This is a genomic window from Nocardioides sp. Root190, assembly GCF_001428565.1.
Taxonomy (GTDB): Bacteria; Actinomycetota; Actinomycetes; order Propionibacteriales; family Nocardioidaceae; genus Nocardioides.
The window spans coordinates 685,199-800,541 of sequence record NZ_LMIA01000010.1 but is presented as its reverse complement, the minus strand read 5'-3'; the positions used below and the strand labels follow the sequence as shown (position 1 = coordinate 800,541).

General features: G+C 71.2%; 105 protein-coding genes and 3 tRNA genes (2 of these 108 running past the window's edge). 70 read left to right on the top strand and 38 right to left on the bottom strand.

What is annotated here, in order from left to right; all coding sequences use genetic code 11:
• From recF to egtD, 15 genes are all read left to right on the top strand, one after another.
• Nucleotides 1–33, top strand: partial view of a DNA replication/repair protein RecF gene (recF, locus tag ASE01_RS16580; RefSeq protein ID WP_056754366.1) — the 3' end only. Its footprint begins 1,209 nt before the window's first position; only the last 33 of its 1,242 coding nucleotides appear in the window; the start codon falls outside the window, past its left edge; it ends in the stop codon at nt 31–33.
• Nucleotides 26–610, top strand: a complete 585-nt coding sequence (locus ASE01_RS16575; RefSeq protein WP_056754362.1) for a DUF721 domain-containing protein — start codon at nt 26–28, stop codon at nt 608–610. The genes recF and ASE01_RS16575 overlap by 8 nt, the downstream gene beginning before the upstream one ends.
• Before the next feature lie 188 nt (nt 611–798).
• A complete protein-coding gene (locus tag ASE01_RS16570) occupies nt 799–1,689 on the top strand; it encodes a hypothetical protein (RefSeq protein WP_056754358.1) in 891 nt (296 codons plus the stop codon).
• Between the two features lie 313 nt (nt 1,690–2,002).
• Nucleotides 2,003–4,069 carry a DNA topoisomerase (ATP-hydrolyzing) subunit B gene (gyrB, locus tag ASE01_RS16565; RefSeq protein WP_056754356.1) on the top strand — a complete coding sequence of 689 codons (2,067 nt, stop codon included), beginning with the start codon at nt 2,003–2,005 and terminating at the stop codon, nt 4,067–4,069.
• A gap of 51 nt (nt 4,070–4,120) precedes the next feature.
• Nucleotides 4,121–6,811 carry a DNA gyrase subunit A gene (gene gyrA, locus ASE01_RS16560; protein ID WP_082606118.1) on the top strand — a complete coding sequence of 897 codons (2,691 nt, stop codon included), beginning with the start codon at nt 4,121–4,123 and terminating at the stop codon, nt 6,809–6,811.
• Nucleotides 6,811–7,320, top strand: a complete 510-nt coding sequence (locus ASE01_RS16555; RefSeq protein WP_082606117.1) for a DUF3566 domain-containing protein — start codon at nt 6,811–6,813, stop codon at nt 7,318–7,320. The genes gyrA and ASE01_RS16555 overlap by 1 nt, the downstream gene beginning before the upstream one ends.
• 191 nt (nt 7,321–7,511) lie before the next feature.
• Nucleotides 7,512–7,585: transfer RNA gene (locus ASE01_RS16550), tRNA-Ile, on the top strand.
• A 59-nt stretch (nt 7,586–7,644) separates the two neighbouring features.
• A complete protein-coding gene (locus ASE01_RS25290) occupies nt 7,645–7,770 on the top strand; it encodes a DLW-39 family protein (protein ID WP_235536053.1) in 126 nt (41 codons plus the stop codon).
• Between the two features lie 17 nt (nt 7,771–7,787).
• Nucleotides 7,788–7,863, top strand: a tRNA-Ala gene (locus tag ASE01_RS16545).
• Between the two features lie 83 nt (nt 7,864–7,946).
• Nucleotides 7,947–9,431 carry an alpha/beta fold hydrolase gene (locus ASE01_RS16540; RefSeq protein WP_235536052.1) on the top strand — a complete coding sequence of 495 codons (1,485 nt, stop codon included), beginning with the start codon at nt 7,947–7,949 and terminating at the stop codon, nt 9,429–9,431.
• Between the two features lie 77 nt (nt 9,432–9,508).
• Complete coding sequence (locus tag ASE01_RS24050) at nt 9,509–9,952, top strand: helix-turn-helix domain-containing protein (protein WP_082606116.1); 444 nt, start codon at nt 9,509–9,511, stop codon at nt 9,950–9,952.
• Entirely contained in the window at nt 9,949–10,302 is a 354-nt protein-coding gene (locus ASE01_RS16530; RefSeq protein WP_056754354.1) for a DUF86 domain-containing protein, read from the top strand. The genes ASE01_RS24050 and ASE01_RS16530 overlap by 4 nt, the downstream gene beginning before the upstream one ends.
• Before the next feature lie 489 nt (nt 10,303–10,791).
• Nucleotides 10,792–11,574, top strand: coding sequence for a cutinase family protein (locus ASE01_RS16525; protein WP_162260303.1), 783 nt, complete (start codon nt 10,792–10,794; stop codon nt 11,572–11,574).
• Nucleotides 11,575–11,664: 90 nt separating this feature from the next.
• Entirely contained in the window at nt 11,665–12,981 is a 1,317-nt protein-coding gene (gene egtB / locus ASE01_RS16520; protein WP_056754346.1) for an ergothioneine biosynthesis protein EgtB, read from the top strand.
• Entirely contained in the window at nt 12,978–13,958 is a 981-nt protein-coding gene (gene egtD, locus ASE01_RS16515; RefSeq protein WP_056754344.1) for an L-histidine N(alpha)-methyltransferase, read from the top strand. Before egtB ends, egtD begins: the two co-directional genes overlap by 4 nt.
• 70 nt (nt 13,959–14,028) lie before the next feature.
• On the opposite strand, the gene ASE01_RS16510 is transcribed toward egtD, so the two are convergent.
• Nucleotides 14,029–14,487: a hypothetical protein gene (locus ASE01_RS16510; RefSeq protein ID WP_157537414.1), complete on the bottom strand. Its 459-nt coding sequence runs from the start codon at nt 14,485–14,487 to the stop codon at nt 14,029–14,031.
• Between the two features lie 207 nt (nt 14,488–14,694).
• On the opposite strand from ASE01_RS16510, the gene ASE01_RS16505 reads away from it, so the two are divergent.
• A complete protein-coding gene (locus ASE01_RS16505; protein WP_157537412.1) occupies nt 14,695–15,672 on the top strand; it encodes a hypothetical protein in 978 nt (325 codons plus the stop codon).
• Between the two features lie 20 nt (nt 15,673–15,692).
• On the opposite strand, the gene ASE01_RS16500 is transcribed toward ASE01_RS16505, so the two are convergent.
• Genes ASE01_RS16500 through ASE01_RS16490 form a run of 3 tightly spaced genes read right to left on the bottom strand, consistent with a single transcriptional unit; the run spans nt 15,693 to nt 17,978 of the window.
• Nucleotides 15,693–16,466: an MBL fold metallo-hydrolase gene (locus ASE01_RS16500; RefSeq protein ID WP_056754335.1), complete on the bottom strand. Its 774-nt coding sequence runs from the start codon at nt 16,464–16,466 to the stop codon at nt 15,693–15,695.
• Between the two features lie 13 nt (nt 16,467–16,479).
• Complete coding sequence (locus tag ASE01_RS16495) at nt 16,480–17,259, bottom strand: sterol desaturase family protein (protein WP_082606114.1); 780 nt, start codon at nt 17,257–17,259, stop codon at nt 16,480–16,482.
• Nucleotides 17,256–17,978 carry a FadR/GntR family transcriptional regulator gene (locus ASE01_RS16490; RefSeq protein ID WP_056754332.1) on the bottom strand — a complete coding sequence of 241 codons (723 nt, stop codon included), beginning with the start codon at nt 17,976–17,978 and terminating at the stop codon, nt 17,256–17,258. The genes ASE01_RS16495 and ASE01_RS16490 overlap by 4 nt, the downstream gene beginning before the upstream one ends.
• Nucleotides 17,979–18,190: 212 nt before the next feature.
• On the opposite strand from ASE01_RS16490, the gene ASE01_RS16485 reads away from it, so the two are divergent.
• Both ASE01_RS16485 and ASE01_RS16480 read left to right on the top strand, forming a co-directional pair.
• Entirely contained in the window at nt 18,191–18,988 is a 798-nt protein-coding gene (locus tag ASE01_RS16485) for an SURF1 family protein (protein ID WP_157537410.1), read from the top strand.
• A complete protein-coding gene (locus tag ASE01_RS16480) occupies nt 18,985–19,320 on the top strand; it encodes a DUF3817 domain-containing protein (protein ID WP_056754326.1) in 336 nt (111 codons plus the stop codon). Before ASE01_RS16485 ends, ASE01_RS16480 begins: the two co-directional genes overlap by 4 nt.
• Nucleotides 19,321–19,326: 6 nt before the next feature.
• On the opposite strand, the gene ASE01_RS25435 is transcribed toward ASE01_RS16480, so the two are convergent.
• Nucleotides 19,327–19,449, bottom strand: a complete 123-nt coding sequence (locus ASE01_RS25435) for a hypothetical protein (RefSeq protein WP_268789077.1) — start codon at nt 19,447–19,449, stop codon at nt 19,327–19,329.
• A gap of 151 nt (nt 19,450–19,600) precedes the next feature.
• Between ASE01_RS25435 and ASE01_RS16475 the strand changes: the two genes are divergently transcribed.
• Both ASE01_RS16475 and ASE01_RS16470 read left to right on the top strand, forming a co-directional pair.
• Nucleotides 19,601–20,110 (top strand): peptidylprolyl isomerase, encoded by a 510-nt coding sequence (locus ASE01_RS16475; RefSeq protein WP_056754324.1) that lies wholly within the window; start codon nt 19,601–19,603, stop codon nt 20,108–20,110.
• 9 nt (nt 20,111–20,119) lie between these two features.
• Complete coding sequence (locus ASE01_RS16470) at nt 20,120–21,034, top strand: rhomboid family intramembrane serine protease (protein ID WP_056754322.1); 915 nt, start codon at nt 20,120–20,122, stop codon at nt 21,032–21,034.
• A 279-nt stretch (nt 21,035–21,313) separates the two neighbouring features.
• Here the strand turns inward: ASE01_RS16470 and ASE01_RS16465 are convergent, their stop codons facing one another.
• Nucleotides 21,314–21,820 carry a cell division protein CrgA gene (locus tag ASE01_RS16465; protein ID WP_056754320.1) on the bottom strand — a complete coding sequence of 169 codons (507 nt, stop codon included), beginning with the start codon at nt 21,818–21,820 and terminating at the stop codon, nt 21,314–21,316.
• Between the two features lie 45 nt (nt 21,821–21,865).
• Here ASE01_RS16465 and ASE01_RS16460 point away from each other — a divergent pair, with 45 nt between their 5' ends.
• Complete coding sequence (locus ASE01_RS16460; protein ID WP_082606113.1) at nt 21,866–22,663, top strand: DUF881 domain-containing protein; 798 nt, start codon at nt 21,866–21,868, stop codon at nt 22,661–22,663.
• Here the strand turns inward: ASE01_RS16460 and pknB are convergent, their stop codons facing one another.
• The 7 genes from pknB to ASE01_RS16425 all read right to left on the bottom strand — a co-directional run bounded on the left by pknB (nt 22,664) and on the right by ASE01_RS16425 (nt 31,899).
• Nucleotides 22,664–24,595, bottom strand: a complete 1,932-nt coding sequence (gene pknB / locus ASE01_RS16455) for a Stk1 family PASTA domain-containing Ser/Thr kinase (RefSeq protein ID WP_056754317.1) — start codon at nt 24,593–24,595, stop codon at nt 22,664–22,666. It lies immediately after the preceding gene.
• Complete coding sequence (locus ASE01_RS16450) at nt 24,592–26,103, bottom strand: serine/threonine-protein kinase (protein ID WP_157537408.1); 1,512 nt, start codon at nt 26,101–26,103, stop codon at nt 24,592–24,594. Before ASE01_RS16450 ends, pknB begins: the two co-directional genes overlap by 4 nt.
• Complete coding sequence (locus ASE01_RS16445; RefSeq protein ID WP_056754314.1) at nt 26,100–27,608, bottom strand: peptidoglycan D,D-transpeptidase FtsI family protein; 1,509 nt, start codon at nt 27,606–27,608, stop codon at nt 26,100–26,102. The genes ASE01_RS16450 and ASE01_RS16445 overlap by 4 nt, the downstream gene beginning before the upstream one ends.
• Before the next feature lie 79 nt (nt 27,609–27,687).
• Nucleotides 27,688–29,073: an FtsW/RodA/SpoVE family cell cycle protein gene (locus ASE01_RS16440; protein WP_056754311.1), complete on the bottom strand. Its 1,386-nt coding sequence runs from the start codon at nt 29,071–29,073 to the stop codon at nt 27,688–27,690.
• 30 nt (nt 29,074–29,103) lie between these two features.
• Nucleotides 29,104–30,645 carry a PP2C family protein-serine/threonine phosphatase gene (locus ASE01_RS16435; RefSeq protein ID WP_082606112.1) on the bottom strand — a complete coding sequence of 514 codons (1,542 nt, stop codon included), beginning with the start codon at nt 30,643–30,645 and terminating at the stop codon, nt 29,104–29,106.
• Nucleotides 30,646–30,647: 2 nt separating this feature from the next.
• Nucleotides 30,648–31,112 carry an FHA domain-containing protein gene (locus ASE01_RS16430; RefSeq protein ID WP_056754308.1) on the bottom strand — a complete coding sequence of 155 codons (465 nt, stop codon included), beginning with the start codon at nt 31,110–31,112 and terminating at the stop codon, nt 30,648–30,650.
• Entirely contained in the window at nt 31,105–31,899 is a 795-nt protein-coding gene (locus tag ASE01_RS16425; RefSeq protein ID WP_157537406.1) for an FhaA domain-containing protein, read from the bottom strand. Before ASE01_RS16425 ends, ASE01_RS16430 begins: the two co-directional genes overlap by 8 nt.
• A gap of 114 nt (nt 31,900–32,013) precedes the next feature.
• Between ASE01_RS16425 and ASE01_RS16420 the strand changes: the two genes are divergently transcribed.
• From ASE01_RS16420 to ASE01_RS24825, 3 genes are all read left to right on the top strand, one after another.
• Nucleotides 32,014–32,096: transfer RNA gene (locus ASE01_RS16420), tRNA-Leu, on the top strand.
• A gap of 158 nt (nt 32,097–32,254) precedes the next feature.
• Nucleotides 32,255–33,784 (top strand): hypothetical protein, encoded by a 1,530-nt coding sequence (locus ASE01_RS24830; protein WP_162260302.1) that lies wholly within the window; start codon nt 32,255–32,257, stop codon nt 33,782–33,784.
• Between the two features lie 62 nt (nt 33,785–33,846).
• Nucleotides 33,847–34,668 (top strand): SDR family NAD(P)-dependent oxidoreductase, encoded by an 822-nt coding sequence (locus ASE01_RS24825; RefSeq protein ID WP_056754303.1) that lies wholly within the window; start codon nt 33,847–33,849, stop codon nt 34,666–34,668.
• Here ASE01_RS24825 and ASE01_RS16405 read toward each other — a convergent pair.
• The 12 genes from ASE01_RS16405 to ASE01_RS16350 are packed head-to-tail and all read right to left on the bottom strand — an operon-like array spanning nt 34,627 to nt 48,571.
• Complete coding sequence (locus ASE01_RS16405; protein WP_056754300.1) at nt 34,627–35,838, bottom strand: amidohydrolase family protein; 1,212 nt, start codon at nt 35,836–35,838, stop codon at nt 34,627–34,629. The genes ASE01_RS24825 and ASE01_RS16405 overlap by 42 nt on opposite strands.
• A complete protein-coding gene (locus tag ASE01_RS16400) occupies nt 35,835–36,965 on the bottom strand; it encodes a CoA transferase (protein WP_056754297.1) in 1,131 nt (376 codons plus the stop codon). Before ASE01_RS16400 ends, ASE01_RS16405 begins: the two co-directional genes overlap by 4 nt.
• A complete protein-coding gene (locus ASE01_RS16395) occupies nt 36,952–37,893 on the bottom strand; it encodes an enoyl-CoA hydratase/isomerase family protein (protein WP_235536051.1) in 942 nt (313 codons plus the stop codon). Before ASE01_RS16395 ends, ASE01_RS16400 begins: the two co-directional genes overlap by 14 nt.
• Nucleotides 37,894–37,939: 46 nt before the next feature.
• Nucleotides 37,940–39,025, bottom strand: a complete 1,086-nt coding sequence (locus ASE01_RS16390) for an acyl-CoA dehydrogenase family protein (RefSeq protein WP_056754295.1) — start codon at nt 39,023–39,025, stop codon at nt 37,940–37,942.
• Entirely contained in the window at nt 39,022–40,512 is a 1,491-nt protein-coding gene (locus ASE01_RS16385; protein WP_056754292.1) for a class I adenylate-forming enzyme family protein, read from the bottom strand. Before ASE01_RS16385 ends, ASE01_RS16390 begins: the two co-directional genes overlap by 4 nt.
• 17 nt (nt 40,513–40,529) lie before the next feature.
• Entirely contained in the window at nt 40,530–40,835 is a 306-nt protein-coding gene (locus ASE01_RS16380) for a hypothetical protein (RefSeq protein WP_056754287.1), read from the bottom strand.
• 35 nt (nt 40,836–40,870) lie between these two features.
• Nucleotides 40,871–41,968: a phosphotransferase family protein gene (locus ASE01_RS16375; RefSeq protein ID WP_056754285.1), complete on the bottom strand. Its 1,098-nt coding sequence runs from the start codon at nt 41,966–41,968 to the stop codon at nt 40,871–40,873.
• On the bottom strand, nt 41,965–43,260 hold the full coding sequence (locus tag ASE01_RS16370; protein ID WP_056754282.1) for an acyl-CoA dehydrogenase family protein: 1,296 nt from the start codon (nt 43,258–43,260) through the stop codon (nt 41,965–41,967). The genes ASE01_RS16375 and ASE01_RS16370 overlap by 4 nt, the downstream gene beginning before the upstream one ends.
• 46 nt (nt 43,261–43,306) lie before the next feature.
• Nucleotides 43,307–44,461, bottom strand: coding sequence for a thiolase family protein (locus ASE01_RS16365; protein WP_056754278.1), 1,155 nt, complete (start codon nt 44,459–44,461; stop codon nt 43,307–43,309).
• Nucleotides 44,461–44,880, bottom strand: a complete 420-nt coding sequence (locus ASE01_RS16360) for a Zn-ribbon domain-containing OB-fold protein (protein ID WP_056754905.1) — start codon at nt 44,878–44,880, stop codon at nt 44,461–44,463. The genes ASE01_RS16365 and ASE01_RS16360 overlap by 1 nt, the downstream gene beginning before the upstream one ends.
• Nucleotides 44,877–46,115: an acyl-CoA dehydrogenase family protein gene (locus tag ASE01_RS16355; RefSeq protein WP_082606109.1), complete on the bottom strand. Its 1,239-nt coding sequence runs from the start codon at nt 46,113–46,115 to the stop codon at nt 44,877–44,879. Before ASE01_RS16355 ends, ASE01_RS16360 begins: the two co-directional genes overlap by 4 nt.
• Nucleotides 46,112–48,571: a CoA transferase gene (locus ASE01_RS16350; protein WP_056754275.1), complete on the bottom strand. Its 2,460-nt coding sequence runs from the start codon at nt 48,569–48,571 to the stop codon at nt 46,112–46,114. Before ASE01_RS16350 ends, ASE01_RS16355 begins: the two co-directional genes overlap by 4 nt.
• Nucleotides 48,572–48,746: 175 nt before the next feature.
• Between ASE01_RS16350 and ASE01_RS16345 the strand changes: the two genes are divergently transcribed.
• The 18 genes from ASE01_RS16345 to ASE01_RS16260 all read left to right on the top strand — a co-directional run bounded on the left by ASE01_RS16345 (nt 48,747) and on the right by ASE01_RS16260 (nt 66,228).
• Nucleotides 48,747–49,535 (top strand): SDR family NAD(P)-dependent oxidoreductase, encoded by a 789-nt coding sequence (locus ASE01_RS16345; protein ID WP_056754272.1) that lies wholly within the window; start codon nt 48,747–48,749, stop codon nt 49,533–49,535.
• Nucleotides 49,532–50,167 carry a TetR/AcrR family transcriptional regulator gene (locus ASE01_RS16340; RefSeq protein WP_200958867.1) on the top strand — a complete coding sequence of 212 codons (636 nt, stop codon included), beginning with the start codon at nt 49,532–49,534 and terminating at the stop codon, nt 50,165–50,167. The genes ASE01_RS16345 and ASE01_RS16340 overlap by 4 nt, the downstream gene beginning before the upstream one ends.
• A gap of 58 nt (nt 50,168–50,225) precedes the next feature.
• Nucleotides 50,226–51,422, top strand: a complete 1,197-nt coding sequence (locus ASE01_RS16335) for a thiolase C-terminal domain-containing protein (RefSeq protein ID WP_056754271.1) — start codon at nt 50,226–50,228, stop codon at nt 51,420–51,422.
• Entirely contained in the window at nt 51,419–51,877 is a 459-nt protein-coding gene (locus ASE01_RS16330; RefSeq protein WP_056754269.1) for a Zn-ribbon domain-containing OB-fold protein, read from the top strand. Before ASE01_RS16335 ends, ASE01_RS16330 begins: the two co-directional genes overlap by 4 nt.
• The gene (locus ASE01_RS16325) at nt 51,874–52,749 is read left to right on the top strand and encodes a TIGR03619 family F420-dependent LLM class oxidoreductase (protein WP_082606108.1); all 876 of its coding nucleotides are present in this window, start codon (nt 51,874–51,876) and stop codon (nt 52,747–52,749) included. Before ASE01_RS16330 ends, ASE01_RS16325 begins: the two co-directional genes overlap by 4 nt.
• Before the next feature lie 12 nt (nt 52,750–52,761).
• Complete coding sequence (locus ASE01_RS16320; protein WP_056754267.1) at nt 52,762–53,781, top strand: ABC transporter substrate-binding protein; 1,020 nt, start codon at nt 52,762–52,764, stop codon at nt 53,779–53,781.
• 37 nt (nt 53,782–53,818) lie between these two features.
• Nucleotides 53,819–54,955, top strand: a complete 1,137-nt coding sequence (locus ASE01_RS16315) for an ABC transporter ATP-binding protein (RefSeq protein WP_056754263.1) — start codon at nt 53,819–53,821, stop codon at nt 54,953–54,955.
• On the top strand, nt 54,952–56,679 hold the full coding sequence (locus tag ASE01_RS16310) for an ABC transporter permease (RefSeq protein ID WP_082606107.1): 1,728 nt from the start codon (nt 54,952–54,954) through the stop codon (nt 56,677–56,679). The genes ASE01_RS16315 and ASE01_RS16310 overlap by 4 nt, the downstream gene beginning before the upstream one ends.
• Nucleotides 56,680–56,725: 46 nt before the next feature.
• The gene (locus ASE01_RS16305; protein WP_056754260.1) at nt 56,726–57,478 is read left to right on the top strand and encodes an SDR family NAD(P)-dependent oxidoreductase; all 753 of its coding nucleotides are present in this window, start codon (nt 56,726–56,728) and stop codon (nt 57,476–57,478) included.
• Between the two features lie 18 nt (nt 57,479–57,496).
• Complete coding sequence (locus ASE01_RS16300) at nt 57,497–58,255, top strand: SDR family NAD(P)-dependent oxidoreductase (RefSeq protein WP_056754257.1); 759 nt, start codon at nt 57,497–57,499, stop codon at nt 58,253–58,255.
• The gene (locus tag ASE01_RS16295) at nt 58,252–59,337 is read left to right on the top strand and encodes an alcohol dehydrogenase catalytic domain-containing protein (protein WP_235536050.1); all 1,086 of its coding nucleotides are present in this window, start codon (nt 58,252–58,254) and stop codon (nt 59,335–59,337) included. The genes ASE01_RS16300 and ASE01_RS16295 overlap by 4 nt, the downstream gene beginning before the upstream one ends.
• A 1-nt stretch (nt 59,338) precedes the next feature.
• Nucleotides 59,339–60,136: a FadR/GntR family transcriptional regulator gene (locus tag ASE01_RS16290; protein WP_056754254.1), complete on the top strand. Its 798-nt coding sequence runs from the start codon at nt 59,339–59,341 to the stop codon at nt 60,134–60,136.
• A gap of 150 nt (nt 60,137–60,286) precedes the next feature.
• On the top strand, nt 60,287–61,594 hold the full coding sequence (locus ASE01_RS16285; protein ID WP_056754251.1) for a CaiB/BaiF CoA transferase family protein: 1,308 nt from the start codon (nt 60,287–60,289) through the stop codon (nt 61,592–61,594).
• Nucleotides 61,594–62,778, top strand: coding sequence for a CaiB/BaiF CoA transferase family protein (locus ASE01_RS16280; protein ID WP_056754248.1), 1,185 nt, complete (start codon nt 61,594–61,596; stop codon nt 62,776–62,778). The genes ASE01_RS16285 and ASE01_RS16280 overlap by 1 nt, the downstream gene beginning before the upstream one ends.
• The gene (locus tag ASE01_RS16275) at nt 62,775–63,494 is read left to right on the top strand and encodes a phosphotransferase family protein (RefSeq protein ID WP_056754245.1); all 720 of its coding nucleotides are present in this window, start codon (nt 62,775–62,777) and stop codon (nt 63,492–63,494) included. Before ASE01_RS16280 ends, ASE01_RS16275 begins: the two co-directional genes overlap by 4 nt.
• Before the next feature lie 45 nt (nt 63,495–63,539).
• Entirely contained in the window at nt 63,540–64,715 is a 1,176-nt protein-coding gene (locus ASE01_RS16270) for an amidohydrolase family protein (protein ID WP_056754240.1), read from the top strand.
• Nucleotide 64,716: 1 nt separating this feature from the next.
• A complete protein-coding gene (locus ASE01_RS16265; RefSeq protein ID WP_056754238.1) occupies nt 64,717–65,751 on the top strand; it encodes an NADP-dependent oxidoreductase in 1,035 nt (344 codons plus the stop codon).
• Between the two features lie 24 nt (nt 65,752–65,775).
• Nucleotides 65,776–66,228 (top strand): MaoC family dehydratase, encoded by a 453-nt coding sequence (locus ASE01_RS16260; RefSeq protein ID WP_056754235.1) that lies wholly within the window; start codon nt 65,776–65,778, stop codon nt 66,226–66,228.
• Nucleotides 66,229–66,802: 574 nt separating this feature from the next.
• On the opposite strand, the gene ASE01_RS24455 is transcribed toward ASE01_RS16260, so the two are convergent.
• Together ASE01_RS24455 and ASE01_RS16255 are read right to left on the bottom strand one after the other, a co-directional pair.
• On the bottom strand, nt 66,803–66,958 hold the full coding sequence (locus tag ASE01_RS24455) for a hypothetical protein (RefSeq protein WP_157537402.1): 156 nt from the start codon (nt 66,956–66,958) through the stop codon (nt 66,803–66,805).
• Between the two features lie 45 nt (nt 66,959–67,003).
• On the bottom strand, nt 67,004–68,551 hold the full coding sequence (locus tag ASE01_RS16255; RefSeq protein WP_056754232.1) for an MFS transporter: 1,548 nt from the start codon (nt 68,549–68,551) through the stop codon (nt 67,004–67,006).
• A gap of 95 nt (nt 68,552–68,646) precedes the next feature.
• On the opposite strand from ASE01_RS16255, the gene ASE01_RS16250 reads away from it, so the two are divergent.
• From ASE01_RS16250 to ASE01_RS16240, 3 genes are all read left to right on the top strand, one after another.
• Nucleotides 68,647–69,297: a TetR/AcrR family transcriptional regulator gene (locus tag ASE01_RS16250; RefSeq protein WP_056754229.1), complete on the top strand. Its 651-nt coding sequence runs from the start codon at nt 68,647–68,649 to the stop codon at nt 69,295–69,297.
• A 48-nt stretch (nt 69,298–69,345) separates the two neighbouring features.
• The gene (locus tag ASE01_RS16245; protein ID WP_056754226.1) at nt 69,346–69,819 is read left to right on the top strand and encodes a hypothetical protein; all 474 of its coding nucleotides are present in this window, start codon (nt 69,346–69,348) and stop codon (nt 69,817–69,819) included.
• Between the two features lie 166 nt (nt 69,820–69,985).
• Nucleotides 69,986–74,785, top strand: a complete 4,800-nt coding sequence (locus tag ASE01_RS16240; protein ID WP_157537400.1) for a family 78 glycoside hydrolase catalytic domain — start codon at nt 69,986–69,988, stop codon at nt 74,783–74,785.
• A gap of 57 nt (nt 74,786–74,842) precedes the next feature.
• Here ASE01_RS16240 and ASE01_RS16235 read toward each other — a convergent pair whose 3' ends face one another.
• On the bottom strand, nt 74,843–75,898 hold the full coding sequence (locus tag ASE01_RS16235) for an NAD-dependent epimerase/dehydratase family protein (protein WP_056754886.1): 1,056 nt from the start codon (nt 75,896–75,898) through the stop codon (nt 74,843–74,845).
• 21 nt (nt 75,899–75,919) lie between these two features.
• Nucleotides 75,920–76,483 (bottom strand): type 1 glutamine amidotransferase domain-containing protein, encoded by a 564-nt coding sequence (locus ASE01_RS16230; RefSeq protein WP_200958866.1) that lies wholly within the window; start codon nt 76,481–76,483, stop codon nt 75,920–75,922.
• Nucleotides 76,484–76,649: 166 nt separating this feature from the next.
• On the opposite strand from ASE01_RS16230, the gene ASE01_RS16225 reads away from it, so the two are divergent.
• Genes ASE01_RS16225 through ASE01_RS16210 form a run of 4 tightly spaced genes read left to right on the top strand, consistent with a single transcriptional unit; the run spans nt 76,650 to nt 81,401 of the window.
• Nucleotides 76,650–78,935 (top strand): catalase, encoded by a 2,286-nt coding sequence (locus ASE01_RS16225; RefSeq protein WP_321164134.1) that lies wholly within the window; start codon nt 76,650–76,652, stop codon nt 78,933–78,935.
• Entirely contained in the window at nt 78,935–80,398 is a 1,464-nt protein-coding gene (locus tag ASE01_RS16220; protein WP_056754221.1) for an FAD-dependent oxidoreductase, read from the top strand. The genes ASE01_RS16225 and ASE01_RS16220 overlap by 1 nt, the downstream gene beginning before the upstream one ends.
• A 14-nt stretch (nt 80,399–80,412) precedes the next feature.
• Nucleotides 80,413–80,724: a hypothetical protein gene (locus ASE01_RS16215; protein WP_056754218.1), complete on the top strand. Its 312-nt coding sequence runs from the start codon at nt 80,413–80,415 to the stop codon at nt 80,722–80,724.
• Nucleotides 80,721–81,401, top strand: a complete 681-nt coding sequence (locus tag ASE01_RS16210; protein ID WP_056754215.1) for an alpha/beta hydrolase — start codon at nt 80,721–80,723, stop codon at nt 81,399–81,401. Before ASE01_RS16215 ends, ASE01_RS16210 begins: the two co-directional genes overlap by 4 nt.
• A 17-nt stretch (nt 81,402–81,418) precedes the next feature.
• On the opposite strand, the gene ASE01_RS16205 is transcribed toward ASE01_RS16210, so the two are convergent.
• Entirely contained in the window at nt 81,419–86,992 is a 5,574-nt protein-coding gene (locus ASE01_RS16205) for a carboxyl transferase domain-containing protein (RefSeq protein ID WP_235536049.1), read from the bottom strand.
• A gap of 173 nt (nt 86,993–87,165) precedes the next feature.
• On the opposite strand from ASE01_RS16205, the gene ASE01_RS16200 reads away from it, so the two are divergent.
• Nucleotides 87,166–88,722: a hypothetical protein gene (locus ASE01_RS16200; protein WP_056754213.1), complete on the top strand. Its 1,557-nt coding sequence runs from the start codon at nt 87,166–87,168 to the stop codon at nt 88,720–88,722.
• Nucleotides 88,723–88,786: 64 nt separating this feature from the next.
• Nucleotides 88,787–89,374: a hypothetical protein gene (locus ASE01_RS16195; protein ID WP_056754210.1), complete on the top strand. Its 588-nt coding sequence runs from the start codon at nt 88,787–88,789 to the stop codon at nt 89,372–89,374.
• Between the two features lie 6 nt (nt 89,375–89,380).
• Here ASE01_RS16195 and ASE01_RS16190 read toward each other — a convergent pair whose 3' ends face one another.
• Nucleotides 89,381–90,142, bottom strand: a complete 762-nt coding sequence (locus ASE01_RS16190) for an IclR family transcriptional regulator (RefSeq protein WP_056754207.1) — start codon at nt 90,140–90,142, stop codon at nt 89,381–89,383.
• 125 nt (nt 90,143–90,267) lie between these two features.
• On the opposite strand from ASE01_RS16190, the gene ASE01_RS16185 reads away from it, so the two are divergent.
• Together ASE01_RS16185 and ASE01_RS16180 are read left to right on the top strand one after the other, a co-directional pair.
• The gene (locus tag ASE01_RS16185; RefSeq protein ID WP_056754202.1) at nt 90,268–91,032 is read left to right on the top strand and encodes a CoA transferase subunit A; all 765 of its coding nucleotides are present in this window, start codon (nt 90,268–90,270) and stop codon (nt 91,030–91,032) included.
• 1 nt (nt 91,033) lies between these two features.
• Complete coding sequence (locus tag ASE01_RS16180; RefSeq protein WP_056754201.1) at nt 91,034–91,663, top strand: CoA transferase subunit B; 630 nt, start codon at nt 91,034–91,036, stop codon at nt 91,661–91,663.
• Nucleotides 91,664–91,671: 8 nt separating this feature from the next.
• Here the strand turns inward: ASE01_RS16180 and ASE01_RS16175 are convergent, their stop codons facing one another.
• Together ASE01_RS16175 and ASE01_RS16170 are read right to left on the bottom strand one after the other, a co-directional pair.
• Nucleotides 91,672–92,358 carry a hypothetical protein gene (locus tag ASE01_RS16175; protein ID WP_056754198.1) on the bottom strand — a complete coding sequence of 229 codons (687 nt, stop codon included), beginning with the start codon at nt 92,356–92,358 and terminating at the stop codon, nt 91,672–91,674.
• Between the two features lie 34 nt (nt 92,359–92,392).
• Entirely contained in the window at nt 92,393–94,570 is a 2,178-nt protein-coding gene (locus ASE01_RS16170) for an MMPL family transporter (protein ID WP_056754194.1), read from the bottom strand.
• 157 nt (nt 94,571–94,727) lie between these two features.
• Between ASE01_RS16170 and ASE01_RS16165 the strand changes: the two genes are divergently transcribed.
• From ASE01_RS16165 to ASE01_RS16135, 7 genes are all read left to right on the top strand, one after another.
• Nucleotides 94,728–95,855 (top strand): sensor histidine kinase, encoded by a 1,128-nt coding sequence (locus ASE01_RS16165; RefSeq protein WP_056754193.1) that lies wholly within the window; start codon nt 94,728–94,730, stop codon nt 95,853–95,855.
• Nucleotides 95,837–96,487: a response regulator gene (locus ASE01_RS16160; RefSeq protein WP_200958865.1), complete on the top strand. Its 651-nt coding sequence runs from the start codon at nt 95,837–95,839 to the stop codon at nt 96,485–96,487. The genes ASE01_RS16165 and ASE01_RS16160 overlap by 19 nt, the downstream gene beginning before the upstream one ends.
• A gap of 81 nt (nt 96,488–96,568) precedes the next feature.
• Nucleotides 96,569–96,835 (top strand): excalibur calcium-binding domain-containing protein, encoded by a 267-nt coding sequence (locus ASE01_RS16155; protein ID WP_056754190.1) that lies wholly within the window; start codon nt 96,569–96,571, stop codon nt 96,833–96,835.
• A 34-nt stretch (nt 96,836–96,869) separates the two neighbouring features.
• Nucleotides 96,870–97,505, top strand: a complete 636-nt coding sequence (locus tag ASE01_RS16150; protein ID WP_056754188.1) for a nitroreductase family protein — start codon at nt 96,870–96,872, stop codon at nt 97,503–97,505.
• Entirely contained in the window at nt 97,502–97,963 is a 462-nt protein-coding gene (locus ASE01_RS16145) for a hypothetical protein (RefSeq protein ID WP_157537398.1), read from the top strand. The genes ASE01_RS16150 and ASE01_RS16145 overlap by 4 nt, the downstream gene beginning before the upstream one ends.
• A 39-nt stretch (nt 97,964–98,002) precedes the next feature.
• Complete coding sequence (locus ASE01_RS16140; protein ID WP_056754180.1) at nt 98,003–98,407, top strand: hypothetical protein; 405 nt, start codon at nt 98,003–98,005, stop codon at nt 98,405–98,407.
• A 12-nt stretch (nt 98,408–98,419) separates the two neighbouring features.
• A complete protein-coding gene (locus ASE01_RS16135) occupies nt 98,420–98,899 on the top strand; it encodes a glutathione peroxidase (protein ID WP_056754178.1) in 480 nt (159 codons plus the stop codon).
• Nucleotides 98,900–98,972: 73 nt separating this feature from the next.
• Here the strand turns inward: ASE01_RS16135 and ASE01_RS16130 are convergent, their stop codons facing one another.
• A complete protein-coding gene (locus tag ASE01_RS16130; RefSeq protein ID WP_056754176.1) occupies nt 98,973–101,309 on the bottom strand; it encodes an MMPL family transporter in 2,337 nt (778 codons plus the stop codon).
• A gap of 98 nt (nt 101,310–101,407) precedes the next feature.
• Complete coding sequence (locus ASE01_RS16125) at nt 101,408–101,998, bottom strand: TetR/AcrR family transcriptional regulator (protein ID WP_056754173.1); 591 nt, start codon at nt 101,996–101,998, stop codon at nt 101,408–101,410.
• Nucleotides 101,999–102,141: 143 nt separating this feature from the next.
• Here ASE01_RS16125 and ASE01_RS16120 point away from each other — a divergent pair, with 143 nt between their 5' ends.
• Together ASE01_RS16120 and ASE01_RS16115 are read left to right on the top strand one after the other, a co-directional pair.
• The gene (locus tag ASE01_RS16120; RefSeq protein WP_157537397.1) at nt 102,142–102,648 is read left to right on the top strand and encodes an NfeD family protein; all 507 of its coding nucleotides are present in this window, start codon (nt 102,142–102,144) and stop codon (nt 102,646–102,648) included.
• A gap of 11 nt (nt 102,649–102,659) precedes the next feature.
• The gene (locus tag ASE01_RS16115) at nt 102,660–104,180 is read left to right on the top strand and encodes a flotillin family protein (protein WP_056754168.1); all 1,521 of its coding nucleotides are present in this window, start codon (nt 102,660–102,662) and stop codon (nt 104,178–104,180) included.
• Nucleotides 104,181–104,332: 152 nt separating this feature from the next.
• Here the strand turns inward: ASE01_RS16115 and ASE01_RS16110 are convergent, their stop codons facing one another.
• Together ASE01_RS16110 and ASE01_RS16105 are read right to left on the bottom strand one after the other, a co-directional pair.
• A complete protein-coding gene (locus ASE01_RS16110) occupies nt 104,333–105,010 on the bottom strand; it encodes a response regulator transcription factor (RefSeq protein WP_056754167.1) in 678 nt (225 codons plus the stop codon).
• Nucleotides 105,000–106,277 (bottom strand): sensor histidine kinase, encoded by a 1,278-nt coding sequence (locus ASE01_RS16105; RefSeq protein WP_056754164.1) that lies wholly within the window; start codon nt 106,275–106,277, stop codon nt 105,000–105,002. The genes ASE01_RS16110 and ASE01_RS16105 overlap by 11 nt, the downstream gene beginning before the upstream one ends.
• Nucleotides 106,278–106,432: 155 nt before the next feature.
• Between ASE01_RS16105 and ASE01_RS16100 the strand changes: the two genes are divergently transcribed.
• From ASE01_RS16100 to ASE01_RS16065, 8 genes are all read left to right on the top strand, one after another.
• A complete protein-coding gene (locus ASE01_RS16100) occupies nt 106,433–106,747 on the top strand; it encodes a hypothetical protein (RefSeq protein WP_056754161.1) in 315 nt (104 codons plus the stop codon).
• A gap of 1 nt (nt 106,748) precedes the next feature.
• Complete coding sequence (locus ASE01_RS16095) at nt 106,749–108,068, top strand: cytochrome P450 (protein WP_056754159.1); 1,320 nt, start codon at nt 106,749–106,751, stop codon at nt 108,066–108,068.
• A 120-nt stretch (nt 108,069–108,188) separates the two neighbouring features.
• Nucleotides 108,189–109,688: a fatty acid desaturase gene (locus tag ASE01_RS16090; protein ID WP_056754157.1), complete on the top strand. Its 1,500-nt coding sequence runs from the start codon at nt 108,189–108,191 to the stop codon at nt 109,686–109,688.
• A 4-nt stretch (nt 109,689–109,692) separates the two neighbouring features.
• Nucleotides 109,693–109,887 (top strand): ferredoxin, encoded by a 195-nt coding sequence (locus ASE01_RS16085; RefSeq protein ID WP_056754156.1) that lies wholly within the window; start codon nt 109,693–109,695, stop codon nt 109,885–109,887.
• A gap of 9 nt (nt 109,888–109,896) precedes the next feature.
• Nucleotides 109,897–110,517 (top strand): TetR/AcrR family transcriptional regulator, encoded by a 621-nt coding sequence (locus ASE01_RS16080; RefSeq protein ID WP_157537395.1) that lies wholly within the window; start codon nt 109,897–109,899, stop codon nt 110,515–110,517.
• 64 nt (nt 110,518–110,581) lie between these two features.
• Nucleotides 110,582–111,814 carry a M15 family metallopeptidase gene (locus ASE01_RS16075; RefSeq protein ID WP_082606104.1) on the top strand — a complete coding sequence of 411 codons (1,233 nt, stop codon included), beginning with the start codon at nt 110,582–110,584 and terminating at the stop codon, nt 111,812–111,814.
• 233 nt (nt 111,815–112,047) lie between these two features.
• On the top strand, nt 112,048–113,211 hold the full coding sequence (locus ASE01_RS16070; protein WP_056754150.1) for a CaiB/BaiF CoA transferase family protein: 1,164 nt from the start codon (nt 112,048–112,050) through the stop codon (nt 113,209–113,211).
• 266 nt (nt 113,212–113,477) lie between these two features.
• Nucleotides 113,478–115,004 carry a DEAD/DEAH box helicase gene (locus tag ASE01_RS16065; RefSeq protein ID WP_056754147.1) on the top strand — a complete coding sequence of 509 codons (1,527 nt, stop codon included), beginning with the start codon at nt 113,478–113,480 and terminating at the stop codon, nt 115,002–115,004.
• 92 nt (nt 115,005–115,096) lie between these two features.
• On the opposite strand, the gene ASE01_RS16060 is transcribed toward ASE01_RS16065, so the two are convergent.
• Nucleotides 115,097–115,343, bottom strand: partial view of a MerR family transcriptional regulator gene (locus ASE01_RS16060; RefSeq protein ID WP_056754145.1) — the end only. 491 nt of this gene lie beyond the right edge of the window; only the last 247 of its 738 coding nucleotides appear in the window; its start codon lies beyond the right edge, outside the window; it ends in the stop codon at nt 115,097–115,099.

The window sequence follows — 115,343 nt, the reverse complement described above, 5'->3', positions numbered from 1 at the left end:
CACGTTGCCGGGGGCGAGGTGACCCGTGCCTGACGAGACCACCCCCGAGGGCGAGGAGCAGGAGCAGGAGGAGCACCGCTCCGACGGCCTCGACCTGGCCCGCGCGCAGGCACTCGGAGCTGCCGGTTCGGGTACGACGCCGGCCCGGCGCCGGCCCCCGCGGTCAGGCGACGGCTCGGCGTTCCCGACCAGGTTCGGCGGATCGCGCGGCCGTCGTGGCGACGCGCAGTTCAGCGGCGCCCGACCCGACGGACGCGATCCGCAGGGCCTGGCGTCCGAGGTCGGTCGGCTGGTCAACGACCGCGGTTGGGCGCTGGACCTGCAGGTCAGGGGCGTGTTCGGTCGCTGGACGGAGATCGTGGGCGAGGAGATCGGCGCCCACTCGACGCCGGAATCCCTCACCGACGGGACGCTGGTCGTCCGCACCGACTCGACCGCGTGGGCCACCCAGCTGCGCCTGCTGGCCAGCACCGTGGTGGCCCGTCTCAACGAGGAGCTCGGCCGGGGGACGGTCACGGTCGTGGAGGTCCTCGGCCCGCTGGCCCCGACCTGGAAGCACGGCCGACGCGGTCTGCGGGACGGTCGCGGACCGCGCGACACCTACGGCTGAGTGCACCTGATTTCCCAAGGAATTCACAAGAGGACACCAAGGACCGGGCCCGAGGGTGGCACGGTGCCGATGGTGCCTGACATTTCCCTTCCCGCACGGGGTTTCGATCTCGCTACTATGCAGCACTGTTTCAGGAGCATCCATCCCGTTCCACGGCCGTGTCCACGGCCTGATGAGGAGACCGCAACATGAGCAACTACGAGCCCCCAGCAGCGCCGCCGCCCCCGGGCGGTGGCTACGGCGGTCCGCCGCCGGCCGGTCCTCCGGGTGGCGGCTTCGGCGGTCCCCCGCCGGGCGGTCCTCCCGGTGGCGGGTACGGCGGTCCTCCGGGTGGCGGCTTCGGTGGCCCTCCCGGCGGTGGCTACGGCCAGCCGCAGCAGTGGGACGTCGGCGCGGCGGTCAGCTACGGCTGGTCGAAGTTCCAGGCCAACATGGGCCAGATGATCCTGGCGGCGCTGGCGATCTTCGCCGGCATCGTGGTGATCTACGGCATCGCGCTGGTCGCGATCATCCTGCCGGCCGGCGACTCCGACTACGCGTGCCGGTTCAACGACGCGGGCGAGTACGTCTGCAGCGGTGACACCGGTGGCCTCGGGTTCCTGAGCCTCATCGTGCTCGCCCTGCTCTACGTCGTGTTCTTCATCTACGCGCAGGTCATCGGCGCGGGCCTCATCCGTGAGTCGCTCGCCGTCACCGAGGGTCGGTCCTTCTCGACCGCCGGTGTGTTCAAGTTCCAGAACATCGGCAACGTCATCGTCACCAGCCTGCTGGTCGGGGTCGGTACCTTCATCGGCACGATCCTGTGCGTGATCCCCGGCATCATCTTCGGATTCATGACGATGTTCTCGCTGTTCTTCGTGGTCGACAAGAACCTCGCCCCGGTCGACGCCATCAAGGCGAGCATCGACCTGGTCAAGAACAACGTCGGGTCGACGATCATCTGGTACCTCGTCGCCTACGTGATCGCCCTCGTCGGCGCGATCCTGTGCGGCGTCGGCCTGCTGGCCGCGATCCCGGTGATCCTGCTGGGCTCGGCCTTCACCTACAAGAAGCTCACCGGGCAGCCCGTCGCCCCCTGAGCCCTCCGAGCCATCGCGCTCCGTCTGACGTGCCGGGTCGGCCCCCTCTGGGGCCGGCCCGGTCGGTTTTTGCAGCTTTGGCCGTACTGGGACCCACCCGGACCCCTGCCAGAGCCTCCGATCGGGCTTTCTGTGCCGCTGAGGGCCCCATTTTGTCCACAGACATCCCCTGCCTCGGGTCCGTCACGTGCTCTGAGGCCCTCAGGGGGCTAGAATGGGTTCTTGGCCGGGAACGCGTCTCCGGGACGCCAGACTCGGCCTTCGCCATGCCTTCTCCGGATGGCGGTCCCCTGATGCAGAAGAGGTCTCCCGCGTGTCCACTGATGAGCAGACGCCCGAGTACGACGCCTCCGCGATCCAGGTCCTCGAGGGCCTCGAAGCGGTCCGGAAGCGTCCCGGCATGTACATCGGCTCCACCGGTGAGCGCGGCCTGCACCACCTGATCTGGGAGATCGTCGACAACGCGGTCGACGAGGCCCTCGCCGGCTACTGCGACACCATCCGGGTGACGCTGAACGCCGACGGCTCGGTGAGCGTGGTCGACAACGGTCGCGGCATCCCGACCGACACGGCGCCCGGCCAGGAGATCCCCGCGGCCACCCTTGCGCTGACCGTGCTCCACGCGGGCGGCAAGTTCGGCGGCGGCGGCTACAAGGTCTCCGGTGGTCTGCACGGCGTCGGCTCCTCGGTCGTCAACGCGCTGTCCACGCGCCTGCACCTGCAGGTGAAGAACCGCGGTTACCTGTGGGAGCAGGAGTTCTCCCACGGCGTCCCGGACTACGACCTGCGCCAGGTGCGCCCCCTCGAGGAGGGCGAGCGCTCCGGCACCACCGTCACCTGGTGGGCCTCCCCGGACACCTTCGAGACCGTGGACTACACCCTGGAGACCATCTCCACCCGGTTCCGCGAGATGGCCTTCCTCAACAAGGGCCTGCGCATCGAGCTGCTCGACGCGCGGCCCAAGGCCGAGGAGCTGGCCGAGGCCGTCGAGGACGGCACCGGCGTCGTGGAGGGCGTGGCGGACGCCGCGACCGAGATCCACGCCGCCGACGTCGACGGGCACAAGGCGCTGGAGCAGGTCTTCCAGTACGAGCGCGGCCTGGTCGACTACGTCGAGTTCCTCAACCGCCGCAAGCAGCACGTCGGCGGGGTCATCTCCTTCGACGCCGAGACGGCCGTCGACTCGAACAACCCGATGAGCCTCGAGCTGGCCATGCAGTGGCAGGTCACGTCGTACAACGAGTCGGTGCACACCTTCGCCAACACCATCAACACTCCCGAGGGTGGCACCCACGAGGAGGGCTTCCGCGCGGCCCTGACCTCGCTGGTCAACCGCTGGGGCGAGGAGTGGGGCCTGATCAAGAAGAAGGAGGACAGGCTCACCGGCGACGACATCCGCGAGGGCCTGACCGCCATCATCAGCCTCAAGATCTCCGAGCCGCAGTTCGAGGGCCAGACCAAGTCCAAGCTGGGCAACACCGAGGCCAAGGGCTTCGTGCAGTCGATCGTCAACGACCAGCTCGGTGCCTGGCTGGAGCAGAACCCCGCCGAGGGCAAGGACATCATCCGCAAGGCGATGGCAGCGGCCACGGCGCGGATCGCGGCCCGCAAGGCGCGCGACCTGGCCCGCAACCGGAAGGGCCTGCTCGGTGGCGGTGGTCTTCCGGGCAAGCTGCGCGACTGCAGCTCGCGGGATCCCGAGGAGTGCGAGGTCTTCATCGTCGAGGGTGACTCGGCCGGCGGCTCGGCGGTCATGGGCCGCGAGAACCGGATCCAGGCGATCCTCCCGATCCGCGGAAAGATCCTCAACGTCGAGAAGGCGCGCATCGACAAGGTGCTCGCCAACACCGAGGTCCAGGCGATCATCTCGGCGCTCGGCACCGGCGTGCACGAGGAGTTCGACCTCGCCAAGCTGCGCTACCACAAGATCGTGCTGATGGCCGACGCCGATGTCGACGGCCACCACATCAACACGCTGCTGCTGACGCTGCTCTTCCGGTTCATGCGGCCGCTGATCGACGCGGGTCACGTCTACCTCGCCCAGCCGCCGCTCTACCGGATCAAGTGGAACAAGCCGGCCGTGCACGAGTTCGTCTACTCCGACGCCGAGCGTGATGCCGTGATGCGCGACGGTCTCGAGCAGGGCAAGAAGCTGCCCAAGGACGCGCCGATCCAGCGGTACAAGGGTCTCGGCGAGATGAACGCCGACGAACTGTGGGACACCACGCTCGACCCCGACCAGCGCGTGTTGCTGCAGGTGACGCTGGAGGACGCGGCCCAGGCCGACGAGATCTTCTCGATCCTGATGGGCGAGGACGTCGAGCAGCGACGCTCGTTCATCCAGCGCAACGCCAAGGACGTCCGATTCCTCGATATCTAGGTCTATAGCAACTTTCCTAGATGTCGATAGAACAAGCCAGAGAGAGCAATCGTGACTGAGACTCCCACGGACACCTCGTACGACAACGGTGACGGCGGCGGCCGGATCCAGCCCATCGACCTGCAGGAGTCGATGAAGCGCTCCTACATCGACTACGCCATGGCCGTCATCGTCGGCCGGGCGCTCCCCGACGTACGCGACGGCCTCAAGCCCGTGCACCGCCGCGTGCTCTACGCGATGTACGACGGCGGCTACCGCCCCGACCGCGGCTTCAACAAGTGCGCCCGCGTCGTCGGCGACGTGATGGGTAACTACCACCCGCACGGCGACTCGGCCATCTACGACACCCTCGTGCGCCTCGCGCAGCCGTGGGCCATGCGCAACCCGCTGGTCAACGGCCAGGGCAACTTCGGCTCGCCGGGCAACGACCCGGCCGCGGCCATGCGGTACACCGAGTGCCGGATGGCGCCGCTGGCCATGGAGATGGTTCGGGACATCGACGAGGACACCGTCGACATGACCCCGAACTACGACGGCAAGACCGTGGAGCCGACGATCCTCCCGGCCCGGTTCCCCAACCTGCTGGTGAACGGCTCGGCCGGCATCGCGGTCGGCATGGCGACCAACATCCCGCCGCACAACCTCCGCGAGGTCGCCTCCGGCGCCACCTGGGCGCTGGAGCACCCGGACGCCACCCGTGAGGAGCTGCAGGAAGCCCTCCTCGAGCGGATCAAGGGCCCGGACTTCCCCAACGGCGCGCTGATCGTGGGCCGCGAGGGCATCGAGCAGGCCTACCGCACCGGTCGCGGCTCGGTCACCCAGCGCGCGATCATCGAGGTCGACGAGGAGAAGTCGGGCCGTACGGTCCTGGTCATCACCGACCTGCCCTACATGGTCAACCCGGACAGCCTGTTGATGAAGATCGCCGAGCTCGCCGACGCGGGCAAGGTCCAGGGCATCAGCGACGTGCGCAACGAGACGTCCTCGCGGGTGGGCCAGCGCATCGTCGTCGTGCTCAAGCGTGACGCCGTGGCCCGCGTGGTGCTGAACAACCTGCTCAAGCACACCGAGCTGCAGACCAACTTCAGCGCCAACATGCTGGCGCTGGTCGACGGCGTCCCGCGCACCCTGACGATCGACCAGTTCATCAGCAACTGGGTCGAGCACCAGGTCAACGTGATCCGCCGGCGCACGGAGTTCCGTCTGCGCAAGGCCGAGGCCGACGCCCACATCTGGCGCGGTCTGGTCAAGGCGCTCGACATGCTCGACGACGTCATCGCGCTCATCCGGCGCTCGCCCGAGGTCGACGACGCACGCCAGGGCCTGATCGCGCTGCTCGACATCGACGAGCTCCAGGCCAACGCGATCCTGGACATGCAGCTGCGTCGACTGGCCGCCCTCGAGCGCCAGAAGATCATCGACCGCCTGGCCGAGCTCGAGATCGTCATCGCCGACCTCAAGGACATCCTCGCCAACATCACCCGCCAGCGGCAGATCGTGATCGACGAGCTCGCCGAGATCGTCGACAAGTACGGCGACGACCGTCGTACCCAGATCATCGCGGCCGCCGGCGACATGTCGATGGAGGACCTGATCCCGGACGAGGACCAGGTCGTCTCGATCACCCGCGGTGGCTACGCCAAGCGCACCCGCGCCGACCAGTACCGCACCCAGAAGCGTGGCGGCAAGGGAGTGCGCGGCGCCTCGCTGCGCGGCGACGACGTGGTGGACCACTTCATCTCCACCACCAGCCACCACTGGCTGCTGTTCTTCACCACCGCCGGCCGGGTCTACCGGATCAAGGCCTACAACCTGCCCGAGGCACAGCGTGACGCCAAGGGCGGCCACGTCGCCGGACTGCTGTCCTTCCAGCCGGACGAGTCCATCGCCCAGGTGCTGGCGATCCGCGACTACGAGCAGGCGCCGTACCTCGTCCTCGCGACGAAGAAGGGCCTGGTCAAGAAGACCCGCCTCGGCGACTACAACAGCCCGCGCCAGGCCGGCGTCATCGCGATCAACTTCCGCGACGACGACGACGAGCTGATCGGTGCCGAGCTGGTCAGCAGCGAGGACCACATCCTGCTCGTGTCCCGCAAGGGACAGTCGATCCGCTTCCCCGCGACCGACGACCAGCTCCGCCCGATGGGCCGTGCGACGTCCGGTGTCACCGGCATGAAGTTCCGCGACGGTGACGCGCTGCTCTCGATGGCCGTCATCCGCGCCGAGGACGTCGCCAACGAGGAAGCAGGCGAGGAGGGGGAGACGGCGATCCAGTACGTCTTCACCATCACCGATGCCGGCAAGGCCAAGCGCACCCGGATCTCGGAGTACCGCGTCCAGTCCCGTGGCGGCATCGGCATCAAGGCGATGAAGCTCGAGAACGAGGACCGTGGCTCGCTCGTGGGCGCGTTCATCGTCGTCGACGGCGACGAGATCCTCTCGATCACCGCGACCGGACAGGTCGTCCGTTCGCCGATCAACGAGGACTTCCGTCCGACCGGCCGCTCCACCCAGGGCGTGAACTTCGTGACACCGAAGCGAGGGGACACGGTCGCCGTCGTCGCCCGCTCGGTCGAGGCGAAGGACCCCGACGAGGAGGGTGCTGCCGAGGGCGGCACCGAGGACGGTGCCGAGGGTTCGCAGCAGGTAGCCGCCACCTCGACGGAATCGCCCGATCAGGCCCCGGATGCCACAATCGGAGGATCCGAGGACATTGGGGATCCCGGGGAGAGTGAGAGCTGATGAGTGAGCGCGTCGAGGAGACCGTGATCCGTCCCGCTGGGGACGGCGCACCGGGCTCCGGTCCGGGTGCCCCGGCGCAGCCACCGTCAGCGCCCGTCCGTCCCGGCCTCCCGGTCGACACGGCACCGCGTCCGCGCTCGCCGCGTCGGGCGCGGCTGCGGCTGACCAGGATCGACCCCTGGTCGGTCATGAAGACCGCCTTCCTGCTCTCGATCGCCTTCGCCGTCGTCACCGTCGTCTCGGTGGCGATGGTGTGGCAGGTGCTCGGCGCTGCCGGTGTCTGGGACTCGATCAACTCGACCATCCAGGAGAGCATCGGCGGCGACGACGTCGCCGGCTTCCAGATCGAGGACTACGTCGGCACCAGCCGGGTGCTCGGTTTCACGATGCTGGTCGCGGCCATCGACGTCGTACTCATCACGGCGGCCGCGACCCTGATCGCGTTCCTCTACAACATGTCCGCAGCACTCCTCGGTGGCGTCGAGATCACCCTCGCCGAGGACAACTGACCCTCCCGAACGCCGCTGGTCGAGTAGCCCGAACTCGGCGACCACGCCGTTGGTCGAGTAGCCCGAGCCCCTGCGCGAGGGCGTATCGAGACCCCTCGCCCGCCCCGTTTTGTCCGTCGCTCCATCGCTCCGGTATCGTCTGCTCTCGGCCTGCTGCCGAGGGGCTTCCACCCAGAATCGGCAGGCCACCCGGGCCTATAGCTCAGACGGTTAGAGCACCACACTGATAATGTGGGGGTCAGAGGTTCAAGTCCTCTTAGGCCCACGTAGAGCCCCGGCCGCGCACTCCGCGGACCGGGGCTTCTTCGAAGAAGGGAACCAAGCGTGAAGAAGCTGATCCTCGCGGCCCTGGCCGCGGCAGGCGCGATCGTCGCCGGCAAGAAGCTCCAGCAGAGCAAGGCCGAGCAGGCCCTCTGGGCCGAGGCCACCGACAAGCTTCCGAAGGCCTGATTCCACCGCACCACCGCGGGGCCTTGGCGCAATTGGTAGCGCACCTGCTTTGCAAGCAGGGGGTTGGGGGTTCGAGTCCCCCAGGCTCCACCAGGTGATCTCTCACGAGATCACCGTCGGACGCCACGTCGAGCGCGTCGTCGTAACGACGTCCTCGCACACCTCGTTGTTCGACCATGACTCGCTCCCACCGGCTCCGGACCGTCGTGCTGATGCTCACCACGGCAGCCCTCCTCCTCACCGGGATGCCGGCGGCCACCGCCGAGGACGACCCGAAGCCGGGGTCGGCGGCGTACCTCCTGCGCGACCTGCGCAACGTCACCGACGCCTACGGCCGCATCACGGGGCCGGGTGGCCAGCTCGCCAACCCGAACTACCTGCCGGCGCTGGTGCGCGAGACGACGCTGCTGACCGCAACCCAGCTGTTGGCCCAGGCGGCCACGCCGACCCGGCTGGCGCTCTCCGCCGGCCTGCTGGTGCCGGGATGGAACGTGGGCAACCCGCTGCGCGCGGGCTGGAACGGCACCCGCGGGCTGTCGAAGAAGGTCAGCTTCGTCAACCGGTACGGCGCACTCCTGCGTGGCACGGTGTACGCACCGAAGCCCGGCGCGAAGGACCCGTACACAGGAGCCACCCTGCAGGGGCCGTTCCCGGGGGTCGTGATCACGCCGGGGTCGGTGCAGGGGTCCGAGGGCATGTACGTGTGGCTCGCGCAGGACCTCGCGGAGCGCGGGTACGTCGTCCTCACCTACGACGTGCAGGGCCAGGGGACGAGCGAGACGCTGCCGCACACCACCGGCTCGGAGCTGCCGTTCTGCAACCCGTTCGCCGCTCCGGTCGACGGCAACCTGCTCGGCTGCCCGGGGGTGCCGTTCCAGCAGCTCGCGAACTTCACCACCGGCACCCTGGACGCCCTGGACTTCTTCCTGTCGGAGGCCAATCCCTACCTCCCCTCCGTCGACCGCAGCCCCGACCCCGACAGCGTCACCTCGGGTCGGACCGGCCGCGTCGCGATCATCGGCCACTCGCTGGGTGCCGCCGCGGTCTCCCACGTGCAGGGCAGCGACGAGCGGGTGTCCGCCGTGGTCGCCCTCGACAAGCTCCAGGGCCCGAGCGACACGAGCGCGCTGAACGCGCTCAGCCCCGCCGACGACATCACGCCCGTCGTTCCGGCGTTGGCGGTGCAGTCGGAGTACGGCTTCACCGTGTCGCCGGCCCAGCTCAGCGGCGGCAACACGCTGCTGCCGGCGCCGGGCCTGCCGGTGCCGACCCGCGAGCGCGCCACCGGGTACGACGACTGGCTGGCCGCCGGCAAGGACGCGATGCTGGTCGTGCCGCGCGCCTCCACCCACCTCGAGTACACCGACATCCCCTACGTCCTGCCCGCGAGCCGCTACGGCCAGGCCCTCACCAGCGTCTACGTGCAGGCCTTCCTCGATCGCTACCTCAAGCACCGGGGCACCGACGCCTCGCTCGTCGGGAGCACGCTGCGCTACCTGGAGCCGCGCGGCAAGGGCGTGTGGACACCGCTCACCCTGGACCGCGACGCGAACCTGAGCTTCTACTACTGCTCGGCGTACTCGATCCACAGCGGGACCTCGGCCGACGGTCCCGTCCTCGCGGACGCGGACGTCGCGGGCGTCGGCGGCTGCGACGACTGAGCCCGGCGAGGGCAGTGCGCGGTGGCCGGCCTCCCGACTCATATCGACCTCGATAACCCCCGGGATATCCTGTTGTCGTGGACATTCGTGCGGAGCGCCTCGCAGCCGGCTTCAGCCAGGCTCAGCTGGCGCGCCTCGCCGACGTACCCCAGCCGAACCTGTCGGCGTACGAGAACGGGCGCCGGGGTCCCACCCCAGAGGTCGTCGAGCGGATTCGGCGCGCACTGGCGGTGCTCCCGTCGGTGCGGTTGGAGCGCCACCGCGAGGAGATCCGGGCCATCGTGGCCGCCCACCACGGCATGTCGCCGAAGGTCGTCGGCTCGGTTGCCCGTGGACAGGACGCAGCCGATTCCGACATCGACGTGATGGTGGAGTTCACCGACGAGGCGAGCCTGCTCGACGAGATCGGTCTGCGGCTGGCACTGAGTGATCTGCTCAAGGTGTCCGTCGACGTGATCGCCGCCGACACGCTGCGCGAACCACTTCGAAGCAGACTGTTGGCCGATGCGGTGCCGGTGTGAGCGACGCGTCCGACGCCAAGGCTCGGGATGCGGCTGAGCGCGTGGTCGCCGTGTGTGACGTCCTCGCCCAACTGGCCCAGACGGACCTGACCTCATTCGTCGACGACATCCGCACGCAGTGGGCGGTCGAGATGGGGCTGATCCGCATCGGCGAGGCCGTCAACCGGATCCCCGCCGACGTCCTCCAGCGGTTCCCGGACCAGCCGTGGCCGCTCATGGTGGCGATGCGCAACTTCGCAGCCCACCAGTACGACGACCTCGACCCGCGACGTGTGTGGCGGACGTTGACCTCCGACGTGCCGGCGCTGCGCACCTACTTGGTCGAGACCGTCCTGCCCGGGTTGGCGTAGACCAACCTGCAACGAGTGCTCACCGAGCCCGTCGAGGAACCCAGGCCCTCAGGGGCGGACTCATCCCTTTCGGCGCGTGGACCGCGGTGGGTCCGCAACCATCCGAACAGACCATTGCCCGCGCCGGAGCGCCGGGAGTAACGTCCCGCTCGCAATCATGCGGCCCGGGACGCGTTTGGCTCTCCTTCGAAAATGGGGTCTCGAAGTGGTCCGCTCCTCCTTCTTCGCGCGCGCTCTCGCGTGCCTACTCGCCGCCATCGTCGTCGCGTTCGCGTCGCTGTCCGTCGTCTCGTCGCCTGCGCGCGCCGACGACTGACACCGCGGCCGAGCACCGCGGCGGACGATGATTCCGGCTGCGGTGCGCAATGGCTCCCGACATGATGGTTGTGCACGCCCCTGTTCGTCTCTTCCCGATGAGGTCCGATGCCTGCTCCGCTCCCTGCTCCGACGACTCGACGTCCGCCCACTGACCGACGAGGCCGGGGCGCCGTGAGGACCTGTCAGGTGCTCGTGGTCGCGCTCGTTGCGGCCGTCGCGGTGTCGATGGCTCCGTCGCCGCCCGCCTTCGCGGGCCTGACCAAGGCATCGAAGGCCTGCACCTCGCTGATCGTGGTGGGGGTCCGTGGCTCGGGCGAGACCGCGAACAGTGGGTCGATTCCCTACTTCGGCAAGCCCGCCTCGCTGGCGGCCAAGAACATGGTCTCCCGCATCAAGCGCAGCGGCACCTACCGCTATGCAGGTCTGCCCTACGACGCCAAGCGGGTCAACCCCTTCACCTACAACAACAGCGTCGCCGACGGCGTCAAGCTCCTGACCGGCGTCCTTCGTTCGATCAAGAAGAACTGCGGAACCGGCACCAGGTTCGCGATCATCGGGTACAGCCAGGGAGCCCAGGTCATCAGGGAGTCGGTGGCCAAACTCGAACACGCCGTGCGGGCACAGATCATCACGGTCGGACTGATCGGAGACCCGAGGCGGCGGGGTTACAACAAGAGTCCGGCTGAGATCGGCTACAACGAGGACTTCGACAGAGGAATGCTCAAGGGAAGCGGCAAGCTGGGTGCGGGCAAGACCTTCGATGGTCTGCTCAATGCCAGCAAGGTGGCCAGTTTCTGCGTCAAGGGCGACTACGTCTGCAACGACACGATCGGGACCACCTGGGGTCAGGGATGGAACGCGATCTGGCACACCGACTTCTACAACTGGACCTCGTCCGCGAAGACGATCGGACTGGGCCTCTACACCCGTCTGGTCAACAACGGGTTCCGCTGAGGCCCGGCCAGACCCACCGAGCGCGTGAACATCCGCTGACGCCTCCCGCCGACTCTGGCCGTTGTCGGTGCGCCCGCCTAGGCTCGAAGCATGACTGCGACGCAGTGGACGGCCACCAGCCTGCTCGGGCGCTACGACGAGGTCCGGGGTCACACGGAGCGCCTCGCGGCGCCGTTGTCCCCGGAGGACCAGACGGTGCAGTCGATGCCGGACGTGTCCCCGACCAAGTGGCACCGCGCGCACGTGACGTGGTTCTTCGAGACCTTCCTGCTGGCCGACAACGAGGCGGGCTTCTCGCCGTACCAGGACACCTACTGGTTCCTCTTCAACAGCTACTACGAGGCGGTCGGACCGCGCTACGCCCGCGCCGAGCGCGGCGTGATCAGCCGCCCCGGCGCGCACGACGTGGGTGTCTACCGCGGCAACGTCGACGAGCGGGTGCGGAGCCTGATCGACGGTCTCGACCAGGGCAGCCTCGACAAGCTCGCGGACACCATCGAGCTCGGCTTCCACCACGAGCAGCAGCACCAGGAGCTGTTGCTGATGGACATCAAGCACGTGCTGTCCCTCAATCCCCTGCAGCCCGTGTACGCCGGCACGCCGGCCGCGCCCACCGCGCCGGACCAGCTCGGCTGGGTCGAGGTCGAGGGCGGCCTGGTCGAGATCGGGCACCGCGACGCGAGCTTCTCCTTCGACAACGAGCTGCCGCTGCACCAGGCCTGGCTGGAGCCGTACCGGCTCGCCGACCGGCTGGTCACCAACGGTGAGTGGCTGGAGTTCATGGCCGACGGCGGCTACCGGCGGGCCGATCTCTGGCTCTCGGACGGCTGGGGTCGGGTCAACAACGAGGGCTGGGCGGCGCCGTTCTACTGGGCCGAGCACGACGGGGTGTGGTTCGAGCACACCCTCAACGGCACCTGGCCGGTCGATCCGGGGCTGCCGGTCAGCCACGTCAGCCACTACGAGGCCGACGCCTACGCCACGTGGGCCGGCAAGCGCCTGCCGACCGAGGCGGAGTGGGAGCACGGCGTGCGCGCGGACAGCGAGCGCGCGGGTGCCGCGTCCGGCGCCGGCAACCTGGCCGACACCGAGACCTGGCACCCCCGGTCTGCGGGGCCGGCAAATGGGCACCTCCGGCAGGTGAGTGGCGACTGTTGGGAGTGGACCTCCTCGGCGTACCTGCCCTATCCGGGCTTCCAGACGGCCGGCGGCGCGATCGGCGAGTACAACGGCAAGTTCATGTCGGGCCAGATGGTCCTGCGTGGCGGCTGCGCCCTGACCTCGCCGGGTCACGCCCGCACGAGTTACCGCAACTTCTTCCCCGCCGGAGCCCGCTGGGCGATGTCCGGGGTCCGGCTGGCCGACGGCGGAGCGCCGCGGCTCTCGACGACGGGGACGGGCGCATGAGCCACGACAGCGAGCCCGAGATGACGGTGCTCCTCGAGTCCGACTGGGCGAGCGGCAGCCTGGTGGACGACGTACGCCGCGGCCTCACCCGGCACCCCCGCACGCTCCCGCCCCGGTGGTTGTACGACGACCGCGGGTCCGGGCTGTTCGACGAGATCACCCGCCTGCCGGAGTACTACCCCTTCAGTGCCGAGCGTTCGATCCTGCAGGCGCAGGCCGACGAGATCGTGGTCGCGAGTGGGGCGACCACGCTGGTCGAGCTCGGCAGCGGCACGAGCGAGAAGACCCGCCTGCTCCTCGACGCGTTCACCCGCAACGGGCAGCTGACCCGGTTCGTGCCGATCGACGTCTCCGAGGGCACCCTGCGCGACGCGGCCACCCAGATCGCGTCGGCCTACCCCGGCGTCGAGGTTGCGGGCGTGGTCGGCGACTTCACCCTCCATCTCGCGCACCTTCCGCGGGGCGGGCGCCGGATGGTGGCCTTCCTCGGCGGCACCATCGGCAACCTCTACCTCGAGGAGCGCACGGCCTTCCTCGGTGCCCTGGCCGACGTCCTCGAGCCCGGCGACTCCGTGCTGCTCGGCACCGACCTGGTCAAGAGTGCCGACCGGCTGATCGCGGCCTACAACGACTCCGCCGGCGTGACCGAGCAGTTCATCCGCAACACCCTCACCGTGGTCAACCGCGAGCTCGGCGCCGACTTCGACCAGGCCGGCTTCTCCTACGTCCCCTTCTGGGACGCCCACATGGAGCGGATGGACCTGCGCCTGCGCTCCGAGGTGCCGCAGCGCGTCACCGTCCCCGGTGCGGACCTCGTCGTCGACCTCGCCGTCGGCGAGGAGATCCGGATCGAGATCTCCACCAAGTTCCGGGTCAGCCGCATCGCCGCCGAGCTCGAGGCCGCCGGTCTCGGTGTCACGCGGGTGTGGACCGACGAGCCGGGCGACTTCGCGCTCACCCTCGCCACCAAGCCCTGATCCCTCGGGCAGGATCGCTAGGGCGTGTCTCTCAAGTCAGCGCAGCAGGCGGGGACTTGGGAGACACACCCTAGAGCTCCGCGCTCCAGCTGCGCACGTACCCGGTGTGCACGACCGCCCACACACCGGTGTCGAGATCGAGCATCACGGCGACGGAGCGATCCGAGGAACCCCGACCGGCCGCCTCACAGTCGGACCAGTCGCACGTGTGGGACAGGGCGACCTCGTCCCCGCTCGGCAGCGTGACGCGCAACCGCAGCTCCCCTTCCGTGCTCGCGTCCTCGTGGGCGACCTGACGCCAGTCGATCGCCCGTGCCGGTGCCTGCGTCCCCGTCCGGGCGAGTGCTTGCGTCGCGGCGAGCTTGCGACCCGCCGCCCTCGGCAGGGTCACGCCCAGGCCCAGGCAGCCGATGATCGGGAGCACCAGCACGGCGAGCATGAACAGGGCGGGAATCTTCTCGCCACCCAGGGCCAGACCGAGCGGGACCGCGAGCAGCACGAGGCCGAGGCCGACGACGACGGGGGCCATCCGGCGATCGTGCCGGGCCATGGCAGGGGTCTGCCACGGGATCTCGGACTCCTGCGAGGGCGGGCGCACGGGCGGGTCAGATCCGCTGCGTGGGAAGCATCATCGAGACCCCGAGACCAGCAGTGAGGGTGACCCCGGCAGGTTTGCCCGGGTTCGCGGGATCGTACCTGACCCGCGACGGGCCGGACACGCCCTAGACTCCCGCTCGTGAGGGGAGCACGAACCGGCCGGTCCGGGCTGGGTGCACTGGTGGCGTGCCTGCTGCTGGTCAGCGCCTGCAGCAGTGATCCGGAACCCGTCTACCAGGATTCGCCCGAGCCGCAGGCGGTCGCGACCGAGTACGACGCGTCGCTCGAGCCCTCGGCCGCCGTCCTCTCCCTCGTTCCGGAGGCCGCGACCACGCTGGAGGTCACCGACTTCGACCAGCTGCGCCTGGTCCTCGGCTTCGGCTCGCTCGACGGCACCAGCAGCCCTGCCGATCTCGCGAAGTTCTGGCGGGGCGCGCCACGCACGGCCACCCTCACCCTCGGCCTGTTGCGCCCCTTCGACGAGCGCCTGCGTGGTGACTTCGGCATCGGCCAGGACGACGTCGCGTGGGAGGCCAGCTATGCCGGTGGCGCCACCGGTTGGGTGCTGAAGTTCCACGACACGGCCTCGATGGCCGCCCTGCAGCGCGCCGTCCGTGCCGGTGTCGGACCGCTCCGCGGAGCCGTCGTCGATGCCGACCGACACCTGGTGACCTCGGCCGAGCCACCGGCCGTCGACGGGTCCTGGGGAGCCGTCGACGGGATGCTCAGCCTCGTCGGACGAGAGGCCATCTCGACGTACGTCGAGCGGTCCTGCCTGGCCTTCGACACCGTCTTCGGTGACGGGATGGAGGACCAGCTCGCCGACGCGCCGGCCTCGGCGCTGCGTGCGCTCGACGAGCTCGACGCCTACTCGGTGGCCCTCGGAGCGGAGCTGGCCACCGTCCAGCTCGGCCCGAAGCGTTCCGACGCGTTCGACCGGATCCGGCTGGCCGAGGTGATGCCGCCGACCGTCCCCGACTTCGGCGTCGTGATGAGTCGAGGTGTCGCGGACCCCTCGACCGGCCGGCTCGGCTACGTGCTGACCGACCCCGTGGGTGCGGCCGAGCTCACCCGCGCGCGGTTGCTGCCCTTCGCGGTGTGCCGCGGCGGTTTCTGAGCGCCTCGCCGCTGCCGGGATCAGCCCCGCAGTGCGTCGTACTGCGCCTTGTCGTGGGCGCAGAACACCGTGACCTCGTCACCGTGGGTGCCCGCGAGCTCCTGCAGGCGCTCGAGATTGCTCACCCGGGCCCTGTTGTCGACCGCCATCAGGCGCTGGAAGGCGACGAGCGAGGCCGGGCAGGTCGGGGGCTGGTCGACCTGACCGCCGCCGAAGAACGCGTCCCCGGCGTGGAGGAGCCAGCCGCCGTCGGCACGTCGTACGGCGACGCCCGAGTGGCCGCGGGTGTGACCGTGCAACGGCACGATGACGACGTCGTCGCCGATCGCCTTGGCCGAAGCGAAGCCGAACCAGTCGTCGCCACCCTCGCGGTGCTGCTCCCAGCGCGGGCCGTGCGCCCACTGGCCCTGGACGTAGCGCGCCTTCTCCCGCATCGACGGGTGCAGCGCGGCGTCGTACTCAGTGGCGTGCACGTGGATCCGAGCGTTCGGAAAGTCGCCGATCCCGCCTGCGTGGTCGAGGTCGAGGTGGGTCAGCGCGATGTCGGTGACGTCGGCAGGATCCAGGCCGAGCGCCCTCACCTGCGCCAGCGCGGTCTCGGCCGGGTCGAGGACCGGGCGGACCGCGGCGAGGAACGGACGGCCGAGCCGCTTCTTCTCGGCCAGGTCGCCGGTGCCGAATCCGGTGTCGACCAGGACCAGCCCGTCGGCACGTTCGAGGAGCAGGACGTGGGCGACCATCGGCGGGGACAGGGGCGGCCGCATGGTCGCGCAGTTCAGGTGGTGGATGCGCACGGGGTCGATGGTCTCAGAGATCGAGGTCGTGCAGGCGTCGTACGGTCGGGGACGTCGGCACGCTGGCCGGGTCCGGCGCGGTGCCGAACACCCGGTCCGCCGTACCCGCCGAGGTGACCGTGAACCAGTAGTGCTCGCTCTTGTAGTGGTGCAGGCGGTGGTTGCGCCAGATCGCGCGGTAGTACGCCGACTTCGGCCGGTAGTCGCTGTGCAGCAGGTAGTGGGTCCACTCGTAGCCCGACTTGATCGTGTAGATCGTCACCAGCAGCGTGAACATCGCCGTCGTGGAGGGCGTCACGAGCCAGGCGAGCCCGGTCCACGCGGACGCCAGCCACAGCTGGGCCTGCCAGGGGATGAACACCAGCGGGATCTCGCGCGGACTGGCGTGGTGCGCCCGGTGCTTGCGGGCCAGCAGCGGGTCGAGGGTCAGTCCGGCGACGCGACGCGGACGCCAGTGGAGGATGAACACGTGGACGAGCCACTCCACGACCGGCAGCACCGCGACCAGCCCGAGCGGGACGAGCAGCTCCCACCAGGAGCCCGGTCCGGCGAGGACCCGGCCGGTGACGGCGGCGAGGAGACAGGTGGCGAGCAGGTACGGGCTCGGGTGGTGCCAGAACTCGGCGAAGACCTCCCGCAGGCTCTGGTTGGTACGTCGTGCGGCCCGGTCGCCGACGTACTTCCCGTCCAGCTTGCCGTCCAGCTTGCCGTCCAGCTTGCCGTCCAGCTTCCCGTCCAGCCGCGCCTCGTCCGCCTCCAGCTTGCGCAACGCGTGCGCCTCCCGGGGGCTCATGCCTGCTCGCCCATCGCCTCGAACGCACCCAGCAGGGCTTCAGCGGTCGGGGTGAGCACGCGGGCGGCGGCGGCGCGGGACGTGGCGGCGTCGCCGGCGCGGATCGCCGCGGCCAGCATTCGGTAGGGCTCGACCTGGCCGACCTCGGCCGCCAGGACCGCTCCGAGCACGGGGAGCGCCGGCTCGTACGCGGTGCGCAGGCTGTTGAACATCAGCCGGAAGACGAGGGAGTCGGCGCCGTCGACGAGCAGGTCCCAGTAGTCGAGGGCCAGCTCCTGCCAGCGCACGGCATCGGTGGTGGTGACCAGCTCCTCGATCACCGCGTCGAGGGCGACGGCGAGGGCGGGCCCGCCCCGCTCCGCGGCGAGTGCCGCGATGCCGGGCCCGACCTCGGCGCGCGCCTCGATCACGCTGCGGGCGATGGTCGCGTCGAGCCGTCCGCCGCGGACCAGGAGCCGCGGCAGCAGGTCGAGACCGGCCGAGCGGCGGAAGTCGCGCACGGTCGTGGCGCCGCCGTGCCGCACCTCGACCAGCCCGGTCTGCGCGATCCGCTGGAGTGCCTCGCGCACGGCGGGCCGCGAGATGCCGAGCACCTCCGCCAGGCGCCGCTCGCTGGGGAGCGGTGCCCCGACGGCGAGCTCGCCGTCGAGGACGTCGTCGAGGACCTGGTCGAACACCTGGTCGGCCACGGAGCGGCGGGTCACGGGTCGCAGTGCCATGGTCGTGACGCTAGACGCCGTACGGCAAGTGGTCAAGTGGTCAGACCAGTTGTTTCCGATAGTCCCGGGTCAAAAGCACCTGAACCACGGCGTGTCCGGTGCTTTTGACCCGGGACTACCGCAGGCGGCCAGACGGGACTGTCGCAGGCGGACCGAGGAAGGTTCTCCCCGGAGGCGGGTGAGGTGGGGGCGACTCGTAGGCTGCAGGGGTGGTGCGATGGTGGAGTGTGCGGTTGTGGGGAGCGCACCTCCTCGCGCTGGTGTGCGTCGCGATCGCGACGGGGATGGGCCTGTGGCAGTACGACGCCTGGCAGGAACGCCGTGCCGCCGAGCGGGTCGACCTGACCGAGGCCGAGCCGGTTCCGATCACCGAGGTCCTCGGGCCTGACGACCCGTTCCCTACCGCGGGACTCGGCCGACCGGTCGAGGTCCGCGGCACCTTCCTCGACGAAGGCACCGTCCTGGTCTCCGGGCGCGCGGGCGCGGACGGCGACGACGGGTTCTGGCTCGTCACCCCGCTCAGCGTCGGCGGCTCCGGTGACCCTGCGGTCCCGGTCGTGCGCGGCTGGGTCGTGGACGGCACGGGGGTCGCGGACCTGCCGGCCCCGCCCGCAGGTGAGGTCGACGTCCTCGGCTGGCTCCAGCCGACCGAGTCCGCCAGCACCCCGGACGAGGACACCAGCGACCGGATCGTCCCCGCCCTGCGTGTCGCGGACCTGGTCCAGCTCCTCACCGCCGGGCAGGACATGTACGGCGCCTACGTGGTCGCGCAGGACGCGCTGGCCACCGACGCGGACGCCGGAGTGGTCGCGGCGACCCTCGACCAGCTGCCGCCTGCGAGCCGGTTCACCGGACTGCGCAACATCCTCTATGCGATCGAGTGGTGGGTGTTCGCGGCCTTCGCCGCCTTCATCTGGTGGCGCCATGTGCGCGACGCCACCTCGGAGCGCCCGGACGCGGGGCCCGACGCCGGGCCGGACGACGACGACGTCGTACTCTCGACGTCGTGACCAAGCTCTTCAACGTCTACCGCGTGCTCGCCCTCGTGGTCGGCGTCCTGCTCGTCGTCGGCACCGTCGGATCGGTGCTGAAGTACCTGCTCGAGGACGGCACCAGCCTCCAGCGCCTCGGTGACGACCTCACGCCGATCTGGCTCATCCACGGCTGGATCTACATCATCTACGTCGTGGTGACGTTCCTGCTCGCACAGAAGGCCCGCTGGCCGTTCTCCCAGCTCTTCCTGATGCTGGTCGCGGGCCTGGTCCCCGGCCTGATCTTCTGGGTCGAGCGCCGGGTGGTCGAGCGCCTGCGCGCCGATCACCCGGAGCTCGCCCGCAGCTGATCCCGCTCAGCGCGGGGAGTCGGCCGACTGCCAGGTCGGCTCGGTGCCACCACCCTGCAGGCGCTTGGCGACGACGGTCACGACGGCCCCGATCGCGCCGACGAGCAACAGCTTCCTGAGCTTCTTCATTCTGCGTCCTCCTGTGCTGGTCGGTTCGGGTCCAGCATGGCGCAGGCGGCCAAGTGGCGCGCTGGCCGAGCGCCGTAGGATCGAAGGCGTTGCCGGCCATCGACGAGTCGGCAGAGCGAGACGCAGAGACACCCGAGAGACGAGGAATTCCATGGCAGACCAGCAGGCCGTCCTGAAGACCAACCTGGGCGACATCACGGTCACCCTGTTCCCGAACCACGCTCCCGAGACGGTGGCCAACTTCACCGGCCTCGCGACCGGCGAGAAGGCGTACGACGCCGGCAACGGCGCCACCGGCCCGTTCTACGACGGTCTCGGTTTCCACCGCATCATCCCCGGCTTCATGATCCAGGGCGGGTGCCCCCTCGGCACCGGCACCGGCGGCCCGGGCTACACGTTCAAGGACGAGACGCACCCCGAGCTCGTCTTCGACAAGCCGTACCTGCTCGCGATGGCCAACGCCGGTCCGGGCACCAACGGTTCGCAGTTCTTCATCACCGTCGGCGCGACCACCTGGCTGAACTTCAAGCACACCATCTTCGGTGAGGTCGCCGACCAGGCCAGCCGCGACGTGGTCGACGCGATCGCTGCCGTCCCGACGGGTCGCAACGACAAGCCGGTCGAGCCGGTCGTGTTCAACTCCGTCGAGATCAAGGGCTGACCCGGCTCCATGACCAACCCTCCGGTCGGGGTGCCGACCTGTTATCGGCACCCCGACCGCGAGACCTGGATCCGCTGCCAGCGCTGCGAACGTCCGATCTGCCCGGACTGCATGAACGACGCGGCCGTGGGCTTCCAGTGCCCCTCCTGCGTCGCCGAGGGCCGCAAGTCCGTGCGCCAGGCGACGGCGGCGTACGGCGGCAAGCCCTCCGCGAACCCGGCGCTCACCTCGATCGTGCTGATCGTCATGAACGCTGCGGTCTGGATCGCGATCACTGCGACCGGCGGCAGCTCCAGCCGGCTCGTCGACTGGCTCGCGCTGCGCGCGCGCAGCCTCTGCGTCGACGGCGACCGGGCCCTGCTGACCACCAAGGCCGCCTGCGACGGCGGCGCCTCGGCGACCTGGCTCCCCGGCGTCAGCGATGGCGCCGTGTGGGAGCTGTTCACCAGCATGTTCGCCCACGTCCAGCCGTGGCACCTCGGCTTCAACATGCTCGCCCTCTGGGTGCTCGGCCCCCAGCTCGAGATGGTGCTGGGGCGCGTGCGCTTCCTCGCCGTCTACCTCCTGTCCGGCCTGGCCGGCTCGGTCGCGGTCTACTGGCTCTCCTACGAGTTCGGCGCCACCCTCGGCGCCTCCGGCGCGATCTTCGGCCTGATGGGCGCGCTGGTCGTGATCGGCCTCAAGGTCGGCGGTCAGGTGCAGAGCCTGCTGCTGTGGATCGGCATCAACGTGGTGCTCACCTTCACGTTGCCCAACGTCTCCTGGCAGGGCCACTTCGGTGGGCTGATCGGTGGTGCGCTGATCACCGCCGCCCTCGTGTTCGCCCCCCGTGCGCGCCGTACGACGCTGCAGGTCGCCGCGCTCAGCGCGCTGGCGGTCGTCCTGGTGCTGGCCACGGTGGCGCGGACCGCCGTCCTGGCCTGACGACGCAGCCGCCCCGGCCCGTCGGCGTGCGCGGCTTCATCACGGTATGTAGGTGAGTGCGCGCTTCTGTGGCGGAACTCCGTGCGGGAAGCGCCAGCTGGCCTACATACCGTGATGAACCGCCCCCCGTTGACGGCGTTTCCACAGGGTTATCCACCGCTGTGGATGAATCACACGCATGTAGTTCTCCCCAGGTGTGGACAAACCTGTGGGAAAAGCCGCGACGCCGGCGGACCGAGGTCCACCGGCGTCGTCGTACGACGGGAGCGCGCGGGAGGGTTACTCCCAGCGCGTCGCGAACGTGAAGCCGACGGCCATGAAGCCGATGCCCACGAACAGGTTCTTCTGGCCCAGGTCGTTGAAGATCGGGATGTCCTTGGGGTCGTTGCCCGTCAGGAAGATGTAGAAGATGCAGATCCAGACCAGGCCCACCAGGAAGCAGGCCAGCATGCCGACGACGACGCCGCGGCCGCGTCCGAGCGGCGTGCTCGGGTGGGCCGAGATGGCCAGGCCCAGGAAGAGCGCGATGAAGCCGATCAGGTAGTTCTTGTCCTCGAGGTCGGCGAAGAACGAGGGGCCACCCGGCTGGCGGACCTTGCCCTCGGAGTTCAGGCTGCCGAAGCCGTCGGTGGGCCGGATCCCGAAGTAGTAGTAGAGGATCCAGGCGATGCCGCCGAGGATGAGGAGCAGCGCGATCGCGAAGCGCAGGCTCACCACAGGACCGCGGTCGGCGTCGGCGAAGACGTCGTCGTCCTTGCTCTTCGACAGGCGGGGCAACTTGGCCACGTGAGGGCTCCTCGAACTCTTCGACCAGTAGTGGACACTGTCAGTATGACGGGTACGCACACCGAGCCGCCGACGGGCCACCGGTCCGGCCGGTCGCTGGCGTGGCGGATCGGCACGCCGGTGGTCGCGCTGCTCAGTGGCAGCCTGCTCGCCGTGTCGGCCGCGAACAGCGACGGCACCGATCTCCGACCCGGTCGCTACACCGATCTCGCGGGCCTCGTGGAGGGTGAAGCGGCGGACTACCGCAAGGTCGAGGACCGCTTCAACACGCTCACCGACGAGGTCGACCGGCTCGGGGCGGACGTCTCCGACACCGGCGTGAACCAGGCTCGCGGGGAGGTCGCCGAGCTGCGCGACCCGGCCGGCCTGACCCCGCGTCGCGGACCGGGCGTGCGGATCACCATGTCGGACGCGCCGAGCGAGCTCGTCGACGAGGCCATCGAGCGCAACCGCGACCTGCCGGTCGAGGACCGGATCAGCCTCAACCGCTACGTCGTGCACCAGCAGGACATCCAGGCGGTCGTCAACGCCCTCTGGACCGGAGGCGCGAGCGCGGTGACCATCGCCGGCCAGCGCGTCATCTCCACCACCGGCATCAAGTGCCAGGGTCCGGTCGTCCAGCTCCAGGGCGTGCCGTACTCCCAGCCGTTCGTGATCGAGGCCGTCGGCATGGAGGACGAGCTGCTCGGCTCGCTCGACACCAGCAGCCTGGTCAGCGGCTACCGCACCGACGCTGCCGACACGCTGATCGGGATCGGGTGGTCGCTGGAGACCGACCAGTCGATCAAGGCGCCGGCGTACGACGGCCTGCTGGACCTGCAGTACGCCAAGCCCCTGCGCTGATCAGCCCTGGCGGAGCAGCCCCGGCAGCAGCCGGGGGTTGCCCGGACCCGGGTCGGCCGGGTTGAGCGGGTCGGTCCCGGCCGTGACCTCGGCGCCGTCATTGATGCCGTCGCCGTCGGAGTCCGGGTTGGCCGGGTCGGTGCCGGCGCCGGCCTCGTCCTCGTCGGAGAGCCCGTCACCGTCGGAGTCGACCGGTGGCGGCGGCTCCTCGTACGTGGAGACGAAGATGATGACGTTGCCGCCCTGGTTGAGCGTCTCGGTGCTCTCGGGGAGCTGCTCGGTGATCCGGCCCTTGGGCTGGCTGTCGTCGTCGGCCGCGGCATTGCGCACGACGGGGACGAACCCGGCGTCCTTGATCAGCTTCTCCGCCTGCGCCTGGGTCTTGCCGACGACGTTCGGGACCTCGGTCGGGCCGTCGGAGACGCAGAGCGTCACGACGATGTCCTTGTCGACCGCGGTGCCCGCGAGCGGCGTCTGCTCCACGACGGTCCCCTTGGGGTCGTCGGCGTCGCACTCGGTCTCCTTGATGTTCTCGCGCACGATCCCGGCCTCGACGAGCGCGCGGATCGCGGGCGCCCGGCGCTGGTCGGTGACCGACGGCAGCGGGAAGGCACACGGACCGGTGGAGACGGTGAGGAAGACGGTGGACTCAGGGTCGGTGTAGTCGTCTCCGTCGGGGTCCTGCTTGATGACGGTTCCGCCGGCGAAGTCGTCGCTGCACTCGGTCTCGCGGTCGTCGATCTCCAGACCCTTGTCGCCGATCAGGTCGCGCGCGATGTCGACGTCCTCGCCGACCACGGCGGGCACCTTCACCTCGGTCGGGGAGTCGTCGAAGAGCACCGGCCAGACGAGGTACGCCGTGGCCAGGATCGCGGCCAGCAGCACACCGAGCAGCACCCAGAGCCCCACCCGGCTGCGGCGGTCCTCCTCGGCGGGCGGCGGGGGCCGCCGGACGGCGGTCTCGTTGGTGGGTGCGGGATCTCCGACGGCGGGGACGACCGCGGTGGCGCCGGTCGCGGGTGCGACGGCCTGGACGGGGCGACCGGCGAGGTAGCGCTCGATGTCGGCGCGCATCTGGGCGGCGGACTGGTAGCGGTCCTCGACCCGCTTGGCGAGCGCCTTCATCACGATGGCGTCGATGTCGGGCGTCAGGTCGTGCTCGTGCTGCGACGGCGGCACGGCCGGCTCCCGCACGTGCTGGTAGGCCACGGCGACGGGCGAGTCGCCGACGAACGGCGGTCGGCCGGTCAGGAGCTCGTAGAGCAGGCAGCCGGCGGAGTAGACGTCGGAGCGGGAGTCGACGGTCTCGCCGCGCGCCTGCTCCGGGGAGAGGTACTGGGCGGTGCCGACCACGGCCGCGGTCTGGGTCATCGAGGAGGCGGCGTCGCTGATCGCGCGGGCGATGCCGAAGTCCATCACCTTCACGTCACCCGAGGGGGTGAGCATGACGTTGCCGGGCTTGATGTCGCGGTGGATGATCCCCGCGCGGTGGCTGTAGTCGAGGGCGGCCATCACGCCGCTGGTGATCTCCAGCGCCCGCTCGGGCAGGATCTTGCGGCCCTCGCGCAGGATGTCGCGCAGGGTGCGCCCGGCGACGTACTCCATGACGATGTAGGGCACGACCTCCTCGCCGCCACCGGGCTGCGGAGTGCGCTCCTCGCCGGTGTCGTAGACGGAGACGATCGCGGGGTGGTTCAGGGAGGCCGAGGACTGTGCCTCGCGACGGAAACGGGCCTGGAAGGTCGCGTCGCTGGCGAGGTCGGTGCGCAGGCGCTTGACCGCGACGACGCGGCCGAGCCGGGTGTCGGTGCCCTTGCGGACCTCGGCCATGCCGCCGCGACCGAGCAGCTCGGCGAGCTCGTAGCGGCCGCCGACGACCACCTGATGGGGCTGGTCGGGGTTGCCGCCGGGGGTGTTCGGAGGGGTGCTCATTCCTCGCCTCCCGGAAGGTCGCTGAGGATGTCGCTCGGGTCCGTGGTGGGCGCCGTCGGCTCCGAGGTCGGTTCGGTCGGTTCAGTGGGTTCGGTCGGAGTGGTGGGCTCCGTCGGCTCGGGCTCCTCGACCGCACCCCAGTAGACGATCGTCACCCGGTCGCCCTCGTTGAGGGTTCCGGACGGGGAGATCCTCGCCACCGAGTCCTCGGGGCAGGCGCCGGTGTTGGTCGCGTCGTTGGGCTGGATGCTGACCTGCAGGCCGAGGGAGTCGAGCTCGGCACGCGCGGTGCGGTAGTCGACGTCGCTGCGGCAGACGTAGTCGTCCGCGTCGACCTCGACGGTGGTGTCCTCGCTGGGGCTCTCCTCGGTCGCCGTCTCGCTGGGCGTCTCGGAGGCCGCGGTGTCGTCGGGCTCGTCCTCGCCCCCGCCGAGCACGAGCGCTGCGGCCACGACGGCGGCGATCACCAGCAGGATCACTGCGATGGCGATCGGCCACGGCGATCGGTCGCTGCGCTGCTTCTCCTCGTCGCCCGGGTACGCCGACGGCGTGTCCAGGCGCTGCATCGGGGAGGAGGCGGGCACGGGCACGGGTGCGACGACGCCGGGCAGGACCTGGGTCGAGCCCTCGGCCGGGGTCGGGGCCGGGGTGGGGGTCGGTGCGGCCTGGTTCGAGTAGGGATCGCGGAAGGCTGCGGCGAAGGCCGAACCGTCCGTGTAGCGCTGGGTCGGCTCCTTGGCCAGGGCGCGGGTCACCACGGCGGCCAGCGCGACGGGCACGGTGGCGGGCAGCGGCGGGATCGGCTGCTGGAGGTGGGCCAGCGCCGTCGCGACGGGCGTCTCCGCCTCGAACGGGCGGCGCCCGGTCAGGCACTCGAAGGCGACCACGCCGAGGGAGTAGACGTCCGAGGCCGGCGTGGAGGGGTTGCCGCGGGCCTGCTCGGGCGAGAGGTACTGCGGGGTGCCCATCACCGAGCCGGTACGGGTGAGCGCGACCGCGTCAGCGGCGCGGGCGATGCCGAAGTCGGTGATCTTGACCGTGCGGTCGGCGGTGACGAGCAGGTTGGCGGGCTTCACGTCGCGGTGCACGATGCCGGCCCGGTGCGCGACGCCGAGCGCCTCGCCGGCCTGCGCGATCAGGTCCTGCACGACGGCGGGGTCCAGGGTCCGACCGTTGGTCCGGGCGGTCGCGAGCAGGGTGGAGAGCGGCTGGCCGTCGACCAGCTCCATGACGAGGTACGGCGAGAGGTGGCCCGCGTCGTCAGCGCCGTAGTCGTAGACGCCCGCGATCCCCGGGTGGTGCAGCGCGCCGGCACTGCGGGCCTCCTGCTCGAACCGGGTGCGGAACATCGGGTCGTCGGCGTACTCCGCCTTGAGGACCTTGACCGCGACCTCGCGGTTCAGGCGGGTGTCCGTCGCACGCCACACGACCCCCATGCCGCCGGTGGCGATCATGGAGTCCAGGCGGTACCGACCCGCCGGATCGGCGTACTGGCTCTGCGCGTTCACTTCAACACCGCTTCCATGACTGCTTTTGCGATCGGGCCGCCCAGCTGGCCGCCGGCGATCTCCTTGCCCGGTGCTTCCTGGATCATCACGGCGACGGCGACCTCTGCGTTCTGTGCCGGTGCGAAGGACACGAACCAGCCGTAGGGCGCCTTGCCGTCGACACCGCGCTGGGCGGTGCCGGTCTTGCCGGCCACGCTGACGCCGTCGATGCGCGCCGGCGAGGCGGTGCCGTTGTCGACGGTGGAGACGAGCAGCTCGGCGAGCTGGGCCGCGGTCTGCGGGGAGATCGCGTCGCGGAGCTTCTCGGGCTCGGTCGTCTCGAGCACGTCGAAGCTCGCGGTCTGCACCTCGTCGACGAGGTAGGGGCGCATCAGGGCGCCCCGGTTGGCGATCGCGGAGACCACCATCGCCATCTGCAGCGGGGTGGACTGCACGGAGAACTGGCCGAAGCCCGACCGTGCGGTCTCCGCGTCGTTGAGCTCGCGGGGATCCTGCTCGACGCCGTCGATGGTGTCGACGACCTCCTCGGGGAACACCGAGCGGGCCTGCGGGCCCAGGTCGAGCAGGTAGTCGCTGTTGAAGCCGAACGCCTCGGCGGTCTCGCGCAGCTTCTCCGGGCCCACCTCGACGGCCATCTTCGCGAAGGCCGTGTTGCAGGAGTTCTCCATGGCCGCGGCGAAGGAGATCTTTGCGGGGCTGCAGCCGCCACGACCCTCGTTGTCGATCAGGTTCTGCTCGCCGGTCGTCCCGGGCGCCTGCCAGGTGGAGCCGGACGGGACCTGGTCGTCGACGTCGTACAAGCCCTCCTCGATCGCAGCCGCCGCGGTGACGACCTTGAAGGTCGAGCCGGGGAACAGCCGGGTCTGGATGGCGCGGTTGAGCAGCGGCTGGTGCTCGTTGCCGTCGAGCTCGTCGTAGGCGTTCTCGCGGGTCTCGCGGTCGTGGGAGGCCAGCTCGTTGGGGTCGTACGACGGGAAGGACACCATCGCGAGGATCCGACCGGTCTTCGGCTGGATCGCCACGACCGAGCCCTCGCCGTCGGGTCCGACGGTGTCGCGCAGCGCCCGGAACGCCGCCTTCTGTGCAGCCGGGTCGAGCGTGAGCGAGACGTTGCCGCCCTGGTTGGTGTCGCCCTTGAGCAGGTCGACCAGGCGGTTCACGAACAGCCGCGGGTCCTCACCGGACAGCACCTTGTTCTGGCTGCGCTCGATGCCGGTCTGGCTGCCGAGCTGGAGGTAGCCGGTGACGGGGGCGTAGAGCTGCTTGCCGGGGTAGACACGGAGGTACTTGTAGCGGTCGTCCACCGGCTCGCTGCGCGCGATCGGGTCCTCGCCGACGAGGATCAGGCCGCGCTCGCGACTGAACGCCGCTGCTGCGACCCGGGCGTTGCGCGGGTCGGTGTTGAGCTCCTCGGCGCGCCAGAACTGGACGTACGTCGCATTCGCCATCAGGGCGAGGAACAGGAACATGCAGAAGATCGACACGGTGCGGATGGGCTTGTTCACGACGCAACCACCGCTCCCTCGTTGGTCGAGGAGGTCGCGCAGCGACCGTCTCGAGACCTCTGTGCCTGGTGCTGGGCGGTCATGACGGAACCACCTTCACGATCTGGGTGGCCTGCTCGTCGGGGTCCTCCGCGGACTCCTTGAGGTCGGGCAGAGGTCGCCGGGCCTGGTCGGAGATGCGCAGCAGGATCGCGATGATCACCCAGTTCGCGACCAGCGAAGAACCGCCGTACGACAGGAAGGGAGTGGTGAGGCCGGTCAGCGGGATCAGGCGGGTGACGCCGCCGATGACCACGAAGATCTGCAGCGCGAACACCGCGCCGAGGCCGGTCGCGACGAGCTTGCCGAAGCCGTCACGCGAGATCAGCGCGGCACGCAGGGCGCGCTCCACGACGAGTCCGTAGAGCAGCAGGATCGCGATGACCGCGGTCAGGCCGAGCTCCTCGCCGATGGCGGCGAGGATGAAGTCGGACTCGGCGTACGGCACCCGCTCGGGCATGCCCTCGCCGAGGCCACGGCCGATCAGTCCGCCCCAGGCGAAGCCGTAGAGCGCCTGGACCAGCTGGTAGCCGCTGCCGTTGGGGTCCGCGAACGGGTCGAGCCAGATGTCGACGCGGTTCTGCACGTGGGAGAAGATCCGGAACGCGACCGCGGCGCCGCTGAAGAAGAGCAGTCCGCCGACGACCAACCAGCCCGGCCGTTCGGTCGCGACGTAGAGCATCACGAGGAACAGGCCGAAGAACAGCAGGCTGGAGCCGAGGTCGCGCTGCAGCACGAGGATGCCGAGGCTGACGACCCACATCATCAGGATCGGGCCGAGGTCGCGGCCGCGGGGCAGGTCGATGAACACCACGCGGCGCCCAGCGAGCGCGAGCGCGTCCCGGTGCACGACGAGGTAGCCGGCGAAGGTGATGACGAGCAGCACCTTGGCGATCTCGCCCGGCTGGAAGCTGAAGCCCGCCACCGAGATCCAGATCTTGGCGCCGTTGATCTCGGTGCCGAGGCCCGGGATCATCGGCAGGACCAGCAGGCCGATCGCGGTCAGCCCCGAGGTGTAGGTGAAGCGGGCGAGCAGCCGGTGGTCGGGCAGCACGACGAGGGTGCCGACGAAGAGGATCACCCCGAGGGTCATCCAGACCAGCTGCTGGGTCGCCAGGCCCGTCTCCTTGGCGAGGTCGAGCCGGTGGATGACCGCCAGGCCCAGGCCGTTGAGGGCCGCGACGATCGGCAGGAGCACCGGGTCGGCGTACGGCGCCACGAGCCGGACCGCGACGTGGGCCGCGACCACGAGCAGGGTCAGCCAGCCGCCGTACCCGATCAGGTTGGTGGGCACCTCGCCCTCGATGCCCAGCCCGACAGCGGCGTAGGCACCGATCCCCACGATGAGCGCGAGGATCAGCAGGAAGAGCTCCGCACCGCGTCGGCGGCGGTGGACGAAGCCCATCAGGGCGGAGTTGGTGGCCATCTCAGTCAGTCACGTCAGCTCGGTGCCCGGTCACGAACCGGTGGTGAAGTCGCTGGCATCGGCAGGTGCGGTCGGTTCGGCGGGGTCGGTCGACGCGGGCGGCGTGGTCGGCGTGGTCGCGGACTCCGACGGGACGATCGAGTCCGGGTCGTCCGGATCGGTCGAGGACTCGGCGTCGGCGTCGGCGGCGAGCCGGGCGAGCTGCTCGACCTTCTCGCGTGCAGCCTCGTAGTCGTCGGCGGCGATGCCGTCCTCGACGCTGGAGCGCTGACCGGCCGGCAGGTCCTCGATGACGACGTCGGAGGTCTCGAAAACCGAGGAGAGGCCGGGGACCTCGACGCCGCGGTAGATGACGACCTGGCCGCCGTCCTCGCCGACGTAGTACTGACGCTGGCTCCACCAGTACGCCGTGCCGAGCACCACCCAGACCAGCCCGATCAGCAGGGCGAGGGCCAGCAGGCGGCGGGGCCAGATGAAGCGGGGCGGCGGCTGCGGGGCGTAGCGCATCGCCTCGGGGTCGCTCGGCGGGTCGGCGCGGATCGCGTGGTCGACGCCGGCCGGGATCTCGTCGGGAACGGGGTCCAGCTCGCCGGTGTCGCCGGAGCGGTGGCCGCGGAAGAGCGCGCGCGGGCGGCGCTGGCGCATCTCGGCGGCGGCACCGACGACCTGCGGCTCGGCCGGCACGGTCGCCGTACCCGCTGCGGCGACGTCGGCCACCACGCAGGTCACGTTGTCGGAGCTGCCGGCGTCGAGGCTGGCGCGCACCATCTCGATCGAGGAGAACTCGGGCGTCCCTCCGGTGAGGATGTCGGCGATCCGGTGGTCCTCGAGGACGCCGCACGCGCCGTCGCTGCAGAGGAAGAGTCGGTCGCCGGCGACGAGCTCGAGCGCGAACAGGTCGGGCTCGACGTCGTGCAGGCCGTCGAGCGCCTTGAGGATGAGGTTGCGGTGCGGGTGGACCCGCGCCTCCTCCTCGGTGATCCGGCCCTCGTCGATCAGGCTCTGGACGAAGGTGTGGTCGCTGGTGAGCTGGGACAGCTCGCCGTCGCGCAGGAGGTAGGCACGCGAGTCGCCGACGTGGCCGAGCGCCAGGCGGGTGCCGTCGAACAGCGCGACGGTCGCGGTCGTGCTGGTGCCGTTGATCGAGGGGTCCTGGTCGACCTGGGTGCCGATCGCGACGTGCGCCTCGTGGAGGCCGTCGTTGATCCGGGCGAGGACGTCGGTCGTGCCGGGCGGCTCGTCGAGCTGGCGGAGCTCGTTGACGGCCGTGCTCGATGCGATGTCACCGCGGGCCGCGCCACCGACTCCGTCGCAGACGGCGAGCAGCCACGGACCGGCGTAGCCGGAGTCCTGGTTGTCCTTGCGGACCCGGCCCACGTCGGAGACGGCGTGATAGCTCAGCTCCAGGGTCGGTCTCGGCTGGGTCGCTGGGGCATCGACGGTGTCGTGGCCGAACACGCCGGCGACCTCCACGGTCGGCTCGGCCGTGGGCCGCTCCGATGTGGGGACCTCGGTCGTGTCGGGAGCCTCCGGCGGCGGCAGGGTGGCCTCGTCGGGCGTCGGTTCGGACATGCCTACTTCCTCAGCTCCACGATGGTCTTCCCGATCCTGATCTGCGAGCCGAGGCCCACGGGCACGGGCTGGGTGAGTCGTTGGCTGCCCAGGTAGGTCCCGTTGGTCGAGCCGAGGTCCTCGACGTACCACTGCCCTCCGGAGGACACGATCCGCGCGTGGCGCGTGGACACGTAGTCGTCGTCGAGCCGGATCGCCGCGTCGTTGCCGCGGCCGATGAGAACGGGAGCCTGCGCGAGGTCGGCGGTGATGCCGGTGTTGACGCCCTGCACCACGGCGACGTGGGAGGGCTGTCCGCGGCGCGGGGCCTGCGGCTTGGCCGCGCGCGGCTGCTTGCCCGGCGCGGCCGGTGTCGGCACCCGCGCACCGAACATGTCGGAGCGGATCACCGAGATCGCCGACAGGACGAAGATCCACAGGATCGCCAGGAAGGCGATCCGGACCAGGAACAGGGTGAGCTCAGACATCGGAGGCCTCCTCGAGCAGCCGGAGGACGAGAGAGGTGTGGCCGACCTGGACCCGGGAGCCCTCGCGGAGGGTGGCGCGCGCGACCTTCTGCCCGTCGACGCGGATGCCGTTGGTCGAACCCATGTCGTGGACCTCGATGTGGACGGGCCCCTCGCCGGGGGCGTCGGTGCCGACCGGTGTGGTGACAAGGAACTCGGCGTGTCGACGGCTGACACCGGGGTCGTTGATCCGGATGTCGGCCTCGCTGCCGCGTCCGACCACCAGGCCGGGAGCCTGCAACGCGTGCTGGCTCCCGTTGACCTCGAGGACCGCGCGGGTGCGCTGGCTGCTGCTTCGCCGGGCCTGTCCCGTCACCTCCGCCTCGGCCTGGCTGCGGACCCGGAACCGGCCCGTCGTGAGGTCCTCGGCGGACTCGAACGCGATCTTGATCGGGCCGGGGAAGACGTAGGACTGGAGCTCCGCGTGCTCGGTCAGCTGCTCGGTGAGCTCGCTCTCCAGCGCAGAGTCGTAGGGCCCGAGCCGCTCCAGGTCACCCGGGGAGAGCTCGACGACGAAGCTGTTCGGGACCAGTCGCCGCTGGCGCGAGAGCACCTGCGCCTTGTTGTCCAGCTCGCGCTGGAGCGAGGCGGCGATCTCGACCGGTTGCACCGCACTGCGGAAGGTCCGGGCGAAGGCGCCGGAGATCGCCTGCTCGAGCCGTTGCTCGAAGCGTTGCAGTCCACCCACGTCGCTGCCCTCCTCTCCACGCTCGTGCTTCAGTGCCCGTTCGTCGTACGGACGGGTCACTCGATCGTATCGGTGGAGCCGTCGCGCCCTCGGCACATCATGGTCGACCCCCCGGTTTTGGGCGCCGGCCGCGTGCTGGGATAGCCTTTGTCGGCCGTCGAGTTTGACGGTGACGCGCGAGTGGCGGAACGGCAGACGCGCTGCGTTCAGGTCGCAGTGTCCGAAAGGGCGTGGGGGTTCAAATCCCCCCTCGCGCACGTGAAGAAGCCCCGGTTCGACGAACCGGGGCTTCTGCCAATTCGCGGCCGACCACTCGCGACTGCCAAGGGTTCTCCGATTCCTGCCCGCCGGCGCGCCGAACCTGCCTACGATGCGCCGGACCCGCTGCGGGTCACGTACTCGAGGGGGAGTTCCGATGTCACGATTTCGTCCTGTCCGGACAGCACTGCTGGTGGGAGCGGTGGCGGTGGCCGGCCTCGGCGTCGTGCCGTCGGCCGGAGCCGAGCCCGGTGGCCATTTCAGCTGGGGGCATCGCGACGACGGCCGGGGCGTCCCTGACCAGACCGTCACGAGCACCGACGCCGATCTGTGGATCACCTCGTTCAACAACCAGGTGACGCTGATCGACCAGGGCGTCGACGGCCGCGGGATCGAGTTCCTGCCGCCTGCGGGACAGACGCTGCAGGCAGGGGTGACCTACCAGGTCGGTGGCACGTACCGCGAGCCGACGGCGACGGCGGGCCAGGTGCTCACGCACCGCGACGGGAAGTTCTGTGGCCGCGAGGCCGAGGAGCTCGAGGTCAGTTCGCGGCAGGACCTCATCCCCGCCGCGGGATGGTTCCGCGTCGAGCAGATCGAGTACGCCGGCAGCCAGGTCGTCGCCTTCGCCGCGACCTACGAGATCAGCTGCCAGTACGTCGACGGCCCGCTCGGTTTCGAGGGCAGCATCGCCTACGACGCCGCTGAGGTCGCTGCCCCGATCCCGGCAAAGCCTGCGACGCCGGCACCTGTTGCCGGGTTGGAGGTCGAGAACACCGACCCGAACATCGCCGGCACGAGCACGACGACGCTGACCTGGACCAACCCCTCGGGGTACCGCGACATCACGATCGACATGGTGCAGCTCTGCTGCGACAGCGCGGTGCCTGCACTGCTGAACGGCAGGTACACCCGCCAGTGGCGTGGGCGGGCCACGAGCTACCTCGACAACAACGTCGAGTTCATGGACGGGCGGTTGTACCGCGTCGTGCCCCGTGGCTCGACGGGCCGCGTCGGCACGCCGGTCCAGGTCCGGGTCTTCGGTTCGCGCCTTCACCTGGAGGCGGAGCGCAGCACGATCCAGATCGGCGAGACCACCACCTTCTCCGGACGGCTGACGCGCTCCTCGCCCAAGGCCGACCCTCACGACAGCATGAGCGGGCCGCCGATCGCGGGGCGCAGGCTCTTCCTGTGCCAGCGGGACGTCGGCGCCGCATCGAAGGTCTGCAATGCCGTGGCCAGCACGCTGACCGACGACGACGGCCGGTTCGCCCTGCGCGCCTCTCCGGTCGCCAACAGCTGGTACAGCGTGATGATGCCGTCATCGAGCAGCATGGTCGGCAACCGCTCGATCGTGCTGCTCTCCACGGGCGTCGCGCCGCAGACCGACATCGCCGTGCGCTCGGTGCGGGGACGAGCGACCGTCACCACTGCGCAACGCGGCTCGATGCTCACCTTCACGACGTCGCGCGACCGCCGCGGTTCGACGGGGGTCGTCAAGCTGCAGCGCCGGATCGGCGACACCTGGCGAACGGTCGTCACCCAGCGGCTCGGCACCGGCCGGTCGAGGCTGGTCATCCGGTACCGCGAGTCCCGGCGCGGGGACGTCTCCTACCGGATCGTGAAGATGGGCGACTCGCGTCACGTCAACGGCTACAGCAAGGTGCGTCGGTTCCGCGTGCGCTGACCTGTTCCGCTGCTCCGCGCAGCCGTCCGGCTGCTCGAGGGTGCGGGTGGAAGGATCGCCTGGTGCGACGATTCGAGGACCGGGTCGCCCTGGTCGTCCAGGTGGGCTCCGAACTGGCCCGGGCGTGTGCCGTCAGGTTGGCGGAGGAGGGCGCGCGGGTCGTCGTGGTCGACCCGCAGGAGGCCTCGGTCGAGCGCGCGGTGCGAGCCGTCGAGGAGGTCGGCGGTGCCGCCACCGGTCTCGTGGCGCCTCTCGGTGACGAGGCGGCGATCCACGACCTCGTGCGGGCCGTCGACGACCGGCACGGCCGGCTCGACGTCCTGGTCGTCGCTGTGGGGCAGGTCGACTGGTGGGAGCCGGCCGAGGAGGACATGACCCGGTGGGAGGAGAGCCTGCGGATCAACCTGCTGACCCCGGTCTTCCTCACCCGTGCGTTCCGCCCACTGCTGGCCCGGTCCGGGGCGGGATCGGTGGTGATCTACGGCTCGGTCGACGGCACCCACGGCAACCCGCAGTTCCCGGCGTACTCCTCGGCTCGCGGTGCCCTGGTGCCGTTCGTGCACACCGAGGCCCACGACGTCGCCCCCCTCGGGATCAGGGTCAACCTGGTGGCGGGAGCGGCGATCCTTCCCCAGGGTCCGGAAGCGCCGTTGCGTCCCGGGCCACCGATCGACATGGGCTCCGTGGCGCGGCACACGCCCCTGGGCAGGGCGGCCACGCCGGAGGACGTCGCGGCCACGGTGGCCTTCCTCGCCTCCGCCGACGCCGCCTACGTGACCGGCTCGGTCGTGACCCTGGACGGCGGACGGACCGCGATCACCCCGGGCACGGGCGGGGTCGCGTCAGTGCCGCAGCCCGCCGATCCAGGTGGCGCGCACCGCTGAGCGGTCCGGTGCGCGCAGTGCCTCGGCGAGCGGCACGTGCAGGAGCACCAGGTCGGCGGCGGTGCCCGCGACGACGCTGCGCGGCCTGAGGTCGCCGTCACGCAGGTAGCCCTCGAGCACGGTCGCCACCGGGACCCGCTCCCGCGGCACCAGGGTGCGGCCGGCGGCGGCGCGCATGACCTCCCACGGATCGAGGGGCCCGTACGGCGCGTCGCTGCTCGGCAGCACGTCGATCCCGGCGGCGAGCAGGCCGGCGTAGGGATAGAGGTGCGGGAGGTCCTCGGCGTCCACGTCGCGGGCGTAGTCGTCGCCCCGGTCGGCCAGGAAGCCGGGCTGCGTCACGACGTGGAGCCCGGCCAGCGCCGACGGTTCAGGTATGACGGCGCCGTGCTCGATCCGGTCCCCGGGCAGCCGGCCGACCTCGTCGAGCACAGCGAGCGTCAGCAGCAGTGAGTCGCGGGTGACGCAGTGGACGGCGACGGGCAGGCCCTCGGCGTGGCGCTCCCGCACCGCGGCGGCCAGGGCGTCCACGTCCGGGAGGTCGTGGTCGTGGAGGAGCAGCTTGCGCCGACCCAGCAGCGTGACCCGCTGGGGCACCGGCGGCTCCTCGGTCAGGTCGGGCGTCGCGTCGGTGACGCCCGTGATGCCGTACGACGCCAGCTCCCGGCTCACCGCGTCGAGGTCCCCGGTGCTCGGCCAGGTGCCCCGCAACAGGTCGTCCAGGCGCCACAACCGCCCGGTCGGCCGGCCGTCGCCGTCGCGCTCCACCCCGGGCAGGTGTGGAAGCGGCTCGAGCTCGGCGAGCGCCGCGGAGTTCAGCATCCACAGCGCGCCGCTGCGGTGCTGCACGCGGACCGGCCGGCTCGGCTCGACGCGATCGAGCTCGTGGCGGTCGACCGAGCCCGCGAAGAGCACGCCGCGGACACGGTCACCCGGTGCCTGACGGAGGCCGTCGAGGCCGTGCCGGCACGACACCGACGCGCGGGCGGCAGCAAGCGCACGGAGGTGCAGGTGGTGGTCGTGCAGACCTGGAATCAGTGCGCCGCCACGGCCCTCGACCACCTCGTCGTCCGGCCGGGGCCGCAGGCCGGGACCTACCTCGGCGACGACCCCGTCGGTGACGCGCACGTCGACGACGTGCCCGCGGACCTCGACCTCGTGCAGGATCACGGCCGCATCCGGGGGTCCTCGACGCGCGACCGGCCCGACGCCGTCTCCAGCCACCAGACGCCGGCGACCTGCTCGACCCGGTGCTCGGGGACGGCTCCCGCCGCTGCTGCGCGCGCGACGTCGAGCATCGACACCTCGACCAGTCGTGCCGGGCCCTGCAGCACGTCGACGCACGCCCACGCCGTACGCACGCCGGCGAGCGGATCGGCGAGCGCGTCGCCGACGGGGAGCAGGTCAGCCCCGTCAGCCCCGTCAGCTACGTCGGCCACGACGTGACCGGCGCAGGCGGCGACGTCGTCGCCGAAGCCGATGGTGTCGGAGTCGCGACCGCGCGCCGTGATCGAGACCCACGAGGTGCCTGCGGCCACGACCTCCGCGGCGTCCAGGCCGAGCTGGGCCAGCGCCCGCGGCCGGGACGACTCGACGACCACGTCGGCCGCCAGCGCCAGCTCGCGCAGGCGGGACACCTCGTCCGGGAGGTCGAGGACGACGTGCTCCTTGCCCCGATCGAGCAGCGAGAAGAAGGTGGGCGACCCGCGCCGGGCGCCGTCCGGTCGGTGCCGGCTCTCCACCTTGACCACCCGCGCACCCAGCAGGTGCAGGAGGTGGGTGGCCAACGGACCGGCCCAGAGCGCGGTGAGGTCGAGCACGGTCACCGGACGCCCCGGCATCCGTACGACGGCGGGGCGCGGCCCGGGAGCGCCGGGCGGGCCGACCCGACCGCCGGGAAGGCCCAGCAGGTGCACCCGCTGCTCGGCCTCGGCGGCCGTGGCATCCGCGGCCCAGCGAGCGACGCTCGCCCACGGGTCGGTCACGTTCGCCTGCTCGACCAGCGCCGGGACCAGGTCGAGGTCCTCGGGGCGGGCCAACGACAGCGCGAGGTGGCCGTCGGCGGTCGGCAGCACCCGCATGGCACCGCCGCAGGACCAGGGGCCGTGTCGCGCGAGCCCGGCGTGGGCGGCCCGCTCGCCCAACAGCCCACGCAGCGGCGCGGTCGGGAGGCCGAGCGCCTCCAGGTGGTCGTGCACGTAGGCCGCCGGATGGCCGGGGCCGAGGACCGGTGGGCCGTCCGCGCGGCCGGTGAGCGCCATGGCACCCGAAGCGGCCCACAGCTCACTCGCGTCCATCGACCAGCCCCCAGCCGAGCGCGGTGTCGAGATCGAGCCGGACGCCGGTCAGGGCGAGGTAGGCGGTGCGCCACCGACCGATCCGGCGCGGCAGCGAGACCGTGCCACCCGCTCCCGGGACCAGGCCGAAGCCGAGCTCGGGGAGGCCGAACCAGGCGCCGTCGCGGGCGGTGAGGTGGGCAGCGAAGGCCGTCACCTCGATGCCGGCCCCGACGCAGGCGCCGTGCAGCACCGGGCGCACCCGGTCGCGCAGCCGGTGCACGGCGAGGCCGGCCGAGGCCTCCATGCGCACGGCGTGGGCGGCGACGGGATCGGTCGCGGTGCCGAACTCGTCGAGGTCGCCGCCCGAGCAGAACGACGGTCCCGCTCCGGTGAGCCGGACCTGGTGCACGCTGTCGTCCCACCGGGCGATCTCGAGGGCCTCGACGAGGGCATCGCGCACCGCCCGGGCGAGGGCGTTGTGGCGCTCGGGCACGTTGAGCTCGACCTCGAGGACGCCGGGTGCGTCGTGCTCACGTCGGACCGTCACGGGCTCAGGAGGGACGGGCACCTCGCGACGCGGCGTCGCGGCGCGCCAGGCACCGAAGTCGGGTCCGGCCAGGAGCAGCGAGTAGGCCATGGACTCCATCGCCAGGGCGTCCGGCACCCGCAGGTCCTCGGTGGCGCGCAGCAGGTCGTCCAGCACCCGCGCCGGGCCGGACGGCACGACCACGGGGTGGGGTTCGACCGCCACCCAGGTGCGCCCGGGTCCTGCGGGCGCGAAGGTGAAGCTCAGCCGCTCGAGCAGGGGCGCCGCCTCCTGGGGCAGTGGCGAGCTCGCCATGCCGACGACCGGACCGGCGGGCAGGGAGGCGGCGAGCGCCGTCACCCCGGCCCGGTCGGCCCAGTCCACCTCGTCGAGGCAGACCTGGGGAAGCGGCGCGGGCACGAGGACATCATGTCCCGGCACGTCTGGCCACGTCTCGGCCGCGACGTCACAGACCCATCAGCCGCAGCACGGCCTCGCGCCGCTGCGGCACGTCGCCGAACAGCAGCGCGTCGGCCTGGGCCCGGCGCAGGTGCAGGTGGTCGGGGTGCTCCCACGTGAAGCCGATGCCGCCGTGCACCTGCACCACGTCGGCCGTTGCCTGCAGGTGCGCCTCCGTCGCGGCCGCGGCGGCGACTGCGGCGGAGAGGGCGGCGTCGTCCGGTCGTGCGTCCGCGCACCACGCGGCGTGCTCCACGGCGCTGCGGGCGTCGTCGACCAGGACGGCGAGCTCGGCCAGGCGGTGCTTGATGGCCTGGAAGGAGCCGATCGCGCGACCGAACTGGACCCGCGTGCCGGCGTACTCCACCGCGGAGGCGAGGCAGGTCTCGGCCGAGCCCAGGGACGCAGCGGCCACGGCCAGGTCGAGCCGGGGGGCGACCGCGTCGCGGTGCGTGCCCCACGCGCCCTGCTCGCCGACCAGGACCGCGGGCGCTCCGCGGAGCTCGACACGGGCGGCGTCGCGGGTGAGGTCGAGCGTGCGGCAGGCGCTGCGGTGGACCGCGGTCGTCCCGGCCTCCACCAAGAAGCTGGAGAGGCCGGCGCCGGTCTCGGCGGCGACGAGGAGGACGTCGGCGCTCAGGCCGTCCTGGACGGGCCAGAGCGTGCCGTCCATGCGCCAGCCCCCGTCGTCCTGCACGGCACGGACGGGCCCCTCGGCACGATCGGCGACGGCGGCGACGACCTCCCCGGCCAGCAGCCGCGGCAGCCAGGCGTCGCGCACCGCACCGCCGGCGGCCAGCAGGATGCCCTGCGCCACGACCACGGAACCCAGCAACGGGAGCCGGGCCAGGGTGCGACCGGCCTCTTCGGCGACGACGGCGAGGCCGGCCGCGCCGAGCCCGGCGCCGTCGTGGTCCTCGGGCACGTCGACGCCCGCCATGCCCAGTCCGGTGCAGGCCTTCGTCCACAGGTCGCGGTCGACGCGGGCGACGAGGTCGATGCCGCCGTGCGGGTCGACGCCGCTGAGGAAGTCGCGCACGACCTCCCGCAGTGCCGCCAGGTCGGACAGGATCTCCGGGTCGGTGGTGATCACTGCGACAGCTCGCTGACCAGGACGCGGCGCAGCAGCTTGCCGGTCTCGCTGTAGGGGAGCGCCTCGCGCCAGTGGACCCGGGCCGGCACCTTGGCGCTGCGCAGGCGTACGCGGACCCACTCCTGGAGCTCCTCGGAGGACAGCTCCGTGTCGGGGCGGCGGACGACGGCGACCTCGACACGCTCCCCCCACTCGGTGTCGGGCACGCCCACCACGGCGGCCTCGACGACGCCGGGGTGCTCGAGCAGGACGTCCTCGATCTCGCCGGGCGAGAGGTTCTCCCCGCCGCGGACGATCACGTCGTCGACGCGGCCCTCGACGAAGAGGAAGCCGCCGGGGTCGAGCCGGCCGCGGTCGCGGGTGTGGTACCAGCCATCGGCGTCGAGGACGGAGTGCGTGCGGTACTCCCCGGAGATCTGCTCACCGCGGACGACGACCTCCCCGGACGCGCCATCGGTGACGACGCCACCGTCGGCGTCGCGGATCTCGAGCTCGAGGGTGGGCAACGGTCGACCGACCGAGCCCAGGCGCAGGCGGGCCTCCGGGTCGTCGCTGAGGACGGCGTCGCGGTGGTCCTGCGGGCCCAGCACGGCGATCGTCGAGCTCGTCTCGGTGAGGCCGTAGGCGTTGACGAACCCGACGTGCGGGAGCAGGCCGAGTGCGCGCTCGATGGTGGGCAACGGCATCCGCCCGCCGCCGTACGACAGGTGCCGCAGCGCCGGGAGGCGCTCGCCGGTGCCCTCCAGCACGTCCAGCACGCGGCCGAGCATCGTCGGGACCACCATCGCGTGGGTGACCTGTTCGCGCGCCGCGGTCTCCACCCATGCCTCCGCGGAGAACTGGGGGAGCATGACGAGGCGTCGGCCGCTGTAGACCGAGCTGAGCACCGAGGTGATCCCGGCGACGTGGTAGTTCGGGACCGAGACGAGGATCGCCTCGTCGGCGCCGGCCGCCCAGAACTCGACGCTGCCGATGATGTAGCTGGCGAGGTGGCGGTGCCGGAGGACGGCGTCCTTGGGGGTGCCGGTGGTCCCGCTGGTCGCGAGCAGGACGGCGGCGCGGTCGGGGTCGCCGGGCACGAGGTCGGGGGCGGCCCCCGGCGCGGTGCCGTGTGCGAGCAGCTCGTCAGCCGGCAGGACGGTGACGCCCGGGTGCTCGGCGATGCGGTGGGCGAAGTCGGCGCCGGCCACGACGGTGACCGGGGCGAGCCGCTCGGCCGCGGCGGCGAGCTGCTCGTCGGTGAGGCGGAAGCTCATCGGCGCCAGGGGCAGGCCGGCCGCTGCGCAGCCGAAGAGGAGCAGCGGCGTCACCTCGGAGTTCAGGTCGAGCAGGGCGACGCGCTCGCTGCCTGTCTCGGCGAGCCGTGCGCCGATGCGGCGGGCGACGCGGTCGAGCTCGGCGTACGACGTGCCGTCGGCCAGGCTGCCGACGGCCACCCGTCCGGGCTCGCCGGAGACGGCCATCTCGAGCAGCATGGTGAGGTCCACGGTCCCGCTCCTGCCGCTCAGTCCGAGGCCGGGAGCTGCTTGGCGGCCTTGACCGCCAGCAGCGCCTCGCCGAGTCCCAGGCTGCCGGCACCGGGCTTGACGACGAGCACCTCGAGGGCGCCGTCGGCGTCCTCGTAGCGCTTGCCGAGCAGGGTGCCGCCGTCGTGGCCGGCAGCGGGCGTACCGGCGTCGGTCGGCGCGGCGTCGGCCGCGACCATCGGCGCGCCGCCGCAGGTGACGGGCAGGTCACCCGTTCCGCGTACGACGACGACCTGGGTGTCGCAGGTGGTGCTGCGCAGGCGGCTTCCGGGCTTGAGCTGCATGGGGTGCTTCTTTCCTTGAGGATCTGGGTGGTGGGTCAGGGGACGAGGTCGAAGGTGCGCTCGGCGAGGGGCACCACGGAGGCGCCGCGCTCGGCCATCCGCGGGTCGGTCGTCTCGCCGCGGACGTGCCGGACGAAGAGCTGCTGCAGGATGACCGCGGTCTTCCAGCAGCCGAACGCCTCGTACCAGTCGATCTCCTGCGCGGTGGCCTCGATGCCCCGCCGGGAGAGGTAGCGCTCGACCACCTCGTCGCGGCTGGGCAGCCCCAGCGCGGCGAGGCCGGGCACGGCGTTCGGCTGGTCGCCCTGGGGCCAGTAGTTGAGCAGGGTGCCGAGGTCGCACAGCGGGTCGCCGAGGGTGGCCATGTCCCAGTCGAACACCGACACGACCGTCGTGGGGTCATCGGGGCGGAACTGGCAGTTGTCGACCTTGAAGTCGTTGTGCAGGACGCCCGCCACGCGGGTGGTGGGCATCGTCGCCGCCAGGCGCTCACCGGCACGTGTCACCGACTCGGCACCCTCGGTGGCGACGTCGGCCCAACGCCGCGCCCAGCCCCGGAGCTGGCGCTCGAGGTAGGCCTCGGGCCGGCCGAGGTCAGCCAGACCGCACGCCTCGTAGTCGACGGCGTGCAGGTCGGCCAGCGCCTCGATGGTGGCCATGCCGAGGTGACGGCCCGCGTCGGGAACGTGGGCCATCGAGGCCGGCACCTGGTCCCAGACCACGATGCCGGGGCGGTACTCGCTGACGAGGAACTGTGCCCCGACGACCGACTCGTCGGCGCAGTGCAGCAGCCCGAGCGGGGCCCGCGGGTAGGCGGTCCCGAGCCGGCTGAGGACGGTGTACTCACGCAGCATGTCGTGTGCCCCGGCCGCGATGTGGCCGAAGGGCGGACGGCGGACGACGAGCTTCATGTCCCCGAGCGCGACCCGGTAGGTGAGGTTGGCGGAGCCGTGCGGGAACTGCTCCACCGAGAAGCCCGGCCCCAGCTCGAGGCGGTCGGAGAGCTCGGCGCGCAGGTGCGCCTCCAGCGCGGACCAGTCCAGCTCCTCGCCCGCCCGCACCGGGGCGACCTCGGGCCGGTCGGGGTCGACGGGCGCCGCGGACGGCGGGCTCGTCGGGGACGGGCTGGTCACGGCGCGACCACCTCGTCGAGGAGGTCGGCGTACTGCTCGCGGGCCGAGGCCCGGAGCGCCGGGAGGTGGCGGGTCGGGAACAGCCCGGTGGCAGGCGTCACGTCCCGCATCAGCCGCTGGGCGATCTGGATCTTGTGCAGCTCGGTCGCGCCGTCGGCGAGGCCCATGTGGAAGCTCTCGAGCACCCACTTGCCGAACGGCATCTCCTCGGAGATGCCCAGCGAGCCGTGCACCTGGATGGCCCGGCTGGCGACGTCGCGCAGGACGTCGGGCATCGCGGCCTTCACCGAGGCGATGTCGACGATCACCTTGCGGTAGTCCTGCTCCTGGTCGATGCGCCAGGCCGTCTGCAGCACGAGCAGGCGGAACTGCTGGAGCTGGATGTGGGAGTCGGCGATCATCTGCTGCACCAGCTGGCGCCGCCCGAGGGGCTCACCGCCCGAGACCCGCGACACGGCGCGCTCGAGCATCATGTCGAGCGAGGCGCGGACCAGGCCGACCGTGCGCATGGCGTGGTGGATACGACCGCCGCCGAGGCGGGTCTGGGCCACGTGGAAGCCCTGGCCACGCTCACCGAGGAGGTGGTCGGCGGGGATCCGGACGTCGGTGTAGCGGACGTAGGGGTGGGTGCCGACCGGCTCGTGGTGGCCGTAGACGCTGACGCCGCGGACGATCTCCACGCCCGGGGTGTCGACCGGAACGACGAACATCGAGGCGCGCGCGTGACGGTCGGCATCCGGATCGGTCACGGCCATCACGATCAGGAAGGACGCGAAGTTGGCGTGCGAGGAGAACCACTTCTCCCCGTTGATGACCCACTCGTCGCCGTCCTTCTCCGCCCGGGTGACGAAGGCGGTCGGGTCCGAGCCGCCCTGCGGCTCGGTCATGGAGTACGCCGACACGATCTCGTTGGCGAGCAGCGGCTCGAGGTAGCGCTGCTTGAGCTCGGGGCTGCCGAAGTGCGCGAGGATCTCGCCGTTGCCGCTGTCGGGGGCGTGGCAGCCGAACACCACGGGACCACTGTGGGTGTGGCCGATGCGCTCGTTCAGCAGCGCGAGCTTGAGCTGGCCGAAGCCGGGCCCGCCCAGCTCCGGGCCGAGGTGGCAGGCCCACAGGCCCTGCTCGCGCACCTTGTCCTGGAGCGGCCGGATCAGCGCGTTGCGGAGCGGGTCGCCGACATCCCAGGCGTGCTCGACGAGCTGGTCGACGGGCTCGATCTCCTCCCGTACGAACCGGGAGACCCAGTCGAGCTTCTCCTGGTAGTCCGCGTCGGTCTCGAAGATGGAGGTCATGGTCGTGGGTCCTTCTCTGGGTGATGGTGGGCGCTCACAGGACTGCTCACCGGGTGAGCACCGTGCAGGCACTGATGCCGGGCGCGCCGTAGACATGGGTGAAGCCGACGCTCGGTCGACCGGGGACCTGGTGCTCGCCCGCCCGTCCGCGCAGCTGCTGGACGATCTCGTGGACCTGGCGCAGGCCGGTGGCGCCGATCGGCTCCCCGTTGGCCAGGACGCCTCCGTCGGTGTTGACGGGCAGGCGGCCGTTGATCTCGGTGACGCCGTCGGCGTACCACTGCTCCTGCTCGCCGTGGGCGCACAGACCGGTCTCGGCGAGGTGCATCACCTCGGCGCCGGACTCGGTGTCCTGCACCTGGGCGACCTGCACCTCCTCCGGACCGACTCCGGCGGCCTCGAAGACCGCGCGGGCGGCCTCGCTGGTGGGACCCTCGGCACGCTCGGGGGAGATCCAGGTGTTGTAGACCTCGAAGGAGCCGAAGCGCCGCGAGCGGAACTCCACCCCGCGCAACCGGATGCCCTCGACCCCGAGGCGCCGGGCCCGTTCGGCGCTGGCCACGACGAGCGCGACCGCGCCCTCCCCGGGGGAGCAGAACATGTACTGCGTCAGGGGCGGGTTGACCATGGGGGCCTCGAGGACCTGCTCCTCGGTCAACGGTTCGCGCCGCCACGCCATCGGGTTGAGCGCGCCGTTGCGGAAGGCCTTGGTCGACACCTTCGCGAGGGTGCGCTCGGAGATGCCGTGCTCGGCCATGTAGCGCTGGATCTTCATCGCGAAGAACTGCGTCGTCACCATCATCCCGGTGGAGCCGTACCACTCCCCGAGGCCGAGGTTGGCGGGGTCCTCGTTGAAGGCACCGCGCGGGTGCTTGTCGAAGCCGACGACCAGGCCGAGGTCGTGGGCGCCGGAGGCGATGGCGTGCCGGGCGGAGGTGAGGGCGGAGCCGCCCGTGCCGCAGCCGTTCTTGACGTTGACGAACGGGAGGCCGGTCAGGCCGAGGTCCGCCACCAGGGCGTCGGCGTCTCCGGCGGCGTAGCTGCCGCCGAACGCGAACTGGACGTCCGGCCAGGCGATCCCGGCGTCGGCGAGGGCCTGGTGGGTGGCGTGCACGGCCATCTGTCGGCCGCTCACCCCCGGCGTCCGACCGAAGCGGTGCATGCCGACGCCGATGATGACGACGTCCTCGTGGTTGCCCATCACTGCTCCTCGGGCTCGAAGGCGAAGGTGGTCACGGTGGTGCCGTCGTCGTCGGTGAAGGCCGGCACCAGCGCCAGGCGCACCGGCAGGCCGGGGGACAGGGCGGTGACGTCGGAGACGGTCAACCGCGACTCGACGATGACGGATCCGAGGTCGACGTACCCGAGGCCGAACGGCTCGAACTCGCCGTCGTGACGGAACGGCGGCTTCGGCGCGAAGTGCTGGACGGTGTGGGCCCACAGCGTGCCGCGCCGGGGGAGCAGCGTCGGGCTCATCGCCAGCGCGCTGCACCTCGGGCACCGGTCCTGCGCGGGGAAAGTGGTCGTCGAGCACTCCGTGCAGGCGGCACCGCGCAGGGCGGGTCCCTCGGAGGTGTCGGCGACCAGGTCGGGATCGACCATCCGGGTCGTGGTGGTCATCGGCTGCTGGTGCGCCATGGCTGGTCACGCGCCTCTCGTGGCTCGGGCGGCAGGCCCAGGAGGCGCTCGCCGATGATGTTCTTCTGGATCTCGTCCGAGCCGCCGGCGATGCGGTAGCCCGGGACGCCGAGCAGCTGCTGGGTCCAGGCCCACGTGCCCCACTGCCCGTCATCGACGGCGAGGCGCGGTCCGAGGGCGGCGCGAGCGACGTCGGAGACCGATGCCATCCGATGCACCCACTGGAGCTTGCGCACCGATCCGATCACCCCGGGCGCCCCGCCCCGGGCGTGGTCGCGCTCGTCACGGGCGTTGGCGACCTCGCCGAGCCGCCACGCGATGACGGCCTCGGCGAGGAGCTGGCGAACGTGCGGGTCCTCGATCGCGCCGGTGTGGCGGCACAGGTCGACGGCCCGTCGCCAGTCGCCGCCCACCCGGCCCTGCTCGGCGCTGTTGCCGCGCTCGAAGCCGAGGGTGGTCAGCGCGACGCGCCACCCGTCGCCGACCTCGCCGATGCGATAGCGGTCGGGGATGCGCACGTCGTCGAGGAAGACCTCGTTGAAGCTGGTGCCGCCCGTCATCTGCCGCAGCGGCCGGACCTCGATGCCCTCCGCGTCGAGTGGCACCATGAAGGCGGTGAGGCCGCGGTGCTTCGGTGCGTCGGGGTCGGTGCGCACGATGAGCTCGCCCCAGTCGGCGAACTGGGCGCCCGACGTCCACACCTTCTGGCCGTTGACCACCCACTCATCGCCCTCCCGGGTCGCCCGGGTCGAGACGTTGGCCAGGTCGGAGCCGGCCGACGGCTCGGAGAAGAGCTGGCAGGCCAGCAGCTCCCCGCGCAGCATCGGACCGACCAGGAGGTCGCGCAGCTCGTCGGACGCCAGCTCGCGGAGCGTCGGCGCGACCAGTCCGAGGGTCACTGCGACCAGCTCGTGGCTGCCGGTGTCGTAGGCGAGCTCCTCCTCGCGGAAGGCGGCGTCGTACGACGCGGGCAACCCGCGGCCGCCCAGCTCGACGGGCCAGTCGATCGCGCCGTAGCCGGCGTCGTGCTTGGTGCGCTGCCAGGAGCGCATGCGGTCCAGGAGGGCCTGCTCCTCCTCGTGCGGCAGGTCGTGGAAGACCGCCACGCTGTCGGAGCCCTCGCCCCAAGGCCGCTCGGTCCCCGGCTCGGTGCGGGGGAGCGGGCCGGCGGCCAGCCAGGCGCGGACCTCCTCGCGGAACTCCTCGATCGTGCTCACGAGACCTCCTGGTGCCGGCGTGTCGTCTCCCGGGCCACCCCGCGCTCGAGGAGGTCGGCGACCTCGTCGAGGGAGAGGCCGGCCTCGGCCAGCACCTCCGCGGTGTGCTCGCCCAGGAGGGGGGCGCGCCCGAGTGGGCGGGCGCCGTCGATGTCGATCAACCGGCCGGCCATCTCCACCCTGCCGAGCACCGGGTGCTCGAAGGTCGTGACCAGGCCGCGCTGCTTGAGGTCGGGGTCGTCGAACAGGGCCGTGGCGGGGTGGTCCGCGCACACCTCGGCGGGCACGCCGTGGGCGTCGAGGTCGGCGACCCACGAGCGCGCGTCGCGCTGGGCGAAGGCCCCGCCCAGCACGGCGGCCACCGCGGCGTCGTTGCCGGAGTCGTCGGGGTCGAGGTCCGCGAGCGCGGGGACGGCCGCGACCAGGCGCTCCCGGTCGTCGGCTCCTTCGGCCGCCAGGCACAACCAGCCGTCGGCGGTGGCGTAGATGCGGTGCAGCGCAGAGGTGCCCCAGCCCTGGGCGTCGATCCGGGCGCGATCGCCGCTGCGCCGGCCGTCGGGCGTGGTCCACGCCGAGGAGGCGTTGAGCAGGTGGGCGTAGGCGATGGAGGTGTCGACCTCCTGGCCCAGGCCGGTGCGGTCGCGGTGGTGGAGCGCCTGGAGCACGCCGATGGCCGAGAGCAGTCCGTTGCCGGTGTCGCCGAGGGAGACCGACGGCCAGATCGGCGTGCCGCCGTCGTCGGCTGCCCCGTCGACCCACTCCGTGCCGCAGAGGGCCCCGGCGGTCTGGTCGTTGGCGGGCCGGCCGTCGCGCGGGCCGCGCTCGTAGCCGCGCGTGTGGCAGTGGACGAGGCGGGGATTGATGGCGTGCAGCGACGCGCCGTCGACGCCGAGCCGCTCGGCCGCCGAGGCGCGCATGTTGTGGTGCACCACGTCGGCGGAGCGGACCAGTCGGTGGAAGGCGGCCAGGCCGTCGGGGTCCTTCAGGTCGAGCACGAGGCTGCGCTTGCCGCGGTTGGACATGTGGGAGTACTGCGTCGCCATCCAGTGTCCGTCGTGGACGGCGCTGACCCGTACGACGTCGGCACCCAGGTCGGCGAGGACCTGAGCCCCGAAGGGTCCTGCGATCGCGAGACCGAGGTCGAGGACGCGTACGTCGGCGAGCGGCAGCGACTGCTGGGGCGCGTCGTCCCGGGCCGCGTCGCCCGGACCTGTCGCTCGGTGCTCGTCGAGGGCGGCCTCGGCCTCGGCCCGGGCCCACGCGTCGTCATGGCCCGGCGCGACCACGGCCTTCTCCGGGGACGACGGGCACCGGCTCAGCCGCACCACGTCACCGACCGTCAGGATCGGGCCGAGCTCGTGGTGGTCGACGCGCTGCACGCAGCCGTCGGCCAGCAGCAGCGGGTCGAGCAGCGCCTCCTCGGGTGAGCGGACCACCTCGAAGGGGACGCCGGCCTCGCGGGCGACCCGCTCCCAGTCGTCGGCGCGGAAGCGCGCGGCTGCCGCGGCCATGGCCGGGTGGAAGTGCTGGAGCATGACCAGGTCCTGGTAGTCGGTCGAGATCCGCAGCTCGGCGTCGCGGGTCGAGACCCCGCCGCCGGGCGGCACGGCCAGCTCGTCACCGTCGCTCACGCCGAGCATGAAGCTCGGCAGCTGCACCCACTGCTGGACCCACCTCGCGTCGGAGGTGCGGTAGAAGCCCTTGGGTGCACGGGGATCCGTCGTCCAGCCCAGGTAGCCCTCGGCGTCAGGGTCCTCGACCCGCTGCCACGCGATGCTGCCCGCGCACAGCGCGCCCTGGAGCAGGGAGGTCCCGATCGCCTGTCCCCTCCCGGACTGCTCGCGCAGGCGGAGGGCCGCCGCGACGCCGATGGTGGCCAGGTAGCCGGCGGCGAGGCCGGCCCACGGAATGCCGAGGAACATCGGGCCGGGCCGGTCGGGGCCCACGCCCGTGCCAGCCTCGAAGGGCAGGTCGGCCAACGGGTCGGTGCGGCCGGAGAGCAGGCCGATCGTGGTGCCGGGGACTCCCCGGGCCTCCCACTGCAGGCCGGTGCGCGCGGCGACCAGCGACTCGACGGCGCTGCGGCCGGCGTGGGCAGCGGCGTCGCCGTACGGCGTGATGGTGCAGCGGACCAGCCGACCGTGGTCGGGGCCGGGCACGAGCGAGAGCCCCGGGCCCTCGCTCGACTCCACCAGCACGTCAGCTCGGGCGACCAGGCCGCGCAGCGTGCGCAGGTCCCGCTCGTCCTCGAGGTCGAGGGTCGTACGACGCTTGCCGCGGTGCCACACGGCGTAGCCGGGCAGGTGGCGGAACGGGTCGTCCTCACGATCGATGCGCACCACCTCCGCGCCGGCGTCCGCGAGCAGCATCGTCGCCACGGAACCGGCCACGCCCTGGGTCAGGTCGACGACGCGGAGTCCGGCATACACCGGGGCTGGTGCGGCCTGCTCGGTCATGTCGCTCCTGGTCTCGAAAGTGTGGGTCCGGTCACAGGACCATAGTCGATCTCGAATTCGGATTCAACTAAAAATGAACTTGCATTCGGGTTCGACAGGTGCCAGTCTGTGGTCCACACCACATGACGTACGCCACACTCCGACGTCCCGAGCCGACCGATGGGAGGAGCCCCAGATGACGGTCACCACCGCCACCGAGGTCGCACTGCGCGGCCGCTGGATCCTCGTCACGGGCGGCTCCAAGGGCATCGGGCTGGGCATCGCCCAGGAGCTGCGCCGTCAGGGCGCACAGCTCGTGCTCACCGCTCGTGGAGCCGACGACCTGGCCCGGGCCCGCACGGCGTGCCTGGAGGTCCCGGCCCCCGACGGCGAGGCACGGGTCGAGACCGTTGCCTGCGACATCGCCGACCAGGCATCGGTCGCCGCGCTCTTCGAGCGCGTGCACGAGCTGACCCCCGGGCTGGACGGCGTCATCGCCAACGCCGGCACCGGCGGCGTGGTCCCGATGCTCGACCTCGACGTCGCGGAGTGGGACCGGATCATCGCCACCAACCTGCGCGGCACCTTCCTGGTCGTCCAGGCGGCGGCGCGGGCGATGATCGAGCGCCCCCGGCCCGACCGGTCGATCGTGGTCGTGTCCTCCGTCCGTGCCCGGCAGTTCCGTCCGGGCACGCTGCCGTACTCCTGCTCCAAGGCGGGTGTGGACCAGCTGGTCCGCGGAGCGGCCCACGAGCTCGCTCCGCACCGCATCCGCGTCAACGCGATCGCCCCCGGCATGACCCTGACGCCGCTGATGCTCGCCGGCACGCCGGACGCGGAGCGGATCGCCGCCGAGCGCGTGCCCTTCGGTCGGGCCGGGCAACCCGAGGACTGTGCTGCCGCAGCGGCGTTCCTCTGCAGTGGGGCAGCATCGTTCATCACCGGCGCCAACCTGGCCGTCGACGGAGGGGAGTCACTCCTGTGACCACGGAGAAGTTCGAGGACGGCGTGCGACCGCTCCCGGTGACCATGCGAGGCAAGCGGAGCCGCCAGTCACTCCTGGACGGCGCCAAGCGCGTGTTCAGCGACGTGGGCTTCTCCGAGGCCCGGATCGTCGACATCACCGCGTCCGCAGGTGCGGCCAGCGGCTCGTTCTACACCTACTTCTCCTCCAAGGAGGAGATCTTCGTGGCGCTGCTGCGTGAGCTCGAGGACGAGCTGCGCAGCCCGGGCCACCGCGGAGCGGACCACACCGAGGAGCCGTTCGAGCAGATCCGGCGCGCCAACCTCGCCTACCTCGCCTCCTACCGCGAGAACGCCGCGGTGATGGTGGTCTGGGAGCAGGTCGCCACCCTCGACGCCGAGGTCGAGGCGCTGCGCCACGACGCATCACTCCGCTTCGCCGGCCGCATCCAGCACGCCATCGCCACCTGGCAGGAGGACGGCCGCGTGGCGGCGACGCTGGACGCGGCGCTTGCCTCCGTGGCGCTCACCGGGATGGTCAGCAACTTCGCCTACCGGTGGTGCGCGCAGGGCGACGACTACGACCTCGATCACGCCGCGGACCAGCTGTCCCGGCTCTGGGCCGGGGCGCTCGGTCTTCCTGTCCCTGACTGACGTCCGAAGACGGGTCAGGACGGCCCGAGCCAAAATTCCTCATGAGATTGGATGAGCGTTGACGAACCACGCAGGCCGTGAGTCCTGGCAGCAGGACCGCACCGCCATCGCCGGGATCGGCGCCACCGACTTCTCGAAGGCGTCAGGGCGCTCCACCCTGACCCTCGCCACGCAGGCGAGCCTCGCCGCGCTGAAGGACGCCGGCATCGACCCGCGCGACGTCGACGGCATCGTCCGCTGCGACATGGACACCGTCCGTCCGGTGGCGCTGGCCGACTCGCTCGGCGTCCGCAACCTGACCTACTGGGGTGACACCGGCCCGGGCGGTTCCGGTCCCGCGGCCATGGTCGGCCAGGCCGTTGCTGCGATCCAGGCCGGTATGGCCACGACCGTGGTCGTCTTCCGTTCGATCAACGGACGCTCCGGCGAGCGCTACGGCAAGGGGTACGCCGACGACGGCCGCGCCGGCGGCGGGTCGACGTTCGAGGAGTTCTTCCTGCCCTACGGCATGCAGACACCGGGGCAGTACTTCGCGGCGGTGGCCCAGCGCCACGCCATCGAGCACGGGACGCCCCCGGAGGCCCTGGGCCGGATCGCGATGGCCTGCCGGCGCCACGCGAACAACAACCCCGCAGCCCAGATGCACTCCCGCACCATGTCGATGGAGGACTACCTCGGCTCGCGGATGCTCTCGACGCCGCTGCGCCTCTTCGACTTCTGCCTCGAGACCGACGGTGCCTGCGCGATCGTGGTGACGACCGCGGAGCGGGCCCGGGACCTCGCGCAGCCGCCCGTGCTCATCCGGTCGGTGGCGCAGTCCAGTGGCCGTGACGCCCAGCCCGGCCTGATGTTCCCGGCCCTGTTGCGCCCGACGACGACGAGCTGGTCCTCGAAGCCGCTGGCCGAGACGCTCTTCGCCCGCGCCGGCCTGACGGCCGCCGACGTCGACGTCGCCCAGATCTACGACTGCTTCACGATCACGACCCTGGTCCAGATCGAGGACTACGGCTTCTGCGAGCCCGGCGGCGCCGGTGACTTCATCCAGGACGGCACGCTCGAGGTCGGCGGCTCGCTGCCGATCAACACCTCCGGCGGTCATCTCTCGGAGGGCTACATCCACGGGATGAACCATGTCCTCGAGGGCGTGCGCCAGGTCCGGGGCACCTCCACCAACCAGGTTCCCGGCGCGCAGGTGAGCCTGGTGACCTCGGCGCCGCCTCCGGGGGGCAGTGCGCTGCTGCTGGTGGCGGCATGAGCGCGCCGACGCAGGCGCGGGTGCTGCCCGTGACCGACGATCCCGACAGCGGCCCGTTCTTCGAGGCCGCCGCCCGGCACGAGCTGGTCATCCGGTTCTGCGGCCGGTGCGAGCGAGCCCTGCACCTGCCGAAGGCGTTCTGCCCGGACTGCCACGAGGACGCCGGCGAGTGGCGCCGGGTGCAGGGAACCGGACGCGTCCACACCTGGACGACGGTCGAGCACCAGGTGCACCCCGGCCACCCCACGCCGTACACGGTCGTGGTCGTCCAGCTCGACGAGCACCCCGAGGTCCGCCTGCTCGGCTCCCTGCCGGGGCGCGCCGAGGTGCGCCCCGACCAGGCCATGGAGGTCTGGTTCGAGGAGGTCGGCGACGGCGTCGTGCTCCCGCAGTGGCGGCCGACGACGGTGGCCACCACTCCTGACACCGCGACCCCTGAGGAGGACGGCGCATGAGGATCGGCCTCTCGGCGTACGACATGGCCGCCGCGGACCTGCTGGACCTGGTCCGCGCGGCCGAGGACGCCGGCTTCGACAGCCTGTGGCTCGGTGAGCACGTCTTCCACCCGCAGGAGTACACGAGCGTCCACCCCGGCCACGAGGTCAAGCAGCACCACACCGGGCCGATCGTGCAGGAGAACACCCACCTGCTGGACCCGCTGGTGACCCTCGCGGCCGCCGCGGCGACCACCGAGCGCATCCGGCTCGCCACCGGGGTCTTCGTCCTCCCGCTGCGCGAGCCCCTGCTCGTCGCCCGGGCCGCGGCCACCCTCGCCGAGATCTCCGGCGGCCGGTTCGTGCTCGGCGTGGGAGCCGGCTGGCTCACCGAGGAGTTCGACGCGCTCGGGGTGCCCTTCAAGACCCGCGGGCGCCGCCTGGACGAGTCCCTGGCCGTGCTCCGGGCCTGCCTGGGGGGCGGGCCTGTCGAGCACCACGGCGACATCTTCGACTTCGCGGCCCTGGAGATGACTCCGGCGCCGGTGGACGTGCCCCTCGTCATCGGAGGCAACAGCGATGCGGCACTGCGCCGCGCCGCCCGCTCCGGTGACGGCTGGTTCTCCTCCGGGACGCCGGACTTCGAGGAGGCGGTGCGCCTGCGCGACCGGCTCCAGGGGTTGCGAGAAGAACTCGGGAAGACGGCGGAGCCGTTCGAGACGGTCGTGCGCATCGAGGGCGCGGACCCCCAGGACGTGCGTCGCTACGGAGCGGCGGGTTTCGACCACGTCGTGATCTGGGCCGACCAGGTCTGGCCCGCTGACGGCTCGCTCGACGAGAAGCGAACCCGTCTGACGCAGGCAGCACGCGCGCTGCGTGACGCCACTATCTGAACTAGGAGAACGATGAACAACACCCACCGGCTGCGCAGGTCCATCGCCGCCCTGTCCGTGCTGTCCCTGCTCGGCCTCGCCGCGGCGTGCGGCAGCGACGAGCCCGACTCGACCCTGGCGGAGGGAGGATGGGACTCGATCGTCGAGGCCGCGAAGAAGGAGGGATCGGTCACCGTCTACTCCAGCCAGGGCCAGACCCAGCTCGACGACTTCGCCGCCGCCTTCGAGAAGGAGTACGGCATCGAGGTCGAGGTCGTGCGCGGCATCGACCCGGAGCTCCAGCCCAAGATCGAGGCCGAGAAGCAGACCGGCAAGACCGTCGCCGACGTCTACGTCAGCTCCCTGCGCCCGGCGCAGGAGACCTTCGCCGACCAGGACTACTACGTCGCTCCGCAGGGCCCGGCCTTCGAGGAGCTCGACGTCATGCAGGGCGACGAGATCTTCGACATCGACGCCACGGTGCTGACCTTCGCCTGGAACACCGACCTGTTCCCCGGCAAGGTCGAGAGCTACGCCGACCTGCTCGACCCCGCCTTCAAGGGCAAGCTGGGCGTCCCGGAGCCGACCAGCGCGACGTTCGTCGACTACTACAACTACCTCACCGGCATCCACGGCGAGGACTTCCTCGAGAAGCTCGCCGCGCAGGACCCGCAGATCTACCCCGGCGCCCTCCCGGCCGCCGAGGCGCTGTCCTCCGGTGAGATCGCGGGCGCGATCTTCGTGGAGCCGCAGGTCGACCAGCAGGAGGCCGGCGCCCCCGTCGACTTCGGCTTCGAGGACGAGAAGTGGGCGGCCGTCTTCTACGGCGGCATCATCGCGGACGCCCCCCACCCGAACGCGGCCCAGCTCCTCGCCGACTTCATGCTGACCGAGGCCGGCCAGGAGGCCATCGCCCGCAAGGCCGCCTCGGTGCGACCCGACGTGCCCGGCACGTTCGGCACCCTGGACTCGGTTCGCCGCATCGACTACGAGGCCCTCACCCCCGAGGCCGTGACCGACTTCCAGAACAAGTGGAACAAGCTGTTCCGCTGACGCGGCACGGCTGACCCGACAACCCGAGGAGTGACCCATGGCTGACGTGACGATCTCTGCACTGAGCAAGCGCTTCGGTGGCAGCGACAGCGAGGCCGTCATCGACGACCTGGACCTGCACATCCAGGAGGGCGAGCTCCTCGTGCTCCTGGGCGCGAGCGGCTGCGGCAAGACGACCACGCTGCGCTGCCTGGCCGGACTGGAGTCGCCCAGCGAGGGCACCATCTCCTTCGGGGACCGCGTCGTGTACGACGCTTCTCGGCGGGTCGACGTACCCGCCGAGAAGCGCAACGTGGGGATGGTCTTCCAGTCCTACGCGCTGTGGCCGCACATGACGGTGCGCAAGAACATCGGCTACCCGTTGAAGGTGCGCCGCAACAAGGAGGGGCTGCGCGACGGTTGGGTCGAGAAGGCGGCGGCCATGGTCGACTGCAGCCACCTGCTCGACCGCTACCCGGGCCAGCTCAGCGGTGGCCAGCAGCAGCGGGTCGCCCTGGCCCGGGGCATCGTGTCCCGCCCGGACCTGATGCTCTTCGACGAGCCGCTCAGCAACCTGGACGCGCAGCTGCGCGAGCTGGTGCGCACCGAGCTGCATGCCCTGCACCGGCAGATGGGCTTCACCGCCGTCTTCGTGACCCACGACCAGGACGAGGCGCTGGCGCTCGGTGACCGGATGGCCATCCTGCGGGGTGGCCGCGTCGAGCAGTGCGCCGCGCCGCGCACGGTCTTCGAGGACCCGGCGAGCGACTACGTCGCCGAGTTCATCGGCATGGCCGACACAGTGCGGCTCACCCGGTCCGACACCGTCTGGTCGCACGCGGGCGGCACGACCGCCACCCTCGACATCCCTCGCGGACACGACGCCGTCGACGTGCGGATCCGGCCCGACGACGTCCAGGTCCGTGCGGGCGGTGCGCCCGCCCGGCCGGGCGAGCTGGTCGTCGAGGCAGTCGTCACCGACGTCGTGTACGGCGGCCGGCACGTCGACGCCACCATGACCGTCGAGGGCGGGAGCCCCCTGCGGGCCCGGGTCCCGGTCGGTGCCGCCGAGGCGGTCGTCGCCCCGGGAGAGCGCGTTGGCGTGGCCTTCCCGGCCGACAAGGTGCGCGTCTTCGACGGCGTGACGGGCCAGGCGGTGGCCCGCACCGAGCAGCCGGCGCGGGTGTCGGCATGACCGCGACGGCCACGCGCCCCGACCCCGCTCCCGCCGCGGCTGCCCAACCCCCGGCCCGACGCCTGCCCGGCTCGGCGGACACCCGCCGCCGGATCGGGGTCTGGCTGATCGTGCTGGTGCTGCTCTACCTCGTCGGCGTCCCGTTGTACCGGCTCCAGGAGCTGGCGATGGCCGACGGGGGCGCGGGCTACTCCCGCATGCTCGACAACCCCGACTTCACCCGGCTGGTGCTCCGCACCGTCTACCTCGCCGTCGGATCGGTCGTGGTGGCGATGGTGCTCGGGACGCTCCTCGCCTACGCCGCGAGCAGGCTGCCACCGCGTGCCGGCATCCTGCGCACCGTGCCGATCCTGCCGATCGTCCTGCCGGCGATCGCAGCCGTGGTGGGATGGGCCTTCCTGCTGTCCCCGGGACCGGGCTACCTCAACGCCGCGATGCGCAAGCTGCCCTGGTGGTCGGACCTGGACACCGGGCCCGTCAACGTCTACTCGATGCCGTGGATCGTGCTGATCACCGGCTTCGGGCTGACCAGCTTCGTCTACCTCTTCGTGAGCGCCGGCCTGGCCAACATCAGCGTCGACCACCTCGAGGCCGCCCAGGTCGCCGGGTCCTCCGGCGCCGGCGTCTTCTTCCGCGTCGTGCTGCCGCTGCTGCGTCCCTCGCTCATCTACGGCGCCGGTGTCGCCCTGCTGCTCGGGCTCGGCCAGTTCACGGCCCCCCTGCTCCTGGGCACGAAGGAGGGCATCAGAGTCCTGACGAGCGAGATGTACTTCGCAACGGCCTCCAGTCCCATCGACTTCGCCAAGGCCGCGGCACTGGGCTCGCCCCTGCTGGTCTTCGGCGTGCTGATCGTGCTCGCGCAGAAGCTCGGCATCGGGGACCAGCGTCGCTTCGTCACCCACGGCGGCAAGGGCGCCGTACGCCGCCAGCGCCCCGCCCGCTGGGCGGTCGTGGTGATCGCGGTCTACGGCCTCGTGGCCGTCGTGCTCCCGCTGGCCGGGCTGGTCGCCGTCGCCCTCTCGCCGTACTGGAGCTCGACGCTCGATCCCTCGACCTTCACGCTCGACAACTTCCGCACCGTCCTGGACAACCCCGCGATCATCGAGTCGGTGACCACCAGCCTGCTGGCCTCCGTCGCCGCGGTCGCCGTGGTGCTGCCGCTCGGGTACGTCGCAGCGATCGTGCTCCTCGGCGACCGCTTCCGCGTCGCCCGCGCCCTGCTGGACTTCCTCGTCGCGCTGCCCCTCGGCGTCCCGGCGGTCATCTTCGGCGCCGGCTTCCTGCTGACCTACACCAAGGAGCCGTTCGTCCTCTACGGCTCCACGTGGGTGATCGTGCTGGTCTACGCGACCCTGATGGTCCCCTTCGCCACGCGCATGATGATGAACGGCATGCTGGCGCTCGGCACGTCGTACCAGGAGGCCTCGTGGGTCTCCGGTGCCGGCCGGCTGGTCACCCACGCCCGGATCATGCTGCCCCTGCTGCGCGGCAGCATCGGTGGAGCCGTGGCCCTGATGTTCGTGCTGCTGACCCACGAGTTCTCGGCCTCGATGCTGGTGCGATCACCCACGACCCAGGTGATGGGCACCATCGTCTACGACTTCTGGAGCAACGGCTCCTACCCGACCGTGGCTGCGGTCTCGCTGCTCATGACCCTCGTGACGGGGGCAGGGGTGGGCCTGGCCATGACGCTGGGCGGGCGTGACGTGCTGAGCAAGCTGTGAGCGCCGCTCCCCGGACCGGGGCGCGACGCATGAGGAGGAGCGAGCAATGAACGAGCTGGACGGCAAGGTCGCCCTGGTCACGGGCGCCACCCGCGGCCTGGGACGAGCCATCGCCGAGGGATTGTCGAGGGCCGGGGCCACCGTGGTCGTCTCGAGCCGCAAGGCCGAGGCCTGCGAGGAGACGGCGGCGCAGATCACCGCCGCGACCGGCGGCCGTACCTTCCCGCTCGCCCTGCACGTCGGGCAGTGGGACTCGATCACTCCGGCACTCGACCTGGTCGAGCGTGAGGTCGGGCCGCTCGACGTGCTGGTCAACAACGCCGGCATCGCACCGGGGGCGCCCAGCCTCGAGGATCTCTCCGAGGGCCTGTTCGACAAGACCATCGAGGTCAACCTCAAGGGCCCCTTCCGGATGATGGCCGTCGCCGGCGCCCGGATGGCCGCGCGCGGGAGCGGCTCGATCATCAACATCTCCAGCGTCGGCTCCCTGCGCCCCAGTGCCGACGAGGCGACGTACGCCGCGGCCAAGGCCGGGCTCAACGCGCTGACGCAGGCGTTCGCCAAGGAGTACGCCCCGCACGTCCGCGTCAACTGCGTCCTGCCCGGTGGCTTCGCCACCGACATGGCGGCGGGCTGGAGCGAGGAGTTCATCGGCAAGGTGGTCGCCGGGCTGCCCGCCGGCAGGCTGGGGCGACCCGAGGAGCTGGTGGGCATCGTCGTCCACCTCGCCAGCGACGCGAGCAGCTACACCACGGGCGTGCTCATCCCGGTCGACGGCGGCCGCAGCACGGTCTACTGACCAGAGGAGAGAGACAAGATGAGCGACCTGACCGGCCAGTGGGCCGTGGTGACCGGCGCGAGCAAGGGGATCGGTGCCGGCATCGCCCGGGCGCTGGTGGCGGACGGGGCACACGTCCTGCTCGTCGCCCGCAACCCCGACGACCTCGCGGCCGCGGCCACGAGCCTGCGGGCAGATGCCGGTCCCGGCCAGGAGGTCCGCACCGAGGTGGCCGACGTCGCCGATCGCGCCGCGGTGCGTCGGCTCCTCGACGTCGTCGCGGGGCTGCCCTCGCTCAACGTCTTCGTCGCCAACGTCGGCAGCGGCATGCTGCGCCCGTTCCTCGAGGTGACCGAGGAGGACTGGGACGGGATCCTCGCCCTCAACCTGACCGGGACCTTCCTCTGCGTGCAGGGTGCGGCCCGGGTCATGGTCGACCAGCCGCCCGGCAACAAGTCGATCATCGTGGTCTCCTCCATCCGTGGGTTGGGCGCCCGCCCCGGCGTCGCGCCGTACGCCGCCACCAAGGCCGGGTTGAACCAGCTGGCGCGGGTGGCGGCCTACGAGCTGGCTCCCCTCGGCGTCCGGGTCAACGTGCTGTCACCGGGCATCACCGCCACCCCCCTGTCGATGGACCACAACCCCGACCTGCTCCGCGAGCGCACCGAGGACGTGCCGATGGGGCGCCCCGGCACGCCCGACGACATGGCGCGGGCCGCGGCCTACCTGGCCGGTCCCGGCTCGGGATTCGTCACCGGCACCAACCTCGTCGTCGATGGCGGGGAGTCCCTGTGGTGAGTACGCCGGGCGGCACGATGGCCGCGTGGCGACTCACCGCCTACGGCGCGCCCGTCTCCCTGCAGGAGGTGCCGGTCCCGGTGCCGGCGGAGGGGGAGGTGCTGCTGGAGGTCACTGCTGTCGGCCTGTGCCACTCCGACGTGCACCTGCTCGACTCCCCGGAGCCGATGGCCTTCGACGTGCCGTTCACGCTCGGCCACGAGGTCGCCGGCACGGTCGTCGCGGCCCCCGGCGACCCGGCGCTCGTCGGTCGCGCGGTGGTGGTGCACGGCGTGTGGGCCTGTGGCACCTGCGACCGGTGCCGCTCGGGGCGCACCAACTACTGCACGGGCCGTGGCCGGGCCGTCGGCGGCGGCATCGGCCGCGACGGCGGTCTGGCGAGGTACGCCGTCGTCCCGGTCGGGAGCGTCGTCGATGCCACGGGGCTCGCCCCCGAGGTCGCCGCACCCCTGACTGACGGCGGGCTCACGTCGTACCACGCCGTGGCGACGGCCGCGGACCGGCTGCCGGCCTCCGGTGGCCGCGTGGTCGTGATCGGCGTCGGTGGCCTCGGCCATCTGGCCGTGCAGGTCCTGCGGGCCACCACGGCGGCGCAGGTGCTGGCGACCGACACGCACCCGCCTGCCCTCGACCTGGCGACGCGCTCCGGCGCGCACGTGGTGGGTACGCCCGACGACCTGCGCGCCGAGCTGGCACCGCACGGAGGCGCCGACGCCGTGCTGGACTTCGTGGGCGCGGACGCGACGATCGCGCTGGGCGTGGACCTGCTCGGTCCGGGCGGGGACCTCGTGGTGGTCGGCAGCGGTGGCGGCTCCCTCGACTTCCGCAAGGGCGCCCTGCCCCAGGGCGTCCGGGTCTCGGCGCCCTTCTGGGGAACGGCCGAGGAGCTGGCCGCCGTGGTGGCGCTCGCGCGGGCGGGGCACCTCGTGCCCGAGGTCGAGGTGATCGGCTTCGACGACGTCCCGGCGGCCTACGAGCGGCTGCGACGGGGTGGCGTCCTGGGCCGCCTGGTCGTCGATCCCCGGCATACTGGGCCCCCGGCCGGGTCGTCTGTGACCACGCGCGGACAGGGAGGTCGATGACGTGCACCGCCACGGACTGCCCATCGTCTACACGCCCGGGGGCGATTTCGCCGACCCGGGCGGCAACGGTCGGCCGACGCCCCTGCGGCAGCCGAAGGCGTCGGAGGTCGTCGCCGCGCGCATCGTGTCGGACGTCGTCGCGGCGCGGATGTCCCCCGGCGACCGGCTGCGGCCCGAGGCCGAGATGCTGGAGCACTACGGCGTCAGCCGCGAGTCCCTGCGCGAGGGGCTGCGGATCCTCGAGGTGCAGGGCCTGATCACGCTCAAGCGCGGCCCCAACGGCGGGCCCATCGTCTCGGCCATCAACGCGAGCTACCTCGCGCGGACCGCGACGCTCTACTTCAACCTCAGCAACGCGTCGTACGCCGACGTGTTCGAGGTGTGGGCGGACCTCGAGCCCTCCTTGGCGGCCAAGGTGGCCAGGATCAAGGACCGCGACCTCAAGGTCGCGGCGCTCGGCCGGTTCCTCGACGAGGCCGTGCCGATCGACGACGACGCCTTGACGTTCTCGCGCAACAACGGCTTCCACGCCGTGCTGGCCGAGCTCGCCGACAACCCGGTGCTGACGCTGCTCACGCAGGCCGTCTCGCACATCGTCGTCGACCATGTCGTGGAGAGCATCGATCCCGTCCACGACCTCGAGCACCTCGAGAGCGACCACGACGCGATCGCCCAGGCGATCATCGACGGCCGGCACGCGAAGGCGGCCTCGCTGATGCGCGAGCACATCGAGGGCATCACCGAGCAGTTCCGGACGAAGTGGCCGGACCGGCTCGAGGAATCCATCCACTGGCGCTGACCGCCTGAGCCCCACCGGACCACCCGACACCGGTCCGGATGAGGTTTCTTGCGCTCACACTTGAGGTAATTGATCATGAGGAATAGAGTGGTGCACGTCACCCAGCACCACGACGTACCGCGGCGCCGAAGGGCACCAGATCGGAGCGAGATGACCACGCAGCAGGCCGAGCAGGCCCAGCCGGGCCGTACTCCCGGCCAGCGGCAGGGGCCGCTGTCACACATCCGTGTCGCCGACTTCTGCTGGATGGGCGTCGGCTCGGTCGCCACCCGGCTCCTGGCCGACTTCGGCGCGCAGGTCATCAAGATCGAGGACCGCAACCGTCTCGACACGCCCCGCCGGCTCCCGATCTACAAGGGCGACCTGCGCTCGTACGGCGACGAGGACGCGAACCCCGACCCTGACAAGGGCGGGTTGTTCAACAACTACTGCCGCAACAAGCTCGGCGTCACGATCAACATGAAGTCCGACTCCGGCCGTGCACTGGCTGAGCGGCTGATCTCGTCGAGCAGCGTGGTCACCGAGAACTTCGCGCCAGGGGTCATGGAGCGGTGGGGCCTGACCTACGACCGGCTGCGCGAGCTGCGCGAGGACGTGATCTTCGCGCGGATGAGCGGCTACGGCCACAGCGGTCCGCACCACGAGTACCGCAGCTACGGACCGGTGATCCAGGCGGTGTCCGGGATGTCGTTCATCAGCGGCCTGCCGGACCGCGAGCCCTCGGGCTGGGGACTGTCCTACATGGACAACCAGGCGGCCTACTACAACTCCGCGGCCCTGCTGATGGCGATCTTCCACCGCCAGCGCACCGGTCAGGGCATGGAGGTCGACGCCTCCGCCGTGGAGATCGGGATCAGCCTGCTGGGCCCGGACCTGCTCGACACCCTGGTGAACCAGCGGCCCAGCCGTCGTCCCGGTTTCCCCCGCGGCAACCGGAGCGCGCACGAGGACGTCGCCCCCCACGGGGTCTACCCGACGGCCGGCGAGGACCAGTGGGTCGCGATCACCGTCGCCGACGACGCCGAGTGGCAGCGCCTGGTCGCCGCCATGGGCCGGCCCGCGTGGGCGGACGAGCAGCGCTTCGCCACCGGGACGAGCCGACGCGAGCACGAGGACGACCTCGACAAGCTGATGTCGGGCTGGACCTCGGGCCTGGGCAAACACGCGATCACCGAGCTGCTCCAGGCCGCGAGCGTGACGGCGGGTGCGGTGCAGGACCCGCGCGACCTCGACGAGGTCGATCCGCAGATCGCCGCCCGCGGCACCTTCTTCGACCTGGACCACCCGGTCATCGGCCCCGCCCGCTTCGAGGGCACGCCGATCAGCTTCTCCGAGACCGTGCAGGAGAACTGGCGGTCGGCGCCGCTGCTCGGTGAGGACAACCACTACGTGTTCGGCGAGGTGCTCGGCCTCTCCGAAACCGAGCTCGCGGAGCTCGAGGCAGAGGGAGCGATCTGATGGACGAGCAGCTGCCGTACGCCGGCATCACCGTCGTCGAGCTGGCCGACGACCCGGCCGGGGAGCGGGTCGGGAAGCTCCTGGCCGACCTCGGCGCAACGGTGCTCAAGCTCGAGCCGCCGGAGGGCGTCACCAGCCGCCGTACCGGACCGTTCGTGCAGGGGCGCGAGGGAGACCCGGACGCCAGCCTGGCCTTCTGGACCTACAACACCGGCAAGCAGAGCATCGTCGTCGAGCCGTCGCAGCGCGCCGCCACGGTGACCGAGCTGGCCCGGACCGCTGACGTCCTCCTCACCACCGCCGTCCCGCGCGAGCTCGCCACCGAGGACTGGTCCCACGACCAGCTGCGCGAGGAGAACCCCGCGCTGGTGGTGCTGTCGGTGACGCCCTACGGGCTGACCGGACCGTGGGCCGACCGTCGTACCTCTGAGCTGGTGGGCCTCGCGCTCGGCGGCACCCTCAACAGCTGTGGGTACGACGACCACTCGATCCCGCCGGTGCTGCCAGGGGGCAACCAGACCTACGAGATGGCGGCGAGCTTCGCCCACATCGGCCTGCTCCTCGCCCTCGTCGAGCGCCAGGCCACCGGCCGCGGGCAGCTCGTCGACGTCTCCATGCACGAGGCGAACGCGGTGAGCGGCGAGCTCGCCAACCCCTACTGGTTCTACCCGCGGGCGATCGTGAAGCGGCAGACCAACCGCCATGCCCAGCCTGTCCCGACCCAGTCGGCGACGTTCCGGTGCGCCGATGGGGTCTATGTCTACTTCGCCCTGATCCTGTCCGAGCCGCGCGCCTGGCGGACGCTGGTCGACTGGATGACCGACCACGAGCTCGCGGCCGACCTGACCGAACCGGCGTACGACGACGTGGCCTATCGGCAGCAGAACTTCTCCCACGTGCAGGGCCTCGTCGAGGTCTTCTTCCTGCTCATGGACTCCGAGACGGCCTATCACGAGGGCCAGCGACGGGGGTTGCCGATCGGGCCGCTGCGCGGCCTGGAGGACCTTCCCGAGGACGAGCACCTGCGTGAGCGCGGGTTCTTCGTGGAGGTCGAGGTCGACGACACCCCTGCCACCCTCCCCGGCGTGCCCTATCGGACCTCGGCGTTCACCGCCGTGCCCGGCCCGCCACCCCGGCTCGGCGAGCACACGGCCGAGGTCCTCGCCGACGCGGTGGCCCGATGAGCGCCCCGGCCGAGTGGGTGCCGGACGCCCCCGAGCTGGGTCCGGTCGATGGCGGACCGGTCGACTGGGCCGGCCTGGAGGCGCACCTGCGCGGGCAGCTCCCGGGCCTGCGCGGCGACCTGAGCGTCGAGCGCTTCGTGCGTGGCGGTCCGCGTGACGCCTACCGCCTGCGGTTCGGCGCCACCCTCCTGGTGGTGCGCACCTTCGCGCAGCCTGCGCCGGGGCGCGCCGACGCCCACGTGGCCCTGGCCGGCATCGCCCGCGGATACGACCGCGCCCCGATGCCGTTGCTGTTGTGCGAGGACCCGTCCGTGGCGGGCGCCGCGTTCGAGGTCCTGCAGTACCAGCCCGGCTTCGTCATCACCGACCGCCTGCCCAACGCCTTCGTCCGCGAGCCCGAGGTCGGACGTCGCATCGCCGCCGCGGTCGTCGAGGCGCTGGCCGAGCTCCACGCCCTCGAGGGCGGACCCGTCCACGGCTCCTTCTCGCTGGCCCGCTGCCAGTTCGACGCGGACGCCGAGGGTGGGACACCCGACCGCGTCACCGGCGTCCTCGGCTGGGACCACGTCCGTGCCTCCGGGCCTGCGGCCGACGACGTCCGCAGCCTCGTCGCGAGCTGGCCCGGCGAGGCGCTCGGGCTCCCGCCCGGCCACGAGCTGGCCGCGATGTACGACGCCGCCACCGGCGATGCCGTGGCACCCACTGACCTGACCTGACCTGACACCCGAACCACCTCACCGAGAAACCCCAAGAGGAGCACCATGCGCGCGTCCCTGCTGGACGAGATCAAGATCATCGACACCGACACCCACGTGGTCGAGCCGCCGGACCTGTGGACGTCGCGGGTCTCCACCAAGCGCTGGGGCGACCGGGTGCCCCACGTCCGTGCCGACGCGAACGGCGACCCGGCCTGGTTCGTCGCCGACAAGCTGGTGCTGCCCGTGGCCGCCGCCGCGATGGCCGGCTGGCACCAGTACCCGCCGATGCACCCGCCGTCGTTGAACGACGCCGACCGCGCCACCTGGGACCCGCTGGCGCGGGTGCAGCGGATGGACGAGCTCGGGATCCACGCCCAGGTGCTCTACCCCAACGTCGCCGGGTTCGGCGGCGGCAACTTCACCGACGTCGACGAACCGGAGCTGATGCTCGCCTGCGTCGAGGCCTACAACGACTTCCTGAGCGAGTACTGCCAGACCGCGCCCGGACGCTTCGTCCCCATCGCGGCGCTGCCGTTCTGGGACGTCGAGCTGTCCATCAAGGAGCTGCACCGCGCCGTCGACAACGGCCACCGCGGCGTGATCTTCTCCGGCGTCCCCGACGCCTGGGGTCAGCCCGACCTCACCGACCGCTACTGGGACCGGCTCTGGGCCGCGATCCAGGAGGCCGGCGTCCCGGTCAACTTCCACATCGCCTCGGGCAACATCGCCGACATCACCACGATCGGCAACCCGGCCAACGGCCCGCACGCCAACTACTCCGCGCTCGGTGTCGGCTTCTTCCTGGGCAACGCCGGCACGATCACCAAGCTGATCACCGGCGGCGTCTGCCACCGCTTCCCCAAGCTCAACTTCGTCTCGGTCGAGAGCGGGATCGGCTGGATCCCCTTCGCCCTCTCGGCGCTGGATTGGCAGTGGCTCAACTGCGGTGTCCCGAAGGAGCACCCGGAGTACGACCTGCTGCCCAGCGAGTACTTCAAGCGCCAGATCTACGGCTGCTTCTGGTTCGAGCAGGCCACGGCGATCTCCGCGATCGAGCAGCTCGGCGCCGACAACTTCCTCTACGAGACCGACTTCCCGCACCCGACGTCGATGTCGCCCGGCCCCGCCAGCATCGCCACCACCCCGCGGGAGTACCTCGAGCTGACCTTCGCCGACGTCCCCGACGCGGACATGGAGAAGATCCTGCACGGCAACGCCGCGCGCATCTACGGGCTCTGAGGTGACGTCCAGCCGCCAGTGGGTGCTGCGGCGCCGCGCTGACGGGGCGCCGCGCCCGGAGGACGTGGAGCTCGTCGACGCGGTGCTCCCGCCGCCGGGCGAGGGCGAGGTGCTCGTGCGCAACGAGTACGTCTCCGTCGAGCCCTACATGCAGGGCCGGATGGGCGACCGGGTCACCTACGTCGACCCCTACGCCCTCGACGAGCCGATGGAGGGGCCTGCCGTCGGCCGGGTCGTGGAGTCGCGGGCGGCGGACGTCCCGGTCGGCACCTGGGTGCGCCACGGCCTCGGCTGGCGCGACCTGGCGTGCCTGCCGGCCGCCGACGTTGACGTGCTCGACGTCGGTGGGCTGCCCCCGGAGGCCTTTCTCGGCGTCCTCGGCCAGACCGGCCTCACGGCGTACGTCGGCCTCCTGCGCATCGGGGCCCTCCAGCCGGGGGAGACGGTCTTCGTCTCCGCGGCTGGGGGCGCCGTCGGCTCCGTGGTCGGTCAGGTCGCGCGGGCCCTGGGCTGTCGCGTGATCGGCAGCGTGGGCTCGGCGGCGAAGGCGACGCACCTCGAGCAGGAGCTCGGTTTCGACGCGGCCTTCTCCTACCGCGACGGTCCGGTCCGCGCGTCGCTCGCTGCAGCGCTCGAACGGGTCGGGTCCGATGGCGTCGACGTCTACTTCGACAACGTCGCCGGCGAGCAGCTCGAGTGCGCGCTGCGCGTGATGCGCGAGCGCGGGCGGATCGTCCTCTGTGGCGCGATTTCGACGTACGACGCCACCGCGCCCGTCCCGGGGCCGCGGAACCTGATCCGCGCGATTTGGCAGCGGGTGCGCCTCGAGGGCTTCATCGTCGGCGACCACGCCGACGCGACCGAGGAGTTCCTCAGCCAGATGGGGCAGTGGCTCCGCGACGGCACCGTCCGCCAGGAGCAGACCGTCTTCGGCGGGGGGATCGAGGACTGCTGGCCGGCCTTCGAGTCGATGCTCACCGGCGGCACGAGCGGCAAGACGCTCATCCACGTCGGTGACGGGGCCGCACCCGCCTGACTGGTCGACCGAGGAGGAGCAGGGATGCCCACCACCACCGTCGCGGGGCTGGTCGACGCCGTCGACCTCGACCTCGGCACCAGCGACTGGCTGCGCGTCACCCAGGAGCGCGTCGACCTGTTCGCCGACGCGACGGGCGATCACCAGTGGATCCACGTCGACCCGGAGCGCGCGGCCCGCGGCCCCTTCGGCGCCACCCTGGCCCACGGGTACCTCACCCTGTCGCTGGTCCCGGAACTGTTCGCCGGGCTGCTCGAGGTCACCGACCTGTCCCGTGGGGTCAATTACGGGATCGAGCGGCTGAGGTTCACCGCGCCGGTGCTCGTCGGCTCCTCCATCAGGCTGGCGGCCCGGGTGGTGGACGGCAGGTGGAAGCCCGACGGCGGGGTCGAGTACCGCGTGGCGCTGCGCGTGGAGGTCGAGGGCACGGAGCGTCCGGCGATGGTCGCGGAGTGCCTCTTCCTTGCCTACGCGTGACCGCGGGGGCGCTCGGCCCTCGCCCGACCACGTGGCGGTCGAAGGAGTCGGTCTCGACCTCCCGTCCCGGCTCCGAGCATGATCCAGCGTCGCGCCGCCTGGTCGAACAGGCGCCCGTCGCGGATCGACGCCCCGAGGTCGGCCGGGCCTTTGCGCTCGACCGCCAGCACCGGACCTACCTCCACCACGGGATTCATGCAGACCCGTGCAAGCAGACGGTTCAGGTGCAGGCCCACACCAGAACGCCGGCGAGCACCAGGATGGCGATCAGCAACAACATGCCCGACAGCTCCGGCGCCTCGGCGTGTTCTCGTTCGTGAGAGTGCGTGGTCATGGTCCCCCCTAGGACGATGGTGGTCGACGTCGCCGTCCACCGTGGTTCCACCTTGGCTCCCGAGGTACCCGCACCCGGGTCGCTGCATTCCGGAGGTGCGCCCAGCGGATCCGACAGGTGTGGCAGTTCGGCAGCGGCACCACCGAAGGCTCGGGGGAGAGCCGACCGTCCTCCTCCCGGACGTCCCGCAGCACCGTCGTGGCGGTGTGGACGAACGTCAGGGTGGCGGTCATCGCGCTGTCACTCTTCCGGCGGGTCCGAGCGAGGGGGCCGCTGGGGGTCCGGCTGGCGGAGGTCGCGCTCGATCTCCTGCGCCCGACGCCGCTCGAAGAGCAGGATCGCCACCACGATGCCCAGCATCACGAGCACGGTCACGACCAGTCCGAACAGGTCCATTCCCGAGCGCTACCCCACGGGCAGACCGGCAGACGGCGCGGTCCCCTAGTGCGACGCGGACGCACCCGTCACGTCGGCGGTGCCGTCCTGCTCGAGCTCGCCCCCGGCGAGCGGGTCGTACCGGTTGCCCGGCAGTGCGACCAGGGCGCCCAGGGCGCCGACCAGGCACAGCACGCCGACGACGGTGCAGCCGAGGCTGAGGCCGTCGAGGAAGGCGGCATCGACCGACGCGGCGAGCCCGGGAACCTGGGCGGTGAGGGCGTCGGCGAAGCCGACCGACTCCGCCGCTGCGTCGGCGGTCGGAGCGTCCACACGCCCGTCGAGGAGCCGGATCAGCTCGTCGGCGTACTGCGAGGAGAAGAGGGAGCCGACCACGGCGACCCCGAGGGTGCCGCCGAGCTCACGAGTGGCGTCGTTGACCGCCGAGCCGACGCCCGCCCGCGCGGGCGGGAGGACCTGCATGATCGACTCGGTGGCCGGCGTGCTGACCAGCCCGAGCCCGCCGCCCAGCAGGATCATCTGCGGCACGATCACCTGGGCGTAGGACACGTCGGCACCGATGTTCGCCACCCACAGGAACGCCGCGCCGAGCATGACGAGCCCCGGCGTGACCACGGCCTTGGTGCCGAGGCGGGGGGCGAGCTGGCTCCCGACGATCGACGCAACGGCGATCGACAGGGCCACCGGCAGGAAGCGGACACCGGTCTCCAGCGGGGTGTAGTCGCGGACGAACTGGAAGAACTGCGTGATCAGGAAGATGAAGCCGAACAGCGCGAAGAAGGCGATCGTGACGGCCGCGCAGGCGGCGCTGAAGCGCCGGTCGAGGAACAGCGTGACGTCGATCATCGGGTTCTCCACGGCACGCTCGACCAGCACGAAGACGGCGACGAGCACGGCCGCGAGGGCGAAGCCGGTGATGGTGGCGGTGCTGGACCAGCCGTGCTCGGGGGCCTCGATGATCGTCCAGGTCAGCGTGCCGAGGGCGGCCACCGAGATCACGAAGCCCGGCTTGTCGACGCGGGGCACGCTGGGGTCGCGCGACTCGGGGACGTAGGCCACGGCCATGGCGATCGTGACCACGCTGATCGGCACGAGCGCGAGGAAGACGCTGTGCCAGCTGTAGTGCTCGAGCAGGAAGCCTCCGACGACCGGGCCGAGCGCCACCCCGACGCCGACCGAGGCGCCCCACAGGCCGAGCGCGGAGGCGCGCTCACGACGCTCGGTGAACGCGTTGGCGATGATCGACAGGGTCGTGGGGAAGATGACCGCAGCGAAGACGCCCATGGCGACCCGGATGGCGACCAGGTGGTCGCTGGTGTCGGCCAGGCCGGCGGCCGCGCTGCTGAGCGCGAACCCGCTCAGCCCCACGATGAGGGCGGGGCGACGACCGAAGCGATCCGAGAGGCTCCCCATCGCCAGCACCAGCGCGGCGAAGGCCAGGTTGTAGCCGTCCACGATCCACAGCAGGTCGCGCGTCCCCGCGTCGAGCTCCTCGGCCAGGGTCGGCAGCGCGATGTTGGTGATCGTGGTGCTGAGGTTGATCGTCACGGCCGCCAGGCACACGGTGAGCAGGACCAAGGACTTTCGGGGCACGGAGGCGCTCCTTTGTAGACAGTGTCAACATCGACGATGGGGCACGGTGTTGACACTGTCAAGATGCGAGCGGTGTGACCGCTACCGTGAGGCGTGTGAGTGCCCCCACCTACCACCACGGTCGACTGCGCCAAGCGCTCATCGACGCCGCCGCGGACGCGGTGCGCGAGCGGGGCCCCGAGGACTGGTCGTTGCGCGACGTGGGTCGTCGGGTGGGCGTGTCCCACAACGCGGCGTACCGGCACTTCGCGCACCGCGACGACCTGGTCGTCGTGCTGTCCGAGCTGACCATGGCCCGACTCGTCGATGCGCTCCACCAGCGGCTCGCCCTGGTCAAGGGCGACGACCCGGTGCTGCGCGCGCGGCGCGCGCTGGCCGAGACCGGCCGCGGCTACGTCGACTTCGCGATCAGCGACCCGCACCTGTTCCGCCTGGCCTTCACGTCCACGGTCGCGACCGAGCCGAGCCCGCCGCCCGAGCGCGACCCGTACGGCGTGCTGAGCCGGGTGCTCGACGGACTGGTCGAGGTCGGCTACCTCACGCCTGAGGCCCGCCAGGACGCCGAGCTGACCTGCTGGTCGGCCGTCCACGGCTTCTCGATCCTGTGCATCGAAGGACCTCTGCGCGGTGCCGGCGACGCCGAGCGCAACGGGGCCCTCGAGCAGGTCCTCGTCGCGATCGACCGGTCGTACGCCGCGACGACGGGGACCGTGATCGGTCCCGACGACCTGCGCGTCGGCGCCTGAGCACCCGGACTCACCGGTTCTGCCGCTCCGCGACGGAGGATGGACGGCATGACCCCTCGCCGACTCACCCTGCTCGGCTTCGTGCCGATGACCGTCGTGCTCTACCTGTGGGTGCTGGTGGCCCCGAGCATCTACGGGGTCAGCGGGTGGGGCGGTGTGGGCGTCTTGTTCTTCCTCGGCCCGGTCACGGTGCTGTTCCTCCTCGTGGTGGGCGTCCTGGTGCTTGCCATGAGGCAGCGGCCACGGCGGTTCACCTGGGCGCAGACCTTCGCGGCGTGGCTGATGTGGGCGGCCCTGATGACGGGTGGCTTCGTCTTCGAGGACGCCGGCGACGACACCGACACCGGACCGTCGGTCTTCACCCACCTGGTCGGTCGGACCCGGGCCACCGTGCAGCTCGGTGAGGGCGTGCTGGTCCTGTGCGCCGGGATCGTGATGGTCAGCGCGCTCGCCCTGGTGGTCCTGCTCGTGTGGGACCTCGTCGCGGCCTCCCGTCGGTCCGGACGTCCTGTCGGCGGCTGAGCCGCCGCGCACTCCTCGCCCCGGTTGGGGGAGCGATGGTGCGGCGAGGGCAGAAGATCCTTGCTCAATTGAAACCTTTCATTTAAGGTTCGTGACGCCTGCTGTGACCGTCGCCACATCGACGGTCCGGCGGTGTCGCATCCCTTGAGCTGATCGGACCCTCCCTGTGCGTAGGTCGTGCTGGATCCCTGCCCGTTCCGGACGTCACTCGGTCGTCGTCGGCATGCTGCTGGCCCTCGGGATGGCCGGACTGCCGGCGATCGCGCCGACCTCCGCCGGCGCAGCGGTTCCTGTTGCCTCAGCGGTGGAGCCGGGGACGGAGCCGGACGCCCCGGTCGGCCTGCGGGTCGAGGGACTCGACCGTCCGAGCGACCTGGCTGACCTCGAGTCGCCGTCGTTCTCCTGGCAGCTGACCTCCTTGCCCCGGCAGACGGCCTACCGGATCGTCGTGGCATCGACGTCCGCGCTCGCGGCCGCCGGCACCGGTGACGTCTGGGACTCCGGCAAGGTCGAGTCCGAGCGGCAGACCGACGTGACGTACGCCGGCGAACCGCTGGCCGCCTCGCAGCGCTACTTCTGGTCCGTCAAGGTCTGGGACGGCGCCGACGCCGAGCAGGCGTGGTCCGAGACGTCCTGGTTCGGCACCAGCCCCGGGCCCGACTGGGAGGACGCGACGCCGGTGTGGGCGCCGTCCCCGGTGACCGGCTGGGACGACTACACCTACACCGCCAAGCTCACCGTCACGGCGGTCGCGCTCGGCCTGCGGTTCCGCGTCAGCGGCAACAACTCCTACATGTGGCAGTTCCGCGGCGCCGACAACCGGCTCGTGCCCCACAAGCAGAGCAACGGGACCTACGCGACCCTGGGTGCGGCAGTGAACCTCCCGGCCGGGACGCTCGCGGTCGGAACGCAGGCGACGGTCTCCATCCAGGTGGCTGGTTCGACGATCACCACTCGCATCAACGGCGTGCAGGTCGACCAGCGCACCGACGCGTCGTACGCCTCCGGCATCGTGGGCGTGCGCACCGGCAACAGCGAGACGGCCCTGCTCGACGACGTGACGGTCGTCCGGTCGAGCGGTACGACGCTCTTCTCCGACGACTTCAGCGCGGCGAACTCCTTCGCCTGCGGCACCGTTGCCGACGGCGCACTCAGCATTCCCGTCGCCAGCAACTGCGGACTCGCCGGCTTCGGCACCGACTGGGCGATGTTCCGCAAGGACGTCGCTGTCGCCGACAAGGAGATCGCCTGGGCGACCCTCTTCGCGACCGGCACCGAGTGGCGCGCGTCGAAGCAGTACACGTTCAAGGTCTCGATCGACGGCACCTTCGTCGGCCTCGGCCCGACCGCACCGGTCGGCAACGAGACCCGCTTCGACGGCTTCGACGTCACCTCCCTGTTGACCCGCGGCGAGACGTCGACCGTCTCCCTGATCGCCAACAGCAGCAGCGCGAACGCGCGCGTCCTGGCGCAGCTGCAGATCCAGTACGCCGACGGGAGCCGCGAGACCATCGGCACCGGCGACGACTGGCAGGCGCTCAGCGCTGCCGGTGTCTACCCCTCACCGGGCAGCTACGGCACCAGCTACTTCGCCGCGCCCCGCGAGAACCTCGACGCCCGCAAGTTCCCCGTCGGCTTCGACCGCCCCGGCTTCGACACCGAGGGGGCCACCGGCTGGGGCCCGGCCGAGGAGCGCTCCGCGATCGCCGGCCTGCAGGCCGCGCCGATGGCCAAGGTCGAGCAGCAGCTCCGCGCCCCGGCCGAGCTCACCGAGCTCGCGGACGGCAGCCAGGTCGTCGACTTCGGCCGCACCTGGATGGGTGGCATCGCCTGGGACCTCGGTTCCGGGGAAGCGGGCACCCAGGTGCAGGTCCGCTTCGGCCAGGTCCTCAACCCCGACGGCTCGGTGAAGTGGCAGACCTCGGCGACCAACAACTACCTCGACACGATCACCCTCCGCGACGGCGCCCAGCACCTCGAGACGTGGGGCATGCGGACCTTCCGCTACGTCCAGGTCACCGGTGCGCCCGCGCCGGTCACCGCTGAGTCGTTCAAGGCCGTCGCGCTCGTCTACCCCTTCGACGAGGAGGCCTCGGCCTTCGCCTCGTCGAGTGACAACCTCGGCCAGGTCTACGAGCTGTCGAAGAACACCATCGAGGCCACCAACCTCAACTTCTACACCGACTCGTGGGAGCGCGAGCGCACCAACTACGAGGCCGACGCCTACCTGCAGCTGATGTCGTCGCTCTACCTGATGGACGACCTCTCGCTCGGCCGCTACTCGATGAACTACTTCAAGACCAACCGCACGTGGCCGACCGAGTGGCCGGCGTACGTCGTCCTCGCGGTCCACGACGCCTGGCGCCAGACCGGCAACACCGACCAGGTGGCCGACTACTACGAGAACCTCAAGACCAAGCTGCCGTCGAAGTGGCTCGAGGAGAGCACGGGCCTGGTCCGCAAGACGACCGGTGTGAACTGCAACTCCGCGACCGACTGCGACATCGTCGACTGGCCCACGAGCCAGCGTGACGGCTACGTCTTCGGGCAGTACAACACGGTCATCAACTCCATCACCTACCGCACGCTCGTCGACATGGGGGAGATGGCCGCGGCCATCGGCAAGGACGACGAGGCGGCGTCGTACGTCGCCCAGGCGGCCGCGCTGCGCGACGCGATCAATGCGAAGTTCTACGACCCCGCCACCGGGTCGTACGACGACGGGGCCAACGCCAGCGGCGTGCTGACCGGTCACCGCTCGGTCCACGCGAGCGCGTTCGCGCTGGCCTTCGGCGTCCCCGCCGACGACCAGAAGGCCCAGGTGGCCTCCTACATCAAGACCCGCGGCATGGCCTGCAGCGTCTACTGCGCGGCCTTCCTGATCCAGGGGCTCTACGCCGGCGGCGACGGGCAGACCGCGCTCGACCTGATGACGGCCGAGGGCACCAGCAGCTGGATGAACATGATCAAGGCCGGCGCAGGAGCGACAATGGAGGCCTGGGACATCTCCCAGAAGTCCAACACCTCCTACTCGCACCCGTGGGCGGCCTCGCCCGCGTTCAACGTGCCGTCCGGCCTGTTCGGCATCCAGCCGAATACCGCGGGCTACGAGACGGTCGCGATCCGGCCGCAGCCCGGCGACCTCGCCTGGGGCACGATCAAGACCCCCACCGTCCGCGGCAGCATCGGCGCGGCGTTCGCGCAGGACGAGGACGGCACGACCGTGGTCGCGTCGGTCCCGGGCAACACCCGCGCGAGCGTCAGCGTCCCGACCACGGCGACCGGACCGACCCGACTCTTCGTCGACGGCGCCGCCCGCACGCTGACCCCGCAGGAAGGACGCTTCGAGCTGTCCCTCGGCGCCGGGTGCCACGTGCTGTCGCCGACCGCCGAGGTCGGCGACCTCGAGCGGCTCACCTCGGTCTGCGCCGTCGAGCCTGCTGTCGCCCGTACCCTCACCGCGTCGGTGAGTGCCGACGGCGGCCAGGGCTGGTACGGCGCGGGTGCCGCGCTGACGCTCACGCCCGCCGGCGAGGACGCTGGCGCCGCTGTCGCCGAGTACCGGATCGACGGCGGCGACTGGGAGACCTACGCCGCCGCGGTCGAGCTCGACGAGGGTGCGTACGACGTCGACTGGCGCCTGCGCGACGGCGAGGACGTGGTCGCCCAGGGCACCGTCGCGGTCAAGGTGGACGCCACCGTTCCGACGGTGACGCCGGACGTGGCCGGGCGCAGGGTGACGCTGACGGCGACAGATCCCGACGGGGCGGGCGGCAGTGCGGCCTCGGGTGTCGACACGATCGAGTACCGCATCGATGACGGCGAGTGGACGGCGTACACGTCCCCGGTGGTGGTGGATGCGGGGACCCACGAGGTCGCCCACCGCGCCACCGACAGGGCCGGGAACTCGTCCGCGGCCGGATCCGTCGACGTGGGCGCTGCCCCGACGGTGAGCGGCACGGTCGACGTCGATGGCGAGGACGGCTGGTCGGGTGCGGAGTCCCGACTGACCCTCACCGTGGCCGGGTCCGGCGACTCGGTGGCGGAGTACCGCCTCGACGACGGTGACTGGACCGCCTACGCCGCTCCGGTGCTGTTGCCGGAGGGCAGGTACGACGTCGACTGGCGCCTGCGCCAGGGCCCGGACGTCGTCGACGAGGGGTCCCGGGCGGTGAAGGTCGACACGACGACCCCCACCGTGACGGCCGACGTGTCGGGTCGACAGGTCAGCCTGACGGCGACGGACCCGGGAGCGGACTCCGCGTCGGGCGTCTCCTCCACCGAGGTCCGGGTCGACGACGGCGAGTGGACGGCCTACACGTCGCCGCTCCTCCTCGACGGTCGTGCGCATGTCGTTGCCTTCCGGGCCGCCGACAGGGCCGGCAACACCTCGGTCGTCGACCAGGTCACCCTGGCCGCGACGCCTCCGAGCGCCATGACCGTTCCGCGGGTCACCGGCCGGGCGCGCTACGGCGAGCGACTCAGCGCGACCGCCGGCAGCTGGGACCCGAGCGTCTCCACCTCGCTGCAGTGGCTGCGCAACGGCACCCCGATCGCGGGCGCCACCGGATCGTCGTACCGCCTCGCCCTGCGTGACATCGGTGCGCGCCTCTCGGTGCGGGTCACCGCGACCGCACCCGGGCGACCGAACGGCACCGCGACCTCGGCATCGACCGCCGTCGTCGCCAAGGCCCTCAGCCGAACCGCGGTGAAGGTCTCGCCGACGGCGGTCCGCAAGGGCAGGAAGGTCACCGTCCTGGCCACGGTCTCCGGTGCGGGCTCCCCGGCCTCCGGCTACGTGCGGGTCAGCATCGGCGGTCGGACCTTCACCAAGGCTCTGTCCGGCGGTCGCGTGAAGCTGTCGGTCCGGGCGAGCGGCCGTGGCACCACGAAGGTCACCGTCCGGTACCTCGGCAACCGGATCCTGACCACGAGCACGGCGGTGACGAGCTTCCGGGTGCGCTGAGGTCGTTCCTCGCCAACGGCGGGGCCGTGCAGGCGCACGGCCCCGGGAGATCAAGGGCTACTGATTGCGCTTGCGCTGGGTGAAGAACGCCGCCGCCTCCCGGATCGCGTCGTGCACGGGTGCCGGCTCCCAGCCCAGCTCGCGGGTTGCCTTGCCGTGGTCCAGCGGCGTCATGACGTGCATCAGCCGGATGCTGGTCCGGGTCAGCCGGATGTCGCGGCGCAGGATCCGTGCCACCTGTTCGCCGACGAACCCGCCCGCAGCGAGGACCCCGACAGGGATGCCTGTCCGAGGGCGTGCGACCCCCGCCGCGTCGGCTGCCGTGTCGAGCACGTCGCGCATCGAGAGGTGGCGCTCGGAGACGATGTACCGCTCACCGACGGCACCTCGCTCGCCGGCCAGGACGAGGGCGCGGGCGGCGTCGCGGACGCCGACCGCCTCGGCGCCCACCCCGCGGACGTACCAGGACTGCCGACCGCGGGCGGCGAGCTTGACGAAGCCGCCGTGCGGGGTGGGCAGGAAGTCGCCGCTGCCGTAGGTGTTGGCGACGCACATCGATACGACCGGCACGCGGCCACCGGCGGCGTACGACAGGGCGAGATCTTCGCCCTGCACCCGCGACCGGATGTAGTCGCCGCCCCGCTCGAGCCAGTTGTGCGGACCGCTCTGCTCCGTCACGGGACCGGCACCGGTGGCGCGGTCCGCGATCGGCAGGGTGCCGATGGAGCTGGTGTGCACGAACCGGTGGAGGTCGTGGTCGGCCGCGACGTCGAGGACGGTGCGCAGGCCCTCGACATTGGTCCGGTACAACGGCGCGGGGTCGCGCAGCCAGGGCCGCGCATCCACCACGCAGTGGTGGACCACGTCGACCCCGGCCATGGCGCGTCGTACGGACTCGGCATCGTGGACGTCCCCGACGTGTCGCTCCACAGGGAGCCCGTCGATCCCTTGGGTGGAGCTGGTGGCCCGGACGAGGACGCGGACCTGCTCACCCTGCTCGACCAGCTGGCGGACGACGTGCGATCCGAGGAATCCGCTGGCGCCGATGACGAGATGGGAACGACGGGAAGAGCCAGTCGGCTCGGGCGGGTGATCGACGGTCGGGGCGTCCACGTCGCGCACGCTACCGGGGGACTACGGCGCGGCGACCTCGGCGGAGTCCACGCCGTGGTTGATCGCCTCGAGCAGTGCCGCGGTGAAGGCAGGCAGGTCGTCGGGCTTGCGGCTGGTGATCAGGTTGCCGTCGACCACGTTGCGCTCGTCGACCCAGGTCCCTCCTGCGTTCTCGATGTCCGTGCGCAGGCTCGGCCAGGACGTCAGCCGGCGGTCGCGTACGACGCCCGCCTCGATGAGGGTCCACGGGGCGTGGCAGATCGCAGCGACCGGCTTGCCGGACTCCACGAAGGCCTTGATGAACGCCACTGCTGCCTCGTCGAGTCGCAGCGCGTCCGGGTTGGCGACACCCCCGGGCAGGACCAGGGCGTCGTACTGCTCGGGGGCTGCCTCGCCCACCACGGCGTCGATGTCGACCTCCTCGGCGCGGTCCAGGTGGTCGAACGTCTGCGCCTTTCCCGTCGCGGTGCTCAGCAGCACCGGCTGGTGACCTGCGTCAGCGACCGCAGCCCAGGGCTCGGTCAGCTCGACCCGCTCGGTCCCTTCGGGGGCGATGAGGAAGGCGATCTTCAGCTGGTCGGTCATTCGGGGTCTCCTTTACGTCGACGACGTGATGATCGGTCAGTCGTCCGGTACCCGATGTCACGCGTCCATGTCGGTCCCGAGCCGGTCGACGGCGTCGGGTGCGCGAATCTCCGGGATCAACATCTGCTCTGCGGGTACGGCCGGTCCTGAGGCGAAGGAGGTCCCCATGGCGGACGACGGCAGGACAGTTCGAGTGGTCAAGAAGGCGGTGCGCAGCGCGGTGACGCAGGCGGCCGAGGCAGCGCAGAAGATGGCGGCGGACCGGGCGGCGTCCCGTGCTCCGGGGGCTCCGGCTCCGAAGGCGCCCAAGGCCGCGGAGCCGACCAGGCCGGTCGATCCGCTGCCGCCGAAGCCGGACCAGGCCGGACCCGACCGACGTACCCCGACCGGGACGGAGACGGCGACGACTCCAGAGGACATGGCCCAGCAGGGCCGATTCCTCACCACGTCCACCGGCGCCCGGTTGCGCGACACCGATCACTCCCTCAAGGCCGGGGACCGCGGCCCGACGCTGCTCCAGGACCACCACCTCCGGGAGAAGATCACGCACTTCGACCACGAGCGCATCCCGGAGCGGGTGGTCCACGCACGCGGTGCGGGCGCCCACGGGGTCTTCGTGGGCTACGGCAACGCCAAGCCGGTCTGCCGGGCCGGCTTCCTCGCCCGCGGCAAGGAGACGCCCGTCTTCGTCCGGTTCTCGACCGTGCTCGGGTCACGCGGCTCAGCCGACACCGTGCGCGACACCCGGGGTTTCGCCACGAAGTTCTACACCGACGAGGGCACCTTCGACCTGGTCGGCAACAACATCCCGGTCTTCTTCATCCAGGACGGCATCAAGTTCCCCGATGTGGTCCACGCCGCCAAGCCGCATCCGGACCGCGAGATCCCGCAGGCGCAGAGTGCCCACGACACCTTCTGGGACTTCGTGTCCCTCCACACCGAGGCGCAGCACCACACGATGTGGAACATGTCCGACCGCGGCATCCCGCGCTCCTACCGGACGATGGAGGGCTTCGGGGTCCACACCTTCCGGCTGGTGAACCAGCAGGGGGAGACCGCTCTGGTGAAGTTCCACTGGAAGCCCGTGCTCGGTGTCCACTCCCTCACCTGGGAGGAGGCGCAGATGCTCGGCGGCATCGACCCGGACTTCCACCGACGCGACCTGGCCGACGCGATCGAGTCGGGCGCCCTCCCGCAGTGGGAGCTCGGTCTCCAGGTCTTCGAGGACACCGATGACGAGACGTTCCAGGGCATCGATCTCCTCGACCCGACCAAGCTCGTGCCCGAGGAGCTCGCCCCGGTCCAGCCCGTCGGCCTGCTGACGCTGACCGGGAATCCCACCAACTACTTCGCCGAGACCGAGCAGGTCGCGTTCCACGTCGGCAACCTGGTGCCGGGCATCGACGTGACCAACGACCCGCTGCTCCAGACCCGTCTCTTCTCGTACGTCGACACTCAGCTCACCCGGCTCGGTGGACCGAACTTCAACCAGATCCCGGTCAACCGCCCGCACGCACCGGTCAACGACATGCTCCGCGACGGCTTCCACCAGCACGCGGTGCACGCCGGCGTGGCGCCGTACCGCCCCAACTCGCTGGACGGAGGGTGCCCCTTCCACGCCTCCGGGGCCAGGGACGGGGCGTTCCTCGACGTGGCGGTGCGGGTCGCCGAGTCGGTCAAGCAGCGCGATGTCCCGGTGTCCTTCGCCGACCACTTCAGCCAGGCCCGACTGTTCTGGCTGAGCATGACGCCGGTCGAGAAGCAGCACATCATCGCGGCGTACACCTTCGAGCTGTCCCGCTGCTACGAGGAGACCATCCGGGAGCGCCAGCTCCTCGCCCTCGCACAGATCGACCCGGAGCTGTGCGCCGAGGTCGCGTCGGGACTCGGCCTGCCGGCGCCCGACCCCGACGGCCCGCTGGTCGAGGTCGAGGCCAGCCCGGCGCTCTCCCAGGTGGGCGGTGAGTGGCCGACCGATGGTCGCACGATCGGCATCGTCGTCGCCGACGACGGTGATCTCGACGGGGTCGCCGAGCTCGTGGAGACCATCGCTGACCACCACATGGTCGCTCTGGTCATCGCGCCCCACGCCGGCAAGCTGTCCGACGGCACGGTGGTGCAGCGCACCTTCAGCGGCAGCCGCTCCGTGGAGTACGACGCACTGCTGGTGGCGGGACGTCCCGCTCCGGCACCTGATGCCCTCCCGGCCCGCGACGCCAAGGCCGACGATCCTGCCCAGCCGCTCGATCCTCGCGTCCGGCTGATGCTGGAGGAGTGCTACCGCCACGCCAAGGCGATCGGGGTGTGGGGAGGTGGCATCGAGGCACTCGAGGCCGCGGGGGTCCCGGCCGATGCGGCGGCCATCGTCAGCGGCGCCACGCCTGCGGCGGTCCTCGAGGAGGTCGAGCAGCTGATGCGCGGCCACCGGGCCTGGGAACGGTTCACGGCCTGATGAGCCCGACGAGCTGGGAAAGAGCTCCCGCGCCTCCGCGTCCGCCGATCGAGGGCCGCGCCAGCGACGTCGTGGTGATCGGTGGCGGGATCACCGGACTGTGCACCGGGCTGCTGCTCGCCCGGGCGGGGAAGCAGGTCGTGCTCCTCGAGGCCGACCGGATCGGCGCCCTCGCCTCGGGCCGCAACACCGGCAAGGTGTCGTTGCTGCAGGGGACGAAGCTGTCGCGCCTGCTCGACCACCACCCCCGGGCAGTGGCCGCTGCCTACGTCGAGGCCAACCGCGAGGGGGTCGACTGGCTCGCGCGCTTCTGCGAGGACCACGGCGTCGCGCACGAGCGTCGCGACGCGTACACCTTCGCCGCGACCGAGGAGGAGGTGCACCCGGCGAGGGCCGAGCTGCGCGCCGCGCTCGAGCTCGGTGTGCCGGTGACCTGGCGCGACGAGCTGGACGTCCCGTTCGAGGTGCACGGTGCCGTCGCCCTGGCGGACCAGGTGCAGTTGGACCCGCTCGCGGTGGTGGCGGCGCTCGCCGCGGAGCTCGAGCGGCACGGAGGCCTGATCGCCGAGGACAGTCGGGTGGTCGACGTCTCGTGGGGCGCGGATCCCGTCGTCCGCACGGCCGACGGTCGCGTGTTCGAGGCGCCCCACGTCGTACTCGCGACCGGGACGCCGGTGCTGGACCGGGGCCTCTACTTCGCGAAGCTGGAGCCGCGTCGCTCCTACCTCCTCGCCCACCGGTGGCCCGGCGAGATGCCCGGGATGATGCTCAGCGCGGGCAGTACGGCGCGCTCGCTGCGCGACGCGCCCGGAGGGACGCTCCTGGTCGGCGGCGCCGGTCACGTCGTCGGTCGCGGCGGCTCCGAGCGCGAAGGACTCGACGCGCTCCGGGCATGGGCCGCGACCGCCTTCCCGGACGCTGTCGAGACCCATGCCTGGTCGGCCCAGGACTACACCTCGCACGACGGCATCCCCTATGTCGGCGGGTTCCCGCGCGGCTTCGGTCGGATCCACGTGGCGACGGGCTACGACAAGTGGGGACTCTCCAACGGCGTCAGCGCCGCCCTGCGGATCGCGGGCCGTGTCCTCGGCTCGCGCCCGGCCTGGGCGCGACCGCTGGAACGACGCCTCACCCGTCCCTCGACGGCAGCCACGCTGGTCCGCCGCAACATGGAGACGGGTGTCGTCGCCTCCGCCGCCCTCGCGCGCGCCGTCTCCCATCCCGTGTCGGTCGAGGACGCGCCCGACGGAGGTGACGTCGGCAGGGTCGGGATCGATCCCCGCCCGGTCGGGGTCGCCGACGGGTGCGCCGTCCGGGCCATCTGCACGCACCTCGGTGGGACGCTGCGGTGGAACGATGCCGAGCGCTCGTGGGACTGCCCGCTGCACGGCTCGCGGTTCACCGAGGCGGGCGACGTGATCGAAGGTCCGGCCGTCCGTCCGCTGTCGCCGGCCGATCAGTAGGCGGCAGGAAGACCGTGTCCGTCTACCTCGCGTGGAGCTCCTCACCGATCGCCCAGGGTGTCGCCGGTCCGTGGGTGGAGGTCCGGTCGCTGGCCCCCGGCCTGGCAGCGCTCGAGAGCGACGCCTCGCTGTCGCGGGTCTACCACGAACTCAAGTGGTCGCTGCCCGAGGACACCGCGCTGATGGTGGCCACGCTGCACGACCGTCCCAAGCTCAAGGGGCTCAGTCCCGGGTCGACCACGTGGCTGCGCGACCGGCTTCCCGCTGCAACCGGCGAGGCGACCGGCGAGGCGACCGGCGAGCACGAGCGCGAGGGCGGCCAGTGAGCACGCCGAGACTGGTGGCGGTGCGGGCACCGGAGTCGCCCGAGGGGATCGTGCTGCTCGTCCACGGGGGTGCCTCGCGTCGCGGTCGGATGATGGTCAGTCCCACCCAGCTCTCCGTGCTGCGGATGATCCCGATCGCCCGCCGGGTCGCCCGTGCCGGGCAGGGACGCCTTGCAGTGCACCGCCTGCTGAACTCCTACCGTGGCTGGGACACCAGCCACACGCCGGTGCACGACATCGAGTGGGCGGTCGGCCAGGTGCTCGAGCGGTACGGGCCGGACGTCCCGATCTGTCTGGTCGGGCACTCCCTCGGCGGCCGCGCATCGATCCTGGCGGCCGGACTGCCGGCGGTGCGCAGCGTCGTCGCGCTCGCTGCTTTCGTCTATCCCACCGATGCCGACCGGCTCGGTCTCCGGGATCGGCAGATCCTCTTCGTCCACGGCCTGCGGGACCGGATCGCGCCGGCGCAGCGCGCGCAGCAGCTGGCCGAGCGGCTGGCCCGGTCGAACCGGGTCGGCTTCATCGCGATCCGCAACGGCAAGCACGCCATGCTCGCCGAGCACCGCGAGTTCGGGGGTGCGGCGGTCGACTTCGTCGGCGCGACACTGCTGGACAGGACCCCGTCGTCGCCGGTGGCCGAGGCGATGGCAGGCAAGGGCGTCGTCCACGTGGACTGAGCTCCACCCGCCCCGACTCAGTCCCTGGCGAAGAACTCCTCGATCGTCGCCACGATCCGCGGGCGCAGCGTGGCGCTGCTGACGACGGCATCGACCGAACCGACCTCGACGGCCCGGTGGATGTTGTGGACCCCGTCGAACTCACCGGCGACCTCGCTGATCTTCTCGGAGCGTACGGCGGCCCGCAGGTCGGTCAGGTCGGCTGCCAGCGCTCCCCGCTCCGCGCCGGTCGCCGCAGTGAGGCGGGCCTCGACGGACTGGACCCGGTCGTCGGACGCGGTGCGCTTGTCGACCTCGCCGGAGAAGACCACGGCCGCGGCCGGCGCTCCACCGATGACCGAGGCGAAGGAGCCCTCGACGGCGAGCACGGTCATGGACGGGTTGAGGCGCTTGGAGAACACCACGAACGCGCCACCGTGGTAGCGGGAGATCACGCAGAACACGATCGGGCCGTCGAAGTTGACGATGGCGCGGCCGATCTCGGCGCCGTACTCCAGCTGCAGGTTGCGCATCGAGTCCGGTGAGCCGTCGAAGCCCGACAGGTTCGCGAGGACGACGAGCGGCCGGTTGCCCGACGCCACGTTGATCGCCCGCGCTGCCTTCTTCGAGGAGCGCGGGAACAGCGTCCCGCCGGTGTAGGTGTCGGGGCCGTCGGTCGGGGGGAAGCCGCGTCGACGGATCGGGCGCGACTCGATGCCGAGCAGGCAGACGGGGTAGCCACCGACGTGGGCGTCGAAGACGACGGCGGTGTCCGCGTCAGCCATGCCGGCCCAGCGCTCCAGCGTGGTGTGGTCCTGGTCGGCGATGGCGCGCATCACCGTGCGGATGTCGAAGGCCTTCTTGCGGTCCTTGTTGAAGGCCGGGTCGAAGATCTGGCCGACCGTGGTGAAGTCGCTGTCGGCGTGCTGGTGCGGGAAGACCGAGATGTCGCGGTCGGTCGGGTCCGTGGTCGGTGCCCGGCGCGGCCCGGCCTCGCCCGGCACGACGTAGGTGTGGTCGTAGTGCGCGAGCAGGACCTGGAAGGCGCCGGCGAGGTCGGGCGCCCAGTACTGTGCCTGGCCGTTCGGCCCCATCACCCGGTCGTAGCCGCCGATGCCGAAGTTGTCCTCGGCCGACACCCCGCCGGAGAAGTCGAGCGACTGCTTGCCGGTGAGGACCATCGCGCTGTCCGGCGTCATCACCAGGATGCCCTTGGTGTGCATCAGCATCGTGGCTTCGGCGTTCCAGTAGGGCTGCGCGCCGACGTTGATGCCCGCGACGACGACGTTGATCTCGCCGCCGGCCTGGGTGAACTCGACGATCCGCTTGAGCGCGGCCGCGACCCAGTCCATGTTCTCGGTGCCCGAGTCCATCGAGATCCGGGCGCCGGCCGAGATGGCGAACCACTCGACGGGGACCTTCATCTCCTCGGCCAGGTCGATGGCGGCCATGATCCGCAGGCACTCCTGCTCGGAGACCGCGCCAAGGGCCTTGGTCGGGTCGCCGCAGACGAGCACGCGGGTGACACCCTCGGGGTGGAGCGCGGTCAAGGTGGTGACGACCGCGCAGATCACGCCGGCCTTGTTGAGGCCGTACGGGCGCTCGACCGGCACGAGGCGGCCGGTGTCGTCGAGATCGTGCTCGACCATCGTGCCGCCGGGACCGGCGAGGATGTCGGCGAGCTCGTACGGATAGACCATGCCGCGTCGCCGCGAGCGGACCACCTTGCCGGCGTACTCGTCGAGCGGCTTGAGGGGCTCGGTCGGCGGCGCCTCGACGGCGGCCGTGACCCCCTTGCCGGGCTGGGAGTGGAACCTGAAGTTGACCGGGACCGGCCCGTCGGGCGTCGCCAGGCGGCCGCCAGCGACGACCTCCTCGATGCCGGCGCCGTCGGAGAGCGGAGTGATCTTGCCCTGGAGCGCGGTCAGCTGCGCCGGATCGGCCTCGACGAGCGGCCAGACCTGGACCCACACGTGGTTCATGTCGAGCTTGCTGCCGGCGGTGCCCATCGCGGTCCGGGCGCGGCGGATGGACTCGAGGCAGTTCTCGATCGCGCGCTCGGCGTGCGGGACTCCGACGACCGCACCCTCCTCGTCGCGTACGACGACGAGCTGGCGCACCTGCGCGACGGCGACCAGACGACGGTCGGTGCGGTTCTCCTTGGCGACGCAGTCGAAGAGCAGGACGTCCTCGGTCGAGGGGATCCGGGTGACGTCGAAGTCCTGGAGGCGCCACAGGTTGAGGCGGCGCCCGACCTGCGGGTGCACGCCGCGGACGAGCTGGTCCTCGACGACACCGGAGGCGCTGTCGGCGGCAGGACGGAACTCGAAGTAGTCGACCGTGCGACCCCTGCCGGGGCAGCTGGCGATGGCGACCCGGCGCACGTCGCGGGTCCACGCCAGGCTGCCCAGGATGCGGGCCAGCTCGGCCGAGGCCTCGTCGTCGTCGGCCGGCTGCTCGGGCCAGGCCAGGTAGAGGTCGGCCACGCCGTCCTGCCCCGCTGCCCGCGATGCGAGGTGCTCGACGAGGAGCGGGTCCAGCGTGCCGTCGGCGAGCTCCGCGACGGTTCCGATGGTGCTGAGGATCGCGGAGTCCTTCTCGTCCAGCGTGTAGGTGGCGCTGACGGCCGGGCGCGGCGCGAGGGTCCCGCCGGCGGTGAAGGTGCGGACGTCGCGCAGCCCGAAGTCGTGGTAGTGCCGGCGGATCAGCACCTCCAGCATCGGCTCGTGCTCGCCGCTGAGGCCCTGCTCGAGGCGGTCGGAGAGGAACCGGACGACGGTCTCCGGGATCGCGGCCAGGGCCTCGACCTGCTCGGCGTAGTCCGCGGCCTCCGGGTCGGCCGCGAGCGCGGCGACCTGGTCGGCGACGCCGGCCAGGACCGCGGTGCGCTCGCTGTCGACCTCTGGCTGGTCGAACCAGCGGAAGCGGATGCTGCGGGCGAGGTCGCCGATGACCGGGAAACGCAGCTGGGTGGTGCGGACCAGCCGCTCCAGCAGGCTGCGGGCGCGGGTCGCGAGCTCCTCGGCGGGCGCCTCGTCGGCCGCCCAGCGCCCGAGGATCGCGGTGACCAGCTCGGTCTCGGGGGTGGTGCGCTGCTGCGCGAGGAAGACGCGGTGCACGGCCTGCTCGAGGGCAGAGGTGCGGTCGAGGTCGGCGACGCCGTAGTGCGCCAGCACCCGGGTCATCCGCTCGCTGAACTGGGCGGGCAGGCCGTCCCGGTCGACGTCGAGGCTGCGCAGGTAGGTGTGGAAGTGCTCGCGGGAGCTGTGGACCCGCAGCTCGTTGTGCAGCTCCTCGCCCGCGGGGCGGTTGCGGCTGAGCTCGGCCATGTCGGCGAAGACGGCCAGCAGCTCGACCTCGGCGTCGACGACAGCGGCGCGCGCGCCGGGTCCACCGGCAGCGAGTTCGTCCCTGGCGGCGAGGTACGACGGCAGGGCCGATCCGCTGTCGCGGCTGTCGACGTCGTACCCGAGCAGGACGGCGGACAGGTCGGCGATGCCGCGGGCGGCGCGGTCGGCCGGGTCGCCGGCGAGGGGCACCTGCGGCAGCTCGAGTCCCGGACCGGCCTCGTCGGCCTGCACGGCCTCGACGGCGTCGCCGGCGGCCTCGAGCGGGTCGAGCCGGACCAGCGGTGCGCCGGTCTCGACCTGGCTCCCGGTGATCACCATCAGCTCACGCACCCGCGCTGCGAAGGGCGCGGCGAGCACGGTCTCCATCTTCATCGACTCCAGCACGAGCACCGGGGCGCCGGCCTCGACCTCGTCACCGACCTGGGCCGGGGTGGCGACGACCAGTGCCGGTGCGGGCGAGCGAAGGACCCCGCCCTCGTCGCGGGACACGCGGTGGGTGATGCCATCGACCTCGACGAGCAGCACCGTGCCGTGTGAGGCGGTGACCAGACGGAAGCGACGTCCGCCGATGAACAGGTTGCTCCGCTCGGCGTCGATGCGCACGAGCTCGGCGTCGACGGTCTGCGTGGTGCCGCCGATGGTCAGCGTGGCGCGGTAGCGCCGCGGGCCGACCTGCAGCACCCCCAACTTGTACGACGCCCCGCGGAGCTTGAGGTCGATGCTCCCGCCGACCTCGTGCTGGACCTGCGGACGCCCACCGTGGGCGGTCTCGAGCAGCCGCTCGACCTCGACCTGCTGCTGCTCCTCGTACGCCTCGATCGCGGCGACGACGAGTGCGACGCCGGAGTGCTCGTGCGCGACGAGACGACCCTCGGCGCGGACCCGGTCGATCCAGCCGGTGTCGGCCCACTCGGGGGTGCCGTTGACGACCTCGGGCTGGTCGAGCAGGTCGAGGATGAAGCCCTTGTTGGACACGCCGCCCTCGATGATGACCGTGGTCTCGCCCATCGCCCGGCGGAGTCGGCCCAGGGCCTCCTCGCGGGTGCGGCCGTGGGCGATGACCTTCGCGATCATCGAGTCGAAGTCGGCGGGGATCGTGTCGCCCTCGCCGACGCCCGTGTCGACGCGGATGCCCGGGCCCGCAGGGAGTCGCAACCGCTCGATGCGACCGGGGGAGGGGGCGAAGTCGCGGTCGGGGTCCTCGGCGTTGAGGCGAGCCTCGACGGCGTGGCCGATCTCGCCGGGCCGGTCGCCCTCGAGACGGCCGCCCAGGGCGACGTGGATCTGCAACCGGACCAGGTCCAGGCCGGTCGTGACCTCGGTGATCGGGTGCTCGACCTGGAGGCGGGTGTTGACCTCGAGGAAAGCGAAGGCGCGGTCGCCGGGGTGGTAGAGGAACTCGACGGTTCCGGCGCCGGCGTAGTCGACGGCGAGCGCGAGCCGCTCGGCCGAACCCTTCAGGTCCTCGATCTGGTCGGCGTCGAGCAGCGGCGAGGCCGACTCCTCGATCACCTTCTGGTTGCGGCGCTGGATCGAGCAGTCCCGGACCCCCACGGCCCAGGCGGTGCCCTGACCGTCGGCGATGACCTGCACCTCGACGTGGCGGGCGCCGGTGACCAGTCGCTCGAGGAAGACGATGCCACTGCCGAAGGCACGCTCGGCCTCGTCCCGGGTGCGCTGGTAGGCGTCGGCCAGGTCGTCGGCGGTGTCGACGCGCCGGATGCCGCGTCCGCCGCCTCCGGCGGTCGCCTTGAGCATCAGCGGGTAGCCGATCCGCTCTGCCGCGGCGAGGGCGTCCTCGAGGGTGTTGACGCCGCCGCGACTCCACGGAGCGACGGGCACGCCGACCTCCTCGGCGATGAGCTTGGAGCCGATCTTGTCGCCGAGCTTGCGCATCGCCTCGGCGCTCGGCCCGATGAAGGTGATGCCCAGCCGGGCGCACACGTCGGCGAAGGCCGGGTCCTCGGCGACGAAGCCCCAGCCGACCCAGACCGCCTCGGCGCGGGTCTCGGTGAGCGCCTGCTCGAGCGCCTCGAGGTCGATGTAGGGCCGGTTCGCGGCGCGCCCGAGGAGGTGCGCCTCGTCGGCCTCGCGCACGAACATCGCCGTGCTCTCGACATCGGTGTGCAGCGCGATGGTGGTGAAGTCGGCGCCCTCGGCGTTCAGGTCGCGTACGGCGTGGATGAGCCGCATCGCGGCCTCGCCGCGGTTGACGATCGCGATCCGTCGGAACGTGCGCGAGGAAGAAGCCTGAATGCTCACCCTTGCAGGCTTCCCCACAGGGCGGCATCCGTGCCCGGTTGAAAGTCCCAAGGCTGGAGCGAGCTTCTTGGAGGGTGTTCACAACCAGGGCGCGTCTCCCCGGGTCGGCACGGTTTCAAGCGGGCTCCGCCGGGGCACTCGATCTTCGCCCGTACTGCAGAAGGGAACCCCCCATGACCGCCGACAGCGTCCGCGCGGCCCTCGAGGAGCTCAAGGAGCCTCTCGTCGAGGCGGTGATCAACGCCTACATGAGGAAGAAGCTGTCCGCCGACGTCGACAACTTCTACTTCGATCCCAGCGAGGAGGGGGGCTCCTGCGAGGCGGGCGAGTTCCGCTACAAGCTCCCCCGCGCCTTCGCCGACAAGGGCGTCTACTGCTACTACCCCAGCGGCGTGTGGAAGATCGACCACAACATCGCGAGCGACGTCACGACGTCGGCGGGGGACAAGAACATCGAGGGAGAGCACGTCTCGCTCCCCGACCTGGTGCCCATCTGGGACGAGATCCGGACCGAGATCCACTCCTGGATCGACCCGTGGATGGATGCCGTCGATCCCGACGACTTCTCCGACCAGGTCGCGAGTGTCGTCCTGATCGCCCAACAGCTCCACATCGGCGAGTCGACCACCACGACCCAGTCCAGCCCGGACGGCACGGCCCGGACCCTGTCGGCAGTGACCGACATCCAGTCCGCCGTGGACGACAGCAAGTCGGACCTGACGCTCATGTCCGGGGGCGCGGTCCGCAGCCTGCAGCTGAGCTACACCAACGACGTGGGGCGCACGATCTCCGGTCAGCAGAACCTGGCTGCTGTGGCAGCCCTCGCCCTCGCGGCCGAGGTGATGGCATGGACCGAGTGCTACACCACGCTCACCGAGTTCCTGAAGGCCGCGACCGCCGACTTCAACAGCTTCGCCAACGCCACGGACGGCTCCGGCCCGAGCTTCACGCCCGTGGCTCTCAGCGCCCTGTCCGGTGCCGCGACCGTGGTCGCCGGTACGGCGGTGTTCCCGCCCGCCGCGGCGGCAGCTGCGGTGGTCGCCGGCATCGCCACCGTCGCCGTCGCCTTCTGGCCCAACGACTCCTACGCGGCGAGCAAGGACGTGCGGGTGGTCCTCGAAGGTGGTGACTACACCGCCCTCCTCGGCTCCTTCATGTCCAACGTCCGCGAGATCGAGGACGACGTCTTCCGGGCCGAGTACGCCATCGGCCGGATGTGCCGCTCGGCGGTGGAGGACATGTACGAGAAGCCTGACAACTACTCGATCGCCCGCCGCCTCCGCAGCGGTGAGCGGCAGCCCAACGATCCGCTGCAGAGCTTCCTCGACGCCGACGTGGACCTGGTGGTCAAGCCCCGCCTGATGCGTGACATCGCCGGACGCATCGAGACGATCAGCAGGCACCAGCGCGGACTCGCCTCGCGACTCAGCGGCGACGCCTCCGCTCTCGCCTCGGCCCACTGGAGCCGCCCCGCCCTGCACGGTGACACGATCGGCTACGGCACCACCGGCGCGTTCGACCAGTACGCCGACCTGGTGAACCAGCTGGTCGACCTGCTCGTCGACGAGGCGCGCACGTCCCACCGGGTCGCGGTCCAGTGCCTGGACCTGGCCACCGACTTCGAGCAGACCGATCTCGGGGCCAAGGAGGAGCTGGCCAAGATCAACCGCGGGCTCACCCACCTCCATCAGCAGTTCAACACTGTCGATGACTCCAGCTGGAAGGGTTGAGCGGATGGTCTCGTCCTCACCTCGGTCGATCGGGTCGGTCGCTCTCTCCCGACCAGCCGGGCGGTTGGCCGCGCTGACCGGCCTGGTCGTGCTCGCCCTGGTCGGGGCGAGTGCCTGCGACGACGCCGACGGGCCCGACGAACCGGGCCCCACGACGACACCGGACGGACTGACGACCCCGGGCTCCGAGCTCGAGCTCGGACAGCCGGCCGTCGTTCCCACGTCCGAGGGTGACGGCGTCGCCGAGCTGACGATCGAACGGGTCGACGCAGGTACGGCGCAGGACCTCCAGCAGCTCGGCGTGACCGACTTCTCGGAGTTCGGGGGCCGGGCACCGACCCTGTACCTGCTGCGCCTGCAGATCGACTGGGTCTCCGGCGCCCGTCCCGTCCTGCTCGACGCCAAGCACGTCAACCTCTGGTCGGGCGACGAGCTCGTGGACCCGCTGCCACCCGAGGTGCTCGGGGCCACCTCGCCCTGCGCCACCGGCGGCTTCGACGACTCCGCCGGGCCGGGGGCGAGCATCGACAGCTGCATGGCCTTCGTGCAGGCATCGGACGCGGAGCCGGCCGACCGGATCACCTTCTCGAGCGGCGCGGACGGCGGCTACTGGCCGCCCGACGACGCCGAGCTCACCTGGCCCCTGCCCTGAGCTCGGTCAGTACGCCCCCATCCGCCCGGTGAGCGCATGCGCCTCGTCCATCAGCATCCGCCCCAGCTCGGCCTGCCGGGGCGGCGCGAGGCGCGACTCGATGCCGGTGATGCTCAGTGCCCAGCGCGGGCTTCCCTGGCTGTCGAACACGGCCGCGCCGAGACCCCAGCTGCCCTCGACGATCAGGCCGGCGTTGACGGCGTACCCCGTCGCGCGTACGACGGCGACGCGCTCCCGCAGCGAACCGGGGGAGTGGGCCGGGCCGTGGCGCTCGGTCAGGTCGACGCTCGAGAGATAGAGCTGGCGCTCCCGCTCGGGAAGGAAGGCGAGGACTGTGAGTCCGGCGGACGCGACGCCGAGCGGGAAGCGGATGCCCTCGTGCAGGACGTGGGAGCGGACAGGGAAGCTGCCGTCCTCGCGCAGCAGGCACACCGTCTCGTCGCCGCGGCGGACCGAGAAGAACGCGCTCTCCCCGGTCTCGTGGGCGATCCGGCGCACCGACTCCCGTGCAGCGGGGGTGATGTCGTGGCGGGTCGTCGCGGCCGCGCCGAGCAGGAAGCACTCGGGGCCCAGGTGCCAGTCCGCGCTCACCTGGTCGCGTTCGACCAGGCCTTCGCCGGCGAGCGCGACCAGCAGGCGATGGGTGGTGGGGCGGGGGATCGCGGTCGCGTCTGCCAGCACCGTCGTCGACGCGCCGTCGGGTTCGCGGGCGGCGAGTGCGCGCAGCAGGACACCGGCGCGGTTGATCACGCTCGGTCCCTGGTCCATGAGGTCGAGGGTAGTCGTTCACTGAGTGGACGCATGTGCGATCAACTGATCGGCAACCGAGAATCTGAGCGTCAATCAGCGGTCATTCATTGACCGGAGTCGGTGGGTGACCTTGACTCGTCACCATGGACAAGGTCTTCCACTCCGCCGCCGACGCGGTCGCTGACATCCCGGACGGAGCGACCCTCACGGTCGGCGGGTTCGGGCTGTGCGGGATCCCCTCGGTGCTCATCGGTTCCCTCCTCGACGCCGGCGTGCGCGACCTCGAGGTCGTGTCCAACAACGCGGGTGTCGATGACTGGGGGCTCGGCCTGCTGCTGGCCGCCGGGCGCCTGCGGCGCGTCGTGGCCTCCTACGTCGGGGAGAACAAGGAGTTCGCCCGGCAGTACCTCTCCGGCGAGCTCGAGGTGGAGCTCACCCCGCAGGGCACGCTCGCCGAGCGCATGCGCGCCGGTGGCTCCGGCATCGCGGCGTTCTACACCCGCACCGGTGTCGGGACCCAGGTCGCGGAGGGCGGTCTCCCGTGGAGGTACGGCGACGCGGGCAACATCGTGAAGACCTCGCCACAGAAGCCGGTGATGGTGTTCGAGACGCAGGACGGCGAGCGGGAGTTCGTCATGGAGGAGGCCATCACCTCCGACTTCGGACTGGTCCGCGCCTGGAAGGGCGACCGCCACGGCAACCTGGTCTTCCGCCAGTCGGCGAGGAACTTCAACCCGTTGGCCGCGATGGCCGGACGGATCACGGTCGCGGAGGTCGAGGAGCTCGTCGAGCCCGGCGAGATCGCCCCGGACGACGTGCACCTTCCGGGCGTCTACGTCCACCGGGTCGTCCCGCTCACACCGGAACAGGCCGCTGACAAGCGGATCGAGAAGAGGACGGTGCGCTGAGATGGCCTGGACCCGTGAGCAGATGGCGGCCCGCGCCGCCTCCGAGCTCGTCGACGGCAACTACGTCAACCTCGGCATCGGGCTGCCGACGCTGGTGCCCAACTACGTCCCCGACGACGTCGAGCTGGTGCTGCAGAGCGAGAACGGCATCCTCGGCATCGGCCCCTACCCGAGCGAGGAGGACGTCGACGCCGACCTGATCAACGCCGGCAAGGAGACCGTCACGCTGCGTCGGGGCGCGAGCTTTTTCGACTCCGCCACCAGCTTCGGCATGATCCGCTCGGGCAAGATCGACGCGGCGATCCTCGGGGCCATGCAGGTCTCGGCCGCTGGTGACATCGCCAACTGGATGATCCCCGGCAAGATGGTCAAGGGGATGGGCGGCGCGATGGACCTGGTCCACGGGGCGAAGAAGGTCATCGTCCTGATGGAGCACGTGGCCCGCGACGGCGACCTCAAGATCGTCGAGGAGTGCTCGCTGCCCTACACCGGCCGCGGCGTCGTCCAGCGGATCATCACCGACCTGTGCGTCCTCGACATCACGCCGGACGGACTGCGCCTGGTCGAGCTCGCGCCGGACGTGACGCTGGACGAGGTACGTCGCAAGACGGGTCCCGCCATCCTGGAGTGACGGCTCGCTCAGGGCAGCAGCCGGCGCCCCTGCCAGGTGCCGTGCTCCGAGAGCGGCCGGAACCTCATGAACGCCGACTCGTGGTGGAACTCGCGCCGCCGCTGCTCTCCCATCGCCACGGCGTGGGCAGGTGCCTCGGCGACCGCGGTGCTGTGGCCGTGCACCATCTCGGTCATCTCCCGCACCGAGCGCCAGATCGAGAACGTCGAGAAGGTGCCCGGCGGGCGCACCGCCGCAGTCGAGAAGACGGCCGCCGGGTGACCTGCGACCAGCCGCTCGACCGGCTTGCCCCAGCGCAGGAAGCGCGGGAGCTCCGGCATCCGCAGCCGGGCCAGGGTGAGCGCGACGATCGGTTCCTCCGGGTCCCAGTCGCCGGCCCGGGTCGGCAGGGGCGCGAGGGCCGCCACCTCGCCGTACCTCCGCAGGAACTGCAGGCGCACGTGCCACCCCTGTGCCAACCGCTGGCCGAACGGGTCCGTCGCGAGGAAGGCCTCGAGCGCCGCCTCGTCCTCCCACGCCGCGATCGTCGCCACCCGGCGCAGCTGGAAGCGCTCGGCCGACACCGTCGGCGCCCCCAGCCGCATCATCGCCAGGCTCTCGGCGTGCCGGAGCCCCGGTACGTCGACCGGCGGGCGCAGGAGCGCACGTGCGGTCGCCGTCCGGGGCAGCTCGGCGAGGTGGAAGGAGTGGAGCATCCGGCCATTCAAGCCGATCCGGCGCGGGGCATCCTCAGCGCCCGACCGGCACCAGCACCTCGTCCGGCACCTGACCGGGAGCCACCACCGGCCCCGGCGTCGTACGACGCCCGCGAGGCCAGGCACGCTCCCCGAGCAGCACCAGCACGGCCGGCAGCACGACCAGTCGGATGACGGTGGCGTCAATGAGGATCGCGGCCGACAGGCCGACGCCCATCATCTTCATCTCCATCATCGACAGGGTCGCGAAGATCGCGAACACCGAGACCATCACCGCTGCGGCGCTGGTGATCACGCCGGCCGTGTCGGCGATACCGCGGTGGATGGCGTCACGGACGGGCAGGCCGGTGTCGATCAGCTCGCGGATCCGGCTGAGCACGAACACGTGGTAGTCCATCGACAGGCCGACCAGCACGACCAGCACGAAGACCGGGATCCAGCTGATCACGAAGCCGGGACTGGTGAAGTCGAGCAGACCCTCACCGACACCGTGCTGGAAGACGATGGCGAGCACGCCGAAGGCGACGCCGACCGACGCCACGTTCAGCACGGTCGAGATCACGGCCAGCAGCACGCTGCGGAAGGCGAGCAGCATCATCACCATCGTCAGCACGAGCACCAGGCCGAGCAGGATCGGCATCCGCCCGTCCTGCTTCTGCGAGCTGTCCAGGGACTCCGCGGCGCTGCCGCCGACCGCGTGCTCGGCGCCGGTCAGGCTGCCGAGGGACGCCGGCACCAGGTCGGTGCGGAGACGCTCGATCGCGGCGCTGGCCCGGTCGTCGGACTCCTCGTACGGCATCGGCAGGTCGATGACGGAGGTGCGCCCGTCCTGCGACGTCTCGACCTGCGCACCTGTGGTGACGAAGTCGTCGGTACGTCCGGCCTCCTCGGCCAGTCGCTCGAGGGCGGCGGTGGCGGCTGCCGGGTCGGCGCCGGTCACGACGACCTGCGCCGAGGTGCCCTCGCTGGGGTAGGCGTCGGTGATCGCCCGGAAGGTCTGGACCGTCGCGATGTCGCCGGGCAGCGTCTCGGCACTGGCCTGGTGGGTCTTCATCGACAGCGCAGGCACGGCGAGCGCGATGATCCCGACGGAGGAGACCACCAGGGCGGCGACGGGGTGACGGACCACCGGACCGAGCAGGCGAGCGCTGATCGCACCCGGACGGGACTTCCTCGTCAGCCGCCACAGCAGCGGCACCCGCGGCCGGTCGACCCAACGACCGAGCTTGGCGAGCAGTGCGGGGAGGACCGTGATCGAGCCGAGGACAGCGACGGCGACGACGATGATCGAGCCGGTGGCGAGCGAGTTGAAGGTGACGTCGGTGAGCACGAAGAGGCCCGCCAGTGCGGCGATCACGGCGCCACCGGAGACCAGGATGGCGTGGCCGGAGGTCTCGGCGGCGATGCTCACCGCGTCGAGGGTCGAGCGCCCGGCGGCGCGTTCCTGGCGTTCGCGCTTGAGGTAGAACAGCGAGTAGTCGACACCGACAGCCATGCCGATCAGCACGATCATGCTCGTCACGGTGGGCTCGGCGGGCACGAGCAGTGAGACCGGTGCGCTGATCCCGATCGTCGCGGCCACGCTGGACGCGGCCAGCAGCACCGGGAGCCCGGCGGCGATGAGTGCCCCGAAGGCCAGCAGCATCAGCACCAGGGTGATCGGCAGGCTGATGAACTCCGCTGAGTGCAGGTCGTCGGCGACCCGCTCGTTGATGGCCTCGTCGATGGTGACGTCACCGGCCTGCTCGACCACCAGTCCGGGATGGGCGTCCTGCACGGCGGCCGTGGCGTCGAGCAGCGGATCGGCGTCGACGTCGTCCGCCCTCAGCTCGACCGGGACGAGCAGGGCCGTCCCGTCCTCGCTGGGGATCGCGTCCCCCACGCCGGCGACCCCGTCGAGTCCGGACATCCGGCCGGTCACGTCGTCCGCAGCAGCCCGGGCATCGGCGGCGTCCAGGTCGCCGTCGGCCGCGGTGATCAGGACGTTCTCCATCGGCGGGTGGTCGAGGTGCGCGGCGTCGAGCAGCGCCTCGGCACGGCCGGACTCCCCGACCCGGTAGTCGGCATCCTCGACCTCGTTGGTCGGGATCGCCATCGCGAGCCCGACCGCGACGGCGACGAGGAGGAACCAGGCGCCGATGGCGCGCCACGGATGGGTGGCACTCCAACGGGCGGCCCGGGTGGGTATCTGGGCGAGAGGGTTGCGGGACATCGGGACTCCTGGGATCGAGCGAGGCGAAGGGGAGGGGGTGGATCGCGGTGGTTCCAGCGAACCGTCGTCCGCCCCCGGAGTCAGGGGTGGTGCGTCCCGAGGTGCGGTGGTGCCTGCACCCCTGCGCCGGACCTGCGCCGTCGGCGAGGATGGGGGCGTGCAGCCCACCGAGAGATCCGGAGCCGGCCCGCTCGGCGTGACCGGGCTCGCGTTCCTCCAGGTCCTGCTCTTCGTGCCGGTCATCGTGGTCTTCGTGCTGGTCGTGGTCTGCAGCGTGCTCACGGTCGTGTGGATCGGCGTCCTCCTGCTGATGGCCGTGCTGCCGCTGGGCCGCCTGATCGCCGACGCGCACCGCTCGATGGCGGCGCGTGTCGTGGGGGAGCCGGTCCCGGCGCCGTACCTCCCGCTCCCGAAGGGCCCGCTGGCCCGCCTCCGGGCGAGCGCGCTGGACCCGGCGACCTGGCGCGACCTGCTCTGGATGCTCTGGGCGATGACCGCCGGGTTCGTCATCTCGCTGCTGCTCGTGCTGCTGGCGATCGCCGTGGTGACGCTGCCGTTGTGGTGGTACGCCGCCGTGCCGCTCATGCGGGCGCGGACCTGGGTCGACTGCGCACTCCTGTCGCCCGGTCGCACCGATCACCTCGAGCGTCGGGTGCAGGTGCTCACCGAGTCGCGTGCGGTCGTGGTCGACCACTCGGCCGCCGAGCTGCGCCGGATCGAGCGCGACCTGCACGACGGTCCGCAGGCCCGGCTCGCGGCGGTGTCCCTCAGCCTGGGCCTGGCCGACGACCTCTTCGAGACCGATCCCGATGCCGCCCGGCGGCTGATCAACGAGGCACGCGGGACGTCGTCGACTGCTCTCGGTGAGCTCCGTGACGTGGTCCGCGGGATCCACCCGCCGGTGCTGGCCGATCGCGGCCTGCCCGGTGCCGTCGCGGCCCTCGCGATCGACATGGCCGTGCCGGTCGACCTGGCCATCGACCTGACCGTCCGACTGCCCGCCCCCGTCGAGTCCGCGGTCTACTTCACGGTCGCCGAGTGCCTCGCCAACGCCACCAAGCACGCCGCCGCCGGCCACGCCTGGATCAGGCTCGCGCACGACGGCGGAGTCCTGCGAGGAGAGGTCGGCGACAACGGTCGCGGCGGCGCCGACCCGCGCACGGGCTCCGGCCTCAACGGGATCGCCGCGCGCCTGGCGGCCTTCGACGGCACGATGTCCCTGTCGAGCCCGACCGGTGGCCCGACCGTCGTCAGCTGGGAGGTCCCGTGCACGCCCTCCGGGTAGTCCTCGCCGAGGACCACGCCCTCCTCCGCGCCGGGCTCACCCAGCTCCTCGAGGCCAAGGGCTTCGAGGTGATCGCCGCCGTCGACAACCTGGCGGACCTGGAACGAGCCCTCACGGACCCGACCGCGGAGGCGGCCGTCGTCGACGTACGCATGCCGCCGTCGTTCACCGACGAGGGCCTGCGCGCCGCCATCGGCGTACGCACGCTGCGTCCGGGCTTCCCGGTCCTGGTGTTGTCGCAGTACGTCGAACAGCTCTACGCCCGCGAGCTGCTGGCCAGCGGCGAGGGCGCCGTCGGCTACCTGCTCAAGGACCGTGTCTCCGACGTCGCCGAGTTCGTCGACGCCCTCCACCGCGTCGCCGACGGCGGCACCGTGCTCGACCCGTCGGTCGTTGCCGCCGTCCTCGAGCGCCGTCGCGACTCCCCGCTCGAACGGCTCACCGAGCGCGAGCGGGAGGTGCTCGCCCTGATGGCCGAGGGGCGCGCCAACGCCGGGATCGCCGCGGCCCTGGTGGTCACCGAGAAGGCCGTCGCCAAGCACATCAACAGCATCTTCGCGAAGCTCGACCTGCCCACCGACACCGACGACCACCGTCGGGTGCGAGCCGTCTTGGCGTACCTCAACTTCTGAGTGAGCCTTCGCCAATTCTCCTGCGCAACCCGTCGGGCGCGGGTTACGGTCGCGCTCGATCATTCAAGGGAGGGAGCACTCATGGCTCGCAAGGGACTCGCGGCACTGGCCTGCATGGCCGCCGCAACGCTGACCATCACCGTGGCGCCGGCAGCAGAGGCCGCACCGAAGACGTACAAGAACTGCACGGCGCTCAACAAGGTCTACAAGCACGGCGTCGGCAAGCCGGGCGCCCGCGACAAGACCTCGGGCCGTCCGGTCACGAACTTCAAGAAGTCGACGGCGCTCTACAAGGCGAACAAGAAGTCCGACCGTGACGGCGACGGCATCGCCTGCGAGAAGCGCTGACGCACTCGAGGTTCATGGCCCCGATACTGGGGCCATGAACCCCGTCGACATCGCCGAGCCGCTGCGCTCCCGCTGGAGCCCGAGCGTCTTCGACGCCCACCACGAGCTCGGTGACGAGGACATCACCCGCCTCCTCGAGGCCGCGCAGTGGGCGCCGAGCTCGGGCAACCGCCAGCCGTGGCGCTACGTCGTGGCGCCACGGGGGAGTGCGGCCCACCAGGTGCTCGTCCCTCACCTGAGCCGCGGCAACTCCGGCTGGGTTCCGCGGGCCTCAGTCGTGTTCCTGTCGGTCGTGGTCCCGGGTGCCGACGGCAACGAGCTGGGCGACCTGCTCATCCCGGTCCACGACGTCGGACAGGCCTCGGCCCACCTCACGCTCCAGGCGCGGGCGATGGGCCTGCACGCCCATCAGTTCGGTGGATTCGACCACGACGCGGTGGCTGCTGGTCTCGGGATCCCGGCGACCGCCCGCGTGATCGCCGGGATCGCGGTCGGGGTGCGGGGCGACCCCGCCGAGGTCAGCGAGCGGGACGCGGAGCGCGAGCACCGGGTCCGCTCCCGGCGCCCCCTCGAGGAGAGCGTGTACGGCGAGCGCTGGGACGAGCCGTGGACGGGTGTGGTCGCGTCCGGACCGACCACGGCCGAGGACCCCGCAGGACCGACCGGGTGACGCCACGTCGTACCCCCTGGTTGGCGCTGCTGCTGGTCGTGGTCGTGGTGAACCTGCCGGTGGTGCACCAGGCCTGGCAGCAGTGGCGCATCGACCGCAGCGGCGTGCACGTGACGGCCGAGGTGACCGACACCGATGTCCTGCGCGAGGCGAGCGATCCCAGCTACGTCGTCCGGTTCCGGCTGCCCGAGGACATCGACCCCGAGGCCGGCACCTGGCCGGCGGAGGTGGACCGGGCGAGCTGGCAGCGGGCGGAGGAGTCCGGTGAGATCGGCGTGACGGTGCTGCGCGACCAGCCGTCGGCGCAGCGGGTGGACGGCGAGCGGACGAGTCGGGTCGGCTTCGTGATCATCGGCATCGTGGACCTGGTCCTGGTGCTGCTCCTCCTCGTCCTGTGGCGGGTGCGCCGCAGGCCCATGACCTCCGAGGTCATCGCCTCCGACCCCTCGGTTGGGTGAGGCTCGGGTCATCGAACCCGACCCGTCCAGGAGGACACGATGACCACTCTCGCCACGCCGCGCACCACCTCGACCGCCACCGGTCGGCGCCCCCTCTGGTTCGCCGCCGACGCCGTCGTCACCGGCGTCAACGCCGCGGCCTACCTCGCCCTCGCGGGACCTCTCGCCGACCTGCTCGGCGGCGACCCCACGGCGTACCGCGCCATCGGCGCCTTCATGGTCGGCTACGCCCTCGTGGTCGGGCTGTACGCCCGCAGCACGATGTCGCGCCGTACCGGCTGGGCGATCGTCGTCGGCAACCTGGTCTGGGTCCTCGCGTCCCTCGAGGTCGCCGCCACCGGCGTCCTCGGGCTCGACACCGCAGGACGGATCTGGGTCGTCGCGCAGGCTCTCGTCGTCGCCGATCTCGCGCTCCTGCAGGGCCGGTCGCTGCGGGCGCGGTGACACACTGGAGGCATGAGCACCCTTCACGACTTCTCCGCCACCGCCATCGACGGCCAGCCCATCGAGCTCTCGTCGTACGACGGCAAGGTGGTGCTGGTCGTCAACACCGCCTCCAAGTGCGGGTTCACGCCCCAGTTCGAGGGCCTCCAGGGCCTGTACGAGAAGTTCGGTGACCGCGGCTTCACGGTGCTGGGCTTCCCGTGCGACCAGTTCGCCAACCAGGAGCTCGACGCCGACTCCGAGATCGCCGGCTTCTGCCAGAAGAACTACGGGGTGAGCTTCCCGATGTTCTCCAAGATCGACGTCAACGGCGACGAGACGCACCCGGTCTACCAGTGGCTGAAGTCCGAGAAGGGCGGCCTGATCGGCGGCAAGATCAAGTGGAACTTCACCAAGTTCCTCATCGGCAAGGACGGCCAGGTCATCGGCCGCTACGCCCCGACCACCAAGCCCGAGAAGATCGCCGGAGACATCGAGAAGGCGCTGGGCTGACGCTTTCCTCCTCGCCACGCGACGAAGGGCCGCTCCTCACGGAGCGGCCCTTCGTGTTTCCCGGTGGGTCGACTCAGACTCCGGCGAGCTCCCGGTCCTCGTCGTCACGGCCCACCTGCACCGCGACCGGCGCCGAGTCGCGCTCGAGGGACTCGCCCTCGATGTCGACGTTCGGCAGGATCCGGTCCAGCCAGGCCGGCAGCCACCAGGCCTTGTCGCCCATGACGTAGAGCAGGGCCGGGATGAGGACCATCCGGACGATGAAGGCGTCGAACACGATGGCCAGTGCCAGGGCGAAGCCCATCGACTTGATGATCGCGTCGTCCTCGAGGATGAAGCCGGAGAAGACGGCGATCATGATCGCGGCCGCTGCGGTGACCACCCGGGCGCTGTTGCGGAAGCCGTCGACGACGGCGTCGTGGGTGGACAGCCCGTGGACGTGGGCCTCGCGCATCCGGGTCACCAGGAAGACCTGGTAGTCCATCGCGAGCCCGAACACCACGCCGATCACGAAGATCGGGATGAAGCTGACCAGCGGCTGGCCCTCGAAGATCCCGAACGCGCCCTCCTGGAAGATCGCGACGGTCGCGCCCAGCGTGGCCAGGACCGAGAGCAGGAAGCCCAGGGTGGCGGTGAGCGGGATCAGGATCGAGCGGAACACCAGCACCAGCAGGAGGAACGCCAGTCCGATGACCACCGCGAGGTAGATCGGGAGAGCGCCGTTCAGCTGGTCCGAGACGTCGGTCGTGATGGCCGTCAGGCCGGTGACGCCGACCGTGGTGTCGGTCTGGTCCTCGATGTCGGACTGTCCTGAGCGCAGTGCCTCGAGCAGGTCGAGGGTCTCCGGCTCGTCGGGCCCGGAGGACGGCGTGAGCTGGATGATCGCGCCCGTCGCGGGTTCGTTGGTCGCGACCAGCTGGGCGTTGGCGACGTCGTCCTGACCCGCGGCCCAGTCGACGACCTGCTCGAAGGCCTCGGTGCGCTGGTCGTCGTCGGCGATGTCGCGCCCGTCGACGACCACGACGAAGGTGCCCTGGCGCCCGGCGCCGAAGGCGTCCTCCGCGAGGTCGGAGGCCTTGCGCTGGGTGGTGTCGCTCGCGGCCGTGCTGTCGCTCGGGAAGGCGAGGTACATCTGCGAGATCGGGATGGCGAGCGCGCCGAGGAGCACGACGACGGCCGCGACCCAGGCGAGCGGGGCCTTCTGGAGGATCCGGGCCCAGCGCACACCGTTGTTGAGGACGAGGCCGTGCTCGTCACGCTTCGGCTCGTAGCGGCGTACCCGCCCCGCGAAGGCCTTCGACTTCGTCATGCCGAGGAGCGCAGGCAGCAGCGTGAGCGCGACCAGGACAGCGATCAGCACGGTCGCGGCAGCAGCCAGACCCATCGTCGTGAGGAACGGGATGCCCACCACGGAGAGCGCCGAGAGCGCGATGAGCACGGTGAGACCGGCGAAGACGACGGCCGATCCTGCGGTTCCGACTGCGATGCCGGCGGCGTGCCGGCGGTCGTCGGTGTGGTGCAGCTCGGTGCGGTAGCGAGCGAGGATGAAGAGCGTGTAGTCGATGCCGACCGCGAGGCCGATCATCGTCGAGAGCGCCGTGGTCGAGGAGTTGAGGTCCATGAACGCGGTCATCGCGGTGACGCCGGCCATGCTCAGGCCGACGCCGAAGATCGCGTTGACGAGAGGCATGCCGGCAGCCGTGAACGAGCCGAAGGTGAGCAGCAGGACGATCAGCGCGATGCCCAGACCGATCAGCTCGGCGGTGCCGCCCGGTGCCTCCATGACGGCCATGCCCTGGCCGTTGGCCTCGGCGATCAGGCCGGTCTCGTCGCTGGTGTCGGTCAGGAGCTCCTCGAGCGCCTCGACGGAGGTCGCCTCGAGGTCCGCGACGGTCTCGACGTCCCACTCGAAGGAGAACGTGCCGATCCGGCCGTCCTCGGAGAGCGGAGAGATCGCAGCGGCGTTCTCCTGCGCCTGGGTGACGTCGCCCCCGGCCTCGCTGGCCGCGTCGACGTACTGCTGCTCGAGGTCGGCGGCCGCGGTGGTCGGGTCGGCCAACCCGGGCTGGACGGCGTCGGCGTCCATCTGGGGCAGGTCGGGGATCGCGGCGATCAGGTCCGCGATCGCCTCGGAGTACTCCGGTTCCGCGAGGGTGCGGCCCTCGGGGGCGGCGACCACGACGTTGACGGTGGCGTCGTCGAAGGCGTCCCCGGAGTCGGGGAACAGGTCCTTCTGGATGTCGGCGGCCTGTTCGGACGGGATGCCGGGGATGGTGAACTCGTCGTTGAAGGGCTTGGACGCCAGCGCCGAGGTGGCGCCGACCACCACGACGAGCAGCAACCATCCGGCGATGAAGAAGGGCCACCGCCGGTAGGCGGTCGAGCCGAGCTTGTAGAGCAGGCGGGCCATGGTCAGGTCTCCTGGGTTCGTGGCTGTTCCGGGGTCTCCGGCGCAGGGATCGTGGGAAAGGGGGAAGGGAGAAGCGGGTCAGGCAGTCAGGCGGGCAGTCAGGCGAGGCAGGTACGGGCGTCGGCGACCGTGGCGTCGAAGTGCTGGGCGAAGGGGGTGCTGCCGTCCTCCGCGACACGCTCGAGCGCGTCGTCGAAGCACGTGATGAGGAGTCGGAGGAGGAGGCGGACCTTCTCCTTGGGGAAGTCGTCGCCCTCGCGCTGGCGCACGCAGTCGCCGAGCAAGGTCGCGGCCATCTCGAAACGCTCGTGGACCAGCTGGAGCAGCCGGGGGTCGCTCATGACCGCCTGGCGGACCGCGGCGATGTGCTGGTCGGAGTCGGCCTTCTCGCGGGTCGCCTCGTGGGCGAGCACGAGCAGGTCGTCGAAGAGCCGGCCCGTCGGCCCGCCCGCGACGAACTCCGCGACCTGCGCGTCGTCGACCTCCGGCTCCGGACCGAGGATGACCTCGGCCTTGCCGTCGAAGTAGTTGAAGACGGTGCGCCGCGACACGTCGGCGGCCGCGGCCAGCTCGTCGATGGTCCAGCCGTCGAAGCCGTGCTCGAGGGTCAGCTCCGCCGCGCAGTGCTGGAGGCGCAGCGCGGTCTGGTGCCGCTTAACCTCGCGACGACTGATGCACGGCTGACTCATGAGTGCATCTTTGCACTGATACGCCTTGTGGTGCAACTTTGTGACGGGCGTCACGTGGTGGAGGATCACCAAGAGAAGTATCGGCTTCAGGTGATGATCACTAGGATCGTGACCACCGGCCCCCTCACCCCCTCGGAGTGTTCGTGACCGCCTTCCTCGTCCTCGGCATCGTCGGGCTCGTCGTGCTCCTGGTCTCCCTGGTGGCCGGCGACTTCCTCGATGGAGCGTTCGACGCGCTCGCCGCGGACTGGCTCTCGACCGCAGCCCTCGCCGGCTTCGTCTCGGCCTTCGGCTTCGGTGCCGCCGCGAGCGACGGCGCGGGTGCCGTGCTCCCGGTCTCCCTGGCGATCGGCGCCGGGTCCGGTGTGGTGGTCGCCTGGTTCGCCTGGTGGCTGACCGGCCTGGTCAAGGACGGACCGAGCGACGGGACCGTCTCGATCGGCGACAGCGTCGGCCAGGTTGCCCAGGTGATCACCTCCATCCCGGCCGGCGGGTACGGCGTCGTACGCCTCCTCGTCGGCGGGCACACCCTCCAGTTCAACGCGAGCGCCCAGCTCCCCATCGAGGCCGGCACCAGGGTCAACGTCACCGGTGTCCTGTCCCCCAGCGCTGTCAGTGTCACCGAGATCTGGCAACCCCCCACCGAGTGAAAGTGGAATTCATGGAACCCGCCATCCTGGTACCGATCGGCGGCATCGTCGCCGTCCTGGTCCTGCTCGTCCTGCTCGTCACGAGCCGCTACAAGGTCGCCGGCCCGAACCAGGCGTTCATCGTCACGGGCCGCAAGGGCAAGGCGGTGATCAACCCGGAGACCGGCGAGCTCTCGACGGACCTGTCGGGCCAGAAGGTCGTCCTGGGTGGCGGGGTCTTCGTCGTCCCGTTCGTGCAGAAGCTGGCCACGATGGACCTCTCCAGCCGCCGGATCTCCGTGCAGATCCGTGGCGCGGTGTCCGGTCAGGGCATCAAGCTCAACCTCGACGGAGTCGCGATCGTCAAGGTGGGCGGCAACGCCGACCAGATCCGGCTCGGTGCCCAGCGCTTCCTCTCCCAGCAGGGTGACATCGAGTCCTTCACCCAGGAGGTGCTGGCCGGAGCGCTGCGCTCGATCGTCGGTGGCCTGACGGTGGAGCAGATCATCCGCGACCGCGCCGCCTTCGCCCAGCGCGTCGCCGACGAGTCGGAGAGCTCGCTGACCGGCCAGGGCCTCATCCTCGACGCCTTCCAGATCCAGGACGTCACCGACGACGGCAGCTACCTCGCCGACCTCGGTCGCCCCGAGGCCGCCCGCGCCAGCCAGGCCGCCCGGATCGCGGAGGCCAATGCGCGCCAGGCCGCCGAGCAGGCGCAGATCGCCGCCGAGCAGGAGATCGCCGTCTCCCAGCGCACGCTCGCGCTGAAGCAGGCCGAGATCAAGGCCGAGACCGACGCCGCGTCCGCGCAGGCCGCTGCGTCCGGCCCGCTGGCCCAGGCCGAGCGCGACCAGGCGATCTTCTCCGAGCAGGAGAAGGTCGCTGTCCAGCAGGCCGCGCTGACCGAGCGCCAGCTCGAGACCCAGGTCCGCAAGCCCGCCGACGCCGAGCGCTACCGCGTCGAGCAGGAGGCGGAGGGACGTCGTACTGCCGAGATCGCCGCCGCCGACGCCCGCAAGGCCTCCACCATCGCCGCCGCCCAGGCCAAGGCGGAGGAGACCAAGCTCAGCGGTGAGGCCGAGAAGGGACGCCGTGCGGCGCTCGCCGAGGCCGAGGCCATCGAGGGCATCAAGCGCGGTGAGGCCGAGAAGGGTCGTCGTGTCGCTGAGGCCGACGCCACCCGCGCCGAGGGTGAGGCGCAGGCCGCCGCGATCCTGGCCATCGGCCAGGCCGAGGCCGAGGCGATGGACAAGCGGGCCGAGGCGTTCGCGCACTACAACGACGCCGCCGTGCTCCAGATGCTGATCGAGGTCCTCCCGCAGATCGCCAAGGAGGTCGCTGCGCCGATCGCCGCGATCGACCAGCTCACCGTCATCTCCAGCGACGGCGCGGGCGCCCTGCCCCGACAGGTCACCGACAACGTCGTGCAGACGCTCCAGATGCTGAAGACCTCGACCGGCCTGGACCTCGAGTCGCTGATCCACCGCTCCGTGGAGCGGGCCGCCAGCGGGATGGGCGCCATCGACCGGACGGACGTGGACAAGAAGGCCTGATCGCCCGGCCGTTGGTTGAGGAGGTCGCGCAGGCCCGCCGTTGGTTGAGGAGGTCGCGCAGCGACCGTCTCGAAACCCCTGGCCATGGTGCCGGAACCCGTCCCGGTCACCGCCGGGACCCCGCCCGGGCCGGGGGTTTCGAGGCTCCTCGCTCAGGACGGGCGGGGTGAGACCAGGCCGTGGTCGTACGCATAGACGATCGCGGCCGGCCGGTCGCGCAGCCCGAGCTTGGTGAAGATCCGTCCGACGTGGCTCTTCACGGTCAGCTCGGAGATGACCAGGTCACCGGCGATCTCGCCGTTGCTGCGTCCCAGCGCGATCGCGCACAACACCTCGATCTCGCGGGCGGTCAGCGGATCCACGGCGGCCGCGGTCGCCGCGCCCCTCGGCGCGGACGTGCGGAACTGGTCGAGCACGCGGCCGGTCACGGTCGGGTCCAGCCAGTGTCCGCCGCCGGCGACGGTGCGTACGGCGCGGATCAGGTCCTCGGCCGAGGAGTCCTTGAGCAGGAAGCCAGAGGCCCCGGCCCGCAGTGCGCCGGAGAGCATCTCGTCGTCGTCGAAGGTCGTGAGCACCAGCACCGGCGGTCCGTCGGCACGCGCCACCACGCCGGAGGTCGCGGTGATCCCGTCGACGACCCGCATCCGCAGGTCCATCACCACGACGTCGACACCGCCGGGCAGGCCGTCGAGCGTGCCGGGGACCTCGCTGCCGTCGCTGCACTCGGCGACGATCTCGAAGCCGTCGCGTCGTCGCAGGATCCGGCGCAGCCCGGACCGCACCAGCTCCTGGTCGTCGACGAGGACGACCTGGACGAGCTCATCGCTCACCGGGGACCGCCTTCCACAGCGAGCGGCCGCACGGCAGCTCGACACCTCCTGCTGACCGGGAGCCGGGGCCGAGCCGCAGGTCGACCACCCAGCTGCCGTCGTCGGGGCCGGCACGCAGGGTGGCCCCGAGCTGCTCGGCACGGGCCTGCATGCCGGCCAGGCCGGAGCCCGGGCCGTCGTCACGGACGCGGCCCGCGGGCAGCGGGTTGGTGATCAGCAACCGGGCTCCGGTGCCGCCCACCGTCAGTCGGACCCTCGCCACGGGCTGCTCGCCGCCGTGGCGGGCGACGTTGGACAGCGACTCCTGGGTGATCCGGTAGAGCCCGAGGCCGGTGGCCGCGGGCAGCTGCGCGGGATCGCCCTGCTCGTCGTACTCGACCGCCAGCCCGGCGCCGGTCATCTCTCGGACCAGAGCGGCGATGTCGCCCGCGCCGGGCAGTGAGTGCCGCTCGGCAGGACCGGCTGCCATGGCGCTGACGGTACGACGGATGTCGGCCATCGCGCGGCGGCCCACCTGTTCGGCGTCCGACAGGGCGGCGTCGACCTCGGCGACCGCTTCGGCGACCTCGTCGGGGCCGGACGCGTCGCTGACGTCGCGCAGGGTGTGGCGGGCACCGGTGACCTGCAGCAGCGAGATGCTGAGCGAGTGCGCCACGAGGTCGTGGATCTCGCGGGCGATCCGCTCACGCTCGGCGGTGGTTGCCTGGTCCCAGGCGGTCTCGCGGGCCCGGCGCTCGGCGGCCAGGGCCCGCATCTGCCACCAGAGCATCGCGCCGACCACGACTCCGAGCAGGACCTCGAGGAGGTACACGCCGACGCTCCCGATGCCGACCGTCGTGTCGACCACGACGATGATCCCCGCCGCGACGATCCCCACCACTCCGCCCGCCCGCACACCGTCCCGGGCGACCGCCTCGGCAGAGATCAGCGCGAGGAGAGCCGGGGCCATGTCGATGCCCGCGTCGATCGGGACCGACATCAGCAGGGCCGCGGCGGCCAGTGTCGCGGCGGCGTCGAGCCACCAGGGCAGCCAGATGTCGAGGATGAAGTGGACCAGCGGTGACACGAGGATCAGCAGGACCGCCAGGGTCACCGGCTCGGGGGAGGTGATCGCGCCACGCTGGGCGAGGGCGATCACCACGCAGAGCAGCTGACCGACGGACGAGGTCGTCGGGATCCACCACGGGTAGAAGATGCCGCGCTCGTGCATCGAGCCCTCGATGCGCGCGTGGAGGCGCTCGTCGAGGTCACGGATCCGGCGCAGCATGACCCCAGCGTAGGGAGCGCGTCCGCTGCGGTCATCCGGCTGCGGGAGGTCGACGCGCTCCTCCCTGGGTAGGAGGCCGAGTGCGTGCCGTCGTCCGATGTCCGGATCCTCCCGGCTGCGTAGGTTCGACCCATCAACCACGAACCGAGAGGTCGGTGAGCACCATGACCTGGAGCGAGACCCACCGCAGGTGGCAGGCCCTGCGCGCCATCGAGGAGCACCTGGCGAGCTCCGAGACGGCCGAGCTGCCCTGGCACGACGACTACGTCGAGCTCTTCGGCGACCGCGCCGGCCTCCTCGCCGCACTGCGCTACCGCTGGCAGCTGACCGTGAACGCCCAGCTCGACACCCACCTGCCCGAGGCGGCCCTGGAGGAGCAGCGGCGCCTGCTCGCCCGGCGCGCCCGCGGCGTACGACGACTGCTGCACGCCGAGGACCTCGCCGGGGGTCCGGAGCGCGTGGTCGCCTGACATGGACCTACGACGCCTGCGGGACACCCCTCGCTCCTTCGCCTCCTGGACCCTGGCTCACGGCGTGCAGCGCGCGCTGATCGGCCGGGGCGCGCGCAAGGGGGACCTGATCGCCCGGATGGTGATGGACCCCTCGCTGCGCGAGGACCCGTTCGGCGCCTACGAGGAGCTCCGCTCCCGGGGGCTGATCAGCGCCAACGACCTGATCTCGGCGAGCGTGGACCATGCCGTGTGCAACGAGGTGCTGCGCAGTGATGCGTTCGGCACCGCCGGCGGCCAGGGCGAGCTGCCGAAGCCGCTGCAGTGGCTGCACCACAAGGTGATCGATCCCGACGCCCTGGGGCCGGTCGACCCGCCGTCGATGCTGGCGGTCGACCCGCCGCTGCACACCCGCTACCGCAAGCAGGTCGCCCGCGCCTTCACCGCCCGCAAGGTCGGCCGGATGGGGGATCGGGTCGGTGAGGTCGCCGCCGGCCTGCTCGACGAGCTCGCCGGATCAGGCGAGTTCGACCTCGTCGACCGCTACGCCTCCCAGCTGCCCGTGACGGTCATCGCCGACCTGCTCGGTGTGCCCGAGGACGACCGGGGGCGACTGCTCGCACTCGGCAACGAGGCCGCGATCACCCTCGATCCGGGCCTGTCGTGGCGACAGTTCCGCCAGGCCGAGGACGCCCTGCGCGAGCTGCACACGTGGTTCCGCGCCCACGTGGAGCGGATCACCGCGAACCCGGGCGACGACCTGATCAGCCACCTCACCCAGCTCGAGGGCCCGGACAGGCTCGACCAGGTCGAGCTGCACCAGGTCGGCCTCCTGGTGCTCGCGGCGGGCTTCGAGACGACGGTCAACCTGATCTCCAATGCGGTCGAGCTCCTGGACCGCCACCCCGACCAGCTGCGCTGGCTGCAGGAGAATCCCGACGGCTGGGGCAACGCGGTCGACGAGGTGCTGCGCCACCAGTCGCCGGTCCAGCTGACCCTGCGCATCGCGCTGCGCGAGACCGAGGTGGCCGGCAAGACCTTCGCGCCCGGGCACGGGATCCTGCTGTACGTCGGTGGTGCGAACCGCGATCCTGCCGTGTTCGAGGACCCGGCGAGGTTCGACGTGACCCGCGCGAACGCCGACCAGCACCTCGCCTTCTCCGCCGGCGTCCACTACTGCCTCGGCGCGAGCCTGGCCCGGCTCGAGGCGGCGGTCGCCCTGCGCGCCCTGTACGAGCGGTTCCCGGACCTCCACGTCAGCGGTCCTGCCGAGCGGAGGCCGACGCGGGTGCTGCGTGGCTACGAGCGCCTGCCGGTCCGTACCGTGCGGTTCTCTGCGTAGGGCGTACACGGGCGAGGTGACCCCCGTCACTTTACAACCACCAGACTCTTGTCAAACGACCTTTACAAGTCGTACCTTCTTGTCAAGCGACGCAGGTGTCGCGGTGAAGGAGGCTCGACGATGACCGGATCGCCCACGATCGGACAGACCGTCCCCGACGGTTCCACGGAGCAGTGGAAGGACAAGAAGCGCTACCTCTGGCTGCTCGGCCTGATGGTTCCCGGACTCGGCATCTCCGCCGTCGTCGGCTGGCTCTACACCGACTGGATGTGGCTGCTGCTCGCTGGTCCGATCCTGGTCAACCTGCTGATCCCGCTTCTGGACCTGGTCTTCGGCCTCGACCCGTCCAACCCGCCGGACGAGGTGATGGAGTCGCTCGAGAACGACCGCTACTACCGCTGGGTCGTCTACCTCTACATCCCGCTGCAGTTCCTCATCCTGCTCGCCGGCTTCGCACTCATCGCCGGCTCCAACCCGATCCTCTGGTTCACCGACCTCGTCGGCGCGACCGGCTGGGTGGTCGACACCCTCGGTGCCGACCTCGTCCGGTCGATCGACATGACCTGGTACGAGAAGCTCTTCCTCGCGGTCTCCATCGCCGGTGTCCAGGGCATCGCGATCAACACGGCCCACGAGCTCGGCCACAAGAAGGAGGAGGTCGAGCGCTGGCTCTCCAAGATCGCCCTCGCGCCCACCTTCTACGGCCACTTCTACATCGAGCACAACCGCGGCCACCACGTGCGGGTCGCGACCCCGGAGGACCCCGCCTCCAGCCGCCTCGGTGAGTCCTTCTGGGCCTTCTGGCCGCGCACGGTGGCCGGCTCGCTGAAGTCCGGCTGGGAGGTCGAGGCCAAGCGCTACCGCCGCAAGGACACGCACCCGTTCCACGTCGGCAACGACGTGCTCAACGCCTGGTTCATGTCGGCGGTCCTGTACGGCGCCATGATCGCGATGTACGGCTGGCAGATCACGCCGTACGCCCTCGTCACCATCGTGTTCGGCTTCTCGCTGCTGGAGATCATCAACTACCTCGAGCACTACGGCATGAAGCGCCAGAAGGTCGGTCCCAAGCAGCGCTACGAGCGCGTCCTGCCGATGCACTCGTGGAACTCCAACAACCTGGTGACCAACCTCTTCCTCTACCACCTGCAGCGTCACAGCGACCACCACGCCAACCCCACCCGCCGCTACCAGACGCTGCGCGACTTCAAGGAGTCGCCGGCCCTGCCGACCGGGTACGCCGGGATGCTGACCCTCGCGCTGTTCCCGCCGCTGTGGCGCAAGGTGATGGACCACCGCGTCGTCGAGCACCTCGACGGTGATGTGACCCTGGCCAACATCCACCCGAAGAAGGTGGACAAGTACCTCGCGAAGTTCCCGCCGCCTGAGGTGCACGTCCAGCACGAGGACCTGTGGCTGCAGAACCACGACGGCGAGGTGCTCGCCGCGAAGTGCCCCGGCTGCTCCTACGTCTACGAGGTCGTGGCCGGTGACGAGCACCAGGGCTTCCCGGCCGGCACTGCGTGGTCGGAGATCCCCGAGGACTGGTTCTGCCCGGACTGCGGCGTGCGCGACAAGGCCGACTTCGTGCCGTTCGACCCCGAGAAGGTGGAGGCTTGAGTTCATGAAGATCATCGCGGACTTCGACAAGTGTGAGGGCCTCGGCATGTGCGAGGCCATGGCCAACGACTTCTTCGAGGTGGACGAGGACGAGGACAAGGTGGTCGTCCTGGACGACTCGCCGACCGAGGCGGACCGCGGTCACGTGTTCGCAGCCGTCCAGGCCTGCCCCGTCCTCGCGCTCACCCTCGAGGGATAGGTTCGTCCCATGTCGATCCTCGCGGGCCGTCCCGCGACCCGGGACGGGGTGGTGGCCGTCGTGCCAGGCGCCACCCCGACCCTGCGCGACCGCCTCCTCGAGGCGGCGGTCGCGATCATGACCACCGCCGGCTGGGGTCGGGTCACCATGGCCCGCCTGGCCGACGAGGTCGGGGTCAGCCGGCAGACCGTCTACAACGAGATCGGCACCAAGAACGACCTCGCCGAGGCGATGGTCATGCGTGAGCTCGACCGCTTCCTCGCCGGAGTGGCGCAGTCCTTCGACGAGAACCCCGGCGACCTGATCGGCGCGATCCGCGACTCCGCACGACGCGTCCTCAAGTACGCCCAGGACAACGCCCTGCTCCACGCCGTCGTCTCGGCCACCCATGGCGCCGACACCGAGCTCCTGCCGCTGCTCACGACTCACTCGGAGTACCTCCTCGAGGGCGCCAAGTTCGTCGTCGCGGAGCGGGTGGCGTCGTACGACATCCCTCTCCCGGAGGGTCGCCTCGAGGCCAGCATCGACATGGTGGTCCGGCTGGTGCTGAGCCACGTCATGCAGCCGTCCGGCGACCCGGCGAAGACCGCTGATGACATCGCCTGGATCGCTGAACGCGTCCTCGGCTGACCTGGTCCGTACTACCCTCGGTCCCGGAGGGACTGCCGGGGGGACCGGTGGCGGGGAAGGGATCATGGCGTTGGCGCGACGACGCGTGCGGCTGGCGGCTGGGCTGTCGGTGGTGCTCGCTGCTGCCCTGGTCGCGGGCTGCGGCTCGGCTGGCAAGGGCGCCGAGGCCGACCCGAGCAAGGCGGCTGCGCCGGCCAGTGACATCCCCGAGAACTCCGCGGACCCCGCCCGCGCGGTCTCCGCGCCCGGCAAGTTCGACGGCACCCAGTACGGCGACGACCTGCTCGTCGTGAGCGACAAGAAGATCCCCGACGACGAGGTCGACGAGCTCCTCGCGATCACCGTCGGGAAGGGCAAGGACAAGAAGAAGGGCATCGCCGCCCACACCCGCCTGTCCTACGGCAACTTCACCGTCGACGGTCGGCTCTACAACATCGCGGCCGTCGACGCGGGTCAGTACCGCTCGTTCACGGGCACCACCAGTGCGGAGTTCCAGGAGCAGTGGGACCGGGTCGCCGGCGGCGAGATCGCCGTGGTCGACCGGCTGCAGAAGGACCTGCGCACCGATGGTGAGGGCTACCTCCAGGTCGGCAAGCAGCGCATCCACGTCGGCGCGTGGTCGCCCTCCGAGGTCGACAGCGTCGATGCGATGGTCAACAGCAAGTGGGGCGAGGAGCTCGGCCTCCCGGTCGACAACGCGGTCCTGATCAACACCGGGATCAGCTCACCCAAGGCGGTCCGCGAGGCGATCGAGAAGACCCTCGGCAAGACCAGGTTCTCGATCACGGCGCTCGACATCGTGGCCCAGGAGGGCCTGGACCTCGACACCTTCCAGAACGTCATCCCCGTCGGCGCCTTCAAGGACGCCGTCGGCACCTTCCGCTACCGCCCGATCGGCGGCGGCCGGATCGCTCCCGATCCCGCCTGGGTGCGCACCCACATCGTGACCGAGGCGGTGCCGATCCTCGGCTCGGTCACCTGCAACAAGTTCATGATGCCCCAGCTCAAGGCGGCTCTCGCCGAGGTCGTCAAGCGCGGCCTGTCCAAGGAGATCCACCGCGGCGAGTACGCCGGCTGCTACTACCCGCGCTTCATCGCCGGTTCCTCGACGCTCTCCAACCACTCCTTCGGCCTCGCCCTCGACTTCAACGTCCCCGGCAACCAGCGGGGCACCGTCGGCCAGATGAACCGCGAGGTCGTCTCGATCTTCAAGTACTGGGGCTTCGCCTGGGGCGGCGACTGGGCCTGGACCGACCCGATGCACTTCGAGCTCGCCCGGATCGTCAACCCTGGTTGATGGCGCGGCGGCACGACGTTCGGGCCGTGGGTTCGGCGGGGCGGCGCTTCACCACGGTATGTAGGTGAGTTGTTGCTTTCTGGGTGGAGTTCCACCGGGGAAGTGCGTGCTCGCCTACATCCCGTGGTGAAGCGCCGCGTGCTCGCCTACATCCCGTGGTGAAGCGCCATGACCTACCCGCCAGTAGGCGACCGTGACAGCAGGACTGTCACGGTTGTGCGAGGATCTGCCCCATGACGTTCGAGCTTGGTCAGGGAACCGGTCCGCTCAAGGGCCTCAAGGTCGTCGAGATCGCAGGCATCGGGCCGAGCCCGCACGCCTGCATGATCCTGGCGGACCTCGGTGCCGACGTGATCCGCGTCGAGCGGCCGGGCGGCCAGATGCTGGCGGGCGGCTCCCACGACCTGCTCAACCGCGGTCGGCCGAGCGTCGCGCTCGATCTCAAGAACCCCGAGGCCGTCGCCACGGTCCTGGACCTCGTCGCGGACGCCGACGTGCTGGTCGAGGGCATGCGCCCCGGAGTCGCCGAGCGGCTCGGCTTCGGTCCGGAGGCCTGCCACGAGCGCAACCCGCGCCTGGTCTACGGCCGGATGACGGGCTGGGGCCAGGACGGCCCCTGGTCGCAGGCTGCCGGCCACGACATGAACTACATCGCGATCACCGGGACCCTGCACGGTCTGGGCCAGGTCAAGGACAAGCCCCAGTTCGCGACCAACCTGGTCGGCGACTTCGGTGGCGGCTCGACGTACCTCGTCATCGGCATCCTCGCTGCCGTCTTCGAGGCGAAGATCTCGGGCACGGGCCAGGTGGTCGACGCGGCGATCGTCGACGGCACCGCCAACCTCAACGCGATGACCTCTGCCTTCCTCGCCGGCGGCGGCTTCAAGGAGGAGCGCGCGGCCAACCTGCTCGACGGTGGGGCGCCGTACTACGACATCTACGAGACCTCCGACGGCGAGCACATGTCGGTGGGTGCCCTGGAGCCCCAGTTCTACGACCTCTTCGTGAAGCTGCTCGGCATCGAGGGCACGGCTCCCGACCGCTGGGACCTCGAGAAGACCGCCGAGCTGCGCGAGCTGATCGCCACGACCTTCCTCACCAAGAGCCGCGACGAGTGGTGCGCGATCTTCGACGGCACCGACGCCTGCGTCGCGCCGATCCTCAAGATCAGCGAGGCCAAGGACCACCCGCACATCAAGGCCCGGGAGGTCTTCGTCGAGCACGAGGGCCTCGTCCAGCCGCAGCCCGCCCCGCGCTTCTCCCGCACCGCCGCGACCCTGTCGCACCCGCCGGCACCGGCCTCGGGAGCGCACACCCGCGAGGGCCTCGCGGCCTGGGGGATCGCCGACGTCGACGGCCTCATCGAGCGCGGCGCCGCGGTCCAGGTCTCCGAGTAGCCCCCGGTCCGCGGACGTCCCCGCGCCCCTCTGCGTCGCAGATCACGTCGTGATTCTGCGCGGGGATTGAGCGCGGAGCGTCCGCGACCCCTACGCTGGAGTCACCGATCCGGGCAGTCTTGCCCCGGATCCCGGCGCTCCGCTCGCGGTTGCGCCCCTCGTACGAGGCACCGCTCACCGCTCCCATCACCGGATGGGACAGCACAGCGAGACGCCCACACAGGGGTCCGCGCCCATTTCTCTGCGGCCCCCGGAGAGAACCACCTGTGCCCAGCACCTCCACGTTCGCCGACCTCGGCGTTCCCTCTGACCTCGTCGCCGTCCTGACGGCGGACCAGATCACCATCCCGACCCCGATCCAGGCCGCGACGCTGCCGGACTCGCTGGCCGGGCGCGACGTCCTCGGACGCGGCCGCACCGGCTCGGGCAAGACCTACGCCTTCGGCCTGCCGCTCGTCGCTCGCCTCGCCGCGGAGGGTCGCCGTCCGGCCCCCAAGCGCCCGCGTGCGCTCGTCCTTGCGCCGACCCGTGAGCTCGCCTCGCAGATCGCCGCGACGATCAGCCCGCTGGCCAAGGCCGCCGGCCTCAGCACGACCACCGTCTTCGGTGGCGTCGGCCAGGGCCCGCAGGTCAACGCGCTGCGCAACGGCGTCGACGTCCTCATCGCCTGCCCCGGCCGGCTCGAGGACCTCATCCAGCAGGGTCACTGCAGTCTCGCCGACGTCAAGGTGACGGTGCTCGACGAGGCCGACCACATGGCCGACCTCGGCTTCCTGCCCGCCGTACGCCGCCTGCTGGACCAGACGCCGAAGGACGGCCAGCGGATGCTCTTCTCCGCGACCCTCGACGGCGCGATCAACGTGCTGGTCAAGCGCTTCCTGACCAACCCGGCGATCCACGAGGCCGACTCGGCGCAGTCGCCGGTCGCCAAGATGGACCACCACGTGCTGCACGTCGAGCGCGAGCAGCGGATCCCCGTGCTGCTCGACCTGGTCAGCGCTCCCGGCCGCACGGTCGTCTTCACGCGGACCAAGCACGGCGCCAAGGCGCTCGCCCGCCAGCTGAACAAGAACGGCGTGCCCGCGGTCGACCTGCACGGCAACCTCAGCCAGGGTGCGCGCACGCGCAACATGGAGGCCTTCCACAGCGGCCAGGCCACGACCCTCGTCGCGACCGACATCGCCGCCCGCGGCATCCACGTCGACGACGTCTCGCTCGTGGTCCACGCCGACCCGCCGGCCGAGCACAAGGCCTACCTCCACCGCTCCGGTCGTACGGCGCGCGCAGGTGCCGCCGGCACGGTCGTCACCCTCATGACGAGCGAGCAGCGTCGCGACGTCAGCGACCTGACCCGCGCTGCGGGCATCAAGCCGACCACCACCCGGATCGCCGGCTCGCACCACCCGGTGTTGCTGGAGCTCGCTCCCGGCGAGCGCAGCCGTCCCGGTGGCCTCGAGCTCGGCCCGGCCCCCTCGGCCGGCGGCAACGGTGGCGGCGGTGGTGGCGGTGGCCGCAACCGCAGCAAGCCGGCCGGCAGCCGTTCCGGCGCGAAGGCGGGGGCCAAGGCCTCCACCGGTGCCGGTGGCGCTGGTGGCAACCGCGGCAAGCGCTCCGGCGCGGGCGGCGGCGCGACCTCGTCGGCCTCCGGCAACGCGTCCGCCGGTGGCGGGCGCAACCGCAGCCGCGGCCGCAGCGGTGGCGGCGCGGGCGGCGCTGGTGGCGCCAGCCGTGGCAACGGTGGCGGCGCGAGCAGCGGTGGCCACAGCGCCGCGAGCTTCAGCGGCCGTCGCTGACCCTCCCTGTAGGCCTTCGGGCTCGGTAGTCCCGGGTCAAAAGCACCCGAAATCGACGTGTTTCGGTGCTTTTGGCCCGGGACTACCGCAATTCAGGAGCGGCGGGGGATGCGCGCGGCGCGCGCGACGGCGGCTTCGTAGGCGGTGACCAGACCGCCCACCGACAACGGCTTCAGTCGCTCCATGATCTCGCGAAAGTGCTCGGACTGGCTGGCTCCGTCGTACAACGGCGCCAGCTTGTCGTTGATGACCTCGTAGAGCTCCTTGGCCATCTGCTCGCCGTGCTCGGCATAGACCCCGGCCGCCGCGACGGCGACCTCACGGGGGAAGCCGAGCTCG

Coding starts and splice junctions, on each gene's coding strand:
- ASE01_RS16260 (WP_056754235.1), top strand. CDS start 65,776: ATGCCCACCACCACCGTCGCGGGGCTGGTCGACGCCGTCGACCTCGAC.
- egtB (WP_056754346.1), top strand. CDS start 11,665: ATGACTGCGACGCAGTGGACGGCCACCAGCCTGCTCGGGCGCTACGAC.
- ASE01_RS16510 (WP_157537414.1), bottom strand. CDS start 14,487: ATGGCCCCCGTCGTCGTCGGCCTCGGCCTCGTGCTGCTCGCGGTCCCG.
- ASE01_RS16270 (WP_056754240.1), top strand. CDS start 63,540: ATGCGCGCGTCCCTGCTGGACGAGATCAAGATCATCGACACCGACACC.
- ASE01_RS16470 (WP_056754322.1), top strand. CDS start 20,120: ATGACCAACCCTCCGGTCGGGGTGCCGACCTGTTATCGGCACCCCGAC.
- ASE01_RS16075 (WP_082606104.1), top strand. CDS start 110,582: ATGGCGTTGGCGCGACGACGCGTGCGGCTGGCGGCTGGGCTGTCGGTG.
- ASE01_RS16350 (WP_056754275.1), bottom strand. CDS start 48,571: ATGACCGAGCAGGCCGCACCAGCCCCGGTGTATGCCGGACTCCGCGTC.
- ASE01_RS16230 (WP_200958866.1), bottom strand. CDS start 76,483: ATGACCGACCAGCTGAAGATCGCCTTCCTCATCGCCCCCGAAGGGACC.
- ASE01_RS16330 (WP_056754269.1), top strand. CDS start 51,419: ATGAGCGCGCCGACGCAGGCGCGGGTGCTGCCCGTGACCGACGATCCC.
- ASE01_RS16070 (WP_056754150.1), top strand. CDS start 112,048: ATGACGTTCGAGCTTGGTCAGGGAACCGGTCCGCTCAAGGGCCTCAAG.
- ASE01_RS16400 (WP_056754297.1), bottom strand. CDS start 36,965: ATGGACGCGAGTGAGCTGTGGGCCGCTTCGGGTGCCATGGCGCTCACC.
- ASE01_RS16150 (WP_056754188.1), top strand. CDS start 96,870: ATGAACCCCGTCGACATCGCCGAGCCGCTGCGCTCCCGCTGGAGCCCG.
- ASE01_RS16125 (WP_056754173.1), bottom strand. CDS start 101,998: ATGAGTCAGCCGTGCATCAGTCGTCGCGAGGTTAAGCGGCACCAGACC.
- ASE01_RS16190 (WP_056754207.1), bottom strand. CDS start 90,142: ATGGACCAGGGACCGAGCGTGATCAACCGCGCCGGTGTCCTGCTGCGC.
- ASE01_RS16185 (WP_056754202.1), top strand. CDS start 90,268: ATGGACAAGGTCTTCCACTCCGCCGCCGACGCGGTCGCTGACATCCCG.
- ASE01_RS16430 (WP_056754308.1), bottom strand. CDS start 31,112: ATGTCTGAGCTCACCCTGTTCCTGGTCCGGATCGCCTTCCTGGCGATC.
- ASE01_RS16475 (WP_056754324.1), top strand. CDS start 19,601: ATGGCAGACCAGCAGGCCGTCCTGAAGACCAACCTGGGCGACATCACG.
- ASE01_RS16175 (WP_056754198.1), bottom strand. CDS start 92,358: ATGCTCCACTCCTTCCACCTCGCCGAGCTGCCCCGGACGGCGACCGCA.
- ASE01_RS16310 (WP_082606107.1), top strand. CDS start 54,952: ATGACCGCGACGGCCACGCGCCCCGACCCCGCTCCCGCCGCGGCTGCC.
- ASE01_RS16285 (WP_056754251.1), top strand. CDS start 60,287: ATGACCACGCAGCAGGCCGAGCAGGCCCAGCCGGGCCGTACTCCCGGC.
- ASE01_RS16130 (WP_056754176.1), bottom strand. CDS start 101,309: ATGGCCCGCCTGCTCTACAAGCTCGGCTCGACCGCCTACCGGCGGTGG.
- ASE01_RS16105 (WP_056754164.1), bottom strand. CDS start 106,277: ATGCTGCGCCGGATCCGTGACCTCGACGAGCGCCTCCACGCGCGCATC.
- ASE01_RS16345 (WP_056754272.1), top strand. CDS start 48,747: ATGACGGTCACCACCGCCACCGAGGTCGCACTGCGCGGCCGCTGGATC.
- ASE01_RS16460 (WP_082606113.1), top strand. CDS start 21,866: ATGACGGGTACGCACACCGAGCCGCCGACGGGCCACCGGTCCGGCCGG.
- ASE01_RS16140 (WP_056754180.1), top strand. CDS start 98,003: ATGACCACTCTCGCCACGCCGCGCACCACCTCGACCGCCACCGGTCGG.
- ASE01_RS16305 (WP_056754260.1), top strand. CDS start 56,726: ATGAACGAGCTGGACGGCAAGGTCGCCCTGGTCACGGGCGCCACCCGC.
- ASE01_RS24455 (WP_157537402.1), bottom strand. CDS start 66,958: ATGGACCTGTTCGGACTGGTCGTGACCGTGCTCGTGATGCTGGGCATC.
- egtD (WP_056754344.1), top strand. CDS start 12,978: ATGAGCCACGACAGCGAGCCCGAGATGACGGTGCTCCTCGAGTCCGAC.
- ASE01_RS16320 (WP_056754267.1), top strand. CDS start 52,762: ATGAACAACACCCACCGGCTGCGCAGGTCCATCGCCGCCCTGTCCGTG.
- ASE01_RS16245 (WP_056754226.1), top strand. CDS start 69,346: ATGACCCCTCGCCGACTCACCCTGCTCGGCTTCGTGCCGATGACCGTC.
- ASE01_RS16540 (WP_235536052.1), top strand. CDS start 7,947: ATGACTCGCTCCCACCGGCTCCGGACCGTCGTGCTGATGCTCACCACG.
- ASE01_RS16275 (WP_056754245.1), top strand. CDS start 62,775: ATGAGCGCCCCGGCCGAGTGGGTGCCGGACGCCCCCGAGCTGGGTCCG.
- ASE01_RS16495 (WP_082606114.1), bottom strand. CDS start 17,259: ATGAGCCCCCGGGAGGCGCACGCGTTGCGCAAGCTGGAGGCGGACGAG.
- ASE01_RS16365 (WP_056754278.1), bottom strand. CDS start 44,461: ATGGGCAACCACGAGGACGTCGTCATCATCGGCGTCGGCATGCACCGC.
- ASE01_RS16300 (WP_056754257.1), top strand. CDS start 57,497: ATGAGCGACCTGACCGGCCAGTGGGCCGTGGTGACCGGCGCGAGCAAG.
- ASE01_RS16200 (WP_056754213.1), top strand. CDS start 87,166: ATGACCGCCGACAGCGTCCGCGCGGCCCTCGAGGAGCTCAAGGAGCCT.
- ASE01_RS16370 (WP_056754282.1), bottom strand. CDS start 43,260: ATGACCTCCATCTTCGAGACCGACGCGGACTACCAGGAGAAGCTCGAC.
- ASE01_RS16155 (WP_056754190.1), top strand. CDS start 96,569: ATGGCTCGCAAGGGACTCGCGGCACTGGCCTGCATGGCCGCCGCAACG.
- ASE01_RS16280 (WP_056754248.1), top strand. CDS start 61,594: ATGGACGAGCAGCTGCCGTACGCCGGCATCACCGTCGTCGAGCTGGCC.
- ASE01_RS16380 (WP_056754287.1), bottom strand. CDS start 40,835: ATGCAGCTCAAGCCCGGAAGCCGCCTGCGCAGCACCACCTGCGACACC.
- ASE01_RS16170 (WP_056754194.1), bottom strand. CDS start 94,570: ATGTCCCGCAACCCTCTCGCCCAGATACCCACCCGGGCCGCCCGTTGG.
- ASE01_RS16085 (WP_056754156.1), top strand. CDS start 109,693: ATGAAGATCATCGCGGACTTCGACAAGTGTGAGGGCCTCGGCATGTGC.
- ASE01_RS16570 (WP_056754358.1), top strand. CDS start 799: ATGAGCAACTACGAGCCCCCAGCAGCGCCGCCGCCCCCGGGCGGTGGC.
- ASE01_RS16225 (WP_321164134.1), top strand. CDS start 76,650: ATGGCGGACGACGGCAGGACAGTTCGAGTGGTCAAGAAGGCGGTGCGC.
- ASE01_RS16180 (WP_056754201.1), top strand. CDS start 91,034: ATGGCCTGGACCCGTGAGCAGATGGCGGCCCGCGCCGCCTCCGAGCTC.
- ASE01_RS16325 (WP_082606108.1), top strand. CDS start 51,874: ATGAGGATCGGCCTCTCGGCGTACGACATGGCCGCCGCGGACCTGCTG.
- ASE01_RS16315 (WP_056754263.1), top strand. CDS start 53,819: ATGGCTGACGTGACGATCTCTGCACTGAGCAAGCGCTTCGGTGGCAGC.
- ASE01_RS16135 (WP_056754178.1), top strand. CDS start 98,420: ATGAGCACCCTTCACGACTTCTCCGCCACCGCCATCGACGGCCAGCCC.
- ASE01_RS16095 (WP_056754159.1), top strand. CDS start 106,749: ATGGACCTACGACGCCTGCGGGACACCCCTCGCTCCTTCGCCTCCTGG.
- ASE01_RS16220 (WP_056754221.1), top strand. CDS start 78,935: ATGAGCCCGACGAGCTGGGAAAGAGCTCCCGCGCCTCCGCGTCCGCCG.
- ASE01_RS16360 (WP_056754905.1), bottom strand. CDS start 44,880: ATGACCACCACGACCCGGATGGTCGATCCCGACCTGGTCGCCGACACC.
- ASE01_RS16435 (WP_082606112.1), bottom strand. CDS start 30,645: ATGTCCGAACCGACGCCCGACGAGGCCACCCTGCCGCCGCCGGAGGCT.
- ASE01_RS16440 (WP_056754311.1), bottom strand. CDS start 29,073: ATGGCCACCAACTCCGCCCTGATGGGCTTCGTCCACCGCCGCCGACGC.
- ASE01_RS16090 (WP_056754157.1), top strand. CDS start 108,189: ATGACCGGATCGCCCACGATCGGACAGACCGTCCCCGACGGTTCCACG.
- ASE01_RS16080 (WP_157537395.1), top strand. CDS start 109,897: ATGTCGATCCTCGCGGGCCGTCCCGCGACCCGGGACGGGGTGGTGGCC.
- ASE01_RS25435 (WP_268789077.1), bottom strand. CDS start 19,449: ATGAAGAAGCTCAGGAAGCTGTTGCTCGTCGGCGCGATCGGGGCCGTC.
- ASE01_RS16555 (WP_082606117.1), top strand. CDS start 6,811: ATGAGTGAGCGCGTCGAGGAGACCGTGATCCGTCCCGCTGGGGACGGC.
- pknB (WP_056754317.1), bottom strand. CDS start 24,595: ATGAGCACCCCTCCGAACACCCCCGGCGGCAACCCCGACCAGCCCCAT.
- ASE01_RS16115 (WP_056754168.1), top strand. CDS start 102,660: ATGGAACCCGCCATCCTGGTACCGATCGGCGGCATCGTCGCCGTCCTG.
- ASE01_RS16490 (WP_056754332.1), bottom strand. CDS start 17,978: ATGGCACTGCGACCCGTGACCCGCCGCTCCGTGGCCGACCAGGTGTTC.
- ASE01_RS24830 (WP_162260302.1), top strand. CDS start 32,255: ATGTCACGATTTCGTCCTGTCCGGACAGCACTGCTGGTGGGAGCGGTG.